Genomic DNA, 115,343 nt, shown 5'->3' on the forward strand with positions numbered 1-115,343 from the left:
TGTTCCCAGTATTGCTTTGGTTTTTTTTGTGGTAAACCGCCAGCAGGCTCTCAATGCCAGAATAGGTTAGGACAAATGCGCCAAATAACCAGAGAAAGGTTTGAATTAGTGGAACCTGCATATATTGAGACAAGCCAGTATAAACAGCAAACATAAAACAGATGTCAGCCAGAATGGCGCCAAGACCGAATACCCATGCATTCAAGAATCCATATCTTAGGCCGCGTTCCATTTGTGCTGCATTGATTGGTCCAATAGGGGCTGATAAGGAAATTCCTAAATAGACATATCCTAATAATCCATACATTAAATGTTAACCTCCATTTTAATTGCTAAAAACATCATATGCATGTACATGGGCTTGTACGACAAAAGAATTTGAAAACTTCACCTTTCAAGGAAGGGAATAAAAAAAGGGAGGCAGAAGCCTCCCAGGTTTTAAGCCCAGAAATAAGTAACAATGGATAGCAGGATCGATGTGATGAAGAGCGTAAGCAAGGGAAGACTGGCGCGGCTTTTTAGCTCTTTTAAATCTATCGTTAATCCGAGTCCAGCCATAGCCATGGAAAGCAGAAAGGTGGTCAGCAAGGCAATGGAGTCATATAAGTATTCTGGAAACCATGAGCCGGCAAGATAAGTACGAAAGATACTTAGGGCCAAGAATCCCAGTAAGAACCAAGGGAATGGAATGGCTGCTTGATTGCCGGAGCCCTGTTTACGTTTCATCCAGAATACTAATACAAAACAGAAAGGAATCAGCAAGAAAACACGGCATAATTTAGCTAATAATGCCATTGTGACGGCAGCTTCACCGGCAGGCTCGGCGGCCAATGCGACATGAGCTAATTCATGTAAGCTAAGCCCGGACCAAATTCCGTATTCAGATGGCGTTAAGGGGAGAACCGGAATGAGCATAGTGTAGACGACGGAAAAAAGAGTACCAATCAAGGCGATCATCCCGACGCTCATCGCTGTATCCTCTTCCTTTGAATCCATTATCGGCGATACGGCTGCTATAGCAGCTGCACCGCAAATCCCTGTTCCCGCTCCTAGTAAAAATGAGATCATAGGGTCGATTTTCAGCCATTTTCCGAGCAATACCATTAGTGCTACGGAAAATACGATACAAATCAGAGCTTTCCCCAACAGACCAAGCCCTTCATTGAAGATAATCTGCATATCTAATTTCAAACCATATAAAATGATGGCAGTCCGCAACAGGATTTTTGCCGAAAATTGCACACCAGATCGCAAATTTGTGGGATAGCTGCGAAGATTACGATAGAGGATAGCGAGTAAAATACTACACGCTAAAGGGCCTATATAATCAAAAAATGGCAATTCAGCAAGAATAAATCCTAGTAGTGCCAATAGGGCAGTAAAGCCCAGTCCACCCCAGAATGATAAAGGAGATTGAGTTGGTTTAGTCATAGTTGTCACCTAATACTTTCATCGCTAAATTTGAAAACCTTTGTTATGTATGGGTAAAATATATGTATATACATAGCCAGATGATTATAAATGCTGGCAAGGGCTTCCGTGAAGCCACCCCCTTAGTTTAATATTCTTTGACTTAATAAAAAAGTGGTAACGCTCATTAATTAATTGTATGTTTATCCATTTTAGTTTCTTTTATGCAAGTGTAGATGGATAGGGTAGAATATCATCGTTCGTAGGACCATTTAAAGAGTTGGTTATTAATTTAGTACTAACAAATCCTTATTTAATAGATACAACCATGACTGAATGGGTAATACATAATAATAACAAAAAAAGCTGAGGCGCCTGCCCAGCTCCGACAAGCATAAGGAAAGTCACATAGGGGGCGTTCTTCCCCCGCAGAGGCTATCCTTATGACCTCGAGGAGCTAGGAGCTCGAGTCATAAGCAAATACTCTGCGGGAGAAGGACCCTCCCTCCGAGTATTCGTCTTATGCTTGTCGCTTCTAACCAGTCGTCTCAGCTTTATAAAGATAGGGGGATATTAGAATGAAATTGAAGTGTATCGTAACAGATATGGATGGGACATTATTGAATGAGTATCAAAGGGTGAGTGATGAAACTCGAAAAGCACTGGAAGCTGTCAGGGACAGCGGGGGACAGGTAATCGTCGCTACAGGGCGGTCTTATAAAGAAGCAAGATTTGCTCTTGATGAAATAAACTTTAATTGCCCTATTATCAGCTTGAATGGAGCAGCTGTATTTGATCAAAAAGGTGAAATAACAGTCTCGAACCCGATGGAAGATCATAGCTTATCAGAAACAGTTAAGCTATTGGAAGAAATGGATCTTTATTTTGAAATGTATACAAATAGGGGAACCTTCTCCAAAAATCCTGAAAAGGCTATTGATTCACTCGTTGATATCTTTTTGAGTGCCAATCCCGACCAGGAAGAAGAAAAAGTCCGCGAATTTGCTGAAGGCAGAATAAAATTAGGGTTCGTATTTGCAACTGATGACTATTTCAAGCTAATTAATGAAGAAGATATTGAAATATATAAAATACTAGTCTTTTCAACGGATATGAATAAGTTGAAAGATGCGGTTACGATTCTTGGACAGATGGAAGGATTAACCGTTACTTCATCTGGTAAAGGGAATATTGAGATTAACCAGAAAGGTGTCTCTAAGGGAATAGCTTTAGAAAACTTACTGAAAAAATTACAAATTCCACTTGAAGAAACGATTGCCATTGGAGATAACTTTAACGATGTATCTATGTTTGAGAAAGCGGGGCTATCTGTTGCGATGGGAAATGCATCCGATGAAATTAAAGCCCTTTGCAAGGATGTCTCCTTAACAAATGAGGAGCATGGTGTAGCACATATTATTTACAAATATATCGTCAAAAAATAATTTTTCAATATGTGGTATAAACAATCCGTAATATGGCTAATATAGGACTACAATGAAGTTTTCCAAAGTATCCCCCCCTTTTTGAACCGCCTTTTGTCATGAAGGCGGTTTTTTTATTAAATAATAAATTCGCACCAAAAAAGCTGTCAGGCACCTGACAGCTTTTTAAATAGGATAATCTTATATTTTTTCAGGCCATTTATATTGATAAAACCTCTCGAAGAAAAGCTGGCTTTCTAGTTCCTTATTTCCTTGGGCGAGTAACTCGGTCCAACCGGCCATCATCGCCTCAGTTTGGGAACGGTGCGCAGCGATTGCTTTGAGTTTGGTTTCGATTACGTCCTGAATATTATTTATGATATCAGGCTCTCCAAGTACATCCTGATGGTTGTTGGAAAAGGCTACACAGTGAAGTTTTGGTCTTTTTTCAGGATCGATTTCAGAAACGGCTTGTACCACAGCTCTTCCGCAAGCCTCGTGGTCCGGATGAACACTGAATCCCGGATAAAAAGTAATGATAAGGGTTGGTTGAAGCTCATTAATAAGCTTAGTCATTTGATCAGCCAGCCATTGTTCATTTTCGAATTCAACAGTTTTATCGCGCAGCCCCATCATACGTAAATCCTGGATACCCATTATCTGTGCAGCATCCATTAATTCTTTTTTTCTAATTTTCGGAAGGCTCTCCCGTGTGGCAAACGGTGGATTTCCAAGGTTTCGGCCCATTTCACCAAGCGTTAAGCATGCATAGGTGACAGGGATGTCATCTCTCGTATAAGAGGCGATTGTTCCAGAAACTCCAAATGCCTCATCATCCGGATGAGGGAATATGACTAACACATGCTTCTCTTTATCCATTTTTCACAACTCCTCGTTATTTATCGAAAGGGACGGTGCTGATTTCGAAAGCGACAGCAAGCCTTCCGCTCTGATCGAGTCCGGCCATTAAAAGGCGACCGAATTCATCAATTTCGTAATGGGTAATCCCTTCAGCGTATACCCATCCTTCTTTCATCCTCAGTCCAACACGATAGGGGCCATCACCTATAATTTTTCCTTCTTCAAAACAGATGGAAACGTTACGTATAAAAGCACCTGCTGAGAAAAATGATTCATCATTATGGGTTGCATAGGCACCGTTCGTTGTCTCTAAATGCAAATAAACCGGTAAACCAGCGTATGTTTGCAGAGCTTTTTGTGAATCAAGCAGGTCAATTGGCTTCATTAAGATTACCTCCCAATATAAAAAAGGAATAGAGTCTATTCCTATGAAAATAGTGATGTATTAATTATGATACTAAAGTTACTGAAAAAATGCTAAAAATGGAGATTAAAAAAGCTGCCCGAAATATTTCGGGCAGCCTATTAAATGAAAGTTATTTATTTATATGTACGGTAAGCACCATGCATAACAGGCCCGACAAATTCATTTAGTTTCCAGCCATGCTGAATCGCAACAGAGATGAATTCTTTAGCAGTTGCCAATGCTTCTTCAACCGTTTTACCTTTAGCTAATTCAGCAGTAATCGCTGCAGCAGTGGTACAACCTGCGCCGTGAGTATAGGTAGTCGTGAACTTATCGGATTCTAAGATGGTATAGTCTTTTCCATCAAAAATTAGGTCAATCGCTTTATCTTGCCCTTCAAGCTTGGTGCCACCCTTGATAAGAACATATTTTGCTCCTTGATCGTGGATGATCTTTGCAGCTTGTTTCATTTCATCAATAGTAGTAATAGGCCCAATCCCGGATAACTGCCACGCTTCGAAAAGGTTTGGTGTCACAACCGTTGCGAGCGGTAGAAGTAATTCTCTCATTGCCACTGTATTCTCAGGCATTAACACTTCGTCTGTCCCTTTACAAACCATTACAGGGTCGATAACGACTTTATCAAGGCCATATTCTTTGATTTTTCGTGCAGCCAGTTCAATAATATCAACTGTTCCCAACATACCCGTTTTCATGGCATCAATTCTTGTTGAAAGAATCGTATCCAATTGGGCTTCGACAGTTGAAACATCAATTGGAAATACATTATGAGACCAGCTATTTTTAGGATCCATGGCAACGATTGAAGTAACAGCAGTCATGCCATAAACACCCAACTCCTGGAATGTTTTTAAATCTGCTTGAAGACCTGCTCCGCCGCTGCTATCAGATCCGGCAATAGTCAATGCTTTTTTTAGACTCATTAGCCTATCCTCCCTCAATATAAAGCTTAATTAAGTTATACTTTAAAATGCATATCAAAACAATACGTATCGTACAAATGCGATGCAGTTAATGATAGACATCTTCTTACCGAGAATGAGCTCCCAAATTCATATTATATGGTATTTATCTGCGAATAGAATGCATTAGGTAACAGGATGCGTTTATACAGGTACGATTGCATATAGTAATGATACTATAAGTAAAAAATAGTGGAAAATGAAGACACTTATAATAAGAGGATATTAAGAAAAAAATGCTTCTTAACGAATTAATGATTGTTAAAATTTCAAGTAAGATGGATAAAGCTATAGGTGTGAAGCTGGAGCTATAACGTACTTATAGGAGTAGTCTGCAAATGAACGAATGGAAAGAACCAGTGTTTTAATCTGCAAAGATTGTGGATAGGATGACGAGTAGAAAATGAAGCAGACTATAAAAATGAGGTAAAGAGGCCAGGATTAGATACCTAGCGATCTATTAAATAGGGTTCATGGTGGACATGGCCCGGCGAATTTTTTTAAAAAGCTCCACTGCAAAAAGAGCTTAAAGAAGGGGGGGCCATCCTTAAGCTCTTTTTTGCTTTTTCTGACTTACATGATTTTTGTATTATCAGTATCGCTTGCCTGATCGGAAGTAATGACAACAATTTTGTGTTCATCCAAATCTTTTTCATATTGTTGAGCTTCCAATTCAGATAATCCAAGTGATTGAAGCTTGCTGCGCAATTCGTCACCACGTTTTTTGAACAGATTCCCTACACTTTCAAAAAAGCCTTGTTCACCAATACCAATGCTGCTTGTATCCGTTGCATCAGTTAAGTCCTTTGAAAAATCTTTACTATGGGAAAATAAATAAATATTATCTTTTGTAAAACCTTCAGATGTAAGTTGTTCAATTTTCTCTTTAGCCTGAACTGAATTTTCTACTACATAAACTTGATACATTATACATCCTCCTCTAAATCCTATATCTGCTGGAATTTCGTCTTGGTAGTGTAGCTATAGTGTTTATATAACCTATAAATAAATCTATAAACATGAGCTTTGGAGGGTAAAGAGGGAAAGAGATGTAAGCTTGTGTGTCAGATTTAGCAAAAAAGATAAGGAGTGATTGCATGAGCCATCAAATTTTAAAGAATGACTGGAACGATTATTTACAGGATGAATTTAAAAAACCTTATTATGTCGCTCTGCATGATTTTATAAAAAAAGAATATGAAAACGAGATTGTCTATCCTAAGGCTGAGGAAATTTATAATGCTCTGCACTATACAGATTTTAAATCAGTGAAAGTCGTATTGCTCGGACAGGACCCCTATCACGGACCTAATCAGGCGCATGGATTGAGCTTCTCCGTACAGCCGGGTGTAGCTCTTCCTCCATCGCTGCGAAATATTTTCAAAGAATTGAATGATGATTTAGGAATCCCAATCCCCAATAATGGATATTTGAAAAACTGGGCAGATCAGGGAGTTCTCTTATTAAATACTGTATTAACGGTCAGACAAGGAGAAGCCCATTCGCATAAGGGAAAAGGGTGGGAGCAATTGACTGATAAAATAATAGAAACATTGAACGAAAAGTCAGATCCGGTTGTCTTTCTTTTATGGGGAAAACCAGCACAGTCCAAAATTCATTTAATTGATCAGAAGAAGCATCATATCATTACTTCTGTTCATCCAAGCCCGCTATCTGCCCGACGAGGTTTCTTTGGAAGCAAGCCATTTTCTAAAACAAATGAATTTCTTCGGCAATCAGGACTTAAGGAAATCGATTGGACAATTCCCAATCTGTGAGTTGTCGATAGATAGATTCCTTGGCGAAGTTAAGATAGAATTAAAATGAACAGGATAATGGTAAGCGGGGTGAACCTATGGAAATAACATCAGAAAAGATATTGGACAAGATGGGTGAACTAATTCAGAAGGCTAAAATGGCGCCTGCTGAGCAAAGAAATGGATATCTAATTGCCGTTCAAAGCTTGATTGATTTGGTTGTGAACGATCATACAGAAGTGGGAAGACAAGCTGCTGTGAATCAAACCGTGTCGTATACTCCCATTCAACAACAGAATCCTACTGTTTCCCTGCCGCAGGAAAAAACAGTTAAAATGGAGGATGCAAACGGAGATTCACTTCTGGATTTTTAATCGTAAAGGGGAGAGACTAGGTTGAAAACATTTATTATTATAGCAGCCATAAATGCAGCAATGTCCGTGGCATGCGGTGCATTCGGAGCTCATGGGCTGGAGGGGAAGATTTCTGAAAAATCTCTGGAGGTCTGGAAAACAGCCGTTCAGTATCAAATGTTTCACGCAGGTGGACTACTGGCGATTGCATTGCTGTGGGATCGATTATCTTCACATCAATTATTAAATTGGTCAGGCTGGACGATGTTAGTTGGGATTATTCTTTTTTCCGGAAGTTTATATGTACTTAGTGTCACAAGTATCTCAAAGCTTGGTATTATCACGCCATTTGGCGGCGTAGCCTTCATTGCTTCCTGGGTTCTAATAATTGTGGCCGTTTATAAGTATGCATAATTTAATAGTCATAGAAAAAACCGCCCATGGGAGTCATAAGCGGTTTTTTCTATGTAATAAATAGATTCATTTGATCATCATTTAGCTATAAGTTCTGAATCTATTCTTTCTATTATCGAGAAGAACCGCCGAAGGGATAAGAATACTCTATTTCTTCATCAAAGGTGACGTAATCAAGATAGATCAGAGGCAATAAGTAGCGCATGCCAGTTTGAGGATCACTTAAGATGACATGATCACGGCCGGCAGCTTCAATAATTCCTTTGAATAGTTTGGTGTTGCCATCTTTACTTCCTTCAAATGTCATATAAACGGAAGCGAGTTTACCGCGATTCAAACGCAAAATATTCTCTATATAAGATTGCTCTACGAATTGACCCGGAATTGGCGAAGGAGACGTTTGGAATGGTGACCCACCACCACCCGTTGCAAAGGGCTGTACTTGATAGGGAAGTGGTTGCTGCTGTTGCTGAAACTGTTGCTGTGGTTGAAACTGTTGTTGTCCTGCGCCGGTTTGTCCTGCCATATATGGATTAAAAGGGACTTGATAACCTCCTCCATATTGCCCCCCGCCTTGTGACTGTGAACCCGGTTGTTTCATAAAATGACTCCTCCTCTATTAACAATAGTATTCTAAAAAACAGTTGGACAATCAGATTGTGTCGGTGCAAAGAAGCAGTGTGCTTTGTATCTCCCGGTATTATATTGTCCATACCATTGAGCCGGGCAGCTTCCTTCTGGTCTGAAGAACCATAGGGCGTTCGTAGCCGGATGGAAACGTTCCCCGTTAACGACTCGTCTTGCCAGCCTGATATCACTCTCTCTGGCGCGTTGGTAAAAGTATCCTTTTTGTGTCGCCTCGAATCCACCGGGGTTTTGAAAAACCATTTGAGGAATGGTTCGGATATTCACGAAATCCAGACATTCACCACGCACTCTGTTTACGCCTACATTGCCGACCATTAACATCCCCTGCTCACCCTCACCCTCAGCTTCTGCTCTCATTAACCGGGCAAGGACCTTTATATCCTCTTCAGTAGCCTTAATGACTGCCATACATAAAGCACCTCTTTTCGATAGATCTTTCTGGATGTGTTTTGATACGTAAAAGATATGCTCACTACAGAAAAATATGCAAAGAGAGACCGGCTTATGATAAAAATGAGGGATTTCTCATTCGAAGTCTGATAATAGGGCAAGAGAAAAGGCTTTGTTTTTTACATCCGTTTACATGATTTACCTTTATAATGGATAAAAGGGTAGCTATTGGGGGATCTATGTTTGTTGTTTGGGAGGGGAAGGTTTATGAAGTTGGACCAGCTCTATCCAAAGTTTTTTAAGATGAATGCAAAAAAGTACCCATAAACCGTGTTTAACAGTTTATGGGTACTTCCCTTTTATTCTATTTAAACATGTAAAAATTCACTAACTTGATCTGGAGTCAGGATATTTCCTACGAAGAAGGAGCCAAACTCGCCGTAACGGGCACTCACTTCATCAAAACGCATTTCATAAACCAATTTTTTAAATTGGAGAACGTCATCCGCGAAAAGAGTAACTCCCCACTCATAATCATCAAAACCAACAGAGCCGGAAATAATTTGTTTCACTTTACCAGCGTATTGGCGGCCAATCATTCCGTGAGAATACATAAGTTTTTTACGATCCTCCATCGGCAGCATATACCAGTTATCATCACCTTGGCGACGCTTGTCCATTGGATAGAAGCAAACATGCTTAGATGTCGGCAATGTCGGGTATAGTCTGGAACGGACATGAGGATTCTGATATGGATCTTCATCTGAATCGGAAGGCAGATAATTACTTAGCTCAACAACAGATACATAAGAATGTGCCGGAATTGTGAACTCTGCTAATTTAGTTTTATTGAACTCTAATTCAAGTGCATTTAAATCTTCCATAGTTGGACGTAAAAGCATCATCATGAAGTCTGCTTTTTGTCCGACAATTGTATAAAGAGCATGGCTGCCTTTGTTTTCATCCTGAGTTTTATTCCATTTTTCTACTAATCCCAGGAACTCATTGATGGCAGCGGCGCGTTCGTCTTCAGGTAACATTTTCCATGTAGCCCAGTCGACTGTTCGGAAGTCGTGTAAACAATACCAACCGTCCAATGTTTTAGCTGCTTCACTCATATTGATCATCTCCCACATAACATTTCGTTCATGCCATTTATACTATATCATAATCATTGGAAGGTTTTCTCGAATCAAGACTTCAATAAACTTGTCGATATTATGACATCCCGCTATAATTTTAAAAAATAAGGCAAACCTATTAAATAATTCATCATAAAGGTGTATTCTATGAAGAGGACATTTTGAGGAGGACATAAAAAATGAGTAATTTATTTACCACATTAAAAGAAAAAGTTTCTGGCAATCAATTGCGAATTGTATTCCCAGAAGGTATGGATGAAAGAATTCTTGAAGCAGCTGGAAGATTGGCAGCCGAAAAGACAATTGTTCCAATCCTAGTAGGAAATATTGATGAAATCACTGCAAAAGCGAAGGAAATGAATATTTCTGTAGACAATATGGAAATTTACGATCCTGCTACATATATTATGATGGACGAGCTTGTGACTGCTTTCGTTGAACGCCGTAAAGGTAAAGCGACAGAAGAACAAGCACGTAAAATCTTGCTTGATGAAAACTATTTCGGAACTATGCTTGTTTATTTAAATAAAGCAGACGGTCTTGTCAGCGGTGCAGCGCACTCTACGGCAGATACAGTTCGTCCTGCATTGCAAATCATTAAAACAAAAGCTGGCGTTAAGAAGACATCAGGCGTATTCATCATGGTAAAAGGTGATGAAAAATATGTATTTGCAGACTGTGCAATCAACATTGCTCCAGACAGCCAGGATCTTGCTGAAATTGCATTAGAGAGTGCTAGAACAGCGCGTATGTTTGATCTTGACCCGCGTGTGGCTATGCTTAGCTTCTCTACAGTTGGTTCTGCAGTATCTGAAGAAACAACTAAAGTGGCAGATGCTGTTAAGATTGTAACAGAGATGGATCCACAATTAATCGTAGACGGAGAAATTCAATTCGACGCTGCTATTGTTCCATCTGTTGCTGCAGCAAAAGCTCCTAACTCTCCACTTCAAGGCTCTGCAAACGTATTTGTATTCCCTAGTCTTGAAGCAGGCAATATTGGCTATAAAATTGCGCAACGCCTTGGCGGTTTTGAAGCAGTTGGACCAATCCTACAAGGGTTAAACGCTCCAGTAAACGATCTATCCAGAGGATGTAACGCAGAAGATGTTTACAACCTTGCTCTTATCACAGCTTCTCAAGCTTTGGTAAAATAAAAATATAAGTGACCTAAGGCGCCTTATGGCGCCTATTTTTTTATAAATGGAGAGAGTGACGATGAATTTATTACAGCAGAATCGTTGGAGAATCATAGACCACAGCCAAACTGGACTACATACCCGTGCTATTCAATCATTTGCGATTGATGACACCTTATGTGCTTCAGTAGGAGCTGGGAACTCACCGGTAACAGCACGCACCTGGGTTCATCAAAAAACAGTTGTAATGGGTATTCAAGACGGCAGGCTACCTATGCTAAAGCAAGCTGCCGATTTCTTGCATAATCAGGGGTATGATTGTATTGTCCGTAATTCTGGAGGATTGGCAGTTGTATTAGATGAAGGGATTTTGAACCTTACGCTTGTTTTTCCGGAAAAGGACCGGAAAATTGAGATTAACCGCGGGTATGATGCCATGTTGGAACTGATTCAGTATATGTTCCAGGACTTTGATCAAACCATTGAAGCGGGTGAAATCGTCGGCTCCTATTGTCCGGGAAGCTATGATTTAAGCATTGATGGTAAAAAATTTGCTGGAATCTCTCAGAGAAGAATTCGTAACGGGGTAGCTGTACAAATCTATTTGGATGTCAACGGGGATGCAGGACAAAGAGCTGGCTTAGTACGAGATTTTTATGAAATCGCACTAAATGGTACACAAACAAAATTCGTGTATCCAACCGTAAATCCGGAAGTCATGGCTTCATTATCTGGTTTACTTGGGGTCGAGCTGACTGTTAATGATGTGATGTTACGTTTAATGAAAGCACTGAAGGATCATTCTGAGCAGATTGAAATGACGCCTCTGACTGAAGAAGAAATGCCACTATTTGAGTCTTATTTAAACAGAATGCAAGAAAGAAATGATAAATTGGAAATCGACTAATTAAAACGACCTGTCTGCCACAAGTAAAAATAGTGTAGCAGCGGGGGATGCCGGAAATATAATCTCTTTTTAAAACAGAGATATAAGATGGCTGACCTAAATCGTATTTGGTATAGCCGACAAGAAAGCCGGTCTCATGGGAGAGCCCGGCTTTTTAGATGGTTATTCTGCTATTTTTTCCAGATTACCATTGCGATCCATCTTAAATTTAGTAGCTTGACGGTCATCTTCATCCAGTAAAGCTAATTTACGAGCGCGATTCATGATATTCATAAGTGTTTCGTAGTCTTCCTGGATGGTAACTTTATTTTCTTCAACATTATCAAGCTTATGTTGCAGCTCTTTGTTTGTATGTTTAAGATCTCTGATTTCAAGCTTTAATCTTTCATTTTCGGATTGCAAAGCCTGTATCTTTAGGCTGTCTGTATCATAAGTTTGCAAGAATGCAATGATATCATCCATCGTGAGAGCTGGAGGAGTCTTGTATTCTTCCAGCACTGGGAAAAGGCTGGTCTGTTCGAATTCTTCTGTATCATTGATTTCCGGCGTGATCTCCATTTCCATCAATTCATCTTCCATTGCGGTTGTAACCGTTTCAAAATCTCGCAAAGAAGGAACCGGTGGCTGATATAGAATCTTCTTTTTGCCACCTTGGTCTTTACCAAGTAATCTCTGACGTTGCTTTCTTTGTTTGCGCGCAAGCTGCAATGCTTTTTCATAGGAATGACGTACAACAGCATTCCATCTAAATCCACAGGCAGCCGCGGTACGGTTTAATTTATCTCCGACTTCATCAAATGCATTCAATTGGGTACTGCCTTCCCGTACATGTCTTAAAACTGTTTCTGCTAGTAATAAATCATTTTCTTCCGTCCATGCATCTTGTCTAATTTTCATGATCTGCAACTCCCTTTTCTATAAGATTTAAAATAAATTTGCAAATTATGGTTCTAGCATGGACATAAAGGAGCTGTTTTATACAGGTTACTAGATTTTTTCATTAACTAATAGATAATCAGCGGATTCTTGCAAATAGTGGAGCTGGAGTGATACAATACGCTTTAGTCCCAACAGGCTCGAACAACATAAAGAAGAGTCAAATATTTTGGCAAGAAAGGATAGGCGGTCATGTCGAACGAATTTAGGGTATGTGACGACTGTCAGGCTACAAACTTAAAGACATTGCTACCAAAATTAAAAAAGGTGGATCCCGATGCAAAAATTGAGATTGGATGTCAGTCCTATTGTGGACCTGGACGAAAAAAATCGTTTGCATTTGTAAATAACCGTCCAGTCGCGGCGCCAACAGAAGATGAATTAATAGAAAAAGTAAAAGCTAAGATTAAATAAATTAAAAAAAGTCGTTCCTCTAAAAATGTATTTTTAGAAGAGCGACTTTTTTTCATAATTATCCGCTGTTTATTCCATACTAAGGTATCAATCTTTGAATGGGAATGAGGGTAAGAATGAACAAAATAGGTGTATGGATTCTAATCATATTATCGTCAATATGGCTTAATTCGGATACAGGAATTGCTATATCGAACAATGTTCCTGATTTACTAATCACTGAGATTTCTCCTCACGGCAAAACATATGAATACGTCGAGATCTATAATAATACAGATGTAGCCATCGATTTACATGATTACAATTTGCGATACCTCTCTATGAACAAGTCCATGCAAGTATGGGATATTAAAGAATCAACTTTTATAAAGCCTAAATCTACGAAAATCATTTGGTTAGAGAATGATGCTGATAAAGGCAACTTAGATGTTCAGGATTTTAACCGTCACTTTCATACAAACATTGAAGCTCACCAGTTAATCCGTTTGGAAGGTGATTTACATAATAAAGGCAAAAATACGGTTGTTTTAGCAACAGATACAGGGGCTGTCATATCTTATGTATCATATGAAAATGGACTCAACCATTATAAGCAGGCAAAAGAGTCTAAGAAATTAAAACGGGACAAGCAGATTGAAAAAAACACACCGGGTCAGATCAGCGAGGAACAAATTCCTTTAACAGCCAATCAAAAGACGGATGCCGTAAAGCCGATTGTCCGGCCTATTATGATGCCGGATGAAATCCCAGAGCGTTCTGATGTATCGATTGAAGTTCAAATTGAGGATGAACATCTAATAAAGCGGGCCGAAATATTCTATAAAAGAGGTCAGGATTCTACATTTTCACAGGCTAATATGCTTATGAAAACGACGACTACCTATCAATCGACCATATCGAGGTATGATGTCTATGGCTCGGTCCCCACCTTTGATTATTATTTGGAAATATCAGATGGACAGCATGTAATCCGATACCCGGAACAAGGGACAAAGTCCATTAAAGTTGGGAATCCCGATATGTATAAACCGTTGCGACCAGGGCTTTCTGTCCAAAATAATACAATCCTAAAAGGAACAAAAAAGATCCAGGTTCAAAAGGCAACAGCAAACGAACAGGTTAAGCTGACGGTTGACGGACAAAAATTAAAAACGCAACGGACAATTAGTCGTCCAGCTGCCATTGTGTTTGAGGGATTGGGGATTGATGAAAGGAAGAAAAGCGCCGTTTACATCGGTGACCGCCTGATTTCCAAATTGAAACCTACAGAAGGATTTTACCTTCCATATGAGGTTTCCATCCCTATTGATGAAATCAAACCAGGTAAAAATGCCATTTCAATTCATACAGGTAATGAGAAGGAGCCCTTTATGCCCGGGAGTACGGTGGGTACAAAAGACATTGATCACTTTTCTATTAAAAATGTGAAGTTATTAATGGGCGATGGGACAATGATTCGGCCGATCAGTGTCCATTCGATAACAGGGGATGGAGATGAAAATCGCGATCGTTCACAAGAAAATCAGGAATGGAAGGTGGGCAATAAGGGGATAGTCATCCAATCCTTTGAGTTTATAATTCCGGCCGATCTGTTTACGGCTGAAGAGGCTGAGATTGATACGACAGCTTATCAGGATGGAATTCATCAGATTGAATCAACCGGAACCGCTAATCATCAAGCAGAAGTGGTGTTTGATAATACAGCTCCTAAACTCCATGTTAAAGCGCCGCTTAACGGAAGAACGTATAAAGGTACATTTACCATTGATGCGAATCCGGAAGATGAGGTGACGTCGATTGCCTCCATTAAAGGCTATCTGGATGGACGGGAGATTAATTTGCCGTATACCACTTCCTCTGGAAGGCTAAAAAAGGGAAGACATGAGGTCACCTTCATGTCAGTGGATGCGGCAGGAAATCGAAAAAAGGAGACCATTCATTTTAATATCGTGGATGAAGCGCCTATTATTACCGGTCAGGCAACCCCAAGTGATCTAGACGAAAAAGTATCGCTTCATCCAAAGCTAGGTGTGAAAGTGAAGGATCCAACCAATGATAAGTTAGTGGCTAAGTTTTATTCGGGCAACCGCTATGACTTCACTTCAAAAAGTGAGGACCAAATAAAAGCCTACTCTAATATAGCTGATGAAGAACCGCCTCCCAATCTAACTTTTCCACGTGAAACAGTTGTTTCATCTAAACAAAAGAAGCAAGTTTCAAAGGAAGATAAGAACTATTGGGTCACCGATTCTAATAAGGGATTCCCTTATCAGCGCTTTGAAATTTTGGTGGATGAAGCACCCTCGGATATGAAAGAGCTGGAGGTCAAATGGGTCGGGCATTCTTTACAGGGGAGAAAGGTCACTCTTTATGCCTGGAATGTACATACGTCAAAATGGGAAGCATTGGCGTATGGGTACGGCAAAAAGGATTTTACGTTAAAGGCAAAAGTGGATGTAGAAACGTATGTTAAAAATCAAAAGCTGCAGGTACTTGTGCAGGATCAGATTATTGGAGAAGTAAATCGTCCCTTTAATTTGGTATGGATGTCAGATACCCAATATTATTCAGAATCCTTTCCGCATATCTTCCCGGTGATGACAAACTGGATTAGAATACAAAATCAGCTAGGCAATGCAGAATATGTGATTCATACCGGCGATATTGTCAATGTGAGATGGGACTTGGATCAATGGGATATGGCGGATAGGAGTATGGGCATCTTAGATGAGCATCATGTTCCCTATGGAGTAGTTTCTGGGAACCATGATGTTGGAAACTTGGTTTTAGATTATCGCAATTATGCGAAATACTTTGGTGAACATAGATTTAAACAAACCTCTCATTATGGAGGGGGGATGAAAAATAATACAAATCACTATGACTTGGCTTCCTTTGGCGGGCATGATTTTCTTTTTCTCTACCTGGGCTGGGGCAAAGAAACTACAACTGAAACCCTGAAGTGGGTCGATAAAGTATTAAACCAATACTCCGAGAGAAATGTAGTGCTTGCTATTCATAATTATCTTGATCATAAAGGGAAACGGACTTACAACGGGAGGCAGGTTTATAAAGAAATAGTACGGAAGTATGAAAATATCAAGCTTGTCCTTGCCGGGCATATCTCAGGAGCAAGCCGTCATGTTGCGACTATTCCGCTAAAGGATAACCCATCGAAATCACGCAAAGTCTATGAAATACTGGCTGACTATCAGAGCGGTCCGGAAGGCGGAGCAGGATATATGCGGATGCTTAGCTTTAATCCGGGGGCAAAGGAATTGTCGGTCAAAACGTATTCTCCTTACTTGGATGACTATAATTTCTTTGAGCCAGAGGTCGATGAATTTACAATTGAAGAACTGGAGCTCAATCCTATTCAAAAACAGGTGGCGACTGATTATATAGGTGTTAATGTATACTCCAATACTTTATTGGGTGAAGATAAAAACGGAAGAAATCAGCAAAAAGTACAAGTCCGCTTAAAGAATTTAAAACATCATCGGAATTATTTCTGGTATGTGGAAGTGAACGACAGTTATGGCGGGCATACACGATCGCCGGTTTGGCAATTTACAACCAAATAAAGAGACTTCAATCTAAAAGCAAGGTGGGGTTTATCTCCACCTTTTTTAGGTGAAACTTAGGAAATTTTTAAGAAGAGACCCGTTGAATTTTTAGGATAATAAAGAATTCCCCCTTAAAAAAATACACCTACCCAAGATTCCAAACCGTTTTAAAATTATTCGCGCTTAAAAGAGTATATATCAGGCTCTGCCTATTCCTTGAGCCCACCTGTTCTACTAATCTACATCCATATTAAAGGAATCGATAAGCTGCTAAATGGCTGTTCGGATTCCTTCCAATCTCTGTTCGCATAAGAAAGGTTCCATCGCTTTCTTTTGGTGGAAAGAGATGATTATGTTATTTTAGATTAAACAAGCTATAATAGAACCATGACCGATAGGAAGAGGGAATAGAATGATAGAATATTCTCTGGAAAAAATGAATGAAGAAAAAGTATTTAAGGATCCGGTGCATCGCTATGTACATGTGAATGATCGGGTCATTTGGGATTTAATTGATACAAAGGAATTCCAGCGTTTAAGACGGATTAAACAGCTTGGAACAACTTATTTAACATTTCATGGGGCTGAACATAGCCGCTTTAGTCACTCTCTTGGAGTATATGAGATTGTGAGAAGAATTGTGGATGGGGTATTTACCAATCGACCTGAGTGGAATCCAAAAGATCGCCTCCTGTCATTATGTGCAGCTCTGCTTCATGACCTTGGACATGGTCCTTTTTCGCATGCATTCGAAAAGGTATTTGATTTAGATCATGAAGAATTCACGAGGAAGATTATTTTAGGAGATACCGAAGTAAATGCTGTTTTAAAAAAGGTAGATGTCAGCTTTCCGAAAGAAGTGGCTGAGGTGATTGCCAAAACACATGCCAATAAATTGGTTGTCAGCTTAATCTCGAGCCAGCTTGATGCAGACCGGATGGACTACTTGTTACGGGATGCTTATTTTACGGGGGTAAGCTATGGCCAGTTTGATATGGAGCGGATTCTGCGAGTGATGCGGCCAACCGAAGATCAGGTGGTTTTTAAACAAAGTGGTATGCATGCGGTAGAAGATTATATTATGAGCCGATACCAAATGTACTGGCAGGTATATTTCCATCCAGTATCTCGAAGTGCAGAAGTTATATTGACGAAAATTCTGCATCGAGCCAAAGATCTGTATAAGAAAAATTATCAATTCAAGCAGGAACCACATCATTTTTATTCTTTATTTACACAGTCCGTTACCCTTTACGATTATCTGAAATTGGACGATAGCGTTATGCTGTACTACTTTCAGTTATGGGAAGAAGAAGAGGACAGTATTTTAAGTGATTTGTGCTCCAGATACATGAACCGGAATTTATTTCAGTATGTTGAATTCCTGCCATCATCCAGTACGGAAATGAAAAAAGTAATGGAACTCACCCAATTGTTTGCGGAAGCTGGTCTTGATCCGGACTATTATTTGGTGCTTGATTCTTCGTCGGATCTTCCATATGATTTTTATCGTCCCGGAGAAGAGGGCGAAAGAATTCCAATCTATTTACTTTCTAAAAAGAAAGAGTTAAAAGAGCTTTCCAGACAATCAGATATTGTGGATGCGATTTCCGGGAAAAGGCGTACAGATCATAAACTTTATTTTCCTGCTGATGTCCTAGAGGATGAGACGAATCATAAAGAAATAAAGAAAAAAATAAAAGAATGGCTAGAGTGGGATTAATAGTTACAGGAGGAGTGAAGAATGGTGTTGAGGGAGCATACCAGAATTCTTTCAGCCATTGAGGCAGCCGGACATATAGGTGGAAGAAAAAAGCTTCAAAAAATGGTGTTTATCTCAAAAAAACTCGAATATCCTTTTCAGGAGAAATTTGAATTTCATTTTTACGGACCCTATTCAGAGGAATTAACGTTAAAGATAGAAGAACTCTGTAATTTGGGACTTTTAGCAGAAATGAAGGATAAAGAGAATGGGTATGTTCATTATGATTATTCTTTAACAGATGCAGGCAAAGAATTCCTTTCCTTATATGGCAATTATCCGGAAAACGAAGAGCTTTCTGCATGTGTTAAGGTATTGAACAATCATAATGCGCGGTTTTTAGAATTAGTGTCTACGATTTTCTATTTTGATCATTTATCAAAGGATGAAATTGTAAAGAAAATCCAGGAATTGAAAGCGAAACAGCATTATACGACAGAGGAAATAGAAGAAGCTTTTGATTATGCGGAACAGCTTATCAGAGAAAACAAACCAATGTATGCAAACTGATTGATTATTTAGCCCGGGTGTAAGAAGGGCTTTTAAAAATAAAAAGAATGGAGCATACCATATGCTCCATTCCTATCTTTATTGATCGCTGGCCCGTACACCGCCAACAGCATAATGAGATTTAGTCATCTCTTCAATGAACACGGTGATTCTTTCTTTTGGTGCTCCTGTTGTTTCAGAGACTGCTTCAGTTACTTTTTCACATAAAGCTTTTTTTTGTTCTTCAGTACGGCCCTCTAACATTTTAACGGTTACATACGGCATAGGATGTCCTCCTCATTATTTGTAAAAACAATTGATTATGATGATAGTTTTCCATAATCGTGCGTGGAAAGCAAGTGATGATGTGAGATTGAACGAGTGGACCTGAACTGATCAGTTCTTAATTAATGTTTGGAAGGGGGGACGTTTGTGATGTTTGATTTTCAGCGTATTATGGCCGATTTACCATATACACTAGTAACTCTCGCCATTGCCTTCACTGCTCATGAATTTGCCCATGCTTATATGGCTTATAAATTCGGAGACAACACGGCAAAAAATCAGGGACGGCTTACATTAAATCCACTCCGTCATATTGATCCTATTGGTGCGCTTTTTATCATCTTAGTAGGGTTTGGTTGGGCAAAACCCGTACCGGTGAACCGCTTTTTCTTTAAAAATCCTCGAATGAACAGTATTATTGTTTCCATTGTAGGACCATTAAGTAATCTTGTACTTGCTTTTCTGGGGATACTAATCATGTATGCTTTGGCTGTTTCAGGATTAATAGTCAATGTGCCTGAGTACATTTTGTATTTCTTTGATATATTTATTCCCTTAAATATCTTGTTATTTGTATTTAATTTATTGCCATTTCCTCCATTGGATGGGTATCGTATTATTGAGGAACTCGTTCCGCCTGCGGTACGTCCAAGAATGACAGAGTATGAACAGTACGGAGCACTGATTTTCCTGATCCTGGTGATCACGCCGCTCGGTAACTACACCATCGACCCAATCATCTATAATCTTGTACCGGCTATTGAGCGATTCTTAGTTTCTATATTTATTTAAAGGGAGGCTTGTACTTACCCATGAGTCAAGATAAGAAAAAACCAGCTTTTAATATTATTAAAAACGACCCTACTGATGGTCATAAGGGCTTTGGAATGGGTGCATTGAGCCTTGAGAATGTTTCGCCTGTTATCATTGATGTGGAAGCAGGAGAAGCCTTTGTTGATGTTGGCGCCATGCATGCCAGAAGTGCGATCGAGAAACGAATCAAGTTTCTACCCAATAAAGAAGAAGTACCAAATGGAAAGCCGTATTGGCTCGTATGGGTTACGATTGAACAATCGAAAGAAGGAGCCTATTATGCAGGCGTGACAGCTTGTGAAATGACAGTGGATGCCGAGATTCGCCGTGGCTATAAATCGTTGCCAGAGCATGTGAATCGTATGGACAAATCGTTAAAGAGGCATATCATTGTTGATCATATGGATGAACCTTCTAAAATCATCCTCGCTAATTTCCTTAAAAGTCATAATGAAGAGTTATGGTCTAACTCGAGAGATGAGTTAAAGGAACAATTGGGTACAAACTGATCTTTACAGGAAATGTTGAATATTGGATATTTTTACAGGATAAATTAGCATATAACTTGTCGGCTTTCTGTAAAAAAAGTACACTAAAAACAGCGTGCAAGCACGTAAAGCTAGGACACGGAAATCCCCAAACCATCGGTTTGGGGATTTTTGTGTCTACTATGTTTTTTTTTTACAATTTCCCAAAAGGCCAAACCTTTTTGTACCAGGGATCATCCGATGGATTCTTACCCTTATCTTTAGTTGGTGTTAGGTCATTTTCACTATCACGATTGGTATGATGAGGACAATACTTTGTGGGCTCTGTCCCCTTTTTATAATACGTAAGGCGTTTAACTGGGCAGGATTTGTGTGCAAGTAAACCGCTTTCTGGATCAATTTCGACAGCAACAATATTTTTTGGCTGTTTAAAGTCTTTAACAGGTTCATCCTCTAGAGCTTGCTCCATAAAGTTTGCCCATATTTCTTTGGCAGCAATTTTTTCTTGTTTGGTTTCAATTTTCTGCGAATGATCATATCCGGTCCATACACCCGTAGTGAGCTGCGGTGTATAGCCAATCATCCAGCTATCATACTCCGTCGAGCCGGACTTTCCGGCATAGGGTCTTGAAAGCTTAGGGGCAATCGAAGCTCCTGTTACAGAGGCGTAACCATTTAGTTTTTTATCAAAAATACCTGTTAACATTTGCGTCATTACATAGGCATCCTCTTGCTTTAATACAGAAGCTCGTTTTAATTTTCTTTGATAAAGAACTTCGCCGTCCCGTCCTGTAACCTTCGTGATAAAGTAAGGTCGAACTTTTTTCCCGCCGTTGGCAAATAAATTATAAGCATTTGTCATTTCCAGCGGTTTAACACCGGACGTTCCGAGAGCCAATGAGGGAACCTTGGTCATAGGAGAGCTTAATCCAAAACGCCTTCCAGCTTTCACTAGTTCCTCTTCACCAAGAAACATATGTGTTTTGACAGCAAAAATATTATCCGATACAGCCAGTGCCTGGGCCATTGTAATGGAATCATTGGCATAGCGGTTATTAAAATTATGTGGCTTATATTCACTCTTTCCTCCATTAAATGAAAAGGTGGTTACTTCACTTCTTAAAGTGGTAGAAGGCGTGAATCCTTTTTCAAGAGCTGTGTAATAAAGAATCGGCTTAATTGTCGAACCTGGCTGTCTGAGTGCCTGTGTCGCACGATTAAAAGGGCTCTTTTCATAATTGGTACCACCCACCAATGCTTTGACCATCCCATTATGGGGATTCATGGCAACTAATGCGGCTTGTAGGTCGGTTCCAGGCTGTATATTCTTCGCGATGGCCTTCTCAGCGCTTGCCTGCTGTTTGGCATTGAAGGTAGTGTATATTTTTAAGCCGCCTTGTCTAATTAGCTCCTCTTTCCCCTTTAAGACATGGTGTAATTCCTGATTGACGGCATCGAGAAAATACGGGGCTTCCTGTTTTTCCTCTGTTTCCAATGAACCGTAAACCGTCAAATGATCTGCAGATGCCAGGGTTTCTTTCACTTGTTTAGCACTGAGTTTGTTCATATCCTTTAGCGACCTAAGGACAATAGACTGTCGTTCCTTTGCCTCTTTTTTCGAGATAAGTGGCGAATAGATACCCGGGCCCTTTGGAATACCAGCGAGCAAGCTTGCTTCAGCTAAGGTCAAATCTTTGGCATCCTTGTGGAAGTAAAAATGACTCGCAGCCTGTATGCCATACATCCCGTGTCCGTAATAAATGGTATTTAAATATCCTTCGAGAATTTCATCTTTGCTGAAATGATCTTCGATTCGCAGAGTGTAGAGAGCCTCTTTAGCTTTGCGTGCCCAAGTTTTCTCAGAGCTAAGGAAAAGATTTTTAGCGTATTGTTGAGTAATTGTACTCGCTCCCTGGACCTTGGCCATCGCAATCGTGTCTGAGACAATTGCTCCTACTATTCTTTTTGTATCGAATCCATTATGATCGTAAAAATTCCGATCCTCAACGGCTAGAGTGGATTGGATTAAATAAGGTGAGATCTCGCCGAGAGGGACCCAATACCGCCTTACGGATCCGTGGCTTTCCGTAAATGTACTCAAATCATCTGCTAAATATTGAGTGGTTTGCGGTACAGATACAGCTGGTGGTCCGGCAAGTTTTACGATAAGCAAGACGGTACCGAACCCTACCAATGTAAGGATGGCAATCAGCGACACAGTAAATATAAAGGCACGCTTGTAGGCAAGTAATTTCCTTCTTCTAAGTCTGCTTGGAGACACATGTCTTCCCCCTGATCTGTTGTGAAATTATTCCTTACCAATAGTATGAAAATAAACCATCATTTTTAAACGTATAAAGGATAGAGAGGTAATAAAATTGGAAATATGGGAAAATCTTTACTTTTTTAGTAGGATGCACTATACTCTTTTAAGTTTAATAGATAGTAGATAGATGATTGAGCCGCTGATATTGAAACAAGAAAAGAGGTTCTACATGGGTATTTGGTTTACGGAAAAACAAACGGATCATTTTGGAATCACCATAAAAATAAACCGCACCTTGCATACGGAACAAACCGATTTTCAAAAGCTGGATATAGTTGAAACAGAAGAATGGGGCAAGATGCTCATGCTGGATGATATGGTCATGACAACCGTAAAGGATGAATTTGTCTATCACGAAATGGCAACCCATGTACCATTGCATACACATCCAAGCCCGGAGCATGTCCTTGTCGTAGGCGGCGGTGACGGTGGTGTAATCCGCGAAGTGTTAAAACATGAGAGTGTAAAAAAAGCTACTTTAGTAGAAATTGATGGCAAAGTCATTGAATACTCCAAACAGTACTTACCGGAAATTGCCGATTATCTTGAGGATTCAAGAGTTGATGTGCTGGTGGATGATGGATTTATGCATATTGCCAAAAGTAAAAATAAATATGATGTCATTATTGTAGACTCTACCGAGCCGGTTGGACCGGCAGTAAATTTATTTACAAAGGGTTTTTATGCAGGTATCCACAACGCACTGAAGGATGAGGGAATCTTTGTTGCGCAAACGGATAATCCCTGGTTTAAAGCCGAATTAATACGGAATGTCTTTAAAGATGTAAAAGAGATTTTTCCGATTGCCAGGTTATATACAGCCAATATCCCAACGTACCCAAGCGGGTTATGGACCTTTACGATTGGGTCAAAAAAGCATCATCCTCTCCAAATTAGCGATGAGAGATTTGCTGAAATAAATACAAAATATTACACAAAAGAGCTTCATAAAGCGGCTTTTGTGCTGCCAAAATTTGTTGAAGACCTTTTAAAATAGCTAATTAATAAATTGATAAATGAGTACGGAAAAGGAGTGCAGAGGATGAGATTTGAAGAAGCTTATTCTGGTAATGTTTTTATAGGAAGTCATCCTGATTTTAAAGAATCAGAAGCAGTTTTATACGGTATGCCAATGGATTGGACGGTTAGTTTTCGCCCAGGGTCTCGTTTTGGCCCAGCCCGTATTCGTGAAGTATCCCTTGGATTAGAAGAATATAGCCCCTATATTGACCGGCATTTGGAGGATGTAAAATTTTTTGATGCGGGAGATATTCCACTTCCATTTGGAAATCCACAAAGAAGCATCGATATGATTGAAGAGTACATTGAAACTCTGTTAGCGGAAGAGAAATTTCCACTTGGCATGGGCGGCGAGCATCTTGTCACATGGCCGATCATTAAGGCGTTTCACAGAAAATATGAAGATCTCGCAATTATTCATTTTGATGCTCATGCCGATTTGAGAGAAGAGTATGAGGGCGAGCCGCTGTCCCATTCTACGCCGATTCGTAAGATTTGTAATTTAATTGGTGCAGAGAATGTCTATTCATTCGGCATTCGTTCGGGTATGAGGGAAGAATTCGAATTTGCGAAGACTTCCGGTATGCATATGTATAAATTCGATGTCGCTGCACCATTAAAAGAAGTACTGCCTACCCTGGCCGGACGGAATGTCTATGTAACGATCGACATAGATGTGCTGGATCCTGCCCATGCACCGGGGACGGGTACAGCTGAAGCAGGCGGCATTACATCCAAAGAAATGCTTGAAGCGTTAACAGCGATATCGAATTCCGGTGTTAAGGTCGTAGGAGCGGATATTGTGGAAGTGGCTCCTGCTTACGATTCATCGGAACAAACCCAAATTGCTGCAGCCAAATTTATACGAGAAATGCTATTAGGCTGGGTAAATAAAAAGGGATAACTGAATAAAACGAGCAATCCCCTGTCTATGATAGTAGAGCCGGGGATTTTTTTTTAGAAAAAAAGATTCAGACAAGTTGCCATAGGGTTTTTCTTTCCCTTATACTTGTATGATTGAGTAAAATAATTAATTCCAGGGGGAATTTATTAAATGACCGAGGAAAAAAGTAACGCACCCATAGAGGTCATGGTTCGATTGAAGACACATATTCAATATGTGGACGATGAAGAGAATATTGAACTAATTACATTTGGTACACTGCACCATATGCCAAATGCAACATATATCCGCTATATTGAACACGTTGAGAATAACGGAGAAATAAACACAACCGTTAAATATGACGGGAAAGAAATGTTAATTATTAGAAGTGGTGCGGTTAAAATGAGGCAACTTTACAAAATTGGCACAGAAACTAGAGGCTCATATGAGAGCATTCATGGTACACTGGATTTAACGACACGTACCAATAAGCTTGAGCATACCGTCCATCCAGAAACGAAAGAGGAGACATTCCATGTTTCCTATAATCTGTTTTTACAACAAGAGAATGTAGGCACCTACTCACTTACATTGACGGTCAAGGAGGAAAAGACAAGATGAACATCGTAACAGAGATTCAGGATCAGATTAAAGAAGAGATTAAGCAAGCTGTGATCAAGGCTGGTTTAGCAGATGAAACAGCGATTCCAAGTGTTATTCTTGAATTGCCAAAGGATAAAACACATGGGGATTATTCCACTAATATGGCTATGCAGCTTACGCGTATAGCTAAAAAGGCACCTCGTGCGATTGCGGAAGATATCATTAATCATTTCGATACATCAAAAGCATCAATTGAGAAAATTGAAATCGCCGGTCCTGGATTTATCAATTTTTATTTAAACAATGGATACTTAACAAAACTGATTCCAACGATATTAGAAGCAGGCGAAGCGTATGGAGAATCCAATGTAGGCGGAGGAGAAAAAATTCAGGTTGAGTTTGTCTCTGCAAATCCAACTGGAGACCTTCACTTAGGACATGCTCGCGGAGCAGCCGTTGGGGATTCTTTATCCAATATTCTTGATAAAGCAGGCTGGGATGTATCCCGTGAATACTATATCAATGATGCCGGTAACCAAATTAATAATTTAGCCTATTCCGTGGAAGCACGATATTTGCAGGCGCTTGGAATGGAAAAAGAAATGCCGGAAGATGGCTATCATGGCGAGGATATTATCAATATCGGTAAACGCCTGGCTGAAGAATTCGGTGATAAATATGTAAATGCTGATGAAGAAGAGCGGTTTAATTTCTTCCGTGCGTACGGATTAAAGTATGAAATGGAAAAACTGAAAAAGGATCTTGAAAGCTTCCGTGTACCATTTGATGTATGGTTCTCCGAAACATCTCTCTACGAGGATGGCAAAATTATGCCTGCATTGGAGTTGTTAAGGGAGAAAGGCTTTATCTATGAAAAAGATGGCGCTACTTGGTTCAAATCAACTGAATTTGGTGATGATAAAGACCGTGTTTTAATCAAGAATGATGGTTCATACACGTATCTTCTTCCAGACATCGCGTACCATAAAAATAAGCTGGAACGCGGATTTGATAAATTAATCAATATTTGGGGAGCAGACCATCACGGATACATTCCTCGTATGCAAGCAGCGATTCAGGCAATGGGTCACGGTAAGGATACGTTGGAAGTAGAAATCATCCAGCTTGTTCACCTGTTTAAAAACGGGGAAAAAATGAAAATGTCCAAGCGTACTGGAAAAGCTGTTACAATGAGAGACTTGATGGAAGAAGTAGGATTAGATTCCGTTCGTTATTTCTTTGCAATGAGAAGTGCGGATACACATATGGACTTTGACCTTGACCTGGCAGTATCTCAATCTAATGACAACCCAGTATATTATGCTCAATATGCACATGCCCGTATTTGTAGCATCCTTCGTCAGGGAGCTGAGATCGGCATTACATTAGAAGGGGAAGTTGATTACAGCAGATTAGGTTCTGAGAAAGAAATTGACCTTCTTAAAAAGCTTGGTGAATTCCCGCAAGCAGTTGCAGAAGCAGCCCAAAAACGTATGCCGCATCGGATTACGAATTATATCTTTGATTTGGCATCTACATTCCACAGCTTCTACAATGCGGATAAAGTATTAGATCAAGATCAACCTGAAAGAAGTAAAGCAAGACTTGCTCTTGTTCAGGCAGCAAAAATTACATTGGCAAATGCATTAAAACTTATTGGTGTATCTGCTCCGGAAAAAATGTAATTCAAGAAATAAATGAACATCAGCCCGCACCCCAAGTGGTGTGGGCTTTTTCTATGGCTGTGAAGCCTTTCGGTGTTTGGGAGGGTCAGGTTGATGTAGTCATTTAATTCTAATACTGCCGCCGCTTATTCGATTGATCCCCCGCAAGGAAGCCAAGTCTTCAATCAGCTTCATCATCGCGATATCTTTATTTTTAGCCTCAATGATGAAATCAATTTCAGGAATTCCCGTGGATTTTAGCATATGGATGAATGGCATGATAAAATCAACGTCCACATTTGCCGCATGTGCTCTGATTTCCTTTTCCGATCTGGGTGAAGAAATATGGATCTTTGGCTTCCAGCCCCTTGATTCCCATGTCTGAAGAATGCGTGGCAATAATTCTTCCAGTTCTATAATGGAAGGATTGGCGATGTGGTGATGATAATCAAATAAAAGCGGGATATCTTCATGTTCACAAACTTGAAGTGTCTCTTCGGTTGTATAGGTCTTATCATCATTCTCGAGCGTCATCCGCTGTTTGATGGCTTCGGGAATTTTACGGCTGTTGGCATAAAATCTTTGAATAGCTGACTGTTTATCTCCGTAGGACCCTCCAATATGGATATTTATGAGCGCTTGCTCCGGCATCCCCATCGACTCCAGCATTTTAAAATGGTACACCATATCTTCAACAGCTTTATCCGTCACATCATGGTTGGGAGAGGTAAATAAGGTAAAGGCATTTGGATGAAAACTGACACGTAAGTTGTGTTTATATACCAATTCGCCAATCTCTGCCCAATCATTTTTAAACGGTGTAATAAAGTCCCATCTTACATCCGGATGAGTCGCGAGGGGGACAATCGAGCTCGAGAAGCGATAGATCGGTATTTCATGAGCAATATTGTAATGAAGAATTCGTTTGGTTGTTTCAATATTTTGTTTGGTGATCGTGAGTAATCGGTCGATTTGCTCCGCTTGAGATAATTCGTTCCAACGCGTATAGGTAATCGTTTTTGAAGGAGTGGATTTCCAAAGATTTAGTGCAGTAGAGACGTACCCAAAACGAATATCCATAATTAATAGTCTTTCCTTTCCAGGTGGTAGAGTAACCGCCGTTTACAGTGTAATAGGGCGAGGGTGAGCTTCCAAATCGCCTGATAATTTTCAGGTTCTGTATTTATGTTTGAATTAGGCCCTAAACATCCTTAAAAATAGAAAAATCCTCAACTTAGTATGACTCCAGATGTCAAAAAAAATCTCAGATTGTTCACTCGGAAAACAGACTCTAATTACCATGTTTTAATAATTAATCTAAAATTTGTAAGTTAACAATTGACTGAATAGTCATTCATTATATAAAATAAAACTATACTATATTGGTTAACGTTTCCTGAGTTGATGTTGGACATAGTTTTTAAATAATGCTTTCGGTAGCAAAAGGGGCGAAAATGGGGATGGAGATGAATAGTCTTTTATGGATTAACTTAATTGCGGCCATACTTGTAACCGCTTACGCAGGATGGCTGTTCGCGTATCTGATCAGAACAAGGATCGCTTATATTAAACTCGGTAAGAAAACAGAGTTTGATAATGACGTGAAAAAGAGGCTCGAAAAGATTTGGGTGTTTGTATTTGGGCAGAAAAAACTACTAAAGGATAAGAAAAGCGGAACGATGCATGTCCTCTTCTTTTACGGATTTATTCTCGTTCAATTTGGAGCGATTGATCTAATCTGGAAGGGGATCAAACCGGGATCACATTTACCACTTGGTCCCATTTATCCGTTTTTCACCTTCTTCCAGGAGATTGTTGTCCTCATGGTATTGGTGGCTGTTGTTTGGGCATTTTATCGCCGTTATATCGAGAAGCTTGTCCGGCTTAAAAGGGGATTTAAATCCGGGCTTGTCCTAATCTTTATTGGGGGATTGATGCTCGCGACACTTGTGGCAAACGGAGCGGCGATGATTTGGCACGGCGGAGAGCTTCATTGGTCTGAGCCAATTGCTTCCACAATTGCTATGGCGCTTGGCTGGATGAATGAGTCAGCTGCCATAACCGTATTTTATATTGCCTGGTGGATTCACTTACTATTCATTTTGACGTTTTTAGTGTATATTCCACAATCAAAACATGCGCATTTAATTGCAGGACCTGCCAATGTTTATCTACACAGATTGACTCCGCCAAAGTTAAAGAAAATTGATTTTGAGGATGAGTCACAAGAGACATTTGGAGTAGGGAAGATCCAGGACTTTACGGATCTGCAGCTAGTTGATTTATACGCTTGTGTAGAATGTGGCCGTTGTACCAATATGTGTCCAGCAACCGGTACAGGAAAAATTCTCTCTCCAATGGATGTCCTCTTAAAGATGCGGGACCATTTAACATTCACTGGAGCAGCAGTCACAAGACAAGAGCCTTGGGTACCATCCTTTGTATTCAACAATACGAAGGGAAATCAAATTGCTCTGGCTGCACAGGGTGCAGGCGCTGCGGAAACGGCAGCAGCTACAGAGATGTACAACCCAGCCCTCGTTGGAGAGGTAATCACAGAGGAAGAGCTTTGGGCGTGCACCACATGCCGTAACTGTGAGGATCAATGTCCGGTTATGAATGAACATGTTGGGGCCATTATCGATATGCGCAGATATCTTGTATTAACGGAAGGAAAAGTACCGGCTGATGCACAACGTGCCATGCAGAATATCGAGCGTCAGGGTAATCCTTGGGGATTAAACCGGAAAGAGCGTGAAAATTGGCGTGAGGCACGCGAGGATGTAGTAGTGCCGACCGTGAAGGAATTGAAAAAAACGGGTGAAGAATTTGAATACCTACTCTGGGTTGGTTCCATGGGATCCTATGATAATCGCTCACAAAAAATCGCCTTATCATTTGCCAAGCTTTTAAATGAAGCAGGAGTTAAGTTTGCCATTCTTGGTAATAAGGAGAAAAATTCGGGAGATACACCGCGCCGACTTGGCAACGAATTCCTGTTCCAGGAGCTGGCTACAAAAAATATCGAGGAATTTGAGAAAAATGAGGTCAAAAAAATTGTTACGATTGACCCGCATGCATTCAATATCTTTAAGAATGAATATCCAGACTTTGGATTAGAGGCAGAGGTTTATCACCATACACAAGTTCTGGCTGATCTAGTGAAGGATGGAAGATTAAAACCGGTTCATGCGGTAAATGAAAAAATTACGTTCCATGATTCCTGCTACCTTGGAAGATATAATGATGTATACGATGCACCACGGGATATTTTAAAGGCAATTCCAGGAGCAACATTCGTAGAGATTGAAAGAAATCGCGAAAATGGAATGTGCTGTGGAGCGGGCGGAGGATTAATGTGGATGGAAGAAGAAACCGGTCACCGCATCAATGTAGCCCGTACGGAGCAGGCGTTAGAAGTCAACCCAACGGTTATCAGCTCAGGTTGTCCATATTGCTTAACGATGCTAAGTGATGGTACAAAGGCGAAGGAAGTAGAAGAAGAAGTTAAAACATACGATGTAGCAGAGCTGCTGGAAAAAGCGGTTTTTGGGGAAGATAGGGAGCTAGCATCTTAATTTTCACCGATATATGAAGGGGTTCATATAGGATTAAGTCAGAAACGGAAAATTACACGATTATTTGTTTTCGAAATATTGTGTAAATATTTCCGTTTCTTTTGTTTTTACAGTAAAATACAAATATACCAAATTAAAGCGCTTACAAAATTCCTGTCAACGACGAACGAGCGTTCAGTCAATTGAGCAAAGTATCAAATATATGACCGGAGGGGAAACGATGGGGAAAACAATAATTATTGATGGAGCAAGGACGCCTTTTGGAAAGTTTGGGGGAGGATTAAGCAGTTTAACAGCTTCAGAGCTGGGTGGAATTGCTATAAAAGAAGCGATAGAGCGTGCAGGTGTTAAAGGGGAAGATGTGGACGAAGTCATTATGGGCTGCGTTTTGCAGGGAGGCCAGGGACAGATTGTTTCAAGGCAGGCATCAAGAAATGCCGGGCTGCCATGGTCTGTAAAGACGGAGACGGTTAACAAAGTCTGTGCTTCTGGCTTGCGAAGCGTTACGCTCGCGGACCAGATCATTCGTCTTGGTGAAGAAGATGTTATCGTGGCGGGCGGAATGGAATCAATGAGCAATGCCCCGTATATTCTTCCGAAAGCGAGATGGGGAGCGCGTATGGGAGATACACCATTGGTCGATATGATGGTTCATGATGGTCTTACATGCAGCTTTACCGGAGCACATATGGGTTCTTACGGAAACAGCACAGCGACTGATCTGGAATTATCAAGGGATGATCAGGATAACTGGGCCTATCATAGTCATCAAAAAGCGATTCAGGCTATAGAGTCCGGGCGTATGCAGCAAGAGATTGTTCCAGTAACAGTTAAGCAGCGCAAAGGCGACCCTATTGTAGTGGAGATTGATGAAGCTCCGCGAAAAGATACGACATTGGAGAAGTTGAGTTCTCTGAAACCGGCATTTGATCGAGATGGAACCATAACGGCTGGTAATGCACCAGGTATTAACGACGGGGCAGGGGCGCTTGTTTTAATGAGTGAGGAAAAAGCAGTCAGTGAAGGGTACCGCATAGGCGCCACGATTATCGGGCATGCCGAGATTGCTGTTGAAGCAAAGGATTTCCCTAAAACTCCAGGTTTAGTCATTAATAAATTGCTTAAGAAAACAGGAAAATCGCTCCATGAGATCGATTTATTTGAAGTGAATGAAGCATTTGCAGCGGTGGCACTGGCCAGTGGCAAACTTGCCAATCTGGATGCTGAAAAAGTAAATGTAAATGGCGGAGCAGTTGCACTTGGACACCCAATTGGGGCCAGTGGAGCACGAATCATTCTTACCCTTATGTATGAACTGAAAAGACGTGGCGGTGGTATTGGGATTGCTTCTATCTGCAGCGGTGGAGGACAGGGCGATGCCATTATGATTGAAGTACCAAAAGCAACAGAATAAGAACTGGGGGGATGAGGGATGGAGATTAAAAAAATAATGATCATCGGTGCCGGGCAGATGGGTTCCGGAATTGCCCAAGTTTGTGCGACAGCCGGATTTGATGTATTTCTTCATGACTTAAATGAGGAATATGTAAAAAAGGGCATAGGTACTATTAAAAATAATTTAGTAAGGCAAGTGGAAAAAGGGCGAATGGAAGAAGAGAAGATGGTTGAGATTCTGGATAAATTCACCCCCTCTACTGATTTGAATAACGCAGGTCTAGTGGATTTGGTGATTGAAGCGGCCACCGAGAATATGGGTATCAAAAAGCAGCTTTTCAAGGAGCTTGATGAGAGAGCGCCGGAACATGCCATTCTTGCTACGAACACCTCCTCCTTACCGATTACGGAGATTGCAGCAGCTACAGAGCGCCCTGAACGGGTTATTGGGATGCACTTTATGAATCCTGTACCGGTCATGAAACTGGTCGAGATCATTCGTGGGCTCGCTACCTCAGATGATGTGTATCAAACGATTGAGAAGACCGCGAGTGTGCTAGGGAAAACTCCAGTGGAGGTAAATGATTTCCCGGGGTTTGTTTCAAACCGTGTCCTTATGCCAATGATCAATGAGGCCATTTTCACTTTGTTTGAAGGGGTTGCTACGAAGGAAGCCATTGATGAAGTGATGAAACTCGGGATGAATCACCCAATGGGTCCGCTGCAGCTCGCAGATTTTATCGGCCTTGATACCTGTTTATACATTATGGAAACCTTACAGGAAGGTCTTGGAGATGATAAATACCGGCCATGTCCGCTCTTGCGTAAGTATGTGAAAGCTGGATGGCTCGGTAAGAAATCGGGAAGAGGTTTTTACCAATACAACTAAGTTTTATCTAAAAGGGGGCTGCCTGCATGGAATTTAGACTGACGGATGAGCAGCAGATGATGAGAAAAATGGTTCGCGAATTTGCCATCAAGGAAATTGAGCCATTTGTGCCAAAGATGGAAGCTGGAATCTTTCCAAGGGAGATTGTTTCCAAAATGGCGGAGCTTGGATTGATGGGTATCCCTATCCCCGAGGAATACGGCGGAGCCGGGATGGATTTTATCTCCTATATTACAGCGATTCATGAAATTTCAAAAATAAGTCCAACAGTCGGTGTCATTTTATCTGTCCATACATCTGTTGGAACCTATCCAATTTTGCATTATGGCAATGAGAAGCAAAGAAAAGCCTATATCCCTAAGCTTGCAAGCGGCGAATACTTGGGAGCCTTCTGTTTAACAGAACCAAGTGCCGGATCGGATGCAGGCTCCTTGAAATCAAGAGCAATAAAAAAGAATAGTGACTACATCATCAATGGTTCCAAAGTATTCGTGACCAATGGGGGAGAAGCGGATGTTTATATTGTTTTTGCCTCCACGGATCCTACCAAAGGGAGCAAGGGAATCAGCGCCTTTATTGTAGACAAAGATACACCCGGCTTGGTCTTTGGTAAGGATGAAAACAAAATGGGACTGCATGGGTCGAGAACAGTTCAGCTCACCTTTGAGGATATGAGGGTCCCAGAAGAAAATCTACTTGGAGAAGAAGGACAGGGACTGGGTATCGCGCTGAACAATCTAAATACAGGTCGGATCGGAATTGCTGCACAGGCACTCGGAATTGCGGAAGGGGCCCTTCAGCATGCTGTCCAATATGCGAAGGCACGTATCCAATTTGGGAGACCCATTTCTGATCAACAAGGGATTGGTTTTAAGCTTGCCGACATGGGGACGATGATTGAGGCATCCAAGTTACTGGTCTACCAGGCGGCTGCATTAAAGAGCGGAGGCCAGCCATGCACAAAAGAAGCTTCTATGGCAAAGCTGTTTACCACGCGTGCGGCAGTTGAAGTAACAACAGAAGCCATACAGATTTTTGGAGGGTATGGCTATACCAAGGATTATCCGGTAGAACGCTATTTCAGGGATGCGAAAGTCACAGAAATATATGAAGGTACAAGTGAAATCCAGAGAATAGTGATTAGTAAACAATTAATAGGTAGATAGATTAGGGGGAAAGATAAGAATGAACTTTAAATTATCAGAAGAACATGAAATGATTCGAAAAATGGTTAGGGATTTTGCACGGAATGAAGTGGCGCCAACTGCAGCTGAACGCGATGAGGAAGAACGTTTTGACAGGGAAATATTCAATAAAATGGCGGAGCTTGGACTTACGGGGATTCCTTGGCCTGAGGAATACGGGGGTATTGGCAGTGATTACGTAGCATACTGTATTGCTATTGAAGAGCTCTCTCGTGTATGTGCGTCAACAGGTGTAACCTTGTCCGCCCATACATCGTTAGCGGGCTGGCCTATTTTTAAATTTGGCAATGAAGAACAAAAACAAAAATATCTGAGGCCAATGGCACAGGGAGAGAAAATTGGGGCATATGGCTTAACAGAGCCTGGGTCCGGATCGGATTCGGGAGCGATGAAAACAACGGCCCGTTTTGAAGGTGATCACTATATTTTGAACGGCTCTAAAATATTCATTACCAATGGAGGCGTAGCGGATACATATGTTGTTTTTGCTTTGACCGACCCATCTGCAAAGCATAAGGGTACAAGTGCGTTCATTGTAGAAAAGGATTTCCCTGGCTTTAGTGTCGGAAAGAAAGAAAAGAAGCTGGGGATTCGTTCCTCTCCAACAACCGAAATTATCTTTGAAGAGTGTAAAGTACCAAAAGAAAATTTATTGGGCGAAGAAGGAGAAGGGTTTAAGATTGCCATGATGACCCTGGATGGCGGACGTAATGGAATTGCGGCACAGGCTGTCGGCATTGCTCAGGGGGCGTTAGATGCAGCAGTGGGTTATGCGAAGGAACGGGTCCAATTCGGCAAACCGATTTCCGCCCAGCAGGGAGTGGGCTTCAAGCTTGCCGATATGGCAACAAGTATTGAGGCTTCAAGATTATTAACCTATCAGGCGGCCTGGCTCGAATCTGAAGGACTTCCCTATGGAAAAGAGTCAGCCATGTCCAAATTATTTGCCGGGGATACGGCGATGAAGGTGACTACTGAAGCGGTACAGGTATTTGGTGGATATGGATATACAAAGGATTATCCGGTGGAACGATTTATGCGTGATGCCAAGATCACACAAATTTACGAAGGAACACAGGAAATACAAAGAATGGTCATCTCCAGGATGCTAACTAAAAATTAGTTTTTGATTTTCATAGAGTTCTTCCCGGTATTTCAAGCCGGGAAGAACGGTTTGTTAAGAGAGATATTGAGCGATTAGGGTGGGTGAAAGGGTGAAACGGATAGAGGTCCATGCCTCGGTAAAGGATGAGAGGCTGGTGAAAAGACGCCGGGATGAGATGATTAAAGGGGCGGTCTCCTTATTCATAGAGAAGGGCTATCACCGGACAACGACCAGGGAAATTGCAAAAGCAGCCGGATTCAGTATTGGAACACTCTATGAATACATTAGATCGAAGGATGATATTTTGTATCTGGTTTGTGACAATATTTACGATGAGGTGAAGAATCGTCTTCGAAAAGCGCTTGAAGAGAGTGAAGGAACGTTTTCCGGTTTGCGGTTAGGAATCGCCTATTACTTTAAAATCTGTGACGAAATGCAGAATGAAGTACTGGTCATGTATCAAGAAGCCAAATCCTTGAGTAAGGCAGCATTGCCTTATGTTTTAAATAAAGAAAATGAGATGGCTGATATGTTTGAGGAACTTATTCAGGCATGCGTTCAGCATGAGGAAATCGAATTAAGTCCAAAACAAATTCACTTGCTTGCCCATAACATTATCGTCCATGGGCAAATGTGGGCATTTAGACGATGGACACTAAGAAAGAGCTATACAATCGATCAATATATTGAGATGCAAACGCAGCTTCTTTTAAGCGGATTAGCCACTGGGGAAAACTGATATGCAAAGGGGAATGAGGAGAAGATGAATAAAGGATACAAACCAAAACACCCTATACGTTTAGTGACGGCTTCCAGTTTATTTGACGGACATGATGTTAGTGTCAATATTATGAGAAGAATTCTTCAGGCAAAAGGAGCGGAGGTCATCCACCTGGGTCATAATCGGTCTGTGGAAGAGATCGTCAATGCTGCAATTCAGGAGGATGTACAGGGAATAGCTGTTTCTTCCTATCAGGGAGGCCATGTGGAATTCTTTAAGTATATGTATGACTTGCTGAAGGAAAGAGGAGCCGGCCATATTCGGATTTATGGGGGCGGGGGCGGAGTGATTATCCCTCGAGAAATAAAAGAACTGCATGAATATGGGATTGCAAAAATTTTTTCACCGGATGACGGAAGAGAAATGGGCCTTGAAGGGATGATGGAGCTGGTCATGCGTGAATGTGATTATCCATTGCCTCCGCTTTTGGAAGGTAAGGAGGCAAAGCTTTCTGTATCGGAGCCATTATCGGTGGCGCGCGCCATTACGATAGCAGAAAACGGATTAATGGCTGGTCAGGAAGCCGCTGCTTTGGCAGATGAACTCCAGAATGTGAAGGATAAACAAAATAACAGAATTCCAGTAATAGGCATAACAGGTACTGGAGGCGCAGGGAAAAGTTCGCTGACGGATGAACTAATCCGCCGTTTTATAAATGAAATTCCTAAGGAGAATATAGCGATTCTTTCGATAGATCCAACCAAGCAAAAAACAGGCGGAGCTCTACTTGGAGATAGAATTAGAATGAATGCTATTTTTCACCCGCGTGTGTATATGAGGAGTTTGGCGACACGGAACTCACGCTCTGAGCTGTCCGATTCTATTCAGGATGCTGTTGCTGTCGTAAAAGCAGCAGGATTTGATGCTATCATTATTGAAACAAGCGGAATTGGCCAAGGGGATGCAGCGATAACAGAAATATGTGATCTTTCATTGTATGTCATGACGAGTGAATTTGGAGCACCTTCACAGCTTGAAAAGATTGATATGATTGATTTTGCGGATTTGATCGTCATTAATAAATTTGAAAGAAAAGGGTCAGAGGATGCCCTGCGCCAGGTACAAAAACAATATCAGCGCAGCCGAAACTTATTTGATAAAGATCCGGCTGATATGCCAGTGTATGGTACGATTGCGAGTCAGTTTAATGATGTGGGTACAAATACATTATTTGCTGCATTGCTTGAAATCATTGAGCAGAAAACCGGCAAGCCATACAAAAGCCGATTTAATACATCTATGCGTACGGAAAAGCAAAATGTCATTATCCCTCCTGACCGTCAATATTACTTACGGGAAATTGCAGAAACAGTAAAGAACTATCACGCAGTCTCTCTTGAACAACAACAGATTGCAAGGAGATTATTCCAAATAGAAGGCACCATACAGGCATGGGAGGAAAAGGGTTATTCAGCAGATGGAACAGAGACACTACTTGAGCTCCAAAAGGAATACCGTCAAAATCTGACCAATGAATCAAGGTCCGTTATTGAGGGCTGGAACAATCAGAAGGAAATGTATTCACAAACTGAACTGATTACGAAAGTACGAAACAAGGAAATAAAAACGGAATTGAAGACTACTACATTAAGTGGTCTGGCCATACCGAAAGTAGCTTTGCCTAAATTTCAGGATTATGGGGAAATTCTTCGCTGGGTTCAGAAAGAAAATGTTCCGGGTAAATTTCCGTTTACAGCAGGTGTCTTTCCGTTTAAAAGGCAAGAGGAGGATCCGAAGCGCCAATTTGCAGGAGAGGGCTCACCGGAGCGAACAAATCGCCGTTTTCATTACCTATCGAAGGATGATACGGCAAAACGGCTCAGTACAGCTTTTGATTCAGTCACCCTGTACGGAGAGGATCCGCACATACGCCCTGATATTTATGGAAAAGTCGGCGAAAGTGGTGTAAGTGTCTGTACTCTCGATGATATGAAAAAACTCTATGATGGGTTTGATTTATGTTCACCAAGTACATCCGTCTCCATGACGATAAATGGCCCGGCTCCTATTATTCTTGCTATGTTTATGAATACGGCCATTGATCAACAAATAGAGAAAAGGCAAGTGGAGCTCGGCAGAAGTCTCGAGCCCCTAGAAATCGAAACCGTAAAAAAAGAGACTCTGCAGATTGTCAGAGGGACCGTTCAGGCGGATATTTTAAAGGAAGATCAAGGACAAAATACATGCATTTTTTCTACTGAGTTTGCATTGAAAATGATGGGCGACATCCAAGAATATTTTGTGAAGAACCAGGTGAGAAATTACTATTCTGTCTCCATATCCGGGTATCATATTGCTGAAGCAGGCGCAAATCCTATTTCACAACTGGCTTTCACTCTATCGAATGGTTTTACGTATGTAGAATATTATTTAAGCAGAGGCATGGATATAGATTCATTTGCTCCTAATCTATCATTCTTTTTCTCAAATGGGCTGGACCCCGAATATACCGTGCTAGGACGTGTAGCAAGGCGGATATGGGCAATCGTCATGAGAGACAAATATGGTGCAAATGAACGAAGCCAAAAGCTGAAATATCATATCCAGACATCAGGGCGTTCCCTGCATGCTCAGGAAATTGACTTCAATGATATTCGTACGACTCTGCAAGCCTTGCTCGCTTTACAGGATAATTGTAATTCCCTGCATACGAACGCCTATGATGAGGCAATCACAACACCGACGGAAGAATCCGTCCGCCGGGCAATGGCCATACAAATGATTGTGACGAAAGAATTCGGTTGGATGAAAAATGAAAACTCACTTCAAGGATCCTTCATTGTAGAAGAATTAACGGATTTAGTAGAAGAAGCTGTCTTGCAGGAATTTGAGAGAATTAACGACAGAGGCGGCGTCCTCGGTGCGATGGAAATGCAGTACCAACGAGGAAAGATCCAGGATGAATCTCTAGTTTATGAAATAAAGAAACACTCGGGAGAGCTTCCGATTATAGGTGTAAACACCTATTTAAATCCAAATCCGCCAAGTGAAGAGGAAGTAAACAATATGGAATTAGCCCGTGCAACAAAAGAAGAGAAGGATTTACAAATTACAAAATTACAGACATTTAAGAATCAGAATGAGGTGGCTGCAGAAATAGCACTCACTCAACTTAAAGAGGCTGCTATTCACGGGGATAATATATTTGAACAGCTGATGGAAACGGTTAAAACAGCCAGCCTTGGCCAAATCACACATGCCTTATATGAGGTTGGAGGACAATATCGCAGAAATATGTAAAGATTGTAAGGTGATATAGGAGTATGGGCTTAAATGACGGTCTGTACTCCCCTTTTTTTAGAGAAAGCTGAAGTTTTAGTTTGCTCCATATTTGTGCGAAAGGTAGTAAACACTCACAGGCAGTTGTATGATACGATAAAAAAGTAACACATTTTATTATAAGATACATAAAAGCAGGTTATAATGGAGAAATAGAAGAATGTAGAAAAAGGGTCGAATGAAACTACCCATTTCTCCTCCTGGCCTTATTATTATGGCTTTTTAGTTCTATCCTTTTGTAGCCATACAAGGAAAAAGTATAGAACGGATAAAATAAAGTGGCAAAATGATGAATCGTTTGGTTATAATGGGATATGCATAATTGGGCATTCATGTTGATTTGATAGAAAGGAAGTGCGAACAATGAAACTAGCCAACCTGTCTAAGGAAGAAGTAAGCGAAATGGCTTACATTGAAATTGCGAACGTATTACTAATAGAAAAGAAAGAAGCAATAGATTTTAAGGTAATGATGGATAAAATCCAAAAGTTACTTGGTTTATCAGATGCTGAAGTTAGCGAAAAAATGGGTCAATTCTATACAGATTTGAATATAGATGGCCGTTTTATCAGTATTGGAGATAATCGTTGGGGACTAAAAGGCTGGTACCCTGTTGAACAAGTAGAAGAAGAAACAGTTCCAGCTTCTAAAGTGAAGAAGAAGAAAAAAGGTAAAAAAGCGATTGTCGATGATTTTGATGATGTGGATGAAGATCTTGATTTCGACGATCTTGATGACTTCGAAGAAGAAGACGATGAGGATGAAACGTTGATTGATGACTTCGACGATATCGATGACGATGACGACGATGATGACGATGATGAGGATTTAATCGAAGATGAAGTTCTCGTTGAGGATGAATATGATCTTGATGATGATGAAGATGAGGAAGAAGAATTAGAGATTGATGACGATGATGAGGACGACAAACTATAATCTTTTAACCTTGACTTCAAGTGTCAATCTTTGTAGAATATTCATTGGGCTCCTTTAAAATAAAGGAAACACGATTAAGCGATTTTAAGCTCCCTTGCTTGCAAGGGAGCTTTTTTTATTTTATTAGGGATAGGTCCGATTAAAAAACAAAAAATAATCTAGATGAATAGAGATTAGTGCTTGTCAAATAAATTCAATATGATCTTTAGGAGGTTTTTTATATGACAAAATATATTTTTGTTACGGGTGGCGTTGTATCATCCTTAGGCAAAGGAATCACAGCTGCTTCATTGGGCCGTTTATTAAAAAACAGAGGATTGAAAGTAACAATCCAAAAATTTGATCCATATATTAACGTGGACCCAGGAACCATGAGTCCTTACCAACATGGTGAAGTGTTCGTAACGGATGACGGTGCAGAAACAGATTTAGACTTAGGTCACTATGAACGTTTTATTGATATCAATTTATCTAAGCTTTCCAACGTAACAACAGGTAAAGTATACTCTCACGTATTGAAAAAAGAACGTCGCGGAGACTATTTAGGTGGTACTGTCCAAGTTATCCCTCATATCACGAATGAAATTAAAGAGCGGATTATGAAAGCTGGACATGATACAAATGCAGATGTCGTTATTACTGAAATTGGTGGAACAGTAGGGGATATTGAATCCTTGCCATTCCTTGAAGCAATCCGTCAAATTAAGAGTGATATTGGCAGCGATAATGTCCTATACATTCACTGTACACTCATTCCTTACCTAAAAGCTGCGGGTGAAATGAAAACGAAGCCTACTCAGCACAGTGTTAAAGAATTGCGCAGCCTGGGCATTCAGCCAAATATCATCGTTGTGCGTACAGAATTGCCAATCTCTCAGGATATGAAAGACAAACTCGCTCTATTCTGTGATATTGATAAAAATTCTGTCATTGAGTGCCGTGATGCGGAAACTCTTTATTCCATCCCATTGGATTTACAGGCGCAAGGAATGGATGAAATTGTTTGTAACCATTTAAAATTACAAACAAATGATGCTGATATGACAGAATGGAAAGAGTTGCTTCATAAAGTAACAAACCTAACTAAAGAAGTGAAAATCGGTCTTGTTGGAAAATACGTCGAGCTTCAAGATGCCTATATTTCCGTAGTGGAAGCACTAAAACATGCCGGATATGCATTTGATGCAGATGTGAAAATTAAATGGATTAATTCAGAGCATGTAAGCAAAGAAAACGTAAACGAATTGCTGGATGATGTCGATGGTATTTTAGTACCGGGTGGATTCGGTGACCGCGGTGTTGAAGGGAAAATCCTAGCAACTGAATATGCTCGTATTAACAAAAAGCCATTCTTCGGAATCTGCCTTGGAATGCAGCTGGCATCTATTGAATATGCACGTAATGTTCTTGGATTAAAAGACGCTCATTCTTCTGAGCTTAATCCGGATACGACAAATCCAATTATTGACTTGCTTCCTGAGCAAAAAGATATTGAGGATCTTGGCGGAACTCTTCGACTTGGATTATATCCATGTAAAATTATGCCTGGAACAAAAACATATGATGCTTACCAGGATGAAGTGGTTTATGAACGTCACCGCCACCGTTATGAATTCAACAATCATTATCGTGAAGATATGGAGAAAAACGGCTTTATCTTCTCTGGTACAAGCCCGGATGGACGTCTAGTAGAAATTATTGAATTAAAGGATCATCCTTGGTTCATTGCTTCTCAATTCCATCCTGAATTCAAGTCAAGACCGCAACGTCCACAACCATTGTTCCGTGAATTCATTCATGCATCACTTGGTGAAAAATAAGGATAAAGTAAAAGGTGTACCGAAAGTCATTTGGCTTTTGGTACACCTTTTTGTTATGGGGAAAAGGGCAGAGATGAATCAAACCCCAGATGTATAAAATTAGACCTTTATCCCTTCATTGGTCTCTCTGCCTTACCGAAAGGAGAGAATAAGCTGAAAAGGCGATTATTATATCGAAAGAGATTAACATCCTTCACTTATTTAAGAAAAATTTTTATTAGACAGAAACTTTTGTCCTACAAAATCAGACAAGAAACTTGCCGGTATGCGCTTACGTAATGTAAAGTTATTTTTTGGCCAAACAGGATAATTATTCTTCTTCATATTCCTTAATGATCTCATCGATTGACAGAGTGATTCCTTGATAAACAAAGAGGGCGGCAGCAAGGGTGGGAATCCCGCTTCTTGTACCATCTTCATTTGGAACAAGACCTCTGTTTGCCTTTATATCAATATGGATATCTGCCAGGTTGGCAAGGTTTGGACTGTCCATATCCTCGGCAGTAGGTGCCAGGGAAACGGCAACGAAAGGAATGCGCTGTCCATTTAAAGATTCAGCCAGTGCCACAGCTTCCGGTTCATTTGCGGAGCGTGCAAAGATGATAGCGCGGTCTCGTTGTTCGACCTGAGCCATATACTGACCGTTGTACAATCGTTTCATGCCTTTTAATGGTTCTGGACCATCAATGGCCTGGCTGATAATTCCGTTCATTTCTTTGAAACCATGTAGATAAACAGTACCATGGCTGACTAAAGCCTGAGCTAATAATCTCGCCGCGTCTTCCATATTTTCTTGTTCATTTTGTTCAATTTTTTTATAAATGCCGCTTAATTGAGTTAAATATATTTTCAACATTTAGTTCAACTCCTGATTTTAATAGTAATAGATGATCTTAGTCATTAGTTGTACTTGTACAGTAGTAAAAGGAAGCGTTCTTGTCAAAGTATAAAGGCTTGAACGGAAATTGTCGAAAGACATTTTCATCTCAATAGAGGATTATCTACCTATTAGTAGAACTTATAATTAAAACGCTTCTATATTTATACAGGCTAACTTAAAAGAAGGAGCTGTGTAAAATGAATGAAAAAATTTTAATTGTTGATGATCAATTTGGCATTAGAATATTGCTGAATGAAGTTCTGCAGCAGGAAGGATATCAAACATACCTGGCTGCAAATGGGGAGCAGGCATTGGCACTCCAGAAAAGTGAATCACCTGATTTAGTATTACTGGATATGAAAATCCCCGGTATGGACGGAATTGAGATTTTAAAAAGAATGAAAGAAGAAGATCGGGACATTCGTGTATTAATTATGACAGCGTATGGAGAATTAGATATGATTCAGGAAGCAATGAACCTGGGCGCTCTAACGCATTTTGCAAAACCATTTGATATTGATGATATAAGGAAAGCGGTAAAGGATCATTTGCCGTATGCCAATATTGACAGTTAAATGTACATTTTGCACTCTTGTTGATAGTTTTGTGACAAGTTGATATGCTAGAGATGACTTCCCTCTTAAGCTTTTTGCAAAAGGGGGAATACATATCGATCCATTAGGGAAAATGATAAGGGAAGCCGTTTGGCTCGTATCTTATTATTAACAAGGAGGAAGAAAAATGCCTTTAGTATCAATGACTGAAATGCTAAACAAAGCAAAAGAAGAAGGATATGCAGTTGGACAGTTTAACATCAACAACTTAGAGTACACGCAAGCGATTCTTCAAGCTGCTGAGGAAGAAAAATCTCCGGTAATCTTAGGGGTTTCTGAAGGGGCTGCTCGTTACATGGGCGGTTTCAAAGTGTGTGTAGCTATGACAAAAGCCTTAATGGAAGAATACAAGACAACAGTTCCGGTTGCTATTCACTTAGACCACGGTTCTAGCTTTGAAAAATGTAAAGAAGCTGTTGATGCAGGATTCACTTCCGTTATGATTGATGCTTCTCATCACCCATACGAAGAGAATATTGAAATCACATCTAAAGTGGTTGAATATGCTCATGCGAATGGCGTTTCTGTTGAAGCTGAACTGGGAACAGTTGGCGGACAGGAAGATGATGTAGTCGCTGATGGCGTTATCTATGCTGACGTTGAAGAGTGTAAAGATCTTGTGAAACGTACAAATATTGACTGTCTTGCTCCTGCGTTAGGTTCTGTTCACGGACCTTACAAAGGCGAACCAAATCTAGGATTCAAGGAAATGGAAGAAATCGGAAAAGAAACTGGTATGCCTCTAGTCCTTCATGGTGGATCCGGTATTCCTTTACACGATATTCAAAAAGCTATTTCTCTTGGAACAGCTAAAATCAATGTAAATACTGAAAACCAAATTACTTCTACTAAAGCAGTACGCGAAGTATTAGCTGCTGATAAAGAAGTCTATGACCCACGTAAATACCTTGGACCAGCTCGTGAAGCAATTAAAGAAACAGTTATCGGTAAAATGCGTGAATTTGGTTCTAATAACAGAGCATAAACTTATTTTTACAAGGGGGATACCATTAATCATGGGATCCTCTTTTTTGTTTTTATCAAAAGTATAGGAATTTATCGATAATATTATTTGCCGAAAATGAAGAACAATGCCACAATATAGAAAGATACGAATACCTAATTAGGAGGAATTTAACAATGAAATTCTTTATAGATACAGCTAATTTAAATGAAATTAAAGAAGCGCATGCACTTGGTGTATTAGCAGGAGTAACAACAAACCCATCACTAGTAGCGAAAGAAAAGGATGTTTCTTTCCATGATCGTCTTCGTGAAATTACAGCTTTGGTACCAGGTTCAGTAAGTGCAGAGGTTATTGCCTTGGATGCGGAAGGCATGATTCGTGAAGGAAAAGAATTGGCTGAGATTGCACCAAATATCACAGTAAAAGTACCAATGACTCCGGATGGATTAAAAGCTGTTCATGCTTTAACTGAAGCAGGAATTAAAACTAATGTAACGTTGATTTTTAATGCCAATCAGGCATTGCTTGCTGCTAGAGCAGGTGCGACTTATGTTTCTCCTTTCATTGGTAGATTAGATGATATTGGACAAAACGGATTGGATTTAATTGCTGAAATTGCAGAGATCTTTGCGATTCATAATATCGATTCTCAAATTATTGCGGCAAGTATCCGTCATCCGCAGCACGTGACACAAGCAGCACTTCGTGGTGCGCATATTGCGACTGTACCATATAATGTCATTCTTCAAATCTGTAAGCATCCATTAACAGACAAGGGGATTGAAGCGTTCCTGAAAGATTGGGAATCCAGAACAGAGAAATAAAATTTGGTAAAATGTGTATGAATAGTTGGAGCTTGTGAAATAATTTGACAGACTCGCTTTAATTCAGGGGATTTTTGTGGTAATATTTACCTTATTCTCGCCGGGCGTTTATAAACTGCATCAAGGGCGCAGAAGGGAGCTATTATGGAAAAACTTAAAATAGCGGGTGGGTATCCGCTAAAAGGGGAAGTTCGCATAAGTGGTGCAAAGAATAGTGCAGTGGCTTTAATCCCAGCAACTATTCTAGCTGACTCGTCTGTAACAATTGAGGGGCTTCCTAATATCTCTGACGTAGAAATGCTAAAAGGATTACTTGAAGAAATCGGTGGTCAAGTATCACTTGATTCTAATGAAATGACGGTCGATCCATCTAATATGATTTCAATGCCTCTTCCAAACGGAAGGGTTAAACAATTACGTGCATCCTATTACTTAATGGGAGCTATGCTAGGTAAATTCAAGAAAGCAGTTATTGGTCTGCCTGGCGGATGTCACTTAGGACCAAGACCGATCGATCAGCATATTAAAGGATTTGAAGCTTTAGGAGCTCAGGTAACAAATGAGCAGGGAGCGATCTATTTGCGTGCTGAGGAATTGCGCGGAGCCAGAATCTACCTGGATGTTGTCAGCGTCGGTGCGACGATTAATATTATGCTGGCAGCTGTTTTGGCTAAGGGTAAAACTATCATTGAGAACGCTGCGAAAGAGCCAGAAATTATTGATGTTGCCACATTGTTAACGAATATGGGGGCTCGTATCAAAGGTGCGGGGACAGATGTTATCCGCATCGAGGGTGTAGAAAAACTCCATGGCTGCAAGCATACCATCATTCCGGACCGTATAGAGGCAGGAACTTATATGATTATTGCAGCGGCAGTTGGCGATGGCATATTAATTGATAATGTGATCCCGCAGCATCTTGAATCCTTGATCGCTAAGCTCAGAGAAATGGGAGTCACCATTGAAGAACGAGACGATCAAATTTATATACCGAAAGCTGAACAATTAAAAGCAGTAGATATTAAAACGCTTGTATATCCTGGTTTTCCGACAGATTTACAGCAGCCTATAACAGCACTCCTGACCAAGGCTCAAGGATCTTCGGTTGTTACGGATACTATTTATGGAGCTCGATTTAAACATATAGATGAATTAAGCAGGATGAATGCTGATATCAAGGTAGAAGGTCGTTCTGCGATTATCAAAGGACCCGTTCAGCTTAATGGAGCAAAAGTGAAGGCCAGTGATTTACGAGCCGGAGCTGCTTTAATTGCTAGCGGTCTAATGGCAGAAGGAATCACTGAGATAACCGGACTCGAGCATATCGATCGGGGATACAGCTTTATAGTGGACAAGCTTTCAGGACTGGGAGCCACCATATGGAGAGAAAAATTATCACCGAGAGAGATAGAGCAACTTAAGAACTCTTAATGCTAAAGAGCGGGAGGAACTGAGTGAGATGGAAAGAAGTTTATCCATGGAGTTAGTAAGGGTTACAGAAGCGGCAGCATTGGCATCTGCGAGATGGATGGGTCGCGGTGTAAAGGACGAAGCTGACGATGCCGCAACATCTGCTATGCGCGATGTGTTTGATACCGTGCCAATGAAGGGTACAGTCGTGATTGGGGAAGGTGAAATGGATGAAGCCCCCATGCTTTATATCGGTGAGAAATTGGGTACAGGCTATGGCCAAAGAGTGGATGTAGCTGTGGACCCACTTGAAGGAACCAATATAGTAGCATCAGGAGGCTGGAATGCACTTGCAGTTCTTGCAATTGCTGACCATGGAAACCTGCTTCATGCACCGGATATGTATATGGATAAAATTGCAGTTGGCCCGGAAGCAGTAGGTCAAATCGATATTAATGCTTCTGTTCTGGATAACTTAAAAGCCGTAGCAAAAGCAAAGAACAAAGACATCGAGGATATTGTTGCGACCGTATTGCACCGTGAAAGGCATGCTGGCATCATTGAAGAACTCAGAAAAGCGGGAGCTCGTATAAAGTTAATCAATGATGGAGATGTTGCTGGAGCGATCAATACAGCGTTTGATAATACAGGTGTGGATATTTTGTTTGGCTCCGGGGGAGCTCCTGAAGGCGTCCTTTCCGCAGTGGCATTAAAATGTCTGGGCGGAGAGTTTCAGGGGAAATTGCTTCCGCAAAGTGATGAGGAACTGGCGCGTTGTGAAAAAATGGGCCTGAATGTCAATAAAGTCCTTCTCATGGAAGATCTTGTCCGTGGCGATGATGCGATCTTTGCAGCTACTGGAGTGACAGATGGTGAACTTCTTAAAGGTGTTCAGTTCAAAAGCAATTATGGACTGACTCATTCAGTAGTGATGAGAGCGAAATCTGGTACTGTCCGTTTTGTTGAAGGTCGGCACAGTCTAAATAAGAAACCAAATTTGGTTATGAAACCATGACTTAGGTAAAGATGGTAGTTCCTCCAGATGAAAATCTGGAGGATTTTATTATAAAAATTATAAAATTGTGATATATTGAGAATGTTATGATGTTTTAGAAAAAATGTATAAGTAGTTAAAAGTTGAAGTCTTAATCAAAAGCGAGTAAAATGGATTTGTTTTTGAGAAAAAAATAGAATAGAATAGAAATGCTAATATAGCGATAAATGGTTTACGAGAACTAAACCGCAACTCATCCTTTTACCTTCCTAAATATTTTCTTCTTGATAACCCTATCCATGTAAGTACTAACAAATCACTAAAAATCAATTAAATCAATTAACTTAAAGTGTGGTGTCATAATGGAATTAACAATCTCTGATTTAGAGAATTTAAAGCTTAAAGAACTGTATGAACAAGCTAAAAAATATAAAGTATCTTATTATAGCAAGCTGACAAAGAAAGAACTGATTTTTGCCATTTTAAAGGCACAAGCAGAGCGGGACGGCTACCTGTTCATGGAAGGTGTATTAGAAATTATTCCATCTGAAGGATTTGGGTTCCTAAGACCGATTAATTACTCGCCAAGCTCAGAGGACATCTATATTTCGGCTTCTCAAATTCGCCGATTTGACCTAAGAAACGGCGATAAAGTATCCGGTAAAGTGCGTCCGCCTAAAGAGAATGAACGGTATTATGGATTATTGCATGTAGAAGCGGTGAATGGAGATAATCCTGAATCAGCTAAAGAAAGAGTGCATTTCCCAGCGCTGACACCTCTGTATCCTGATCGCCAAGTTGTACTTGAAACAACCCCTCGAAATGTATCCACACGTGTAATGGATATCGTGGCGCCGGTTGGATTTGGACAACGTGGATTGATTGTAGCGCCTCCAAAAGCGGGTAAAACGATGCTCCTTAAAGAAATTGCCAATGCCATTACAACGAATCATCCGGATGCTGAATTAATCGTCTTATTAATTGATGAGCGTCCTGAGGAAGTAACGGATATCGAGCGATCTGTACAGGCGGATGTAGTCAGTTCAACATTTGATGAGGTTCCTGAAAACCATATCAAAGTAGCAGAGCTTGTATTAGAACGTGCAATGCGCCTTGTTGAACATAAACGCGATGTTATTATTTTAATGGATAGTATTACAAGATTGGCGCGTGCCTATAACCTTGTGATTCCACCAAGCGGCAGAACGTTGTCAGGTGGGATTGATCCGGCGGCATTCCACCGTCCGAAGCGTTTCTTTGGGGCTGCCCGTAATATTGAAGAGGGCGGCAGCTTAACGATTCTCGCGACTGCTCTTGTTGATACGGGTTCCCGTATGGATGACGTTATCTATGAAGAATTTAAAGGAACAGGTAATATGGAGCTTCACCTGGATCGATCACTGGCAGAACGCAGAATATTCCCGGCTATTGATATTCGCCGTTCCGGAACAAGAAAAGAAGAGCTCATCGTTCCAAAAGATCATTTAGAAAAATTATGGGCTATACGTAAGACAATGTCAGATATGCCAGATTTTGCTGAGCGTTTATTACGTAAAATGAAACAAACTAAAACAAATCAGGAATTCTTTCAATACCTGGATGACGAAATGAAAAAGTCGACGGGCGGATCAAAAAGAGTCTTGTAAGAGTGGACAGTAATGGTTGATTTAAACTGGCACGTCTGCTATAATATCTTAAGTGTGCTCCAATTCGAAAGAGCACGCTTGATAACTCTGTTTCGAAAGACTCAGGGCGGAAGGAGTGGAAAAGATGAAAACAGGAATTCACCCTAATTACAAAAAAGCAACTGTTAAATGTGCTTGTGGTAATGAATTTGAAACTGGCTCCGTTAAAGAAGAGGTGCGCGTTGAGGTTTGTAACGAATGTCACCCATTCTACACTGGACGTCAAAAATTTGCTTCTGCTGATGGACGTGTTGAACGTTTCAACAAGAAGTATGGCTTCAAATCCCAACAACAAGAACAATAATTATGATTTTCGGAAACAGGCAGCGGGTAAGCCGCTTGCCTGTTTTTTGTTAGCAAGACTTTAACCGCAGCACAGGCAAGTATGTAAAGAGAATGAGCATGCTGACCTGTGTTATGTTTTTTTAGAGGTCCGTTAGAGCAATTTTATGACAAAAATGGTCCCTAATTATAGATTAGATAAATGATTTTTCTTATGCTATTTATAATGTATAATAGCTATTGGTAGAATAGAATACATGCAGAAATCTTATTAGCAAAAACCTAAATGGGTGGAGTAAAGACAGGAAGGGAGACCCCAACACATGTACGAAATGAAACAATCCGGCTGGATGGAATTAATTTGTGGCAGCATGTTTTCCGGAAAATCTGAAGAACTGATTCGCAGGGTAAGGAGAGCTGTCTTTGCCAAGCAATCGATTGCTGTTTTCAAACCGGCTATTGATAATCGCTACAGTGAGGAAGCGGTGGTTTCCCACAATGGATCTTCTGTTATTGCCAAAGCCATTACACATTCATCTAAAATCTTTGATCATATAGACTTGGATACAGACTTAATTGCCATTGATGAGGTACAGTTCTTTGATGAAGAAATTGTGCAAGTTGCTCAGCATTTAGCAGACAGCGGGTATCGTGTCATTTTGGCAGGCCTGGATCAAGACTTTAGAGGAGAACCATTCGGGCCGATGCCAGAGTTAATGTGTTTGGCAGAACTAGTAACAAAACTACAGGCGGTTTGTTCCGTATGCGGATCCCCGTCAAGCAGGACGCAGCGTCTGATTGACAATAAGCCTGCGAGCTATGATGAACCTGTTATCTTAGTGGGTGCATCTGAATCCTATGAACCAAGATGCCGTCATCATCATGAGGTGCCGGGTAAGCAAGAAACGGTTCATACACCAATTAGCGGCGGTGCTTTAGAATCTAAAACGAATAAACTTTAAAGAATGAACACCTCCGGAAGATAAATAGAGATTTGGAGGTGTTTTTGTATTTCGGGATATGGATATGCCAAGAAGAGATGATAAGTTTGGGGATCCTCTGTTATCTCTTTTTTCGTTTCCTCCTGAGTGTGGTACAATAAACAAATCAAAACGCTAAGGTGATGACACCTGCGTTTTTAAAAACCTGTTAATGAGGTGAAGAAGTTGATCGATCGTTTACAAGCGGTAGAAGACCGTTATGAAAGATTAAATGAGCTCTTAAGTGATCCAGAAATCGTAAATGACACAAAGAAGCTTCGTGACTATTCGAAGGAACAATCAGATATTCAGGAGACTGTCTTTGCTTATAGAGAATATAAAGATGTGCGTTCCCAATTTCAGGATGCTAAAGCAATGCTTGAAGAGAAGCTGGATGCTGAGATGCGTGAAATGGTGAAGGAAGAAGTGGATGAGCTTTCCGGACAAATGAAAGAGCTGGAAGAGAAGCTCAGAATATTGCTGATTCCAAAAGATCCGAATGATGACAAAAACGTAATTATGGAGATCCGTGGAGCAGCTGGCGGTGATGAAGCAGCCCTATTTGCCGGAAGCCTCTACAGAATGTACAGCCGTTATGCTGAAGCGCAAGGCTGGAAGATTGATGTAATGGATTCAAATCCAACCGGACTCGGCGGGTATAAAGAAATCATTTTTATGATTAATGGTAATGGCGCATACTCCAAAATGAAATTTGAAAACGGTGCCCATCGTGTACAACGTGTACCTGAAACAGAATCTGGCGGTCGTATTCATACATCAACGGCTACTGTAGCCTGCTTGCCAGAGGCAGAAGAAGTAGAAGTTGACGTGCATGAAAAAGATATCCGCGTAGATACGTTTGCATCAAGCGGACCAGGTGGACAAAGTGTAAATACAACCATGTCTGCTGTACGTCTTACACATCTTCCAACAGGAATAGTCGTATCCTGCCAGGATGAAAAATCACAGATTAAGAACAAAGAGAAAGCCATGAAAGTACTACGTGCGCGCGTTTATGATAAATTCCAGCAGGAAGCACAGGCTGAGTATGATAGTGCCCGTAAATCTGCCGTAGGTACCGGCGACCGTTCTGAACGTATACGTACGTATAATTTCCCGCAAAATCGTGTGACGGATCACCGCATTGGATTAACCATCCAAAAGCTTGATCAAATCATGGAAGGTAAACTTGATGAAGTCATCGATGCATTAATTGTTGAAGATCAGGCAAGCCGCCTTCAAAATGCGGAGGATTAAGAATGATGAAAGTGTATGAAGCTCTTCGATGGGCTTCTTCTTTTTTAAAAGAGAATGGCCGTGATGAAAATGCGGGAGAATGGCTGCTGATGGGGCAGCTAAACTTATCCCGTGCACAAATGCTTGCGAATATGCATGACGAGTTAACGGATGAGCAAGAAGCCATCTTTAAAAGGGATGTAAGGAAGCATGGGATTGATGCAGTTCCGGTGCAGCATATCCTTGGCAGTGAAGAGTTTTATGGCCGGACATTTCTAGTAAATGGGGATGTATTGATTCCGCGTCCTGAAACGGAAGAATTAATCTACCATGCCTTGGCCAAACTGAAAAAATGTTTTAGTAAGGACTCACGGTTGGAGATGGCTGATATTGGGACAGGCAGTGGAGCTATTGCCATAACGATGGCATTGGAATGCCCCAATGTGAACGTGACGGCTGTGGATCTCTCAGAAAAAGCATTGAAACAGGCTGCCCTCAATGCGGAACGGCTTCATGCAGAGGTGACGTTCTTACAAGGAGATTTGCTTAAGCCACTGATTGAGTCAGGTAAAAAGGTAGATATCCTTCTTTCCAATCCTCCTTATATTCCTGAATCTGACCGAGCAATTCTTTCAGATGTAGTTAAAAATCATGAACCACATCTCGCCTTATTTGCCGGAGATGATGGTCTGGATTGTTATCGACAAATCGCATCTGACCTGCCCAATGTACTTGCAGAGACTGCGTTAGTTGGGTTTGAGGTGGGTGCCGGACAGGGAGAGCAGGTAGCAGAACTGGTGCGAGCCGTTTATCCTGCTGCTCATGTAGAAGTCCTATTCGATATTAATGGTAAGGATCGTATGGTTTTTGCTGAGATAAACTAAACACAAGGACACATGCCTGTAAGCTGTGTCCTTTTTATATTCCGTTTTTTTTTGGCGTGTTCTCCAGAGACTTAAACCTCGGGTATGTCTTCCATCCTTCATCATTCATCCATTTCCAATCTCCCTCTCTCTATTTCAAGAAAAAGGTCATTCATTTTTGGTAGGAATAAAATTCAGATAATTATAGTTTAAGATAGAAAAAAACTGTCCACACTGTTGGTAGGTGAAAGGACGGTGCTTACGATGAAAATAAAAAAATACTTACCTTTACTATATATTCTATTCTTATGTGGAGCGACAATGACGGGGTTACTGACTCCGAAAAATAGTATATCTGCAACAGAAGAGGTTCAAGTTATACCAAACGAGGCGATTCGCTTACGAATTTTAGCAAACAGCAATAAGGAAACTGATCAGGAATTGAAGCGAGCCATCCGAGATGAAGTTAATAAAGAGATTAACAAGTGGGTAGCTGAATTAACGTCGATTGAGGAAGCTAGAAACGTCATAAACTCTCATTTACCTGATATTGAAGCTATAGCAAAAGATGTGATGGTAAGAGAAAATAATGTACAAAGTATACAGGTTGATTTCGGGGAAACCGTTTTTCCTACGAAACTATACGGACAATATTTATATCCAGCCGGAAAATATGAAGCGATTAAAATTACCTTAGGTGAAGGGGAAGGAGAAAATTGGTGGTGCGTTCTTTTTCCTCCACTCTGCTTCCTTGATTTCAACAGTGGTACGGCTGTAGCAAGTGAGTCTGATGCAACCATTCCTGAAGAGTCGCCGGAAGCGGAAGCGCCAGCTGTAAAGGATGAACAAACGAACAGCGATACAAATGAGGATGTAGTGGAACAAACAACAATCGTTACACAAGAGGTACAAGCAAGCCAAACAGAAGAACAAAACGTAGAACCAACACAAACAAAAGTTCAAGAGGAACAAGCGATTGAAGCGGTCAGCCAAATAGAACAACCGGTTGAAGAGGCGGAAATAACAGTTGAAAAGCCAGAAGAACAGGAATTGCAAGATAACGAGGAGGGCCAGCCTGAAAATGAAGCTGGACAGGAAGTTAATCCACCTGTTTATGAACATCAGGACGAAGAGCCAGTCAAAGTGAAATTCTTCCTAGTAGAGATGGTGAAAGATTTGTTTTAAAGAAACGGAATGAATTCTGAGGGAAACGCGAGTCCATTTTTAAAGAATCTATGGGAATAAATCGGACAGTAGGAAAAATTAGCTGAGTTGGGCCAGATTAGAGTGGAGAAATAGGGCGGAGTGGTCTCGAGATAGAGCAGAAAATAGGAAAATCCAGCCGAAGTCACTTGGAATCCAGCCAAACTCAGAGAAAATCCAGCCAGCTCAGAGTTCAATCGTTAATTAAGTTCTATTCTCCCTAGCAAATCATATTCATAGAGTAGAGTAATATTTGGTAGAGAAGGGAGAATAGAACGTGTATTATATATCTATATCAAAAAGCGATGATATTGAGGCAATTGAGCAGTTTATTAAAACGCAAGAGCTGGAAGTGAGCCATGCCGATATTTGTTCGGGCAAATTTATTCTTTTAAAAGATAAGAATTTATTAAAGGGCATGATTGGCCTTGAACCTTGCGGAGAATATGGGTTGCTCAGATCCTTCCTGTTTGTACCGGAGGCTCAAGCTCAAGTGCCAGCTCTTTTTGAAACTATATTGGCCTTGGCGAAGGAAAAAGGGTTGAGAAAAATCTTTCTTATCTCAAATAAACTTCAGGCATTAGGCTTTTTTGAAGCTCTTCAATTTGAGCGTGTGGATGACCGGGAGATTCCGGAACAGCTGAAGAATTCTCAGGCTGTGGAAAAGGTGTGGACAATGAAGGAAACATATTTTATGAAAAGAGCCTTGTGAGGATGGATTTATCCACGGTTTTGCCAGCTTTATTCACATACTGTGGATAAAGCTTGTTTTATTAACTGAATTCTTTTATACTTGCAAAGTAAATTTGTGAAAAATGTCGAAGAATCCCTTATTTAATAAGAAATAGATAGAGAATGATGTAGATTGGTGGCAGGTGATAGAAATGAAAACAAAAATGTGGACAGTGGATAAAGTTGTGGATAAAAACGAAAGTTATCCACAAATCGAGGAAGCGGCTCGAAAATTAAAGGCAGGGGAACTGATCGCCTTTCCAACTGAAACGGTCTATGGACTTGGAGCAAATGCCTTAATAGGGTCATCGGTAGCAGCTATTTATCAAGCAAAGGGAAGGCCGAGTGATAACCCATTAATTGTTCATATTGGGGATAAAGAGCAAGTGCATGGTCTTGTAAAAGAGATTCCTGCAGTCGCTGAGAAACTAATGGATCGATTTTGGCCAGGTCCTTTGACGTTAATTTTCGAAAAGAAAGAAGGAGTCTTCCCGGATGTAGTGACAGCAGGGCTTTCCTCAGTAGCGATCCGAATGCCAGATCATCCCGTTGCGCTTGATTTACTAAAGAAAGCTGGCTGTCCAACTGCGGCACCGAGTGCAAATCTGTCCGGGAAACCAAGTCCAACAACGGCAGAACATGTCCGTGAGGATTTGGATGAGAAAATCGCGGGGATTGTTGATGGAGGTCCAACTGGGGTTGGTTTGGAATCGACAGTGCTTGATGTGACAGGGGAGATCCCGCAAATTCTTAGGCCGGGCGGAATTACACGTGAGCAGCTGGAGGAAGTAGTCGGTGAGGTGTCCGTTGACCCTGGTTTGCTGAAGGGAAGTGATGCCCCGAAAGCGCCTGGAATGAAATACAAACATTACGCGCCTAAAGCGCCACTGACTCTTGTAGACGGTACCCCTCAGTTCATCCAAACATTAATTAACGAAGAACGTGCCACGGGTAAAAAAGTAGGCGTATATACAGTTGATGAACATGCCCATCTCTATGAGGCGGACATCATTGTTACTGGAGGAACCCGTGAGGAATTGAATTCTGTAGCTGAAAAAATGTATGGCGTACTGCGCCAATTTGATAAAGAGCAACCGGATCTTATTTTTGGAGAAGTATTTTCGGAAAAAGGGATCGGGCAGGCTATCATGAATCGATTGAAGAAGGCCGCAGGAGGAAGAATCATTCAACAAGACAAGTTCTAATCGATCCGGGACAGGCATATGTTTACTAAAGAGCTAGTCCCGGGAGGTAACTTGAATGGAACAATGGATGGTTGAATTATTTGGCCTGCTTTTTATGGCTATGGCACTCGGAATGGATGCCTTCTCAATTGGGTTGGGAATGGGATCATATAAGCTGAGGCTAAGGCAAGTACTCATCATTGGGTTGACCGTTGGTGTTTTTCATATGTGGATGCCACTCCTAGGTATCTTTTCAGGGAAATTATTGTCCGCTCAGTTTGGATTGTTTGCCTCATACGCTGGTGCTGGTTTATTACTCTTTCTTGGGCTGCAAATGCTCATCTCCGGTATGCAGGGGAAAAGTGAGACAGTTGTGGCTCCGGTTGGAACCGGATTAATTCTGTTTGCGATAAGTGTCAGTCTGGATAGTTTCTCCGTTGGCCTTAGTTTGGGGATGCTGGGGACCCAAGCGCTGATGACTATTCTCTGCTTTGGATTTTCTGCTTTTTTTCTAACGGTGGCAGGCTTGCTGTTAGGGAGGAGAGTACATTCATTTCTCGGTAAATACAGCCTGATTTTTGGGGGAAGCATCATGTTTGCGGTTGGGTTAAAGATCATCCTGCACCTGCATGGATAAAGATGTGTATCAGATTCATCTGGTACATTTTTTTATTGTCCGTAAATATTCTATAATGGGTTCAGGAGGGAATAAACTTGAAGAACATTTTATTTGTTTGTACGGGGAATACATGCCGAAGTCCAATGGCAGAAGCTATTTTGCGAAATTATAAACAAGCTGATTTGGAAGTGAAATCAGCAGGTGTCTATGCATGCGGAGGACAAGCCGCTTCTGAGTATGCCGCAAAGGTTCTTGATCAACATAAAATAGCCCATGACCATGCATCATCCCCTTTAACGGGTGAAGACATCGAATGGGCAACCTATATATTCACGATGACGGAAAGTCATAAACAGTTAATTGCTATGAATTATCCTCAAGCCATTGAAAAGACATTTACCTTAAAGGAATTTGTTAAAAATGATCCCGCAGACAGGGATATTTTGGACCCATTTGGGGGAAATGAACAAATATATGAACAAACTTTCCTTGAATTATCCTACTGGATCAAAAAGCTTCTGGAAAAATTAAGAGACTAGATTTAGGATAGAGGATGGGCAGTTTTTAAAATGAAGGGAGCCGTTTAACATGAAAGTAATTATTGCATCAGATCACGGCGGAATTAATATAAGAAAAGAAATTATGAATTTAATGGACGAGCTTGAGATTCAATATGAAGATCTTGGCTGCGATTGCGAAACATCTGTTGATTATCCAGATTATGCCCTGCCGGTTGCAAAACGAGTGGCAAATGGAGAATTTGACAGAGGAATCCTTATTTGTGGTACAGGGATTGGTATGAGCATTGCTGCAAATAAAGTAAAAGGAATTCGAGCAGCGCTGGTACATGATATGTTTAGTGCCCAGGCAACAAGAGCTCACAATAACAGCAATATCCTAACGATGGGAGAGCGTGTAATTGGTCCTGGCCTAGCGAGAGAAATTGCCCGTATTTGGCTGACTACTGAGTTTGAAGGCGGTCGCCATGAAACAAGAATCGGGAAAATAGCTGAAGCGGAAAAATAAACGAAGAAAGGCAGTATGCAAATGAGTGAGCTAAAAGTAGAGGAAATAAAAACTCAAGTGACTGCCATTCTGAATGATCTGGAAGCTGCTTTTCCAATGAATGGCCGTCTGTTGGTAATTGGCTGCAGCACCAGTGAAGTGATTGGAAAACGGATTGGTACGAGTGGGACGCTCGAAGTGGCACAGGCAATTTTTGAAGCTTTAGTTGAATTTTCCAAGCAAAAGGGAGCCTATTTGGCTTTCCAAGGCTGTGAGCATATCAACAGAGCTTTAATTATCGAACGAACAACAGCGATTAAATACGGATTGGATGAAGTATCCGTTGTACCTGCCCGGCATGCCGGAGGGGCATTGGCAGCCTATGCATTTAGGAATCTGGAAGATGCAGTTGTAGTCGAGCATATTAAAGCAGACGCAGGCATTGATATTGGCGATACGATGATTGGAATGCACTTGAAGCATGTAGCAGTGCCGCTGCGTTCCACGGTTAAGCAGATTGGTCAAGCTCATGTGGCATTTGCCATGACAAGACCGAAACTGATAGGTGGGCCGAGGGCTCAATATGATAGATTTAATGAATAGAAATGTAAGTATTTTACGTCGATGGAATAAATGACTATTACCCTTTATCGTGCTAGAATTGAAGGGACTAGAGTGAAGAATTGTCCGTTTTGACGAAAAGGGAGGAAGCTAGAAGATGAGGTATTTGCAAGAGCAGGACTCACAAGTATTTGATGCAATTCAACAAGAATTGGGCAGACAACGTGGAAAGATTGAACTTATCGCTTCTGAAAACTTTGTCAGCGAAGCAGTGATGGAAGCACAAGGATCCGTTCTAACGAATAAGTATGCGGAAGGATATCCGGGAAGACGCTATTACGGTGGTTGTGAGTATGTGGATATTGTTGAGGATTTAGCAAGAGAGCGTGCTAAACAGATATTTGGAGCGGAGCATGTAAATGTACAACCGCATTCAGGTGCTCAAGCGAATATGGCTGTTTATTTTACAATTTTGAATCCGGGAGATACGGTACTGGGGATGAATTTATCCCATGGAGGACACTTAACTCATGGCAGTCCTGTCAATTTCAGCGGGATCCAATACAATTTTGTTGAATACGGTGTTGATGAACAAACTCATCTTATCAATTACGATGATGTCAGAGAGAAAGCGATTCAATGTAAGCCTAAATTAATTGTTGCCGGAGCAAGTGCATACCCACGTACAATTGATTTCAAGAAGTTCCGTGAAATTGCGGATGAGGTGGGCGCTTACTTAATGGTAGACATGGCTCATATTGCTGGATTGGTGGCTGCCGGTCTTCACCCAAGCCCAATCCCTTATGCAGAATTCGTCACAACGACAACTCACAAAACATTGCGCGGACCACGTGGCGGAATGATTCTTTGTAAAGAAGAGTTTGCTAAAAAAATAGATAAGTCCATTTTTCCTGGTATCCAGGGCGGACCTCTTATGCACGTGATCGCCGCTAAAGCTGTGGCATTCGGCGAAGCGCTTCAGGATTCCTTCAAAGACTATGCGAAGGATATCGTGGAGAATGCAAAACGACTTGGCGAAAGTCTGCAAAAAGAAGGACTCACGATTGTTTCAGGTGGAACAGACAATCACTTATTGCTGATTGATGTTCGCTCCATTAACCTAACAGGTAAAGTGGCTGAAAAGGTATTGGATGATATCGGTATAACGGCAAATAAGAATACAATTCCATTTGATCCGGAAAGTCCATTTGTGACAAGCGGGATCCGTATTGGTACAGCGGCTGTCACAAGCCGTGGATTCCAATTGGAAGATATGGATGAGATTGCTGCAATTATCAGTCTCGCCCTCAAAAACCATGAGGATGAAGAAAAGCTGAAAGAAGCAGCAGAGCGAGTGACAAAGCTATCCAGTAAATATGAATTATATCCTGATTATTAAGGATGTGCTTAAGGGGTATTGATGAGTCCATTAACGGCTTATTGATACCCCTTTTTTAAGGAATTGAGTAAACGTAAGGATTGGATTTTTTAGGAGATTTATCGTTTTAGCCCTTTTGCGACGAAAGAAATGCAACCCGCTATTAAACACTTACTCACTCACCATCCAGGTCTGTGACAAGTTGTTGGAAGAAGGAAGAAATAATAGGGAAGACTGTATAGAATGACGGATTTTTAAAAAACTAAGGCAGGTATATTTTTAAGTTAAATAAGCTTTAAATAGTATATTTTGGTAATCCGAAACTTGATTGAACAAATCGAGAATTTTCTGTACAATAAAACGAGTGTTAAAAAAGGAACATAAAGTGAGGAGAGATCCAATTGGGAAAAGTTTATGTGTTTGACCATCCGTTAATTCAACATAAGTTAACATTTATCCGTGATAAAAATACGGGCACAAAAGAATTCAGAGAATTAGTAGATGAAGTAGCTACTTTAATGGCTTTTGAAATTACCCGTGATCTCCCATTAGAAGAAGTCGAAATTGAAACGCCAGTCAGCAAATCAACATCTAAAACCATTGCAGGTAAAAAAGTAGCGATTATCCCTATTTTACGTGCCGGCCTTGGCATGGTTGACGGCATGATTAAAATTATACCGGCTGCAAAGGTTGGACATGTAGGGTTATACAGAGATCCTGAAACGTTGAAACCAGTTGAGTATTATGTAAAACTTCCTGCTGATGTAGAGGAAAGAGAATTTATCGTAGTTGATCCAATGCTTGCTACAGGTGGATCTGCTGTCGATGCGATCAGCGCAATTAAAAAGCGCGGCGCAAAAAATATTAAATTTGTTTGTTTGGTTGCGGCTCCTGAAGGTGTTAAAGCAGTAGAAGAAGCCCACCCAGATGTTGATATTTTCATCGCTGCACTTGATGAAAAATTAAATGATCACGGCTATATCGTACCAGGACTAGGTGACGCCGGCGATCGCTTATTCGGCACAAAATAAAAAAAACAATAGAGATGTTCAACAGCTGTTTTAGCTGATGAGCATCTCTTTTTTTTATTGAGTTTTAATTGGATAGGGTAGCTGCATAGCAGCTGGTGAATAAAAAAATAACCATTAAGCAGACAATGAATCTGTCTGCCTAATGGGAATATTAAAACAGTACGTTCAAATTTTATTTTTTTCTCGTTCTTTTCTTAACTCTTCAATTCTCTTCATTTCTTCCTGATATTCTTCCTCCACTTTCGAAGTTACCGGAAGAAAGGACTCATTATTATAATCAATCCGTTTTCCATATCGGATCATTTCATAAATGATCATTCCATTGTTCGGCTTTCCATTAAACGTATGCATCGGGATAATATCGAAGAGCACATAATAGATAGCATAGAAAGCGAAGCGATCCCAAAATGTCTTATATTCCGTAATCCATTCATTAACAATGGATGTATTGATGAGGAGAGCAATCGCCAGGTTCATTAAAATGGGTCCCAAGTAGACACAAATATAGGCGAACTTGTTCTCACGTTTTAAGTCATCGTACGAAAACCAGCTGTACAAATGGTAATATCTGCGGATATCAATCATCCCAACTTTAATGAGGCGTGGACCTGATCCAATCGTCAGTCTCGGATTAATAACACCAAATAACCAACTTACGATTAGGTAGCCCATCTCCCGAAGAAAAACGACGATAGGCAAGATGATAAAGGCAGAAGTTACTAATGATAAGAGATCGTAAAGTCCAAACATGTTGTATGCACTCCTATCTTATAGGCTTGTATCCTGACATTCATACCCTCTCCTGTGTGTAAACTAAACGATTTTTTGATAAGAGTAGCATGCTTCAAACAGTCTGCAGCCAATAGAGAAAGGATTCGATTGTTTAGTGGAAAGGGAAGAGAAGTCTTATTTACATGTATAAGAGTTTGCAGTTAAACCATTCTAAAAAATAAGGATGGTGATTTAGAATCAGTGAAACAAATTTTAATAGGAATCTTCATGTTTATTCAGTTTTTCGTATATATTCCGCATGGTTATGCTGAGGATACAGAGGTAGTTGTGATTGAAACAGTAAAAGATGAAGCACCTGACGAAGTAGCGGCAAAGCTGAATACAAAGTATCCAAGTATCAAACCGCGCTATTTTTATAATGTTGTATACACCGGTTTTTCGGCAAATGTTCCTTCCGCAATTCTTTCAAATTTACAAAACGAGAAATTAATTACGGCTATTTACCAAACAGGTTCACTGAAAACCTCTATTAAAAGAGACTCACAACCAAAAAGCCTGACGCACCTGAAATTTAATCATCAGCCATTTCGTGCTACAGGTAAGGGAGTAAAGGTAGGGGTCATTGATACAGGTATCGATTACACGCATCCTGATCTTAAGGCGAACTATAAAGGCGGGTATGATGTAATTGATAAGGATTCAGATCCGATGGAAACCATGGGGAATTCAAAAAATGCAACCATTCATGGGACACATGTGGCAGGGATTATTGGAGCTAATGGAAAAATGAAAGGAATCGCTCCTGAGGCCAGTATTTATGCATACAGAGCGCTGGGACCAGGCGGATATGGAACGACGGATCAAGTAATTGCAGCTATCGAGAAAGCAGTAAAGGACAAGATGGATATTATTAATCTGTCATTGGGAGATACGATGAATGGTCCTGATCTGCCTACGAGTATGGCTCTTGATAAGGCGGTAAAAAAGGGAATTGTAGCAGTCGTGGCCAATGGGAATGATGGACCGGCCATTTGGACGGTTGGATCACCAGGGACATCAGGAGGTGCGATAAGTATTGGGGCCAGTGCAGATGCAGGAAGAGCAAAGCGATTGAATTTTGCGAAGGACTGGACGGATATGAAGATTCAGCCTGTTATTGGTTCCCCGGAATGGAATTTCCCACATTCTATGTTACTAATGGATGCAGGCATTGGAAAAGAGAGAGATTACGACAACATTAAGGTGAAGAATAAAATTGTATTAGTTGAAAGGGGAGTAATCCCTTTTAAGGAAAAGGTGAAAAATGCAACGAATGCTGGGGCTTTGGGTGTAATCATTTTTAATAATGAAGAAGGAGAGTTAAATGCTTCACTTGAAATGAATTCAAAAATACCAGTCATCACTATCAAGCAAAAAGATGGGTTAAAAATGAAGCGGGCGATGAAAGAGGGACCACTTGCCTGCAGTACGATCGAGATAGAAGAAAAAGAAAAAATGGCTAACTTTAGTTCCAGAGGACCAGTCATTCATACCATTGGGATAAAACCTGATGTGGTAGCACCTGGTGTAGGTATTGAAAGTACAGTTCCTGGAGGCGCCTATCTATCTTTACAGGGAACAAGTATGGCAGCACCATATGCAGCGGGGGTTTGTGCTTTGTTAAAAGAGGCTCATCCTGACTGGACTCCTGAACAAATTAAATCTGCTTTAATGACTAGTGCCAATATGTTGAAGAATGAGAAACAAGAAATGTATCACACATTTGAACAGGGGGCAGGCCGGATAAATGTAAAGGGTGCTCTTGAAGAGGATACGTTTTTAGCCCCTTCATCTGTTACTTTCGGCATGGCAGCCAATGGCCGTACGTATAAAGCAAATATAGTAGTAGAAAATAGGAGCAAAGACAAAAAGCAGTATTATTTTTCAATTCCAAAAAAGGAAAGATTTAAGTCATGGAAGCTCCCAATGGCTTTTACGCTTGAAGGAGGCCAAAAAAAAACACTGGAGCTGCAACTTGAATTGGAAGATTGGAAAGAGAAAAAGGATCTTGAAGATGGGTATTTGTACCTCAATGAAACAGGACATTCTAAGGTTAGGCAGATTCCATATGTTTTTGCAATGAAAAATCCAAAGTATCCGATTGCTGAGGGGGTAGAGATTGAGCAAACAAAAGGCAAACGTCAAATAGATTTAAGCATTTATTTGCCGTTTGGAGCAGATTCTGTACGGTTTTCCCTCTATGATTCGGATTCGCTCATTTATATGAAGGATTTGGCGGAATTGAAAGATGTGAAAAGAGGAGTTTTCAAACAAAAGATTACTTTACCAGAAACAATTCAATCAAATTATTACGAAATTGTGACGGAAGTGGAGAAGAATCATCAAAAGGTAGTATTAAAACATACAATTTTCTTACAATTTCAGTTAAAATGAAATTTATATACTTATTTTTAACAGAACTGAGAATTTATTCTAGTATAGGTAATCGATTTACTACCTATCTGAATTGACAATCATTTTTGCCTATTGTATTCTTACATAGGGTATAAATGGTAGGGTTTTCAAATTGACAGACAAATTTCCATCTATCATGTCAATGAGGACGATGATAATTATAGCTTGTCCACCTATTCGTAGCAAAGGAGATTCGATGAAAAATAATCGCGGTACTTTTCATGCAATAGGTTTACTGTCTGCGATTTTATCACAATGGTCAGTCCAATGCTAATGGGAATATTTTTTGGTGGTGGCCCGATAATTAATAATTGGAACCCCTTTTTAAATCCTTTGTCTCCTGAATCGGACTAAGCAACAGGAGTGAATGCTGCTATCCGTTCAATAAATAACTACTTAATGGAGAAACCTATCAAATGCTAGAAGTCCACATTGTTTTCAAACGCTATCTTAAATTCACGTTCACCTTATTATCCATTTATGTTATTCTATGGGGTGTAACCCCATATAAAGCAGAAGCATTGGGAATGACATTGGGTAGTATTATAGGTATTTATAATATCTGGCTTTTATCTAAAAAAACTGCTCAATTGGGTGAAATGGTGCAGAATGGACGCAGCATGAAATCACTTGGGACAATCTCAAGAATGGCAGCAGCCGTTTTGGCTGTAGCAATTGCCATGCAATACCCAGATAGTTTTAATGTCTTTTTTGTTGTATTGGGATTAATGACGGGTTACCTTGTCATTATGATAGATTTAACAATCCATAACATAAGGCGGGGGGAAAAGAGGTGAATATAGATTGAATCATGGAGCACCTACAGTCGAGTTATTAGGCCTTACTTTCAATCTCGGTAATGTTCTGATGATCACAGTGGCGAGTTTGATTGTGTTTTTAATCGCCATATTGTCAACAAGAAAATTGGCAGTGAAACCAACAGGTATGCAGAACTTTATGGAGTGGGTCATTGACTTTGTCAGAAATATTATTAATAGCAACATGGACTGGAATACAGGCGGGCGCTTTTTAGTTCTTGGAACGACGCTCATCATGTACATATTTGTTTCAAATATGCTTGGTCTTCCATTCTCAGTAACATATAATGGAGACCTATGGTGGAAGTCGCCAACAGCCGATCCAGTAGTCGCTTTAACCCTTGCAGTGATGATCGTAGTTTTAACAAACTTCTATGGTCTGAAAATGCGTGGTTTTAAAGGTTACAGTAAAAACTTTGTATCACCAATGCCGTTCTTATTTCCCTTAAAGATTATTGAGGAGTTTGCAAATACCCTAACACTGGGCTTGCGTCTATTCGGTAATATTTATGCGGGTGAAATCTTACTCAGCCTTTTAGCAGGATCTCTTGCTACAGGACTTTGGGGCAATATTTTAGCTATTGTGCCAACGATTATATGGCAAGGTTTCAGTGTATTTATTGGAGCAATCCAGGCATTTATCTTTACGATGTTAACGATGGTTTACATGGCTCACAAAGTCAGCGAAGACCATTAATAATATAAAAAAATCTAATTTAAGTTATACAAATTAAAGGAGGAACTTCATAATGAGTTTGGGAGTTATAGCAGCAGCAATCGCAATCGGTTTAGCCGCTCTTGGAGCAGGTATTGGTAATGGTTTAATCGTATCTCGTACAGTAGAGGGTATCGCACGTCAACCGGAAGCACGTGGTATGCTTCAAACAACTATGTTCATCGGGGTAGCGTTAGTTGAGGCGATTCCTATCATCGCGGTTGTTATCGCGTTCATGGTATTGAACAAGTAATTGACAATATTGATGGCGGAGAATCAAGTGATTATCTTCGCCATTCCTTTATGTTTACTAAAATTTAGCCGTCCTTGTACGGTTTAAACGTATATGCACTAAAAAAGGTAATCCGTAAAGACTTCTGAAGGGAGTGAAATAGGGGTGTTATTTAATAATTTGGTACTTGGAGCTGCAGCACACAGCGGACTAAATACGGGAGACATCGTTTTCCAATTAGTCGCTTTCATTATCTTGATGCTTTTACTGAAAAAATTCGCATTTGGTCCTCTAATGGGCATTATGAAACAACGTGAATCTCATGTTGCAAGTGAAATTGAAGTAGCAGAAAAGAATCGTGCAGAAGCAGCTTCTTTGTTAGAAGAACAACGTACTATGCTGAAAGAAGCACGCCAGGAATCTTTGTCTCTTATTGAAGATGCTAAGAAACATGGTGAACAACAACGCGAAGAAATCATCGCTGTTGCCCGTCAGGAAGCTGAACGTGTGAAAGAGTCAGCGAAACGCGAAATTGAACAACAAAAAGAACAAGCAATGGTTGCCCTTCGTGAGCAGGTTGCATCCTTGTCCGTTCTAATTGCGTCCAAAGTGATTGAAAAAGAACTTAGTGAAGCTGATCAACAAAAATTAATTAACGATTACATTCAAGAGGCAGGAGAAGAGCGATGAGTAATACAGTTGTAGCAAAACGCTATGCAGATGCTCTTTTCCAAATTGCCAAGGAAGATAAACAAATTGACCGTTTGGAAGGTGAAATGCGGACATTGAAGCAAGTATTCCTTTCAAATAAGGAACTTACTTCATTCCTTGAGCATCCAAAGGTTGCTATGGAGAGTAAGAAAGACGCTATTAAAACGGCTTTTGCTACTATGTCTCCATCCATTCAAAACCTGTTAATGATTCTTGTAGAACGCCATCGCGAAAATATCGTGACGACTCTGGCAGATGAATTTATTTTATTAGTAAACGAATACACAGGTGTAGTCGATGCTAAAGTTTATTCTGTCCGTCCTTTATCGAAGCCGGAACAAGAGAGCATTTCAAAGGTTTTTGCCCAAAAAATTGGAAAACAGGCACTGCGCATTGAAAATATCGTAGACAGCAGTCTTCTAGGCGGAATCAAGCTGCGAATCGGTAACCGTATTTTTGATGGTACCGTTTTAGGTAAGTTGGAACGCTTGGAACGTCAATTGCTGGGTTAATATTAGAAGTTAGGGGTGAAATTCATGAGCATCAGAGCTGAAGAAATCAGCGCGCTGATTAAGAAACAAATTGAAGGCTATCAATCTGATATAGAAATGAGTGAAGTCGGCACCGTAATCGTTGTTGGTGACGGTATCGCGCGTGTTCATGGATTGGACAACGTCATGTCCGGAGAGTTATTGGAATTCTCCAACGGTGTAGTTGGTATGGCGCAAAACTTGGAAGAAAATAACGTCGGTGTTATTATCCTGGGTCCTTTCCGCGACATTAAAGAAGGAGACGAAGTACGCCGTACTGGCCGCATCATGGAAGTACCTGTAGGTGAGGCTGTAATCGGACGTGTCGTAAACCCTCTTGGACAACCACTTGATGGTATGGGTCCAATCGCTACAACTGAAACATTACCAATCGAAAACAATGCACCGGGTGTAATGGATCGTAAGTCTGTACACGAGCCTTTACAAACTGGTCTTAAAGCGATCGATGCCCTTGTTCCTATCGGACGTGGACAACGTGAATTAATCATTGGTGACCGTCAAACAGGTAAAACATCTGTAGCGATTGATACTATTTTGAACCAAAAAGATGAAAACATGATTTGTATCTATGTGGCAATCGGACAAAAAGAATCAACAGTTCGTGGAACAGTTGAAACTTTCCGTAAGCATGGTGCATTGGATTACACAATCGTCGTTTCAGCATCTGCATCTCAACCAGCTCCATTGCTATACTTGGCTCCGTACAGTGGGGTAACAATGGGTGAATATTTCATGCGCCAAGGCAAGCATGTCCTTGTTGTATATGATGATTTATCCAAACAAGCAGCAGCTTATCGTGAGCTTTCCTTGTTGCTTCGTCGTCCTCCAGGCCGTGAAGCATTCCCAGGGGATGTATTCTACTTGCACTCCCGTCTATTGGAGCGTGCTGCGAAATTGAACGATACACTTGGTTCAGGTTCAATCACAGCATTACCGTTCGTTGAAACACAAGCAGGGGACATCTCCGCTTATATCCCAACAAACGTTATCTCTATCACAGATGGACAAATATTCTTGCAATCTGATCTTTTCTTCTCCGGCGTACGTCCTGCAATCAATGCGGGTCTATCCGTATCCCGTGTAGGTGGATCAGCGCAAATTAAAGCAATGAAAAAAGTTGCCGGTACTCTACGTTTGGACTTGGCATCTTTCCGTGAGCTTGAAGCTTTCTCCCAATTCGGATCTGACTTGGATAAAGCAACACAAGCTAAATTAAATCGTGGTCAACGTACAGTAGAAGTATTAAAACAAGATCTTCACAAGCCACTTCGTGTAGAACAACAAGTATTGATTCTATACTGCTTGACTCGTGGATTCCTTGATGATATTCCATTGGCTGATATCAGACGTTTTGAAGCTGAAATCATCGAATGGACTGCACGTAATCATAATGAGCTGTTTGAACATATCCGCACAACTGGCGATCTTCCAAAAGAAGATGATATGAAAGCAGCGATTGCTGAATTTAAAAAACAATTTGTTGTATCGGAATAACAGGATAGGCATTAAATACTAGGATGGTGAGAATGAATGGCATCATTACGTGATATAGATGCGCGTATAAAATCAACTAAAAAGACGAGCCAAATCACAAAAGCCATGCAAATGGTTTCCGCCTCCAAATTGAATCGTGCCGAAGCGAACGCGAAAGCTTTTGTACCGTACATGGAGAAAATCCAAGAGGTCGTAGCGAGCATTGCGAATGGAAGCACGGATGCATCTCATCCGATGCTGGTCTCACGTCCTGTGAAGAGAACCGGATATTTGGTTATCACTTCCGATCGCGGATTGGCTGGAGCCTATAATAGTAGTGTCTTACGTAAAGTTTATCAGACAATCAATGAACGCCATCAATCCCCGGATGAATACGGTATTATCGTTCTCGGACGTGTAGGAAGCGAGTTCTTCCGCATCCGTGGAATGAACGTCATCCAGGAGATGGTCGGATTGTCTGATCAACCAAGCTTTGACGACATTAAAGAAATTACAGCCAGTACGGTAAAATTATTCGCAGACGAAACTGTTGACGAAATCTATATGTACTACAACCACTTTATTAGTGCTATTTCCCAAGAAGTAACGGAAACTAAACTTTTACCTCTTGGAAGTGTAGAAGGAAATGCAGCAGCAAAATCTTATGAATTCGAACCTAATGAGGAAGAGATTCTGGAAGTGTTACTGCCACAATACGCTGAGAGCTTAATCTATGGCGCATTGTTGGATGGTAAGGCAAGCGAACACGCTTCACGGATGACGGCAATGAAGAGTGCAACGGATAATGCTTCCGAGCTTATCGGCTCTCTGACATTGACATACAACCGTGCTCGTCAGGCTGCAATTACACAAGAAATTACCGAGATTGTCGGCGGAGCCGCTGCACTCGAATAGATAAAATGGAACTATAGATTCGAACATTCACACGGCATAGAGTAAATAGGAGGGAATGGAATGAACATAGGACGCGTTACTCAAGTCATGGGTCCGGTTGTCGACGTTAGATTTGAAAACGGCAAACTACCTGAGATCTATAACGCTCTGAAGATCAACATTTCCAAAGGAGCGCCTGCTGATGAAGCAGAATACCTTACTTTGGAAGTTGCTCTTCACTTAGGCGATGATACGGTTCGTACGATTGCAATGGCTTCTACAGACGGATTAGTCCGTAATGCAGAGGTAATCGATACAGGAGCACCAATTTCTGTACCGGTTGGAGACATAACACTTGGTCGTGTATTCAACGTGTTAGGTGAAAAAATCGATTTAGATGCTCCTCTAGAAGGAAACTATCAAAAAGATCCAATCCATAGAGAAGCTCCAAAATTTGAAGAACTATCTACTGAAGTTGAGATCCTGGAAACAGGTATCAAAGTAGTAGACTTACTAGCACCTTATATTAAAGGTGGAAAAATCGGATTGTTCGGTGGTGCCGGTGTAGGTAAAACTGTATTAATCCAAGAATTAATCAATAATATCGCCCAAGAACACGGTGGTATCTCCGTATTCGCAGGTGTTGGAGAACGTACTCGTGAAGGTAATGACCTTTACCACGAAATGACTGACTCCGGTGTTATCAAGAAAACAGCCATGGTATTCGGACAAATGAACGAACCACCGGGTGCGCGTATGCGTGTTGCCTTGACTGGTTTGACAATGGCTGAGTATTTCCGTGATGCACAAGGTCAGGACGTACTATTCTTCATCGATAATATCTTCCGTTTCACACAAGCCGGTTCAGAAGTATCCGCCCTTCTTGGACGTATGCCTTCTGCCGTTGGTTACCAACCAACATTGGCTACAGAAATGGGTCAATTACAAGAGCGTATTACATCCACTAACGTGGGTTCTGTTACATCTATTCAAGCAATCTATGTACCAGCCGATGACTACACGGATCCGGCTCCGGCTACAACATTTGCCCACTTAGATGCAACAACAAACTTAGAGCGTAAACTATCAGAAATGGGTATTTACCCAGCTGTGGATCCATTGGCATCTACATCTCGTGCGCTTTCTCCTGAGATCGTTGGAGAAGAACACTATGAAGTAGCTCGTAGCGTTCAATCTACATTGCAACGTTACAGAGAATTACAAGATATCATTGCCATTCTGGGTATGGACGAATTGGGAGAAGATGATAAATTAGTCGTTGCCCGTGCACGACGTATTCAAAACTTCTTATCTCAAAACTTCCACGTAGCTGAACAGTTTACTGGTCAAAAAGGTTCTTACGTACCAGTTAAAGAAACAGTTAGAGGCTTCAAAGAAATCCTTGAAGGCAAATACGACAACCTTCCTGAAGATGCATTCCGTTTAGTTGGACGCATTGAAGACGTTGTTGAAAAAGCTAAGCAAATGGGCGTTGAGGCTTAAACCAAAAGGATCTTATAGGAGGGCACATATATGAGAACGATTAAAGTTTCTGTAGTTACTCCTGGCGGTCCTGTATTGGAAGAAGAAGTAGAAATGGTCAGTACCAAAGCAAAAACGGGGGAACTTGGTATTCTTGCCGGACATGTTCCAATGGTCGCTCCACTTGATATCGGTTCCGTTCGTTTAAAAACGGGTAACAATACAGAATGGGTTGCTGTATCCGGAGGATTCATGGAAGTGAACGGAGAAGAAGTAACCATACTCGCGCAGTCAGCTGAACGTGCTGAAGATATTGATACTGCTCGCGCCAAACAGGCTAAAGCACGTGCCGAAAGACGACTTCAAGACAGACAAGTTGAAATTGACGCACATCGTGCTGAACTGGCACTTAAGCGTGCTTTAAACCGTCTAGATATTGCTGAACACAACAGACGATAAAAGGTCATTTAAAAACTCCAGGGGAGAACCCCCTGGAGTTTTTTTGTACATAACTTGGCATTCGTGAAATATATATAAAGTATGTGGGATGTTTGTTTGGGTGAGAGCGGAAGTGAAGTTGGATTGTGGATGGGGAAGCGCCTATACCTTGCCTATGCTCGGGCTATAGGACGGCTATGGTAGGGCAAAGACCTGTCAAAGGCGGGTGAAAGCCAGGGAAAAGAGACTATCCCCTGGCTATGCTCGGGCTATGAGTCGGCTATGGTAGGGTAAAGGCCTGTCAAAGGCGGGTGAAAGCCAGGGAAAAGAGACTATCCCCCGGCTATGCTCGAGCTATGGAGTGGCTATGATAGGGCAAAGGCCTGTCAAAGGCGGGTGAAAGCCGTGGTAAAGAGACTATTCCCGGGCTATGCTCGGGCTATGAGACGGCTATGATAGGGCAAAGGCCTGTCAAAGGTGGGTGAAAGCCGAGGAAAAGAGACTATTCCCGGCCTATGCCCGGGCTATGGGTAGGCTATGGTAGGGTAAAGGCCTGTCAAAGCCTGGTAAAAGCCAGAGCAAAGCGTCCATCTCCTCCCAGCCGATAAATACAAGTTACGCAATTTATAAAAATACATTCTAAAAGAGTGGTATGACCATAGTCACCGCATGAATCGACACGTATATTCGCCGATGATATAATGTATACGGTTACATATGGGATATTTTGATAATTTTAGAAGGAAAATGGGGGATGAGAGTGGCATCACTACATTGGTATCAGAACAATTATTTAATCGTTCTGGTTTTTTTATGCCTTGGTATCTTACTTCCGATCGTAGCACTGTCTTTGGGAAAGGTATTAAGACCTCACAAACCTACCGATGCAAAAGGTGCAACATATGAAAGTGGGTTGGAACCCTTTCATGATTCGCGGGTTCAATTTAATGTACGCTATTATATTTTTGCGCTGTTGTTTGTTTTATTTGATGTGGAGACTGTATTTCTTTATCCGTGGGCCGTAGCCTATGACAAATTGGGCGTATTTGCACTGATTGAGATGTTCATTTTTGTATTGATGCTTGTGCTTGGCTTACTCTATGCCTGGAAAAAGAAGGTGCTGAAATGGAATTAAAGTTGGATGAGCTATCTCCACGTGAAGTGGATGAATTACAGCGTACAATATTTTTCGCAACTTTAGAGCAAGTAAAGGGATGGGCGAGAGGAAACTCATTATGGCCACTTACTTTTGGACTGGCGTGCTGCGCAATTGAAATGATGGCGGTGGGTTCTTCACATTATGATGTCGATCGGTTTGGTTCCTTTTTTCGGACGTCACCTCGTCAATCTGACGTTATGATTGTCTCTGGAACAGTAACGAAGAAAATGGCTCCTATTTTAAGAAGGCTCTATGATCAAATGCCTGAACCAAAATGGGTGATTGCCATGGGTTCGTGTGCGACTGCAGGAGGTCCATATGTGCGTTCCTATAGTGTCGTGAAGGGAGTCGACCAAATTGTGCCGGTCGATGTCTATATACCCGGTTGTCCCCCAAATCCTGCTGCGCTGATATATGGCATAAATAAATTAAAAGAGAAGATTAAATATGAAGCGAAAACTGGGAAGCGGGTGTTGTAGTTGAGCGAAAAAGACTTATCCCAGCAAAAAAAAGATGCAGCAGAAAAGGCAAAAGAAACAGCGAAACGAAAGCTTGCTGAAAAACAATCCTCAGAACAATCTACTCAAACAGATTCCCAACAAGATAAAGATGAAATCGCTCTCGCTAAAGCAAAAGCGGCAGCCGTGGCAAAAGCGAAGGCGGCTGCGCTGGCCGAGCAAAAACGGACAGAGGGAGAAGGAGACTCCCAGTCGGCCCTATCCGCATCACCAGAAAAACCGGACAAAGAAAAAGCAATCGCTCTCGCTAAAGCAAAAGCGGCAGCAGCGGCAAAAGCGAAGGCGGCTGCGTTGGCCAAGCAAAAACGGACAGAGGGAGAAGGAGATTCCCAGTCAGCCACATCCGATTCACCAGAAGATACGGACAAAGAAAAAGCAATCGCCCTCGCCAAAGCAAAAGCGGCAGCAGCGGCAAAAGCGAAGGTAGCTGCGCTGGCCAAGCAAAAACGAACAGAGGAAGAAGGGGAGTCCCAATCGGCCCCATCCGATTCACCAGAAGATACGGACAAAGAAAAAGCAATCGCCCTCGCCAAAGCAAAAGCGGCAGCCGCGGCAAAAGCAAAGGCAGCTGCCATAGCCAAGCAAAAGCGAACAGAGGGAGAAGGAGATTCCCAGTCAGCCCCATCCGCATCACTAGAAGAAGTGGACAAAGAAAAAGCAATCGCCCTTGCTAAAGCAAAAGCGGCAGCAGCGGCAAAGGCAAAGGCGGCCGCGCAGGCCAAGCAAAAACGGAGAGAGGGAGAAGGAGATTCCCAGTCAGCCACAGCCTTATCACCACAAGAAACAGACAAAGAAAAAGCGAAAGCAATTGTAGTAGCAAAGGCAAAAGCAGCTGCGGCCGCTAAAGCCAAGGTAAAAATGACAGAAAAACCTTCTACTCCAACACCAGAAGAAGCACCATCACCAAATCAATCTCAGCTAGATTTATATAAAACTACCCTGGAAATCAACATAGGCTCAGATAGTTTAGAAGATGCCTATATTAATAAGCTTTCCAAAGATGTGCCTACAATCGTGGTAAAAAGGGAGGCGTACTATAAAACACTTGAGCTTTTACGAAAAAATGAGCAGTTGAAATTTAATTATTTATCGGAAATTCACGGAACGGACTTTATTACCCATTTCGAGGTATATTTATATTTGTATTCTTTTCCATATCAGCGTGATATTGTCATTAAAGTGAAGCTGGATCGTGATCAACTTGAGTTGGAATCTGTTGTCCCGTTATGGACAGGTGCAAATTGGGCAGAGTCTGAAATATACGACTTACTCGGAATCACCTTTACAGGCCATCCGAATTTAGAGCGTATCTTTCTCGGGGAAGACTGGGTTGGTCATCCACTGCGTAAGGATTATGAGCAGTATGATGATGTGGAGGTGTAGAGGGATATGATTCGAACGGAAGAAATGCTGTTGAATGTAGGACCTCAGCATCCAAGTACACATGGTGTCCTGCGGATTGTCGTAAAAATTGATGGGGAAATCATTACAGAAGCGAAGCCGGTGATTGGCTATTTACATAGAGGAACAGAAAAACTGGCAGAAGATCTGCAATACACGCAAATTATCCCCTACACAGACCGGCTTGATTATTTATCAGCAATGACCAATAACTATGTGCTGTGTCATGCGGTCGAAACGATGATGAAGATTGCAGTGCCGGAACGAGCTGAATATTTAAGGGTCATGGCCATGGAGCTCGGCCGGATTTCGAGTCATCTTGTCGCATGGGGGACATTCGTGCTGGATTTGGGAGCGACCAGCCCCTTTATCTACGCTTTCAGGGAAAGAGAAATGATTCTTAATTTCCTAAACGAGCTCTCGGGGGCCAGGTTGACTTTTAATTATATGCGTGTAGGCGGTGTGAAATGGGATGCCCCGGATGGATGGATCCAAAAGGTTGCTGACTTTATTCCATATATGCGTGAACAGCTGGAGGGCTATCGGGAGCTGGTCAGCGGAAATGAAATCTTTTTAACTCGTGTAAAAGGCATCGGAATTTACTCGGCTGATGAAGCGATTGACTACTCATTGAGCGGGCCCAATTTACGCTGCACGGGCGTAAAACAGGACTTACGCAAGACGGCGCCATACTCCATTTATGATCGATTTGATTTCAGAATTGTTACACGTGAAACAGGCGATGTGTTATCGAGATATGAGATTCGACTTGATGAAATAGAAGAATCCTTGAAAATTCTCGAGCAATGTATCGAGCAATTTCCGTCCAATGGTCTCATTCTGGCGAAGGTTCCTAAAATAATTAAACCGCCAAAAGGAGAAGGATTTGTCCGGATTGAATCACCACGTGGGGAAATTGGCTGTTATATCGCGAGTGATGGAAAAAAAGAACCGTATCGACTTAAATTTAGACGTCCATCTTTTTACAATCTGCAAATTCTGCCGAAATTATTAAAAGGGGAGAACATAGCCAATTTAGTTGCCATATTGGGTGCAATTGATATCGTCCTTGGGGAGGTTGATGGGTAATGATTCAGGATTTACTTACCTCAACTCCGAGCTGGAGCTCCGTAGCTATATTTGCAGGTTCGGCGATTGTTCTGATGTTCGTCATTCTGGGCTTTGTGACATTTGCGATTTTGGCAGAGAGGAAGGTAATGGGTTATATGCAGTTGCGCCATGGCCCTAATCAACTTGGGGGGAAATGGGGGTTGCTGCAAACTGTCGCCGATGTCCTTAAATTATTGCTTAAGGAAGATACAATCCCGAATCAGGCGGATAAACCATTATTTAAATTAGCTCCCTTTATCGCCTTCGCACCAGCCATGGCAGTTGTCGCCGTATTGCCCTTTACAGAAGCTCTTCAATTTGCAGATCTTGGCGTAGGGCTGCTTTATTATATTGCGGTGTCAGGAGTTAGTACGGTCGGGATATTGGCAGCCGGATGGGCGTCCAATAATAAATACTCTCTCCTTGGCGGAATGCGTGCAGGGGCCCAAATGATTTCCTATGAAGTGCCGCTCGTCATGTCGGTCATCGGGATCATTCTGTTAACAGGCAGTCTCAATTTAAATGACATTGTCGAAGGTCAATCCGGTGTTTGGAATATTATCCGTCAGCCGATTGCGTTTGTTGTCTTTTTAATAGCAGCAGTAGCGGAATTAAATCGTGTTCCCTTTGATTTATCAGAGGCTGAATCGGAGCTAGTCGCCGGCTTTCATGTGGAATACTCGGGCTTCAGGTGGGCATTCTTTATGCTCTCAGAGTATGTGTATATGTTTGCCATGGCCACATTGGCAGTGATCCTGTTTTTTGGAGGATGGCAGCCGCTTCCGTTCCTTGAATGGATTCCAGGTGCCATATGGTTCAGCTTAAAATGGTTTGCGGTCACCTTTTTCCTGATCTGGATTCGTGTGACGTTTCCGCGTTTACGGGCAGACCATTTAATGGAGTTTGGCTGGAAGGTGTTACTGCCGATTGCCTTGATTAATATTTTCATAACCGCCTTAGTTATCAAAATCGTCGCCTAGATTGAGAGATTACTAGAGGGAGGGAGAAAAATGTTCGGTTTAGCTAAGGGACTGAAGTACACGTTGAAAAATCTCACTCGTGAAAAAGTAACCTACGATTATCCAAACAAGTCGATTATGGTACCCGACCGTTTCCGGGGCATTCAAAAATTTTATCCCGAAAAATGTATTGTATGCAATCAATGTATGAATATCTGCCCTACAGACTGTATTCATCTGACAGGCAGTAAACATCCTGACCCTACTAAAAAAGGCAAAATCATCGACACCTATGACATCAATTTTGAGATTTGTATTTTATGTGATCTATGTACAGAGGTCTGTCCAACAGAAGCCATTGTCATGACCAATAATTTTGAACTGGCAGAGTATAGCCGAGACGAGTTATTTAAGAACCTAGAATGGCTTGATGAAAATGATGAAAACATTCGAAAGGTGAATCAATAATGAGCGGAGAAATGGCGGCATTCATTGTGCTAGCGTTAATAGCAATTTGCGGCGCTGTGCTGATGATTCATTTAACAAAGGTCATGCATATGATGGTGGCGCTTGTGTTTACCTTCATCAGCATCGCCGGAATCTATATTTTACTGTCAGCAGAGTTCGTGGCGGTGGTCCAGATCATGATTTATTCTGGAGCCATCACAATTATTATGCTTTTTGGGATTATGCTGACCAAACATCGCGACCCAAGTGTATCGAAGGCAGGCATATGGAGAAAAGCCTTTATTATAATCGGAATTTTAGGATTTGCAGGTGCCGTCTATGCAGGCATTTATAATTTAAACTTTACAGAAATCGTCCAAACAGGCGCCGGTGATTCTAATGTGGTCAACCAACCGAGCACCTTGCACAGTAATAATACGGAGAAAATTGGACTCGCAATCTTTACGAAATTTGTGATTCCATTTGAGCTTGTTTCTGTATTGCTGTTGGTTGCCTTAGTTGGTGCTGTGGTGCTGGCAAGAAAAGATGATCAAAAGGAGGATGAGGAAAAATGAGTGCTGTTCCGCTTCCTGCTTATTTAACACTGGCATTAACCCTATTTTGCATAGGGCTTTATGGAGCTCTAACTAAGCGTAATACCATCATTGTTCTTGTATCAATTGAATTAATGCTAAATGCGGTGAATATTAATCTGGTCGCCTTTAGCAAGCTCGGACCGGCGCCTGCGATTACCGGGCAAGTATTTGCTCTGTTTGCCATCGCAGTGGCAGCCGCTGAAGCTGCAGTAGGCCTGGCGATTTTATTCTCGCTTTACCGGAATCGTAAGACCGTCCATATCGATGAAATGGATACATTGAAAAATTAACGTCAACGGATAATCTCGTATTGAAGAGGCGGAACTCCTAATCTTCAATCGTAAGGGGAAATGTTACTATGATGAAACTTGTATGGGTCATCCCTCTTTTCCCGCTCTTGTCCTTTGTTCTTTTGCTTGTGATAGGAAAGAGGCTGAAGGCTTCGAGCGCGTATATAGGGATTGGCTTCACGTTTCTTACCTTTTTTTCCTCCCTGCTGGTTCTCTTTGCCCGCTTTCAATCACCAAACTATCGCGCAGTGGTGGATTGGTTAAACATTGGCGAGACAAGAGTGAAAATGGGAGTAGAGGTAAGCCAGCTAAATGCGTTAATGCTGGTGATTGTTTCACTTGTTAGCTTATTAGTACATATTTATTCAATTGGCTACATGCAAGGTGATCAAAGATTGCCCGTTTTCTTTGCTTACCTGGGACTATTTACGTTTGCCATGCTGGGCCTGGTGGTTTCACCGAATCTCCTTCAGCTCTATATATTTTGGGAATTGGTCGGGTTGGGATCCTTCCTATTAATCGGATTTTATTTTTACAAGGATGCCGCACGGCGCGCAGCGAAAAAGGCGTTCATCATGACTAGAATTGGAGATATCGGCCTTTTGATCGGCATCATCCTCTTATTTTGGAAAACGGGAAGCTTCGAATACGGAGTTATTTTCTCAGCCGTAGAAAATGGGGATATGACACCAGGCTGGATGACAACCACTGCTTTGTTGATCTTTATTGGTGCCATCGGGAAATCCGGACAATTTCCTTTGCACACATGGCTGCCTGATGCGATGGAAGGCCCGACTCCTGTATCAGCGTTAATCCATGCCGCTACGATGGTGGCAGCAGGTGTCTATTTAGTAGCGACCATGTTTCCTTTGTTCGCAGCGAGCGAAACTGCCTTGCTGACAGTAGCGATTATAGGTGCCTTTACCGCCATCTTTGCCGCGATCATTGCCACGGTCCAAAAGGATATTAAGCGGATTTTGGCTTATTCAACCATTAGCCAGCTTGGCTATATGATGTTGGCGCTCGGAACGGCAGGCTATGTAGCAGGCGTATTTCATTTAACCACACACGCCTTTTTTAAAGCCCTCTTATTCCTGGCCGCCGGCAGCGTGATTCATGCCGTTCACACCCAGAATATCGACGAGATGGGTGGCTTGTGGAAAAAATTAAAGCGTACCGGGCCACTATTTCTAATTGGAACTTTGGCCATTACAGGATTTCCATTCTTCTCCGGATTCTTTAGTAAGGACGAAATTCTTGTATCTGTTTGGGCGAGCGGCCATTATGTCCTATTTATTCTCGCTTTGTTAACGGCTATTTTAACGGCCTTCTATATGTTCCGTCTTTTCTTTCTTGTGTTCACTGGGCCTTCCCGACATGAAACAATGGACGTGCAGGAATCACCTCGTTCTATGACTGTTCCGATGATGATCCTGGGTGCTCTTTCAATCTTCGCCGGCTACATGAACACTCCTTGGTTTGGCACATTTCTTGGAGACTGGCTGGTTGAAGGGAATTCATATGTCGGCCACACGCATGCAGAGGGACCCATGTGGATTCCCATTGCAGCCACCTTTGCCTTTTTGATTGGGAGCGGAACAGCTTATGTGCTCTATCGAAAACAAGGTCGAGTTCGTGTGGAGGGGAAAGTGCCGAGACCGTTGTATCAATTGGCAGTTAATAAATTTTATGTAGATGAATTTTATACCTATACAATCGTACGTATCGTGAAATCCATAGGGGTTCTCCTCTCCTGGGTTGAAAAATATATCCTGCAAGGAATTTTGGCAACGGTTCATTACGTAGTCAATCTCGTATCGATCAAGGGTTCCCATGCCCATAATGGCCAAATGCAGATATACGGAACGATTGCCCTGCTTGGCCTGGCTGCTGTACTTGTGATCTTTGCCTGGACAGGGGGGTACGTCAGATGAATTCATCTATTCTTAGCTTGCTCGTTTTCTCCCCATTAGTAGGGATAGCCGGGTTGTTGTTTGTTTCGAGAGGAAATGAAAAAGCATTGAAACGATTGGGGTTGTTGGGAACCATTCCACCACTAATCTTTTCTTTTTATTTATATAGTCAATATTTATCAGGTGTAAAACTCACCACTTTTGCTGTTTTTCACAAGTGGTTTCAATTAGGAGATGGGGGAGCCAGACAAAGTCAATTATATGCAGTGCCTTTTGAGTTAGGGCTCAATGGGATTTCGCTTGTCATGGTCTTATTGACAGTTATTTTATGTACGCTCGCGGCTATTGCCTCTGTTCTTCAAATTAAAAAGGAATGGAAGGGCTATTTTATCCTGTTCCTCCTATTGGAGATGGGCATGCTCGGCGTCTTTCTGGCCCAGAACCTCATTTTATTTTTCCTCTTCTTCGAGGTTACATTGGTGGCTATGTTCTTTTTGGTGGGAAAATGGGGGTACTTTGACAAAGAGAAGGCCGCTTTTAGTTTCTTGATCTATAACGGATTAGGTTCATGTATTCTCCTGTTTGTAATCATGGTGCTTTTTGCAAGAACGGGGACAGCCAATATTGATATATTGGGACAAATCCTATCAGTGGGCGGCCAAACGCTGCTTGCCCCGATTAGCTCAGAATTAAAATATGTGCTCTTTGCTGGAATCATCCTTGCTTTTGGAATCAAGCTTCCCATTTTTCCATTCCACTCCTGGATGCTTAAAGTCCATGTGCAAGCTCCGCCGGCGATTGTCATGTTACATGCCGGTGTATTGTTGAAAATTGGTGCCTATGGGTTAATCAGATTTGGGATGGGATTGTTTCCGGCAGAATTTAAGGAGGTTTCCTTTCTCATTGCCTTGCTTGGCGTAATCAATCTCCTGTACGGAGCGTGGCTTGCTTTACGCCAGACTGACTTTAAGCTCGTGCTTGCGTATTCCTCTGTTTCTCATATGGGCATTGTTCTGATCGGGTTGGGTGCCTTAAATAAAGCGGGGATCCAGGGAGCTTTATTTCAAGCGGTATCTCATGGATTGATTGCGGCCTTGCTCTTTTTACTGGTCGGCTACCTTTATGAAAGAACCGGAACAACGGAACTGCATAAGCTTGGCGGATTGGCTAAATCGATTCCGGTTTTTTCAGGTATTTTACTAGCAGGCGGGATGGCATCACTCGGATTGCCGGGAATGTCCGGGTTTATCAGTGAGTTTATGGCATTCATGGGATTATTTCAAAATGCCCCCATCCTGGCTGCCGTCGGTACGTTGGGTCTTGTGTTGACCGCTGTATATGTGCTGCGCGCTGTTCTTACAATCACGTTTGGTGTTCAAAAGAATCAATTGCCTCTGGCAGATTTAAAATTAAGAGAAGCCGTTCCGGCCTATGTATTACTTGGCTTGATTATTTTGATCGGTATCTGTCCAGCTATTTTAGAAGGACCGCTACAGGCTGGAATGGCTGAAATGATAACTGGGATAGGGAGGTGATCGCCGTATGGACATGGAAACGTTACTGTCGATGAACTGGAATTTAATGATACCGGAATTTATCATTCTGGGTGCGGCGGTCATAATCTCCGTATTGGATTTATGCATGCCTAAACAATTTGCACGGAAGATACTTGGATGGTTTGCGTTTGGCAGTATTCTGTTGGCGATCATCTCGTTAATTGGCTTGATTGCGATGGATGCGGAATCCATTTTGTATGATACGTTTCGACTGGACTCCTTTGCCAAAGCGTTTAAGCTCATTCTCTTGATTGGATCGGCGTTCGTCATGGTACTGGCTGTTGAGCATAAGCCGAGAGCCGGAATGCAGCCATATCAGTCTGAATTTTATTATTTGTTCTTAACCGCTTTATTGGGTGCGATGTTCATGACATCAAGCGGAGATTTAATTACATTGTTTGTGGGGCTGGAACTCTTGTCCCTCTCGTCCTATATCCTGGCTGGAATGCAGAAAAATAACCAGAAATCTGCTGAAGCTTCTATGAAATATGTAGTCAATGGCGGGATTTCGACGGCCATTATCCTGTTTGCTCTGAGTTATTTGTATGGTGTAAGCGGTACGACTAATATTTTTGAAATCGGGAATTTATTTGCTACCCAGGAAAATCCGCAGCTTCAATATATTGCTGGCCTATCCTTCTTTATATTCGTGATTGGCATATCCTTTAAGCTGGCAACCGTACCATTTCATATGTGGGCTCCGGATGTATACGAGGGATCGCCGACGCCAGTTACTGCCTTTTTAAGTACCGTTTCTAAAGCAGCCGGCTTTGCGCTCTTCATACGTATTGTGGTTACAGTCTATTTGACAGCGACCATGGATGACATTGGATTCTTATCCATATTTACAGCCAACCAAAACTATCTGGCTGTCCTGGCCGCCATTACGATGATTGCCGGTAACCTAATTGCCTTAAGGCAAAAGAATCTAAAACGGATGCTTGCCTATTCGAGTATTGCCCATGCAGGATACTTGCTTGCAGCGGTGGCGGCCTTTGGAGAATACACGATTGAATCGGTCTGGTTCTATTTTGCCGCCTATAGTTTAATGATGACCGGTGCATTTGCTGTCATCCAATTGATTGCGGAAGGCAGGAAAACTGGAGATGAGGATCAATACATGCTTGCCGGTCTGTATAAGCGGTCACCTTTTTTGGCAGTCTCGATGAGTATCTTCATTCTTTCATTGGCAGGAATTCCGGGGACAGCGGGATTTATTGCAAAGCTGAATATATTTATGAACCTTTTTGCAAAAGAACATGGCCATTATGTGTTGGCGGGAATTATGTTAGTGACAACAGTGATTTCTTATATTTACTATTTCAGCCTCATCGCTCATTTATTTATGAGGCCGGGAGAAGAAACGAAAGTCAGAAGGAAACCAACTGTCATTCATTATGTGATCGGTCTCTGTGCAGGGGGATTGATCCTATTTGGTCTATTCCCTCACTACTTGCTCGATTTCTTCCACCAGAACTTTACGGATATATACCAAATGCTGAAATAGATTTTACATAACCAGGAGGTAAGCAGACCTCTTGGTTTTTTTATAGAAAGAATGAGCTTAACCATTTTTAGTAGAATAGAAGAGGTATTAAAACACAGGATTTTATAACCAATAAGTTCCTTTAATTTGTGAACTATTGAACATAGATATTTCCATTTATTTTTTGTAAAATAATAGGTGGTGTACTAGATATGAATGATGTTGAATAATGGGAAGAGAATATGGGTTAATCTGCACGTTGCTGACTTTTTTGTTAGAAATAGTCGATTATTTGTCTTAAAAGAGGAACCTTCCTTTTAAATATGTTACACTGTAAAAGTATATCTTTTTGTATGAAAGGAAAAGGTCATGAATTCATTCGGAATGCAAGCTTTACTCAGCATAGTGAGCCATTTATTTTTTATAGCAGTTACATGGTGGGCCTTACAAGCCTTACACTTTGATAAGTTGCTGAGAGCGGGAAGAGTTATTCAGGCAAGAGTACTGTATATTTTGCTGACCATTGCGATTGGCTCAGCTGTCAGTGGATTTTTCCTTGATTACTGGAGTTATGCTCAGCAATTAACGAATCTCTTTAATTAGTCACAGTTGTCAGAAAGTGACGAACAGATTTCGGTATGCGTAACAATCCCCAAGGTAAGACTAAAAGCAATAGGGGAGAGTGGCATACATGAAAAAAGCGATTCTTTTAATAATTGTTGGTTTGATGGTTTTATATGTAGGGAATAGGACGACAGAAGCTTTGGCTAAACCTGATTTGCTAATAATGGCAGAGGGCATAGAACATGTGGATCCAGCAGCAGAAATAACGGATTGGATGATTTTAGCCCGTGCAAATACGGATAAGCAATTCCCTGTCGTGACAGCTGACATACAGAATATACATACCAATTTTGTTTGGAAAGAAGACAAAAGCAGCAATGGAAAAACATTGGTTGGTACATATCTGGATGAAAAGTTGAATATTGCGTCTACCATTAAAATCATGTCCAGTGATTCACAAAAAACAGTTCTGATTTTTAGCATAGAAGGAACTGAGTGGACACCGGGACAGGTGGATTTTATTCAGAACTGGCTCAAAACTGGGACAAAGGGCGTATTTAAGGACAAACCCCTATATTTCTCTTGTATCAAAGGGATAACCGGTGCTAATATGAATAAGGTCTTACTAAAAAACTGGATGAATGAATTTGAAGCAAAGTCAATGGAACGTGCAATAGAGAGTAATTTTATTTCTGTTGCTACAAAGAGCAAACAATTTACAAATAATCTGACCAATGGAGTAAACCTCCAACTGGCCTTTCGTGAACAAAAAGCGGATCGAATGGACAGTGGGATACAGTTTACGATTGGCACACCGATAATAGCATTTGAATACTAATATAGAGATATTGAACGCGGAGGGGAATAACTTTGGAAAAAATCATTGTCCGCGGCGGAAACAGGTTAGAAGGTACAGTTCGAGTAGAGGGTGCTAAAAACGCCGTTTTACCTGTATTAGCTGCAACATTATTAGCAAGTGAAGGAAAAAGCGTTCTTAAAGACGTTCCGGAACTATCCGATGTATATACAATAAATGAAGTAATTCGTAATTTAAATACAGAAGTTAAATTTAGCAATAATACTGTCACAGTGGATGCTTCAGGTCCATTAGCAGAAGAGGCGCCGTTTGAATACGTTCGTAAAATGCGTGCATCTGTTCTTGTTATGGGCTCATTATTGGCTAGAAACGGAAAAGCTCGCGTAGCTTTACCTGGCGGCTGTGCAATTGGTTCACGTCCGATCGATCAGCATTTAAAAGGATTTGAAGCAATGGGCGCTAAAGTAAAAGTCGGTAATGGCTTTATTGAAGCAGAGGTTGAAGGTCGTCTGAAAGGTGCAAAGATTTACTTGGACTTCCCAAGTGTGGGCGCTACTGAAAACATCATGATGGCTGCAGCATTAGCTGATGGTGTTACGATTTTGGATAACTGTGCAAAAGAACCTGAAATTGTTGACTTGGCGAACTATTTGAATAAAATGGGCGCTAAAGTTAAAGGTGCAGGAACAACTACAATCCGTATTGAGGGTGTAGAAAAACTTTATGGTACAGAACACCACATCATTCCAGACCGTATTGAAGCAGGTACTTTCATGGTTGCTGCTGCTATTACAGGCGGTAACGTGTTGGTACAAGGTGCTTTAATGGAACACTTATCTTCTCTTGTTGCCAAAATGGAAGAAATGGGTATTACAATCAAAGAAGAAAAAGACGGATTGCGTGTAATCGGATCAGAATCCATGAAAGCAGTGGATATTAAAACGATGCCGCATCCAGGATTCCCAACTGACATGCAATCTCAAATGATGGCATTATTGTTGCGTGCGAATGGAACGAGTATGATTACTGAAACTGTCTTTGAAAATCGCTTTATGCATGTGGAAGAGTTCCGCCGTATGAATGCTGATATCAAAATTGACGGCCGTTCTGTTATCATTTCTGGAGGAGCAAATCTTCAGGGAGCTGAAGTAGCAGCTACCGATTTACGTGCAGCAGCAGCCTTAATCTTATCCGGCCTTGTAGCTGACGGTGTTACTCGTGTAACAGAGCTTAAGCACTTGGATCGTGGATATGTGAATTTCCATGGTAAACTTGCTTCGCTTGGTGCAGATATTGAGCGTATTAATGAATCTGAACAGGCAGAAACAAAAGTTATTGCTGAAAACGCCTAAATGGTGATTGGAAAGCCAGACAGAAATGTCTGGCTTTTTTGTATTTCGTACTAGGGAGATGTACATGTTAAGAAGTTGCTTTGGAACCAAGCTGTCGTTTTTATTGTTATCCACAGCTATATAAACAAATTAACAACAAGTTATGCACAGTAAGTATATACTTATACACAGGTATATCCACATTTTTAAACTAAAAATAGGGTTTTAGAATTTTAAACCTATATTTATCAGGTTTTTAAGAGGAATTCATAAAAATTATTATTCAATTATGAGTTATGCACAGACTTATCCACATTGAGTGTGTTTCTGGGGAAAACTCTCTAAATAGTTTGAAAGTTTGGTAGAATGATATTAATTAGATGAAGGGAGAGTACAAGATTGAAAGAGATAAGTGTATCTACTATAATCAAAGTTATTTTAATTGTTTGTTTGGCGATTTTAATTTTTAAGGTGGCTAAAGTTTTATTGGATCTTTTGTTATTTGGACTTATTCTTTATATTTTATTTAGTCTTTACAGAAACTATGAGAAGAAAAAGAAGAATCGTCCTTAAAGCGAAAAAGATCATTCCTCTCTATATAAGTTATACACATATTCATAGTATTCAGTTCATACATATGAAGAGTGTTGGACAGTTTGACTGATTAGAGGGGAGACTAGTATATGAAGCATTGGAAGCCAATTATTTTTATCATTAGTCTGATAGCAGCCGTAACTATTATGATTCCCACCATCTTGGTCGCGCCTTTTAAGGAAGAAGAAGTGGAGGCTGAACAGCAGGTGTTAAAGGAACCAAAAAAGCAGGTGGAGAAAAAAGCAGAACTCCAAACAACAATTCAAGTTTACAGACATAGTCAAAAAAAGGTGGAAACAATTGACCTGGAGGATTATGTAGCTGGTGTAGTGGCGGCTGAAATGCCTGCTAACTTTGAATTAGAAGCACTAAAGGCTCAAGCGCTCACCGCCAGGACCTTCATTGTAAAGGCACTGACCGCTAAAACAAAGAAAGATATACCGGAGGGCGCCGATATAACGGATACCGTGAATGATCAGGTATATATGAATACCAAGGAGTTAAAGGTCTCCTGGGGTAATAAGTATCAAACGAATATGACAAGGATTAAGGAAGCTGTTTCAGCAACGAAAGGCCAGCTTTTAACCTATAATAAAGAATTAATAACTCCATCCTTTTTCTCGACGAGTAATGGGTATACAGAGAACTCAGAAGATTATTGGCCGAATGCCCTTCCCTATCTGCGCAGTGTGAAAAGTCCCTGGGATGAAAAATCTCCAAAATACTTAAGTCAAACAACCATCTCCTTATCAGAATTTGAACATCTCCTAAATGTTAAAATTGACAGCAATGAGGATGTAGGTAAAATCATTCAACGAACAGACGGAAATCGAATTGGAGAAATTGAAATAGGCGGTAAGCGCATGACAGGGAAGAAAGTAAGAGAATTACTCGGACTGAAATCAAGCGACTTCTCTTGGTACAAAAAAGGTGACCAGGTCATCATCACAACAAAAGGATATGGCCATGGGGTGGGAATGAGTCAGTACGGGGCAAATGGAATGGCGGAGTCCGGCAAATCTTACAAGGACATTATTGCTTATTACTATAAAGATGTAAAAATTTCAGAAGCAACCGCCTACTTGCCGACGTATACAGCGAAAAAATAAGATATTCAAAAAGATAGAGGAAACGAAACTGTTTTCTCTATCTTTTTTTGTGTCGATAGACAGGAGTGATCGTGTAAGGAATTGAATTTTATGTCGGATGGCAGGAAAGAGAGACTACTATCATGCATTTTTAATTCTACTAAGAAGGAAATCACTCTTTAATCCTTTCATAATCGATATTAATGAGTGAATTGATATCGTTGAGAGTGGGTTAGAGAGAAATGAACGATCATATAGAAGATCGAGCGAAAAAAAAGGGTCTTTGAGTGAGAGAGTAGAGGTAAGTAAATTCTCCAAGACTCTTGTGATCAGTCCAGAAATATCTATTATCATTGGAACAGGCCAATTTCTCTCAAACCGGCTGGGATCTAGTATAAAGAGATATACGATGAAATAATCATCGATTTATGCATAATTTAAGCTTATTTAACAAAAGATATAAATTTTTTCATCACCCATGTATATATTTTCTGAAAAGTGTTCAGAATGATGGCAGAGGTGATGAAAATGAGAGAGGAAGAAAAGAAACAATCTTCTCAGTCGAAAGTGAAAAGCATAATGAAAAAGCGTTGGTTCCTGCCGGCAGTCTATATTTTAAGTGCAGCTATCCTTTTGACAGGTGTTTTAGTGTATCAAGCACGAGATAATGAATTTTCGCAAGATCCATCTGAGAACAAACAAAACGTTACGTCTGAAAATAATGAGCCATCCATTGAAGTAAACAACTCGCTGGAAACATTCTCTATTCCAATGGCTGAAGCTGATTCTGCAGTCATTAAAAAGGAATTTTACGATGTGAATGGAGATACGAAGCAACAGGAGGCATCCCTGGTTGTCTACAATAATACGTATCAACCTAACACAGGGGTCGATTATGCCATGAAGGATGGGAAGGGCTTTGAGGTTACCGCAGCTATGAGCGGGAAAGTGAAAAGCGTACAAGAAGATGCATTGCTTGGTAATTTAGTTGTAATCGAGCATGAAAAAGGTGTAGAAACTCATTATTCTTCTGTAAAAGATGTTAAGGTAAAAGAAGGAGACACTGTTAAACAAGGTGAAACCGTTGCTGCCGGAGGGAAAAGTGCTATTAATGAAGAGGCTGGCACTCATGTCCATTTTGAAGTAAGAAAAGACAATGTGGCTGTTAATCCATTAGAGTATTTAGATAAACCGATCAGTTCACTGAAAGTGGAAAAAAAGGCAGTTGATACAAAAGATTCAGATTTAGCTGATCAAGAAAACGAAGAAGCAAATGAAGATCCAGAATCCAATCAAGGATCAGAAACAAATGAAGATCCAGAATCTAATCAAGAAACAGGTAACTAACCATACCAATGCCTTCAGACTGTTTTGTCTGGGGGCATTTTTTCGACGTATTGAGAGTTATTTCTCGGGAAATAGTGGGGGAAAATAGTTTGTCGAATTCATCTATATTCATTAAAAAATCGCAATAGTCATGTCCTTATTGTAGGTTTCATGCATAAAATTGGAACCAAGCTAATAAACTTTTACAAACCTGACACATAGAGAGTGCAAGAGGTGAGGACTCGTTAAATCCCAATAGGAATCCATGAAAAGGAATGACTCGTTTATATATAAAAATACATACGCAATGTTTTCAGCACAGCGAATCTCTACTTCGCACTTCTCAAAAAAATAGGGAGGGCGAGTGAATTGCACGATTACATCAAAGAAAGAACTATCAAGATTGGAAAGTATATCGTGGAAACGAGAAAAACAGTTCGCGTAATAGCGAAGGAGTTTGGTGTATCCAAAAGTACTGTCCATAAAGATTTGACTGAGCGACTGCCAGATATAAATCCGGAATTGGCTAATGAGGTCAAGGAAATACTTGATTATCATAAATCAATCAGGCATTTACGAGGCGGAGAAGCAACGAAACAGAAGTATAAAAAAACAGAGGAAGAACCGGTTCAGTAATTTGAATAAGGAGTAAGGGGCCGGGGAAGAATCAACGGCCTTTTAAATTTGTGTCAAATTACTCAGTCAGTTCCTATAAATACCAATTTTTTTGGTAACTTTGTTCCTTTTATTCTACAAAATATGATAAAATTTTTAATTAGTACAGTAGAAGGATACCGTAGTGTTCCTTGAGGAGGATTATTAGTTTATGTTTTCGAGAGATATTGGAATCGATTTAGGTACGGCGAACGTGCTTATCTACGTAAAGGGAAAAGGAATTGTGCTGAATGAGCCATCCGTTGTAGCCCTTGATAAAAATACAAACCGCGTATTAGCTGTTGGAGAAGAAGCCCGCCGTATGGTTGGACGTACACCAGGGCATATTGTAGCCATTCGTCCGTTGAAAGATGGCGTAATCGCTGACTTTGATGTAACAGAATCAATGCTAAAGTACTTTATTAACAAATTGGACGTTAAAGGATTCTTATCAAAACCACGTATCCTGATTTGTTGTCCAACAAATATTACAAGCGTGGAACAAAAGGCTATTCGTGAAGCAGCAGAGAAAAGCGGCGGCAAAAAGATCTATCTCGAGGAAGAACCAAAGGTAGCAGCAATTGGCGCGGGCATGGACATCTTCCAACCAAGCGGAAACATGGTCATTGACATAGGTGGAGGAACAACAGATATTGCGGTATTATCTATGGGCGATATAGTGACATCAGCATCCATAAAAATGGCTGGTGACAAATTTGATGCAGAAATCCTAAATTATATTAAGCGTACATATAAACTTTTAATCGGAGAGCGCACCTCTGAGGATATAAAAGTAAAAGTGGCGACCGTATTTAAAGATTCCCGTAATGAAACGATTGATATTCGCGGACGTGATATGGTATCAGGGCTTCCAAGAACGATCACTGTTGGTTCAAAAGAGATTGAAGAGGCTTTGCGTGAATCGGTCCAAGTCATTGTTCATGCAGCAAAATCTGTTTTGGAGCAAACGCCGCCAGAACTTTCTGCTGATATTATTGACCGCGGAGTGATTTTAACGGGTGGTGGTGCCCTTCTTCACGGTATGGATACGTTATTGGCTGAAGAATTAAAGGTGCCTGTGTTAATAGCAGAAAATCCGATGGACTGCGTAGCTTTAGGGACTGGTATGATGCTTGATAACATTGACCGCATTGCTGGGCGTCGTAAATTAATATAACAACTTAGACTAAGAAAAAGACTGGCTTTTTAGAGAAGCTGGTCTTTTTGTATAGATATGCACAAATCATGGCTAGACATTGATTTTTAGGAAAAAAGTCCGTATCTAATATAGGTGTTACCTATATAATGGTAATATGGGCATTTATTAGCCTATTTGGAGGTGGAGAAATTGTTTAAAGGATTTTATACGGCAGCATCCGGTATGCTCGCGCAACAGCGCAGAACGGAGCTCCTTTCCAATAATTTAGCAAATGCCAATACGGTCGGATATAAAGAAGATCAATCGAGTATACGCTCCTTTCCTGCTATGTTGCTTAGTAGTTATGAGAAAGTGAATCTTCCCGTTGAGTCCTTATCAATCAATAAATCGAAGTATGTGGGCTCCCTGAATACAGGGGTTTATTTACAAGAGACCATTCCAACATTTTCACAAGGAGATCTGAAGAAAACCGATAATAGTACCGATTTGGCCATTGTGGATCAGTCTATGCCTACGGATCCTGAAACGAATCAAACAGGTACTGTTCTATATACGATTGAAACGGCTGAGGGATTGAGATATACGAGAAACGGTAATTTTACCTTGGATGGTTCAGGGTATTTAACAACGTCGAATGGGTACTACGTCCTGAATGAGGATGGTGAGCGTATTCTTTTGAACTCCGAAAACTTTAGTATCAGCCCTGAGGGGGAGATATCTGAGGGAACGGTGGCAAACGGACGGATTGGAATCAGTTTTAGCGCGACTCCTTCTGCGCAGTTAATCAAGGAAGGCGATGGATTATACCGAATTAATGAAGGAGAACTACCTTCTGCCTATACAGTAGATAATGTTGAATTTGCGGTTCAACAAGGTTCCATTGAGCAGTCCAATGTAGATTCATCCAAAACGATGACGGATATGATGGCTGCCTATCGAACATTTGAAGCCAATCAAAAAATTGTGCAAGCCTATGATCAAAGCATGCAAAAAACAGTAAATGAAATAGGAAAGCTTTGATGGTTCTTTAGTTAATTGAAAAGGAGGTTAAATTTAGAATGAATCGAATGATGATCACCTCATCCAATACGATGGGGCAGCTACAAAAGAAACTTGAGACAGTTGCCAATAATATCTCAAATACATCAACGACTGGTTTTAAAAAGAAGGAAACCTATTTCTCAGACATGCTGGCTCAGGAATTCAATAATCAGGAGCGCGTGGAAAAAGAAAAAGGCCGATTAACCCCAAATGGAATTCGAGTAGGAGTGGGGGCTAAAATGAGCCAAGCTCAGTTGAATTTGGCGCAAGGCAGCCTGCAAAAAACAAATCGTGATCTGGATGTCGCTCTTACAAATGAGAATTTATTTTTCTCCATTCGTGCCATAGACGGAACTAGTAGAGAACAGCGCTTTACAAAAGATGGAGCTTTTTATCTGAGTCCAGTTGCTGCAGGTTCTGATCAATTGCGTTTAGTGACTTCCGACGGACATTTGGTAGTAGATGAAAATAACCAGGAAATTAGGATAAGTGGGACTCCGAACGAAATAAAGTTTACTGAGAATGGTCAACTGAATGTCTCGACTGAAAATGGGATGCAATCATTTAATCTGGGGATTGTCTCTGTGGAGAAGCCTCAATTTATGGAAACGAGAAGTAATAATACTTTCGCTCTCCCGAAAAATATGGCACAATTGGATGTAACAGAAAACGACATCTATACCCAACTAACTGGTGCTACGAGAGAGCAAATTTCCCTGATACAAGGGAATTTGGAGCAATCTAACGTCGATATGAGTACAGAGATGACAGAGATGATGCAAACTCAGAGGCTTTATCAGTTTCAATCGCGCACAGTTAGCATGGCCGATCAGATGATGGGATTGGTCAACGGTATTCGTTAAAGGAGTAAATGAATGCAAGCATTGGTTAAAAATAAGGGTGAGCAGGCGGCGTCTGAAAATCAGATAGAGAAAAAGAACCAGGATAAAGACCAAAAGGTCAGAATCCGGTTAGTGCCACTTTGGGCTCGTATTATAATCGTCCTTGTGCTCGTGATTATGGCACTCATTGGAGGAGCCATGATTGGATATTCAGTCATGGGTGATGGAGAAGCATTGGATGTATTTAAGAAATCTACATGGACCCATATTGGTGATCTTGTTAATAAAGGTACACCGGACCAAGGTAAATAATACGGGCAGGAAGGCAAAAAAGTACCCTTCCTGTTTTTTTATTTAAATATGGTGTGATGATTGGTTGGAGTGATAGGAGGGGTTTGGGGGAAGTGGCCATACCACGGTGTTTGCTCTTCATGAGTGCTTATTGATATGCTCTTTACGAGCTCATCTAAGTGCCTATCAAACCAGCCGTTTTAGCTTTTTATGTAATCCAGCTTCGACTCCTAGGAGCTCGAGTCATAAGCAAATACTCTGCGGGAGAAGAACCCTCCCTCCGAGTATTCGTCTTATGCTTGTCGCTCCTAAACCAGTCGTCTCAGCTTTTTAATCAATCCAGCTTCAGGGCCTAAGAGCTCAGGACATAAGCAAAGCACTGCGGGGGAGACCATCCCCTACGTGCCTTTGTCTTATGCTCCTCGCTCCTAAGCAAGGCCCTTCAGCTTTATACGCAATCCAGCTTCAGGGCCTAACCGCTCGAGTCATAAGTGTAGCTGCTGCGGGAGAGATAAAGCGCTCTCCCTACGCACCTCCTCTTATGCTTGTCGCGGCTGACCAAGGCCCTTCAGCTTTATAATTAAGGGGGATATATTATGTTAGATATTCAGCAGATTAAGGAGATTATTCCGCATCGGTATCCGTTTTTGTTGGTGGATCAGATTTTGGAGGTTGAGGAAGGGAAACGGGCAGTGGGTGTGAAGAATGTGACGGGGAATGAGGAGTTTTTTACTGGTCATTTTCCGGATTATCCAGTTATGCCGGGTGTGTTGATTGTGGAGGCATTGGCACAAGTTGGAGCGGTTGCTGTGTTGATTAAAGAGGAAAATCGGGGCAGGCTTGCGTTTTTTGCTGGAATCGATAAATGTCGCTTTAAAAGACAAGTGCGTCCCGGTGACCAGTTGCGTTTGGAAGTGGAATTAACCAGAGTGCGCGGGCCGATTGGCAAGGGATTAGGGAGAGCGACGGTTAATGGTGAGCTGGCTTGTGAAGCAGAAATCACATTTGCTCTAGGCGATCAACAATAGTAATATTTACGCATCGTGAAAAAGAATAAAATAAAGCAGAGGTCATTATAAAAATGATCTCTGCTTTTTGTTAGTCGTTATTCATGCATAACGACAAAAGACAAGCACCGATTCCAGCAACTATGGCTGAGGTAAGGAGAGGGTGTTTGGATGCTTTCACATAATAGCTTGTCTCTCTTATCCAGCCTTTGTTGGTGCCACGTTCATGCATTCCATATCCAGCTGTATACAAGGCGCTGTCATCCGGTGAATTGGATGGCCGATCATCATGCTGTGTATGGTACATGGTCTTTTCCATAAATTTATCGGTAAACTTAGGGGCAAACCTGCCAAGCATGGCCAAAAATTTAGCCTGAGACCCAACATACATATCTCGTTTTGGATGCTCTGCAGCGTAAAGGATTGCCTCGGCTACTGTTTCAGGTGCGTAAATCATGCCGATATGGGTTGGCTGTTTGTCCAGATAACTGCGGGCATGCTCATTGTAGGGGGTATCAATTCTCCCTGGATGTATGAGCGTAACTGAAATAGGGTCATTTTCCTTCTCCAATTCCATTCGTAAATTTTCCGTCCAGCCATGCAAGGCAAATTTAGCGGAAGAGTAGGTAGACTGTACGACTGTTCCTCGGTCACCAAAAAAGCTGCCGATATTGATAATAGCACCAGGGATGCCCCGGCTTTTATAATGTTCAACTGCAATTCTGGATCCATAAACGACGCCCCAAAAAACGGTATCAAACATTCGGCGCATATCCTGAATGCTGACTTCGGTTGTTTTTCCATAGATTGAGACGCCGGCATTGTTTACCCATGTATCAAAGCCACCAAAATATTCGATGGCTGTCTCTGCAATTTTTAAGACATCTTCTTCTACTCCTACGTCCGCTACAACCCACATTGCTTGATGGCCCTTGCCTTGTAATTCATTGACCAACTCTTTAAGTGCATTTTCATTACGAGCGGCTACTACGACCTTGGCACCTTTTTCGGCTGCCATACGTGCCGTGACAAGCCCAATTCCACTGGAGGCACCAGTAATAACGATTACCTGGTCTTTGAGCTCTTTCAGAGCAAGTCTTTTCATTGATAGGTCTTTGTAATGTTCGACTTTTGAAATTTCCATTGAAGTCCCTCCTCGTTAAACTAAAACCTTAAATTTTTTAGCCTTATAAAGTGCTTAGAATCATCAAAGGTTTTAGCTCCATTAGTATGAACGAATCGTTCAATAAAAATTAGAGTAAGCGGGACTTAAAAAGAGGAAAGACATTTGGTTACTTAGGACATTTAATTCGTTAAACTCTAACTGGCTATATGTAAGAAGTGAGGAACAGTAGCTAATTAAAAGGGAATTTACAGAAAAACGTTTAGAATTTACCTGAATGTGTTATTAAAGGAGTATAAGCTGGTGGATTTACGCCAGCACGTGGATAACCATATCACTTCTCCCTTTTTGACAGGTCCTTTTGGCAGGGGCCTGCTTTTTTTGGCACCTTCATAATCCGGCTTCTTCTGGGTACTCTAAAAGAGACCTGTTAAGGTCATAAAAGTATGAAAGGAGCATGCCGAATGCAGAAGTTTTATAAAGCGATTATGGGGGTTGCCCTGGCATCCGTGTTAATGGTGGGTTGTAATAATAACGATAATAATAACCCTCCTCCTGAAGATAACAATACGAATCAAGGGGAAAATAACAACGGCACCAATGGCAATAACAATAATGGTGTAGATACAAATCGCAGCACAGATGGAAATGGAATGAACGGAAATAATGGTACCAACGGTAATAATAATGGTACTAACGGTAATAATAGTGGGACTGATGGCACTATGAATGATAATAATAATTTAGATTCAGACATACAAAATGATACGGATGGCGTCCTAGATGATGCAGATCGCGATGCAAATGACATCCTTGATAACAACAATAACAACAAAAATAAAGATAAAAACAAATAACAAATAGGAGAACTGACGGGTTTTAGCCCGCCAGTTCTTATTTGTTTTTATATAAAACACCTTGTTCACGTAAACTTTCTTTAAAGGCTTGTTTTAATTCTTCTCCGTTGTATCCCTCATCAACTAACGTATCTAGTACGAATTCAGCGATTTCTCTTCTGCGATTGCGAATCTTTGCCCGTAACATGATGCTGACGAATTGATCCATTTTGCGGACAGCGGCAATGGTTGCGTTAAAGTAAGCGGGGATATTATCCTTCTTTGTGATGATACAGCTGACGGTAAACTCTTCAAGATCGGCAGTGATTTTTTCAAAATGTTCGAATTGATCGTAGTTAACACATGCCTCAATCAGCCAAGTGCTGGCCTCATTTTCTTTGTTAATAATTAATCCGTCCAAAAGTCGTAAATCTGTTGGATTCTGATTGTCTGGAAGTAACTGCAAGGAAACGAGCTTAAAGGTTTTCATCAACTTACCTCCAATGATTAGATTCGGGTACCTTAATTATAGCATGGAAAAAATAAGAAATAATACTTATTGTGTTTGTCGAAAGGTTTGCCAAATCATTCACAAACGTAAAAAATAAAATAAAAAGGCACCATTTAGTAGGATAAACAGAAAAAATATTAGAGAATTTCCATTCAAAGTTCCAAAGTCTCTTTTTTACTTTTAGTCGTCAATCTTTTATGATACCTCTGTAAGCTACATAAAAGAGAGGTGAAGATGGATGTTGAATCAAGTTGCTCTCGTTGGCAGGCTCACGAAAGAACCCGATCTCCGCTATACACCGGACGGAAAAGCTGTATCAAATATTACCTTGGCGGTTACCCGGAATTTCAAAAACGCTGATGGAGTCTATGGGGTAGATTTTGTGAACTGTACTCTTTGGAACCGAGCGGCCGAAAATACGGTTTCTTATTGTCAAAAAGGCTCTGTTGTCAGCATTGTTGGCAGGATTCATACGCGTAACTACGAAAATCCTGAAGGGAAACGTACGTATGTAACGGAAGTCATCGTGGAAAGTGTAAATTTCTTAGATCGTAAACGAATAGAAGAGGATCTTCATGATAATCCAGAAAGCAGTCTGGAAGCAGACACAGCGCCCATACTATGAATGAGCGTGAGGTAATCGCAGATATGATTAGAATCGTTGGCAGTGTAAACAGCCGTGTAGCCAAGAATGAATCGGATTTAAGGAGAATTGAACAAACCCTCCAAATGCTCATGAAAGAATTATCAAGTATGAAGGAACTGCAATACCAATTATGTGAACAAACGTATCAGCTCCACGAACATTAATTCCTCCATAAACGTACCTACAGACAAATCCTCCACTGCAAATAATTAAGTACATCCTCTCGACAGCCGCCCATGCGCGGCTCTTTTTCAATTAATTGGGATAATTTTTTCATTTTAGGGTAAAGTTCTATTAGAAATTCAATTGAAATTATTGGTAAAATAAAAGTAGATACATAATTTAGGAAAACAGCAGGAGGTATTTAAGGTGAAAGCAAAAGATTTTATGATTAAAGATGTAATCAGCTTAGACGAAAATGCAAGTGTTAAAACATTGTTGGAAATACTGATGAAACATAAAATCGGGGGACTTCCTCTGGTCGATCAGGATAATAAACTATTAGGGATCGTGTCAGATGGAGATGTCCTAAGATATATGAATCCGAAAGCATTCATTTCCTATTATGTTACTTACATAGAAGAATTGGATGAAACCTTAAGATCTAAAAGTGAATCTCCGGTTAAGGCCATCATGACGAAGAAAGTTATCTTTGTTCGTGAGGAAGATGAACTTGAGGATATCCTTAAACTGCTGGCAACCCATCACTTTAAAAAGATACCTGTCATCAATGATAAGCGCGAAGTCGTTGGTGTCATAAGCCGTGGGGACATGATTCGTAAATTAGGCGAGCTTATGCTTGATAAAATTTAAAAAGAAGGAGGCCTATTTTTTAGGTCTCCTTTTCATATAATCTACTGGCGTACGATGGTTACATAAAAACGTCCCCAACAACTTTTCCATAAGAAATCGATATTTAAAATAGTATTAATCGTGTCACGGTGCTTTTCAATCATTCTTTGTGCAAACATATTAGCATCCCGTTCAACCCATTGTGATTGATAGCCGTTGCTGCCTGTGTTGATATAAGGCCTATTATACTGCCTTTTCATATGGACACGCTGGTAAGCATGCCGTATTTCATGAAAGAGATCCTGCAGTAAAAATAGCTGCATAAGGCCGCGTTCATATTTTTTATTTTTCACTGTATGGTTAAAGGGGAATAAAGCGATCTTTCCAAGTTTATGATATCCGCCCAATGTGCCGTTTAATGCATCCTCGTAACACCAATCATCAATAAATTCCTTGCCGTAATTCTCACGATCATGAACCACTTGATCGGGATGATCGTAAATGGAAACAGTCATTCCTAAATATTTATAATCGTCATGAAGTAAGTGAAGTATTTGTTTGAGCTGGAGTTCTGAAAGGATATTCGAATGATTACGTAAAACCGTTTTGGCTAATTTGGCGGGGCGACTTAAAGTTCTTTCAAGCAATAGGTTTTCTTCTACTATCATTAATGCAAGCAACTCCTGTTATTTAATCTGGCTGTTGTTGGGCATATTTCAGTATATGCCGGGCCCGCGACTAAGCATTCACAATAAATTACGTCAAAAAAATGATAAGAAAAATGTGGAAAAAGAAGGAATAATGTAGAGAAGTATACAATGAAGATGAAATTTCGTCAAATAAGTGGTTTAACCTATAGTTAAAGAGGGTAAGTAAATAAATTGCTAAAAAGAGTTACTGTTTCTACAAAATACCACACTTTGATTAGTACGGTAAAATTAACCAAGAAGACAAGTGGTTCTGTACAATTTAGAACGTCCATGAAACATATTTGATAAATAAAGGTAGGGTAAAATGATTACTGAAACTGAGACATATGTATCGCCCTTTACACAGTGGGCACCCATCACTATAGTAGCAATAATTGTTTTAAGCATCGTTGCTATCGTTATATTAGGTGTTTACTTATTTAAAAAGGCACGAAAGAAATAAGTATATAAAAAGATAAGCTACTGTATTTAATAAATTATGCCTATTGAGATTGTACATTTAGTACAGTCTTTTTTTTCATATATGTTTCTTTAGTGGGATAGGTAATCCTACAATCCAGCTTACAAAAAACCAGGCAGAGATTTTCTCTGCCTGGTTTAAATTTACCTCGCCAAAACTTATCTCTCCAACACCAGTAAATCCTTCAATTCGTCTGATGATAGTTCGGTGATCCAATTGTCGCTTTGGACGATTTCGTCGTTAAGCGATTGTTTTTTCTCGAGCATGACATCGATTTTTTCTTCGAGCGTGCCGGAGGAGACCATCTTATGGACGTGGACAAAACGGGTTTGCCCAATTCGGTAGGCACGGTCGGTTGCCTGATTTTCAACGGCCGGATTCCACCAGCGATCATAGTGGATGACATGATTGGCTGCTGTCAGGTTGAGTCCCGTACCGCCGGCTTTCAAGGAAAGCAGAAGGATCGGGAACTTGCCATCCTGAAAATCGGCTACCATCGTATCCCGTTGTTTTTTACCGGAGCTACCATTCAGGAATGGAACGACATGGCCGTACCGGCGTTCTGCAATATGTTTGATCATGTTGCCCATTTCAATATATTGAGTGAAAATGAGCACACTCTCGTTTTGTTCGTAAATGATATCGAGCAATTCGATTAGCTTCTCCATTTTGCCGGAGCGATGAAGAATATGCTTAGGTGATTCTTCTTTTAAATAAAGGGCAGGATGGTTACAGATTTGCTTCAGCTTGGTCAGCATTTGCAAAATAAGTCCTTTTCGTTCAAATCCGCTCAGTTTTTCAACTTGATCAAGCGTATCCTTAACGAGCTGTTCATATAAAGCGGCTTGCTCAGTGGTCAGACTGATAAATTCCTTTTGCTCCAATTTATCAGGCAGATTAAGGGCAACCTCTTCATCCTTTTTCGTCCTTCGCAATAGGAAGGGTTGAATAAGCTTCTGCAAGGTGACGATTTTTTTCTTATCGCCATTGCGTTCGATTGGCCCAGCAAAGGTTTTATCAAATTGCGTTTGAGAGCCTAAATAGCCTTTATTCGTGAAATCAAAAATGGACCAAAGCTCACTCAACCTATTTTCCATCGGAGTCCCTGTTAAGGCGATGTGATGGTTTCCTTCAAGCTTGCGGGCCGAGCGGGATTGCTTTGTATGGGAATTCTTGATATTTTGCGCTTCATCAAGTACCACTGCATTCCACTGCATCGATAAAAAGTCTTCCTCATCCTGATGGAGCAGTCCAAAGCTTGTCAGAACCACATCGGCATTGCCAAGCCCTTCCTTAAACTGTTCACCCTTCATACGAGTAGGACCGTAATGGAGATGGACGTTCATGGATGGAGCGAATTTTTCAATTTCCTTCTGCCAGTTTCCGAGTACGGAGGTCGGACAGACAATTAAGGAAGGTGTTTTCGCCGGGCCGTTCTTCGCTTCGACCGCTAATAAGTAGCCGATCAGCTGAATGGTTTTCCCTAGACCCATATCATCGGCCAGACAGGCGCCAAATCCATATTCACGTAAGAACATCAACCAGCTCATTCCCTGTTGCTGATACGGTCGTAATTCTCCCTGGAAGGCAGACGGCACCGGAACAAGCGGGATATCTTTCAGCGAGTTAATTCGAGTCATAAATCGTCTCAAATCACTGTTCAGCTCGAATTGGATGCGGGCATAGTCCGCTTCATTCTCATCCTCAAGATCCTTATCCTGTGCCAGTTCCTGCTGAAGCAAATCATTGATACGCAGTCCACGCTCATCTGCTTCTTTTTTCAGTTCCTGCATTCGTCTCATCAGGGCAGGGTCCAGTTTCACCCAGCGGCCTTTAATATAGACAAGTTTGCGTTTTTCCTCGACCAGCTTGTTAAATTCATCCTCAGAAAGCTCGGCGCCGTTTACGGAGAAACGCCAATTATAGTCGAGCAGAGCGTTCATGCCCACAAAAGATTTTCGTCGGCTTGGCGAATTTTTCACCTTCGCTTTCATGGCAATCTTGGCATCTTTAATCGCCTGCCACCATGATGGCAATAGAATTTCAACGCCAAGCATATGCAAGACTTCAGATGCGTCGGTTAAGAAATCCCAAGCCTGATCCTCGGTGACGATATCGTTAATCCACGGGAATAATTCCTTCCAGCGGGCGATTTCTTCTTCCGCTTTCTCCAACTGCTTCTTCCAGGCAAATGGAATCTTTGCGCGATCAGCCCAAAGGAAAAAATGGTCTTCATTTCGCTTGCCGCGCAGAAACGGTTCAAGCTTCCACTGATCAACCTCATCCCCAGCCGCAAAATCAGGCTCGCTCAGGCGCATCCCGAGCGTGAAGGGCAATTCATCGTCCTTGGCACCGGTCCAAATTTCCCAGCGATCCCCGTCAAAAAAGCGGCTCAGAGCCTTCGTGGAAATATTTTTTTCAGCAAACAGGTCTAACAAATCACCGACCCGATGATTGCCGGGACGATCTTTAATCGCTTCATTTAGCCATTCCTCGGCAAAGCTCCGGACTGTGATGGTCGTAGCGCCATCCCCCTCATGTTTGGCCATTTCCTGTTCCCAGAAGGAGTCCTGGAAGTCCTCGAGAATTTCCTGAGGAAGAGGGAATGTGATAGCATCCTGATTGGTATCGCTAAAATCAGGCATAACAGTACCACTTTCAACTGTTTCATATAAGGATTGTGCCAAGGCTAAACAGATGGAGGCCCAATTAGACCAGGACCAATTGATAAAGCTGTTGAAAGGCTCTTCTGCCAGCACCTTCATCCATTTATGAGCAGAGAGCAGGACACCGCTTTTGCCATCGAACGTTTCGATATCCACCTTCGTTCCATAGAAACTGTCTGCGTCCCAAAGAAAGAAGCTTGTCGCCCACAGTTCGGCAGGAACAGGCTCACCCTCATCCGTTCCGTAAATAAAGACGCGTCCGCCTTCAAGTAATTCAATTTGAATGTGAAGAGTCTCAATCAGCTGCATCAATTAACTTTCCTTTCTTTAGTTCTTCCTGAAAAGCACGTAATCGCTTATTTGTATCACTGATATAGTGAATATAGGAATCCCAGACATTCACTTGCTTCATTTTTTTATAAATCATCCGCAGTTTTTTTAAATAACGAACCGCTTCCCGGTAGGAGGCACGATTTTTAGATGCAATCAGGCTGACCACCTGCAGATGAAAAATCGGAAGGAGGACTTCAGGCTGCTCCTTTTGAATTTCCTTCGTTTGATTGGCCCATTCATACAGGACGTCGACTCGTTCAGCGACCTGGAGCTCGACCCATTTTTTATACTCCTTTTTCTCAAATAAGTAATGGGAATAGGGAATTAGGGAGTAAGGAATCGATTCCCTGAGTATACGCTCTAGTAAATCAAATCGTTTCGCCGCTGAGCAAAATGGCCGAATCACCTGCAGGGCATTGTACAAGAATCGCGTTCGTTTATACTCCTGGGTCTGGTGGTCATGTAAGTAGGACCTGATATTTTTCGAAAAGAATTCAACAAACGGAATCATTCTTGTCTGTTCCTTTGCCGCCAGCATTTCTTCCAATACAAAGAGAAGGAAGTAACATGCGATGGGCCCCAATTTATTCAGACATGACAACGCATGATCATCCTTGCCATCAACCAGGTATAAATGAATCATCATCCAAAAGGTTAACTCAATCTGAAAGGAGTTGTTGAGAGCTGGAAGCTTCGCAGATAAACGTTCAAGTTCAGCCATACGCTCTTCTTTTGTCGTGATGACAGTAGACCATACTAGACGATAGATCTCCCAACGATAATAGCCGCCTTCCATATCTCCAGCCGTCAGCTGCTTCGTTTCGGCAATAAAGGAGTGAATAAACTCCTCCGAATCAAATGGGCGTATAGAGGATTCGAACCGATGGACCTCATCCTTAAAGGCTAAGAATAGTTCATGAATCATCGAATCCAGTGTCTCTTCCTGGAAATGATCCTTTTTCTCGCTCTGCAGATCAAATAAATGAACTAAGCCGATATAGTACGCAATGCTTCGGTATAAAGGCACCCATTGACGGTTGGAAGGCTCGCTGCGCTGAATGACCCGTTGATAATTAGACGCAGACCGGTTCATCCCGACCATAAAGAAAGGAGGAACCGTCAACTCTTCGCGTGCAGACCGAATAAAGAATTCCTTCCAGGCGCTGTATTGGTGATCCGGTTTAGCAGGCAGGCTTTTATCCTTAAATACTGGACCGTTTTCAAGTGACTTATTTAAATGGTACATTGGGTTCTCTTTGTTCTTCCAGTTATCCACCCATTCCGTTACACTGGCTTCCTTACTGTAAGCAGCGAAGAAGGTGGCAACTTGATGCCGGCAAAGATCAATGGCTGGGCAAGAACACGAGCTATTGCTAGGAAAACTCAAATCCAATGTGACATTTACCCGTGTTACGTCTTGGACGACACTATGAATTAAATCCGAATCAACCGATAATTTCCCCACCGCTCCCTGACGATAAAGAACCAGTCCCTTCGTAATTAAATTAACGTCATTAATTGATTTTGGAGAGAGAATATCCGAAATACGCTCTCCATAGAATTTTAGTTGCTCCTGCATACATCATTCTCCTTACGAGACAGTTTAACCAAGTTTATTCTTAATTGTAACAAAACTAGCCGAAAAAACGTATGAAAAGGGGGCAGGAAGTAGAAGACTAGAGATAAAAACTAAAAGAAGAGAATGCGATGAACGTAAATAAAGGTGCAGAGAAGCGAAAGAAATATAGATGGATGTGGATCACTGGGTCCGTATTCGTGATTTTACTTATTGTAGGATATCCTATTTATCAAGCGTTTCATGCGATATCAGATCCTCTGAAGGAACGCCAATCAACCTTAAGAAAAGAACAGATTGATTTAACGAAAAAGGACCCGTTTTCGTTATTGCTGATCGGGATTGAAAAGAATGGCAGACCGGACACAACGATGGTCATAACCGTCAATCCACGGAAAAATACAATTAAAATACTTGGTATTCCACAGGATACAAGGGTACAGATGGCAAGGTCCGAGGAAATGGATAAAATCAGCCATGCTTATGAATCAGGTGGAGTCGAACTGTCGATGGAGACGGTCGAAGAGTTTTTAGACATTCCCATTGATTATTATGTCAGCATCAATACGGATGGGGTGGAGGATCTGGTCGATGCCATCGGAGGCATTACAGTCGAAAATCAAATGGAATTCTCGTATGATGGTCAACATTTTGCTACAGGGAAAATCAGCCTGAATGGGGAGGAAGCATTAGCCTATATGCGCATGCGCAAGCTGGAGCCAAATGGCGAGGAAGGCCGGCAGAAGCGTCAGCGTGAGGTAATCGGAGAGGTCATTCGAACGGGTGCCAATCTTCACAGCCTAACGAACTATGATAAAATCGCTACCACTCTCATGAATAATGTGAAAACAAATATAACCCTGTCAGAGATGATTAAAATAAAGAATAACTACCAAGAGGCGGTGCAACATATCGGCCATATCAACATGGAGGGCACGGCCGAAAAAATAAATGGGATTTATTATGAAGTAGTCAATGCCGATGAATTAGAAAGAATTAAAAGGATTTTGAAAAAACATATGGAATATAATAGGGGTAAACAATAGATAAATCATAGTCAAAATATTCATCTAGGAATATTCCCTTAGTTATAAAATAAAGCGATTGAGCTAGCATAATGACATGAACATGCCGTTTCATAATTATTTTGACCCTAAATGGCCAGACCACTTTCGGAGGTTCTCCTGTTACACTAGGAACAAATAACCAATGAAGGAGGCTGGGCATAGTGGATTTAAACGTAAAAGTACAACCAAAGTTTATTGACGGTGAGTGTTCAATTGAATTTTCGTTCTCTTTTGACCGAGAAAATATGAAAATAGGTGAAGCGGTTATCCTGACCTGTGAAGAAGAAATGGATGCACAATTGATTGAAGAAAAGCTAATGCTTAACCCAAAAAAGCGTGAAACAAAATACCCGAAAATTGCCTTTGTCACGGATCTAGTTATCATGGACGGACATAAAACAGCCGCAATCAATGAAATTACAAAATTTCTGGACGTCATTGGAATCCAAAACATTCGGTACCAGGATCATCAACTAGCCACCATGGCTTAAATCATAGATAAGGCCAAATTTCCCTCGAGAAGGCGGAATTTGGCCTTTTTACATGAGTAAAATGCTATTTTCCTTCGCTGATTTTATCCTTGGAATTGAATATAAAAAGACTAAGTAAAATGACTTTTCCATTTTAAAGGAAAATCCTCTGAGAATGTAGAATGATAAGCATTAATAGGAGGGTGATAGTATTGGAGAATAGGGAAGCAGCAAAAGCAAGGAAACGATATATTAGAGACATGACTTTATTATCTATCGTGTTAGGCCTATTAATTATATCGGGAATCGGTTTTCTCTTACACAACTCGTACCCACAATTTGCATACGTATCAAGGTGGTTATATTTAGTCTCGCTAGCCTTATCTACCACTTATTTGATTTATTTAAATGAAACCGCGTTTAAAAGAGCCTATCTGATGATTTGGATAATGATTATCCTTGGAATGTTTGCTACAGCCAAAGTGTTAATAGCCTTGACATTTTAATGCCCTTTTAGGGATAATGATGACTAAAAAGTTCCCTAATTTTAAGCATTTCCTCCTAATCAATCGATTGATTAAGAGAAAATGCCCGGTTAAGGATTCTTTACCATTTACCTGATCGCTGAATTCCAGTAGGATAGGAATATGAATAATACTAGGAAACAGATTATATACCGTTTAATACCGTTATTGATGATTGTGGGAGTCGTCTTTTATTCGTCCTCCCAGCCATACTCTGAACAAAATATCCAGCCGCTCCTTGGTGAAAACTTAAATCTTCCGGATTGGGTAGTGGCCTTGCTTTCGAAAATCAGCTTTACGTATGTTGGCTCTGAGGTCAGTGTGGAAGCAAGAGGATTGCCAGGTTTTATTGAGTTTTTCATCCGAAAGGGTGCCCATTTTGGCGTTTACTTAGCGATGGCTTTCGTATTAGCGAGTATCGTTAGGATATGGGTGCAACGGGCTGGGAAAATAACAGCGATTACCTTGGGGATTGTCTTTTTATATGCCTGCTCAGATGAATGGCACCAGTCCTTTACTGGTGAACGTACCCCGCTCTTTCAGGATGTTATGATTGATACAGTCGGTGGATTAACAGGAATTTCCCTATATTTCTTATGGAAAAGATATCGAAAGCCACAATAATGTAGAGGGCTTGTTTTCAAGTTAGTTGAAAACAGGCTCTTTCTTATGGCGAGTTTACCCATTATCTAAATCACCAACCGCCGGAAACGAAAAAGGCTTCTTAAATCCGAAAAAATATGGCGGCCTAACCTATGAAATACTTGGCAATCCCCAAAAAGATGTGTACACCATTCAGACAAGCTCATTTGGAAAAGTGAATGTATACGCAGCCTCTTCAACTGGGGCGAAGATTGTTACGGTTTAATAAAAGAAGCTGATCATTCTGCAACATGATCAGCTTTTTTACTGTATAAATCCTCAAGTTGGGATTTTTTATCTCTTATAATTTTCATGTATTTTTCGTCCTCTATTAGTTCAAAGATCATGATTGTCTTATTTAAGTAGAGAAGAGCTGTAGAAATATTTCCGAGCTTTTCATAATTATAGCTCATATGATAATGCAATTCACCGATTGGAAATAGGTTGTCTTTATCCAAGCAATATTTGATGGCTTCCTTACAATAAACGATAGACTTATCATATTCAGTAAATCTTGTGTATACTCTAGCCAGATTATAATAAAGCCTTGGCATAATCGTATGGTCACTAAGATAGAACAACTGGTCCAAGTGGGTTTTTGCTTCAAGGAAAATATCAAGAGCGAGTTTGAGTTCATTTTCAACAAAATAGACAGATCCAATAGATAAAAGAAGCTCAATCTCTCGTTCAGTCCAAACCTTGTCTAATGTATGGGTAATCGAAATAGCTGATTTTAATATTTCAATCGACTTATCTGCATTTTTATGAACGACATGCTCACAAATCCCTTTATGCCAAAGAATAAGCTGACGGTTTCTCCCGTTTTGCATGAATAATGGATTTTTTTCCTCTAGTTTTATAATGCGCTGCATTTCATCATAGCGCATATTTCTTCTTGCCAATCGAAGCTGGCGGGTTACTTCGTTTACATAGTCTACTCGGGGAGTTGAACCAATTTCAAAGAAATAGTTGACATCGACACCTAGTTTTTGTGATATTAGGTATAATGTATTCGCATAAGGAAATACATCGCCTTTTTCAATCTTGCTAATTTGAGCTTGGGTACAAATACCCTCTGCCAATTCCTCTTGTGATAGTTTTAAAGATTTCCTCAACTCTCTAATCCGTTGCCCTATAGCGGAGAAATCCATCATAGAGTTCCCCCTCCCTAAAAGTATTCCTAAAGTTATATTTAACTAGATCTGTGTATGTATATATTTGTTTTTATCTAATAATCGTGCCTAAAGTCCTTCATTTTGAACGTTTGGTAAATTGTTGAAGTGTGATTAACTATATGTATAGCACATATAACAATTATAACTCCAAAATATTGGAATAAAAGGAGAATGAGCATGAAAATGAATTTTAAGACTATTGGCACAGGAATTCTGGGTATTACCGTATTAACATCTGTATTGACATTCAACGTGAAGCTGGCAGAGCTACCACAAATGTATAATGTAAAACCAGATGTTACCGTGGTAGAGTTACCACAGATGTACAACGTGAAACCGGGTCAAACAGTAGCTGAGTTACCGCAAATGTACAACGTGAAACCGGATCAAGCAGTAGTAGAGCTACCACAAATGTACAACGTGAAGCCAGGCCAAACAGTAGCTGAGTTGCCACAAATGTACAACGTGAAACCAGGCCAAACAGTAGCTGAGTTGCCACAAATGTACAACGTGAAACCAGGCCAAACAGTAGCAGAGCTACCACAGATGTATAATGTGAAACCAGGAGTAACAGTAGCTGAATTGCCACAAATGTATAACGCGAAACAGGGCCAAACAGTAGCAGAGCTTCCGCAAATGTATAACGTAAAACCAGGTAATGGAGTGAAGAACTTTGCTTAGTCGTCATTCATTTATAATGTTGCAAAAAAAAGAGCAGGAAGACAATCATTCTGATGAACTACCTACTATTTATAGAGCATGGAAATAATACATTCTTACTGATATTAAAATAGTTACAGAATACAGAGGAGGTAGCTGCCTCTGTATTTTTATATAATTTTCTAACCAACAAACCAAATGGGCTATGGATATATGTATACTTACATTTCTCATAGGAATAATCTTATCGAATGTTCGTTTTCCTTGCTTGATTCAAACTTCCTATTTATATCGGTGAAGAAAAGTTTGGACAGTATAGTATATAAAAAGGCCTAACGTGCTTTTCTGTTACTAGGGTTATGATATTCCAGTATATAGTTTGACAGGTTTAACCAAATAAAAACAGACAAAGATCCGAGACCTTTGTCTGTTTTATGGTGGAAGATGTTTATTGATCTGCGGTAGATGAATCGACTTTGATATCCTTATCTTTTAAATTCAGGCTGATTTCCTCATCACTATTCCACAGGACGACCTGTTTTTGTTCATTGAAGTTAGCATCATTTGTTTTCAGAGTGGCTTCCACTTTGTATTCTCCGGGTAAAAGGGGACCGACTTTCTTTTTGTATATGGCTTCGTCAGCTTTTACGACTTGTTCCCCGTTCACCAGTAAGGTGGCGTGTTTGGAATTCGTACGGACGGTCAGATAGACTGGATCAATTTCGATTGAATAGCTGTCTGGAAGCCAGGAGTGGGTTTCCTTTTTCAGTGTTAAAAATCCTTCAATTCGGGGCTGTTCTTTTTCCTTTTTGAATGTTTCTTCGTCAGCATAGTAACGGGATTGTTCGTGGAGAACAGTCAGAAGGGATTGAGTGTATTCAGGATTTTTTTGGAGATAATCAAGCAGGATTTGTGTATTTTCTTCATTAATAATCAGGTCTTCATCAGATGAGGTTAAAACCTTGGAGAGCTGATGTGCGTCTTGATCGGCAAGGGCAGATTCAACTTTTTTTACAAGAGCATCCTTGTCATGAAAGGGGCCTTTTATGTAATAAACGCAACCGAATAATAGGATAGAAAGTATGATTATCAGGGATATTTTATAGAGTGGGGATCCTTTGAGGTTCACCATTTTTCTCACACCACCTTTTGGATTGGGTCATAAGTAACAACGCTAACTTACTATTAACTATATCGGCATTTTGAAAGGAATTTCAACTGTTAAGTTTTGTGATTTTATGGCATGAATGTCTGATTGATACCTATATATGTAGTATATTTACAACCGGATAATCTAGAAGATTAAATTCATTCATCAATTGATTAATAAATCTGAGCCAAATAAAATAATCACCCGCCTGAGGTACGGATGATTGGTCACTTGCATGCAACGATTGAGGAGCATTGGGTAGGTATAAATAAAAAGATGGCTGTTTTATTTATATGGCTTGAAGCGGCGGAATGGGGAAAAGAACCTTGACCTATTTTTCCGTCCCTCAAAAGAGATGAGGAATGTCCGATTGGCGATGATTAAAATGTACGTCGTTGACTGACTGCATTCAGGATAAAGATCTTTTCTTGTTTAGAAAGCATTCTCCAACTGCCTGCTCGGATTCTCATTTCTTCTTACCTCCTTTTTTATACATAATTTGGATGGGTTGTACTCTATTTATACCGTAAAAAAGGGATAGTGAAACAAAACAAATACCAACAAATACTAAGCATTAATGAAACAGTTAGCCAGCAAGTGTGTAAAAGTGATAGGGAAACCTGTAAAACAGCTAGCAGAAAGGCATGAGATGTCGAGAGAATTTTTGATAAAAATCAGTTTATTGTTAGATTAGGAGATAGAAAACCGGTTATAAAGGAGGAATTATGCCATTCAGCTATCATAACCTCTATTATGCCTTGAAGGTTTATTGAAATCTCACGAGAAAAGCCCACGTTACGAATATATAAAAGTGAAAAAACAGGCAGAAATTTCACGCTAAGACCTAGTTGAGCCAGGATTCTCCCTGTTTTTCCCTTAAACTAAAATGGGAAATTGGTCCGCAGTTTATAGGAGAAGATAGGCATAAACAAGGTATCACCCCATTCGCTGAATTACCAAAGGAATTTTTTAATGTAAATGTCCTCTTGTACAAGGTTATTCTTCGCCAGCTCCTTGTGTTTCCTGTTTTTCCTCAAGTTGTTGACCGATGGCAGAGAGAACGGCTCCAATCGCTTGAATCCAGCTACCAACCGCGATATAAGTTTGCCCTTTTTTTTCATCAGTGGTTTGAATTTTGACACCGAATGCCTGGATGACGCTTCCGATGGTTTGAAGAATATTGCCGATGAAAAGTTCCAATGCTCCTGATGTGCTGTTATCGCCAAATTCGTCAGCAGCACCGATCCCACTGCCGAGTGCTTGCAACAAATTCCCTTGGATGGAAATGTTCGTGTTTGTCCGTTCGGGGAAATCAATAGCGATCGCTGTAAAGCTTTCGAGAGAACCAATGCTGGATATAGCGTTGCCTGCGTATTCAAGCGAAAGAGGATTTCCTTGTCCGTCCGCAGCTAAGCCAGCCCCGATTGCCTCCAAAGCGTTGCCGGTTAAATTCAGGTCATTTTGTAGCTTGCTTGATAATCTACTATTTGGTGTAGAGCCAATCGCAACAATTATGGCACCTATGGCCACCAGCCAGGCCCCGTATATTTCTTTTAACTGATCTGACATTTCATCACGTCCATTTATGGATAATTATAATAATGTATTCAGAAGAAGTGGTTGTGATTGGATGTTGAGGAAAAACAAAAAGCCTCCATCGCTGGAGGCTAAGGATGTTAGTTTGATTTGAAATAAGCGTTTAATCCATTTAAGATTCCCTGTGCGGCTTTTTTATGGTAGCTGGTTTGGGCTATTGTTTTTTCCTCGGTTTGATTTGAGAGATAACCTAGTTCCAGAAGGGCAGATGGTTGTTTATTTTTACGTAAAACCTGATAACTTCCCTTTTTTGCCCCCCGATTTCTCAAACCTGTTGCTGTTACTACTTTACTCTGTATAGCACTTGCCAGACTGCTATTTTGATAATAGTACGTTTCTATTCCTGTTGCGGAAGAATTTTTATAGGAATTGTAATGAATACTCAAAAATGCGTCTGCTTTTCTGGAGTTACTGAGACTTGCCCTGGCGTCCAACGAAATATATGTGTCATGGCTGCGTGTCATGACGACCGTTGCACCAGCATTCTTGAGTAATGTTTCCAATTGCTTGGCCGTACTAAGCACAATATTCTTTTCCTTTGTTTTTAACTTCACACCAATTGCTCCAGAATCTGTGCCGCCATGACCGGGATCAATGACGATAACTTTTCCTTTAACACTTTTAGCTACTGGCCCTACTGGATTGGTAGTGGTGGCTTTTTTCGTTGAGATGTATTGCAACGCAACCCAGCCGATCTTTCCATTGGAGGTTTTTACTTTCCCCCAAGAACCGCTTTTCTGCTGAAGGGTCACAGCGGCATTTTTCTTCACAGAAGTAATGACTTTGGAAGAAGTACTTGCGCTAGCGCGAACATTTAAACTGGTAGCTGTCACATAATAGGTACCAAGATTAGTAGCTGGTTTAGTAGTAGAAAGATAGGATAGAGAAACCCAGCCGATTTTCCCATTAGATGTTTTAATTTTCCCCCAGGAGCCGCTTTTCTGTTGAAGCGTCACAGCGTCACTTTTCTTCACAGTGGTAACCACTTTAGAAGAAGTGCTTGCACTGGCGCGAACATTTAAACTGGTAGCTGTCACATAGTAGGTACCGAGATTAGCTGCCGGTTTAGCAGTGGAAAGATAGGATAGAGAAACCCAGCCAATTTTTCCGTTAGAGGTTTTAATTTTCCCCCAAGAGCCACTTTTCTGTTGAAGCGTTACAGCCGCATTTTTCTTCACAGAAGTAATGACTTTGGAAGAAGTACTAGCACTGGCGCGAACATTTAAACTGGTAGCTGTCACATAGTAGGTACCGAGATTAGCAGCTGGTTTTGTAGTGGAAAGATAGGATAGAGAAACCCATCCGGTTTTTCCATTAGATGTTTTGATTTTCCCCCAAGAGCCGCTTTTCTGCTGCAGAGTCACAGCTGCATTTTTCTTCACAGAAGTAATCACTTTGGAAGAAGTACTGGCACTGGCGCGTACGTTTAAACTAGTAGCAGTCACATAATAGGTACCAAGAGTGGCTGTACTAGCAGCCGGCTTTGTTTTGGTTAGGTATGAAGTAGATACCCAGCCTGTTTTTTTATCATATGTAATCTTACTCCAATTATTTTGCTCAGATTGAACCGTTACCGCTTTGCCTTTCTTAATTTTTCCAATGACAGAGGATGTAGTAGAAGGCTTTGAGCGGACATTTAATGTACTGGCGTTAACTTTTGCTGAATAGCTGGCCGCATCTGCTTTCTCCGGCAGGAGAGTAATGAAAAATGATAGCACAATCAACAGGCTGACAGCTTTAATAGAGAATTTCCCCAAAGATCTTCACCTCTTTATTTTTTATTCCTTTCTTTTCATCGGATGAATCTATCAAATCTAAAGCTATTCGGTAAAAATGAAAAGAAAGATTGTCTAATAGGGTATACCTTATAGGAAAAAGTACCCCCAATATTACATTAAGGTAGAAGAACAGAAGGGTTCAATGAGAAAAAATTGCCAAATGGTAGACAACAAAAAAGCACCTGGATTGGGTGCTTGGAAAACTCTTTTATACTAAGTTTTTATATAAATAGTTCTAATAAAAGGCTAGTTTCCGATTATATTAATAATTTTCTAATCTATTTTAAAAATAGTATGACTAGAGAGAATAAAAACTTTGTTAGATTTTCTCGACTATCTTATAACCCAAACAATCTTAAGACCTCTTTACTCCAAATCTCAATTCCTTTTTCATTCGGAGCACTTTTATCCTCTTTTAGGTACATCATTAATTCAGTTTCATTCATATAATCAGGCCAAAATTCCCAATGATCAATGTAAGTAATATTATTTTCTTCTGCATATTCCTTTAATGCTTCTACTTGTTTTGGATAGATAGTGGCATTGGGAATTGGGTGAGTAGGCATAAGAATCACGTAAAGATCTTCATTTATGGATTTCAATTCTTGAATGATCGTTGAAATATTTTCATGATTATCTTCTACTGCAACTTCTCCATTATCGGCTAGGGTAAGGGCTTCGAGAATAAGAACATCTGGTTTTGCATCCTGATAATCATTGATTAAACCTTCTTGTATTAATTGATTTGATGTGCCAGTAAACTCAATGAATGAAGACGAAACATTTGATCCAAAAGATTCCTGCAGTTTCTTACTTATTGTTATCCCCAACCCACTATTCTGATCTCCCAATGCTTTTGAACCGGCAATCAAAATATTCGCTTTACCATGATTGCTGACAGCTTTTTCGAGAGCGTGTTTAAGTCCGTTATCTTTAATATTTTCAAAAGATGGGGAGACTTCCTTCTCTTTTTTTGGCTCCGCTTGCTGGTTTTCGTTCTCCATCGCAACGGTTTGTTCAATTTGATTGCTCCAGTATGTTTGTCCAAAAACTAAAACAAGGATGGTGCATATGGTGATTAAAAACATCGTGACATATTTCATTTTGCTTCCTCCGGATGATTAATAAGATTTTGATTTGATAGATATATGCAAAAGGATTCAATTCACACTTCCTTTGAATAATAAAAAGAGAGACCTTGAAAGACTCAGATACAGTTTAACGTAGACAATAAATTTTTGGAAGAGTATGGCATAAATGCGGATTTAGATAACTTCGCAAAAGTTTTGCGAGTGAAAAAAGAAAAAAATCTTATACAGTTCAGTTTATAATACACTCACCTGTACTGGCGAGATTAATATTTTATGTAATTATTACAAAAAATTTAAATAGAGTATATTTTACCACTTCCCTAATATTTAAAATTGCATTATTCTTAAAAAGGTGAATGTTTAATACACAAGATGATATTTTTAACTTACATTCTGTAGTCTATAAATATCATCTTGAAATTCTTATACAGGATTAAGGATTAGATAGATACCAAATTATAATGTTTGATTACATATTACATTTTTTTAGAAATTATATAAAATTTCCAAAAAACAGATGAATTTTTGTCGGTTTATTGTATAATGTTTAATATTATGTTAATCGGAGGATGAAATGGAAGAAACTATCAGCTTGAAGGATTTGTTTGAAACCTTAAAAAAACGTGCATGGTTCATCATCATGATCACCGTTTTGGCAGTTTTGATAAGTGGAGTAACAAGCTTTTTTATTTTGACTCCAATCTATCAATCTTCTACACAGCTGCTCGTTAATCAAACGCAGAGTGAAGAATCAGTATATAGTCAAAACATGGTTCAAACGAATCTACAACTCATCGAAACATACAATGTCATTATGAAGAGCCCGGTTATATTGGATAAGGTGATTGAAGAACTGGATTTGAACCTATCCGCGAGCGAGCTCACAAATAAAATAACGGTAGCCAGCGAACAGGAATCTCAAGTAGTAAATGTATCGGTTACAGATGAAGATCCGCATATGGCTGCAAATATAGCAAATACGACAGCGGAAATTTTCAAAGAAGAGATCGTCAATATTATGAATGTCGATAATGTTAGCATCCTTGCGAAAGCAACGGTTTCAGACAATGCTTCACCAATTAAGCCGCAACCGCTTATGAATATAGCCATTGCATTGGTCGTAGGATTAATGATTGGTGTGGGGATATCCTTCTTGATGGAGTACTTGGATAATACCATCAAAACCGAGCAGGATATTGAACGAATTCTAGATTTACCTGTAATTGGCGTGATTGGTGTCATTGAAGAAAGTAATGCGCAAATGGAAGCAAGAGGAAGAGCGAAGAGATCAGGAAGAGGTGAACCACGTGGCGCGTAAGAAAAATAAACAGCTTGGGAATGGCAATCAACGGAAGCTTGTGACCTATTTGGAACCTAAATCACCGATTTCAGAACAATTCCGTACCTTGAGGACAAATATCCAGTTTTCTTTCGTAGACGAGGAAATGCAAACGATTATGATTACTTCCTCAGGACCAACAGAGGGGAAATCAACGACAGCTGCGAATATTGCGGTTGTATTCGCCCAGCAGGGAAAAAGGACTTTATTCATAGATGCTGACCTGCGTAAACCTTCTTCGCATTATACGTTCTCATTTACGAACAGCCTAGGATTAACAAGTGTATTGACGAAACAAATAGAGTTTGAAAAAGCCTTACAGGTTGTTGAACCTTTAGGGTTACATGTGTTAACAAGCGGACCATTACCACCGAATCCGGCTGAGTTATTGTCATCAAGAGCAATGGGGGAATTGATCAATAAGGCAAAGGAAGAGTTTGATGTCATAATTATTGATACCCCACCGGTTACAGCCGTTACGGATGCGCAAATCATTGCGAATCTTTGCCAAGGTGTCGTGCTGGTGGTGAGCAGCGGACGTACACAGATAGATGATGCGATTAAAACAAAAGAACTTTTAACGAATACTGGGGTTAAAATCCTAGGAGCTGTTCTCAATAACAGGAAAATGAAGGACAATACGTACTATTATTATGGTAAAAAATAGGTAGCTTACTAGACTTTTCTGCAAAAAGTGAGTAAGATGGGTTCAATGATTGGAATAAATATACAGTGAGGGGTTGCATGACAAAATGATTGACATACATAGTCATATCTTGCCAGGTTTAGATGATGGTGCACAGAGTTTAGAAGATTCGATGGATATGGCGAGGCTTGCCGTCAGCGAAGGAATCGACACAATCATCGCAACCCCGCATCATAAAAATGGTGCATACGAAAATACAAGAACAAACATATTAGCTGAGATTGATCATTTAAAAGAACAATTGGAGAAAAGCCAAATACCGTTAAATATCCTACCTGGCCAGGAGGTCAGGGTGTATGGTGAATTGCTCGATGATTTCGA

114 protein-coding genes (2 of these 114 cut by a window edge) are annotated in these 115,343 nt (G+C 40.8%); 89 read left to right on the top strand and 25 right to left on the bottom strand.

Going from position 1 to position 115,343, the window contains the following annotated elements:
- Both AC58NB_RS00505 and AC58NB_RS00510 read right to left on the bottom strand, forming a co-directional pair.
- A protein-coding gene (locus AC58NB_RS00505; RefSeq protein WP_497424849.1) for a LysE family transporter crosses the window boundary here: on the bottom strand, positions 1-307 show its start. It extends 317 nt beyond the left edge of the window; the window shows 307 of its 624 coding nt (coding positions 1-307); its start codon is at positions 305-307; its stop codon lies off the left edge, out of view.
- Between the two features lie 131 nt (positions 308-438).
- Positions 439-1,431 carry a YeiH family protein gene (locus AC58NB_RS00510; RefSeq protein ID WP_497424850.1) on the bottom strand — a complete coding sequence of 331 codons (993 nt, stop codon included), beginning with the start codon at positions 1,429-1,431 and terminating at the stop codon, positions 439-441.
- Between the two features lie 557 nt (positions 1,432-1,988).
- Between AC58NB_RS00510 and AC58NB_RS00515 the strand changes: the two genes are divergently transcribed.
- Positions 1,989-2,855: a Cof-type HAD-IIB family hydrolase gene (locus AC58NB_RS00515; RefSeq protein WP_497424851.1), complete on the top strand. Its 867-nt coding sequence runs from the start codon at positions 1,989-1,991 to the stop codon at positions 2,853-2,855.
- Between the two features lie 180 nt (positions 2,856-3,035).
- Here AC58NB_RS00515 and bshB2 read toward each other — a convergent pair whose 3' ends face one another.
- The 4 genes from bshB2 to AC58NB_RS00535 all read right to left on the bottom strand — a co-directional run bounded on the left by bshB2 (position 3,036) and on the right by AC58NB_RS00535 (position 6,011).
- The gene (gene bshB2, locus AC58NB_RS00520) at positions 3,036-3,713 is read right to left on the bottom strand and encodes a bacillithiol biosynthesis deacetylase BshB2 (protein WP_497424852.1); all 678 of its coding nucleotides are present in this window, start codon (positions 3,711-3,713) and stop codon (positions 3,036-3,038) included.
- 16 nt (positions 3,714-3,729) lie between these two features.
- On the bottom strand, positions 3,730-4,080 hold the full coding sequence (locus AC58NB_RS00525; RefSeq protein WP_497424853.1) for a YojF family protein: 351 nt from the start codon (positions 4,078-4,080) through the stop codon (positions 3,730-3,732).
- 155 nt (positions 4,081-4,235) lie between these two features.
- Positions 4,236-5,045, bottom strand: coding sequence for a pyridoxine/pyridoxal/pyridoxamine kinase (gene pdxK, locus AC58NB_RS00530; protein WP_497424854.1), 810 nt, complete (start codon positions 5,043-5,045; stop codon positions 4,236-4,238).
- Between the two features lie 612 nt (positions 5,046-5,657).
- Positions 5,658-6,011 (bottom strand): YflT domain-containing protein, encoded by a 354-nt coding sequence (locus AC58NB_RS00535; RefSeq protein WP_497424855.1) that lies wholly within the window; start codon positions 6,009-6,011, stop codon positions 5,658-5,660.
- A gap of 170 nt (positions 6,012-6,181) precedes the next feature.
- Here AC58NB_RS00535 and AC58NB_RS00540 point away from each other — a divergent pair, with 170 nt between their 5' ends.
- The 3 genes from AC58NB_RS00540 (at position 6,182) to AC58NB_RS00550 (ending at position 7,608) form a co-directional block, all read left to right on the top strand.
- Positions 6,182-6,862 (top strand): uracil-DNA glycosylase, encoded by a 681-nt coding sequence (locus AC58NB_RS00540; RefSeq protein ID WP_497424856.1) that lies wholly within the window; start codon positions 6,182-6,184, stop codon positions 6,860-6,862.
- A 77-nt stretch (positions 6,863-6,939) separates the two neighbouring features.
- Positions 6,940-7,215, top strand: a complete 276-nt coding sequence (locus AC58NB_RS00545; protein WP_497424857.1) for a DUF5327 family protein — start codon at positions 6,940-6,942, stop codon at positions 7,213-7,215.
- Positions 7,216-7,236: 21 nt separating this feature from the next.
- The gene (locus AC58NB_RS00550; RefSeq protein WP_497424858.1) at positions 7,237-7,608 is read left to right on the top strand and encodes a DUF423 domain-containing protein; all 372 of its coding nucleotides are present in this window, start codon (positions 7,237-7,239) and stop codon (positions 7,606-7,608) included.
- Between the two features lie 112 nt (positions 7,609-7,720).
- On the opposite strand, the gene gerQ is transcribed toward AC58NB_RS00550, so the two are convergent.
- The 3 genes from gerQ to hemQ form a co-directional block, all read right to left on the bottom strand.
- Entirely contained in the window at positions 7,721-8,209 is a 489-nt protein-coding gene (gerQ, locus tag AC58NB_RS00555; protein ID WP_497424859.1) for a spore coat protein GerQ, read from the bottom strand.
- Between the two features lie 32 nt (positions 8,210-8,241).
- Positions 8,242-8,664, bottom strand: a complete 423-nt coding sequence (locus AC58NB_RS00560) for a cell wall hydrolase (protein ID WP_497424860.1) — start codon at positions 8,662-8,664, stop codon at positions 8,242-8,244.
- A gap of 350 nt (positions 8,665-9,014) precedes the next feature.
- Positions 9,015-9,764 (bottom strand): hydrogen peroxide-dependent heme synthase, encoded by a 750-nt coding sequence (gene hemQ, locus AC58NB_RS00565; RefSeq protein WP_497424861.1) that lies wholly within the window; start codon positions 9,762-9,764, stop codon positions 9,015-9,017.
- Positions 9,765-9,967: 203 nt separating this feature from the next.
- On the opposite strand from hemQ, the gene pta reads away from it, so the two are divergent.
- Both pta and lipL read left to right on the top strand, forming a co-directional pair.
- Complete coding sequence (gene pta / locus AC58NB_RS00570) at positions 9,968-10,945, top strand: phosphate acetyltransferase (protein ID WP_497424862.1); 978 nt, start codon at positions 9,968-9,970, stop codon at positions 10,943-10,945.
- A 61-nt stretch (positions 10,946-11,006) separates the two neighbouring features.
- Positions 11,007-11,834, top strand: coding sequence for an octanoyl-[GcvH]:protein N-octanoyltransferase (lipL, locus tag AC58NB_RS00575; protein WP_497424863.1), 828 nt, complete (start codon positions 11,007-11,009; stop codon positions 11,832-11,834).
- Between the two features lie 162 nt (positions 11,835-11,996).
- On the opposite strand, the gene AC58NB_RS00580 is transcribed toward lipL, so the two are convergent.
- Positions 11,997-12,731, bottom strand: coding sequence for an RsfA family transcriptional regulator (locus AC58NB_RS00580; RefSeq protein ID WP_497424864.1), 735 nt, complete (start codon positions 12,729-12,731; stop codon positions 11,997-11,999).
- 231 nt (positions 12,732-12,962) lie between these two features.
- On the opposite strand from AC58NB_RS00580, the gene AC58NB_RS00585 reads away from it, so the two are divergent.
- From AC58NB_RS00585 to AC58NB_RS00600, 4 genes are all read left to right on the top strand, one after another.
- Positions 12,963-13,184, top strand: coding sequence for a YuzB family protein (locus AC58NB_RS00585; RefSeq protein ID WP_497424865.1), 222 nt, complete (start codon positions 12,963-12,965; stop codon positions 13,182-13,184).
- A 116-nt stretch (positions 13,185-13,300) separates the two neighbouring features.
- Positions 13,301-16,768 (top strand): lamin tail domain-containing metallophosphoesterase family protein, encoded by a 3,468-nt coding sequence (locus AC58NB_RS00590; protein ID WP_497424866.1) that lies wholly within the window; start codon positions 13,301-13,303, stop codon positions 16,766-16,768.
- A 394-nt stretch (positions 16,769-17,162) separates the two neighbouring features.
- The gene (locus tag AC58NB_RS00595; protein ID WP_497424867.1) at positions 17,163-18,473 is read left to right on the top strand and encodes an HD domain-containing protein; all 1,311 of its coding nucleotides are present in this window, start codon (positions 17,163-17,165) and stop codon (positions 18,471-18,473) included.
- Positions 18,474-18,497: 24 nt separating this feature from the next.
- Positions 18,498-19,022, top strand: coding sequence for a YwgA family protein (locus tag AC58NB_RS00600; protein WP_497425143.1), 525 nt, complete (start codon positions 18,498-18,500; stop codon positions 19,020-19,022).
- 78 nt (positions 19,023-19,100) lie between these two features.
- Here the strand turns inward: AC58NB_RS00600 and thmT are convergent, their stop codons facing one another.
- Complete coding sequence (gene thmT / locus AC58NB_RS00605) at positions 19,101-19,286, bottom strand: 2-hydroxymuconate tautomerase (protein WP_066109407.1); 186 nt, start codon at positions 19,284-19,286, stop codon at positions 19,101-19,103.
- Between the two features lie 150 nt (positions 19,287-19,436).
- Here thmT and AC58NB_RS00610 point away from each other — a divergent pair, with 150 nt between their 5' ends.
- Together AC58NB_RS00610 and AC58NB_RS00615 are read left to right on the top strand one after the other, a co-directional pair.
- On the top strand, positions 19,437-20,078 hold the full coding sequence (locus AC58NB_RS00610; RefSeq protein ID WP_497425144.1) for a site-2 protease family protein: 642 nt from the start codon (positions 19,437-19,439) through the stop codon (positions 20,076-20,078).
- A gap of 20 nt (positions 20,079-20,098) precedes the next feature.
- Positions 20,099-20,608: a YwhD family protein gene (locus AC58NB_RS00615; RefSeq protein ID WP_497424868.1), complete on the top strand. Its 510-nt coding sequence runs from the start codon at positions 20,099-20,101 to the stop codon at positions 20,606-20,608.
- Positions 20,609-20,780: 172 nt separating this feature from the next.
- Here the strand turns inward: AC58NB_RS00615 and AC58NB_RS00620 are convergent, their stop codons facing one another.
- The gene (locus AC58NB_RS00620) at positions 20,781-22,868 is read right to left on the bottom strand and encodes a transglycosylase domain-containing protein (RefSeq protein WP_497424869.1); all 2,088 of its coding nucleotides are present in this window, start codon (positions 22,866-22,868) and stop codon (positions 20,781-20,783) included.
- Between the two features lie 214 nt (positions 22,869-23,082).
- Here AC58NB_RS00620 and speE point away from each other — a divergent pair, with 214 nt between their 5' ends.
- The 4 genes from speE (at position 23,083) to argS (ending at position 27,107) form a co-directional block, all read left to right on the top strand.
- Positions 23,083-23,910, top strand: a complete 828-nt coding sequence (gene speE / locus AC58NB_RS00625; protein WP_497424870.1) for a polyamine aminopropyltransferase — start codon at positions 23,083-23,085, stop codon at positions 23,908-23,910.
- A gap of 45 nt (positions 23,911-23,955) precedes the next feature.
- Complete coding sequence (gene speB, locus AC58NB_RS00630) at positions 23,956-24,837, top strand: agmatinase (RefSeq protein ID WP_497424871.1); 882 nt, start codon at positions 23,956-23,958, stop codon at positions 24,835-24,837.
- Between the two features lie 150 nt (positions 24,838-24,987).
- Positions 24,988-25,440, top strand: a complete 453-nt coding sequence (locus AC58NB_RS00635; protein ID WP_497424872.1) for a YwiB family protein — start codon at positions 24,988-24,990, stop codon at positions 25,438-25,440.
- Positions 25,437-27,107 (top strand): arginine--tRNA ligase, encoded by a 1,671-nt coding sequence (gene argS / locus AC58NB_RS00640; RefSeq protein WP_497424873.1) that lies wholly within the window; start codon positions 25,437-25,439, stop codon positions 27,105-27,107. The genes AC58NB_RS00635 and argS overlap by 4 nt, the downstream gene beginning before the upstream one ends.
- A 99-nt stretch (positions 27,108-27,206) precedes the next feature.
- On the opposite strand, the gene uvsE is transcribed toward argS, so the two are convergent.
- The gene (gene uvsE, locus AC58NB_RS00645; protein ID WP_497424874.1) at positions 27,207-28,166 is read right to left on the bottom strand and encodes a UV DNA damage repair endonuclease UvsE; all 960 of its coding nucleotides are present in this window, start codon (positions 28,164-28,166) and stop codon (positions 27,207-27,209) included.
- Positions 28,167-28,552: 386 nt separating this feature from the next.
- On the opposite strand from uvsE, the gene AC58NB_RS00650 reads away from it, so the two are divergent.
- The 9 genes from AC58NB_RS00650 to pyrG all read left to right on the top strand — a co-directional run bounded on the left by AC58NB_RS00650 (position 28,553) and on the right by pyrG (position 42,074).
- Complete coding sequence (locus AC58NB_RS00650; protein ID WP_497425145.1) at positions 28,553-30,664, top strand: (Fe-S)-binding protein; 2,112 nt, start codon at positions 28,553-28,555, stop codon at positions 30,662-30,664.
- A 220-nt stretch (positions 30,665-30,884) separates the two neighbouring features.
- A complete protein-coding gene (locus AC58NB_RS00655; protein WP_497424875.1) occupies positions 30,885-32,078 on the top strand; it encodes an acetyl-CoA C-acetyltransferase in 1,194 nt (397 codons plus the stop codon).
- Positions 32,079-32,096: 18 nt separating this feature from the next.
- Positions 32,097-32,948 carry a 3-hydroxybutyryl-CoA dehydrogenase gene (locus tag AC58NB_RS00660; protein ID WP_497424876.1) on the top strand — a complete coding sequence of 284 codons (852 nt, stop codon included), beginning with the start codon at positions 32,097-32,099 and terminating at the stop codon, positions 32,946-32,948.
- 26 nt (positions 32,949-32,974) lie between these two features.
- A complete protein-coding gene (locus AC58NB_RS00665) occupies positions 32,975-34,114 on the top strand; it encodes an acyl-CoA dehydrogenase (RefSeq protein ID WP_497424877.1) in 1,140 nt (379 codons plus the stop codon).
- A gap of 19 nt (positions 34,115-34,133) precedes the next feature.
- Positions 34,134-35,276 (top strand): acyl-CoA dehydrogenase, encoded by a 1,143-nt coding sequence (locus AC58NB_RS00670; protein ID WP_497424878.1) that lies wholly within the window; start codon positions 34,134-34,136, stop codon positions 35,274-35,276.
- Positions 35,277-35,367: 91 nt separating this feature from the next.
- On the top strand, positions 35,368-35,997 hold the full coding sequence (locus AC58NB_RS00675) for a TetR/AcrR family transcriptional regulator (protein WP_497424879.1): 630 nt from the start codon (positions 35,368-35,370) through the stop codon (positions 35,995-35,997).
- 24 nt (positions 35,998-36,021) lie between these two features.
- Complete coding sequence (gene icmF, locus AC58NB_RS00680; RefSeq protein WP_497424880.1) at positions 36,022-39,279, top strand: fused isobutyryl-CoA mutase/GTPase IcmF; 3,258 nt, start codon at positions 36,022-36,024, stop codon at positions 39,277-39,279.
- A gap of 402 nt (positions 39,280-39,681) precedes the next feature.
- Entirely contained in the window at positions 39,682-40,254 is a 573-nt protein-coding gene (gene rpoE / locus AC58NB_RS00685) for a DNA-directed RNA polymerase subunit delta (RefSeq protein WP_497424881.1), read from the top strand.
- A 221-nt stretch (positions 40,255-40,475) separates the two neighbouring features.
- Positions 40,476-42,074, top strand: coding sequence for a CTP synthase (gene pyrG, locus AC58NB_RS00690; protein WP_497424882.1), 1,599 nt, complete (start codon positions 40,476-40,478; stop codon positions 42,072-42,074).
- Positions 42,075-42,384: 310 nt separating this feature from the next.
- Here the strand turns inward: pyrG and AC58NB_RS00695 are convergent, their stop codons facing one another.
- A complete protein-coding gene (locus AC58NB_RS00695) occupies positions 42,385-42,930 on the bottom strand; it encodes a DUF2529 family protein (RefSeq protein ID WP_497424883.1) in 546 nt (181 codons plus the stop codon).
- A 221-nt stretch (positions 42,931-43,151) separates the two neighbouring features.
- Between AC58NB_RS00695 and AC58NB_RS00700 the strand changes: the two genes are divergently transcribed.
- The 19 genes from AC58NB_RS00700 to upp all read left to right on the top strand — a co-directional run bounded on the left by AC58NB_RS00700 (position 43,152) and on the right by upp (position 60,522).
- On the top strand, positions 43,152-43,529 hold the full coding sequence (locus AC58NB_RS00700; protein ID WP_497424884.1) for a response regulator: 378 nt from the start codon (positions 43,152-43,154) through the stop codon (positions 43,527-43,529).
- A gap of 166 nt (positions 43,530-43,695) precedes the next feature.
- Positions 43,696-44,553 carry a class II fructose-bisphosphate aldolase gene (locus tag AC58NB_RS00705; protein WP_497424885.1) on the top strand — a complete coding sequence of 286 codons (858 nt, stop codon included), beginning with the start codon at positions 43,696-43,698 and terminating at the stop codon, positions 44,551-44,553.
- A gap of 155 nt (positions 44,554-44,708) precedes the next feature.
- Positions 44,709-45,359: a fructose-6-phosphate aldolase gene (gene fsa, locus AC58NB_RS00710; protein WP_497424886.1), complete on the top strand. Its 651-nt coding sequence runs from the start codon at positions 44,709-44,711 to the stop codon at positions 45,357-45,359.
- 144 nt (positions 45,360-45,503) lie between these two features.
- A complete protein-coding gene (gene murA / locus AC58NB_RS00715; RefSeq protein WP_497424887.1) occupies positions 45,504-46,790 on the top strand; it encodes a UDP-N-acetylglucosamine 1-carboxyvinyltransferase in 1,287 nt (428 codons plus the stop codon).
- Between the two features lie 28 nt (positions 46,791-46,818).
- Complete coding sequence (gene glpX / locus AC58NB_RS00720; RefSeq protein WP_497424888.1) at positions 46,819-47,784, top strand: class II fructose-bisphosphatase; 966 nt, start codon at positions 46,819-46,821, stop codon at positions 47,782-47,784.
- Positions 47,785-48,125: 341 nt separating this feature from the next.
- Positions 48,126-49,409: a transcription termination factor Rho gene (gene rho, locus AC58NB_RS00725; protein ID WP_497424889.1), complete on the top strand. Its 1,284-nt coding sequence runs from the start codon at positions 48,126-48,128 to the stop codon at positions 49,407-49,409.
- Positions 49,410-49,533: 124 nt separating this feature from the next.
- The gene (gene rpmE, locus AC58NB_RS00730; protein WP_497424890.1) at positions 49,534-49,752 is read left to right on the top strand and encodes a 50S ribosomal protein L31; all 219 of its coding nucleotides are present in this window, start codon (positions 49,534-49,536) and stop codon (positions 49,750-49,752) included.
- A gap of 301 nt (positions 49,753-50,053) precedes the next feature.
- Complete coding sequence (locus tag AC58NB_RS00735) at positions 50,054-50,692, top strand: thymidine kinase (RefSeq protein ID WP_497424891.1); 639 nt, start codon at positions 50,054-50,056, stop codon at positions 50,690-50,692.
- A 204-nt stretch (positions 50,693-50,896) separates the two neighbouring features.
- Complete coding sequence (gene prfA, locus AC58NB_RS00740) at positions 50,897-51,967, top strand: peptide chain release factor 1 (protein WP_497424892.1); 1,071 nt, start codon at positions 50,897-50,899, stop codon at positions 51,965-51,967.
- A gap of 5 nt (positions 51,968-51,972) precedes the next feature.
- On the top strand, positions 51,973-52,830 hold the full coding sequence (gene prmC / locus AC58NB_RS00745; RefSeq protein WP_497425146.1) for a peptide chain release factor N(5)-glutamine methyltransferase: 858 nt from the start codon (positions 51,973-51,975) through the stop codon (positions 52,828-52,830).
- A gap of 243 nt (positions 52,831-53,073) precedes the next feature.
- Positions 53,074-53,994, top strand: a complete 921-nt coding sequence (spoIIR, locus tag AC58NB_RS00750) for a stage II sporulation protein R (protein WP_497424893.1) — start codon at positions 53,074-53,076, stop codon at positions 53,992-53,994.
- A gap of 295 nt (positions 53,995-54,289) precedes the next feature.
- Complete coding sequence (locus tag AC58NB_RS00755) at positions 54,290-54,724, top strand: GNAT family N-acetyltransferase (protein ID WP_497424894.1); 435 nt, start codon at positions 54,290-54,292, stop codon at positions 54,722-54,724.
- A gap of 172 nt (positions 54,725-54,896) precedes the next feature.
- Positions 54,897-55,949, top strand: a complete 1,053-nt coding sequence (locus tag AC58NB_RS00760) for an L-threonylcarbamoyladenylate synthase (RefSeq protein WP_497424895.1) — start codon at positions 54,897-54,899, stop codon at positions 55,947-55,949.
- Between the two features lie 55 nt (positions 55,950-56,004).
- Entirely contained in the window at positions 56,005-56,565 is a 561-nt protein-coding gene (locus AC58NB_RS00765) for a manganese efflux pump MntP (RefSeq protein ID WP_497424896.1), read from the top strand.
- Positions 56,566-56,642: 77 nt separating this feature from the next.
- The gene (locus AC58NB_RS00770) at positions 56,643-57,086 is read left to right on the top strand and encodes a low molecular weight protein arginine phosphatase (RefSeq protein ID WP_497424897.1); all 444 of its coding nucleotides are present in this window, start codon (positions 56,643-56,645) and stop codon (positions 57,084-57,086) included.
- 49 nt (positions 57,087-57,135) lie between these two features.
- Entirely contained in the window at positions 57,136-57,573 is a 438-nt protein-coding gene (gene rpiB / locus AC58NB_RS00775; RefSeq protein WP_497424898.1) for a ribose 5-phosphate isomerase B, read from the top strand.
- Positions 57,574-57,594: 21 nt separating this feature from the next.
- The gene (locus AC58NB_RS00780; protein WP_497424899.1) at positions 57,595-58,155 is read left to right on the top strand and encodes a TIGR01440 family protein; all 561 of its coding nucleotides are present in this window, start codon (positions 57,595-57,597) and stop codon (positions 58,153-58,155) included.
- A gap of 115 nt (positions 58,156-58,270) precedes the next feature.
- Entirely contained in the window at positions 58,271-59,512 is a 1,242-nt protein-coding gene (glyA, locus tag AC58NB_RS00785) for a serine hydroxymethyltransferase (RefSeq protein ID WP_497424900.1), read from the top strand.
- Between the two features lie 380 nt (positions 59,513-59,892).
- Positions 59,893-60,522: a uracil phosphoribosyltransferase gene (gene upp, locus AC58NB_RS00790; RefSeq protein WP_491077352.1), complete on the top strand. Its 630-nt coding sequence runs from the start codon at positions 59,893-59,895 to the stop codon at positions 60,520-60,522.
- 165 nt (positions 60,523-60,687) lie between these two features.
- Here upp and AC58NB_RS00795 read toward each other — a convergent pair whose 3' ends face one another.
- Complete coding sequence (locus AC58NB_RS00795; protein WP_497424901.1) at positions 60,688-61,272, bottom strand: hypothetical protein; 585 nt, start codon at positions 61,270-61,272, stop codon at positions 60,688-60,690.
- Positions 61,273-61,494: 222 nt separating this feature from the next.
- Between AC58NB_RS00795 and AC58NB_RS00800 the strand changes: the two genes are divergently transcribed.
- The 32 genes from AC58NB_RS00800 (at position 61,495) to fabZ (ending at position 93,192) form a co-directional block, all read left to right on the top strand.
- A complete protein-coding gene (locus tag AC58NB_RS00800) occupies positions 61,495-63,687 on the top strand; it encodes a S8 family serine peptidase (protein WP_497424902.1) in 2,193 nt (730 codons plus the stop codon).
- Positions 63,688-64,124: 437 nt separating this feature from the next.
- The gene (locus AC58NB_RS00805) at positions 64,125-64,505 is read left to right on the top strand and encodes an ATP synthase subunit I (RefSeq protein WP_497424903.1); all 381 of its coding nucleotides are present in this window, start codon (positions 64,125-64,127) and stop codon (positions 64,503-64,505) included.
- A 7-nt stretch (positions 64,506-64,512) separates the two neighbouring features.
- The gene (gene atpB / locus AC58NB_RS00810) at positions 64,513-65,223 is read left to right on the top strand and encodes a F0F1 ATP synthase subunit A (protein WP_497424904.1); all 711 of its coding nucleotides are present in this window, start codon (positions 64,513-64,515) and stop codon (positions 65,221-65,223) included.
- 52 nt (positions 65,224-65,275) lie between these two features.
- Entirely contained in the window at positions 65,276-65,494 is a 219-nt protein-coding gene (atpE, locus tag AC58NB_RS00815; RefSeq protein WP_491077357.1) for a F0F1 ATP synthase subunit C, read from the top strand.
- A gap of 144 nt (positions 65,495-65,638) precedes the next feature.
- Positions 65,639-66,163 carry a F0F1 ATP synthase subunit B gene (gene atpF, locus AC58NB_RS00820; protein WP_497424905.1) on the top strand — a complete coding sequence of 175 codons (525 nt, stop codon included), beginning with the start codon at positions 65,639-65,641 and terminating at the stop codon, positions 66,161-66,163.
- On the top strand, positions 66,160-66,696 hold the full coding sequence (locus tag AC58NB_RS00825) for a F0F1 ATP synthase subunit delta (protein WP_497424906.1): 537 nt from the start codon (positions 66,160-66,162) through the stop codon (positions 66,694-66,696). The genes atpF and AC58NB_RS00825 overlap by 4 nt, the downstream gene beginning before the upstream one ends.
- 24 nt (positions 66,697-66,720) lie before the next feature.
- A complete protein-coding gene (gene atpA / locus AC58NB_RS00830) occupies positions 66,721-68,229 on the top strand; it encodes a F0F1 ATP synthase subunit alpha (RefSeq protein ID WP_497424907.1) in 1,509 nt (502 codons plus the stop codon).
- A 36-nt stretch (positions 68,230-68,265) separates the two neighbouring features.
- On the top strand, positions 68,266-69,123 hold the full coding sequence (locus tag AC58NB_RS00835; RefSeq protein ID WP_497424908.1) for a F0F1 ATP synthase subunit gamma: 858 nt from the start codon (positions 68,266-68,268) through the stop codon (positions 69,121-69,123).
- A 60-nt stretch (positions 69,124-69,183) separates the two neighbouring features.
- On the top strand, positions 69,184-70,605 hold the full coding sequence (gene atpD, locus AC58NB_RS00840) for a F0F1 ATP synthase subunit beta (RefSeq protein ID WP_497424909.1): 1,422 nt from the start codon (positions 69,184-69,186) through the stop codon (positions 70,603-70,605).
- 30 nt (positions 70,606-70,635) lie between these two features.
- Positions 70,636-71,043 (top strand): F0F1 ATP synthase subunit epsilon, encoded by a 408-nt coding sequence (locus AC58NB_RS00845; protein ID WP_497424910.1) that lies wholly within the window; start codon positions 70,636-70,638, stop codon positions 71,041-71,043.
- A 733-nt stretch (positions 71,044-71,776) separates the two neighbouring features.
- Entirely contained in the window at positions 71,777-72,157 is a 381-nt protein-coding gene (locus AC58NB_RS00850; protein ID WP_497424911.1) for an NADH-quinone oxidoreductase subunit A, read from the top strand.
- On the top strand, positions 72,148-72,660 hold the full coding sequence (locus AC58NB_RS00855; protein WP_497424912.1) for a NuoB/complex I 20 kDa subunit family protein: 513 nt from the start codon (positions 72,148-72,150) through the stop codon (positions 72,658-72,660). The genes AC58NB_RS00850 and AC58NB_RS00855 overlap by 10 nt, the downstream gene beginning before the upstream one ends.
- On the top strand, positions 72,661-74,082 hold the full coding sequence (locus AC58NB_RS00860) for an NADH-quinone oxidoreductase subunit C (protein ID WP_497424913.1): 1,422 nt from the start codon (positions 72,661-72,663) through the stop codon (positions 74,080-74,082). It abuts the gene before it with no gap.
- A gap of 6 nt (positions 74,083-74,088) precedes the next feature.
- Positions 74,089-75,189 (top strand): NADH-quinone oxidoreductase subunit D, encoded by a 1,101-nt coding sequence (locus tag AC58NB_RS00865; RefSeq protein WP_497424914.1) that lies wholly within the window; start codon positions 74,089-74,091, stop codon positions 75,187-75,189.
- Positions 75,189-76,190, top strand: a complete 1,002-nt coding sequence (gene nuoH / locus AC58NB_RS00870) for an NADH-quinone oxidoreductase subunit NuoH (protein ID WP_497424915.1) — start codon at positions 75,189-75,191, stop codon at positions 76,188-76,190. The genes AC58NB_RS00865 and nuoH overlap by 1 nt, the downstream gene beginning before the upstream one ends.
- Positions 76,191-76,220: 30 nt before the next feature.
- Positions 76,221-76,637: an NADH-quinone oxidoreductase subunit NuoI gene (gene nuoI / locus AC58NB_RS00875; RefSeq protein WP_497424916.1), complete on the top strand. Its 417-nt coding sequence runs from the start codon at positions 76,221-76,223 to the stop codon at positions 76,635-76,637.
- On the top strand, positions 76,637-77,191 hold the full coding sequence (locus AC58NB_RS00880; RefSeq protein ID WP_497424917.1) for an NADH-quinone oxidoreductase subunit J: 555 nt from the start codon (positions 76,637-76,639) through the stop codon (positions 77,189-77,191). Before nuoI ends, AC58NB_RS00880 begins: the two co-directional genes overlap by 1 nt.
- Entirely contained in the window at positions 77,188-77,502 is a 315-nt protein-coding gene (gene nuoK, locus AC58NB_RS00885; RefSeq protein WP_497424918.1) for an NADH-quinone oxidoreductase subunit NuoK, read from the top strand. The genes AC58NB_RS00880 and nuoK overlap by 4 nt, the downstream gene beginning before the upstream one ends.
- A 68-nt stretch (positions 77,503-77,570) precedes the next feature.
- Positions 77,571-79,436, top strand: a complete 1,866-nt coding sequence (gene nuoL, locus AC58NB_RS00890; protein ID WP_497424919.1) for an NADH-quinone oxidoreductase subunit L — start codon at positions 77,571-77,573, stop codon at positions 79,434-79,436.
- Positions 79,433-80,950: an NADH-quinone oxidoreductase subunit M gene (locus tag AC58NB_RS00895; RefSeq protein WP_497424920.1), complete on the top strand. Its 1,518-nt coding sequence runs from the start codon at positions 79,433-79,435 to the stop codon at positions 80,948-80,950. The genes nuoL and AC58NB_RS00895 overlap by 4 nt, the downstream gene beginning before the upstream one ends.
- Before the next feature lie 7 nt (positions 80,951-80,957).
- Positions 80,958-82,478: an NADH-quinone oxidoreductase subunit NuoN gene (nuoN, locus tag AC58NB_RS00900; protein WP_497424921.1), complete on the top strand. Its 1,521-nt coding sequence runs from the start codon at positions 80,958-80,960 to the stop codon at positions 82,476-82,478.
- A gap of 348 nt (positions 82,479-82,826) precedes the next feature.
- Entirely contained in the window at positions 82,827-83,060 is a 234-nt protein-coding gene (locus AC58NB_RS00905; RefSeq protein WP_497424922.1) for a DUF1146 family protein, read from the top strand.
- 88 nt (positions 83,061-83,148) lie between these two features.
- Entirely contained in the window at positions 83,149-83,859 is a 711-nt protein-coding gene (locus AC58NB_RS00910) for a YwmB family TATA-box binding protein (RefSeq protein WP_497424923.1), read from the top strand.
- Positions 83,860-83,891: 32 nt separating this feature from the next.
- Positions 83,892-85,190, top strand: coding sequence for a UDP-N-acetylglucosamine 1-carboxyvinyltransferase (murA, locus tag AC58NB_RS00915; protein ID WP_497424924.1), 1,299 nt, complete (start codon positions 83,892-83,894; stop codon positions 85,188-85,190).
- 662 nt (positions 85,191-85,852) lie between these two features.
- Positions 85,853-86,872 (top strand): stage II sporulation protein D, encoded by a 1,020-nt coding sequence (gene spoIID, locus AC58NB_RS00920; RefSeq protein WP_497424925.1) that lies wholly within the window; start codon positions 85,853-85,855, stop codon positions 86,870-86,872.
- Positions 86,873-87,358: 486 nt separating this feature from the next.
- Positions 87,359-88,198 (top strand): stage II sporulation protein SpoIIQ, encoded by an 840-nt coding sequence (gene spoIIQ, locus AC58NB_RS00925; RefSeq protein WP_497424926.1) that lies wholly within the window; start codon positions 87,359-87,361, stop codon positions 88,196-88,198.
- Positions 88,199-88,546: 348 nt separating this feature from the next.
- Positions 88,547-88,813 (top strand): sporulation transcriptional regulator SpoIIID, encoded by a 267-nt coding sequence (gene spoIIID, locus AC58NB_RS00930; protein WP_139892089.1) that lies wholly within the window; start codon positions 88,547-88,549, stop codon positions 88,811-88,813.
- 190 nt (positions 88,814-89,003) lie between these two features.
- Positions 89,004-90,008, top strand: coding sequence for a rod shape-determining protein (locus AC58NB_RS00935; protein WP_497424927.1), 1,005 nt, complete (start codon positions 89,004-89,006; stop codon positions 90,006-90,008).
- Between the two features lie 162 nt (positions 90,009-90,170).
- Positions 90,171-91,010 carry a flagellar hook-basal body protein gene (locus tag AC58NB_RS00940; protein ID WP_497424928.1) on the top strand — a complete coding sequence of 280 codons (840 nt, stop codon included), beginning with the start codon at positions 90,171-90,173 and terminating at the stop codon, positions 91,008-91,010.
- Between the two features lie 38 nt (positions 91,011-91,048).
- Positions 91,049-91,894 carry a flagellar hook-basal body protein gene (locus tag AC58NB_RS00945; protein ID WP_497424929.1) on the top strand — a complete coding sequence of 282 codons (846 nt, stop codon included), beginning with the start codon at positions 91,049-91,051 and terminating at the stop codon, positions 91,892-91,894.
- Positions 91,895-91,906: 12 nt separating this feature from the next.
- A complete protein-coding gene (locus AC58NB_RS00950; protein ID WP_497424930.1) occupies positions 91,907-92,185 on the top strand; it encodes a DNA-directed RNA polymerase subunit beta in 279 nt (92 codons plus the stop codon).
- A 575-nt stretch (positions 92,186-92,760) separates the two neighbouring features.
- A complete protein-coding gene (fabZ, locus tag AC58NB_RS00955; RefSeq protein ID WP_497424931.1) occupies positions 92,761-93,192 on the top strand; it encodes a 3-hydroxyacyl-ACP dehydratase FabZ in 432 nt (143 codons plus the stop codon).
- Positions 93,193-93,262: 70 nt separating this feature from the next.
- Here the strand turns inward: fabZ and AC58NB_RS00960 are convergent, their stop codons facing one another.
- On the bottom strand, positions 93,263-94,315 hold the full coding sequence (locus AC58NB_RS00960) for an SDR family oxidoreductase (protein WP_497424932.1): 1,053 nt from the start codon (positions 94,313-94,315) through the stop codon (positions 93,263-93,265).
- Positions 94,316-94,758: 443 nt separating this feature from the next.
- Between AC58NB_RS00960 and AC58NB_RS00965 the strand changes: the two genes are divergently transcribed.
- On the top strand, positions 94,759-95,151 hold the full coding sequence (locus AC58NB_RS00965) for a hypothetical protein (RefSeq protein WP_497424933.1): 393 nt from the start codon (positions 94,759-94,761) through the stop codon (positions 95,149-95,151).
- A gap of 37 nt (positions 95,152-95,188) precedes the next feature.
- On the opposite strand, the gene AC58NB_RS00970 is transcribed toward AC58NB_RS00965, so the two are convergent.
- Positions 95,189-95,620 (bottom strand): YwpF family protein, encoded by a 432-nt coding sequence (locus tag AC58NB_RS00970; protein ID WP_497424934.1) that lies wholly within the window; start codon positions 95,618-95,620, stop codon positions 95,189-95,191.
- Between the two features lie 259 nt (positions 95,621-95,879).
- Between AC58NB_RS00970 and ssb the strand changes: the two genes are divergently transcribed.
- From ssb to AC58NB_RS00985, 3 genes are all read left to right on the top strand, one after another.
- Positions 95,880-96,266: a single-stranded DNA-binding protein gene (gene ssb / locus AC58NB_RS00975; protein ID WP_497424935.1), complete on the top strand. Its 387-nt coding sequence runs from the start codon at positions 95,880-95,882 to the stop codon at positions 96,264-96,266.
- The gene (locus AC58NB_RS00980; protein WP_497424936.1) at positions 96,263-96,451 is read left to right on the top strand and encodes a hypothetical protein; all 189 of its coding nucleotides are present in this window, start codon (positions 96,263-96,265) and stop codon (positions 96,449-96,451) included. Before ssb ends, AC58NB_RS00980 begins: the two co-directional genes overlap by 4 nt.
- Before the next feature lie 205 nt (positions 96,452-96,656).
- A complete protein-coding gene (locus tag AC58NB_RS00985) occupies positions 96,657-97,100 on the top strand; it encodes a CBS domain-containing protein (RefSeq protein ID WP_497424937.1) in 444 nt (147 codons plus the stop codon).
- Between the two features lie 41 nt (positions 97,101-97,141).
- On the opposite strand, the gene AC58NB_RS00990 is transcribed toward AC58NB_RS00985, so the two are convergent.
- The 3 genes from AC58NB_RS00990 to AC58NB_RS01000 all read right to left on the bottom strand — a co-directional run bounded on the left by AC58NB_RS00990 (position 97,142) and on the right by AC58NB_RS01000 (position 102,827).
- Complete coding sequence (locus AC58NB_RS00990; RefSeq protein ID WP_497424938.1) at positions 97,142-97,747, bottom strand: DUF3920 family protein; 606 nt, start codon at positions 97,745-97,747, stop codon at positions 97,142-97,144.
- A 660-nt stretch (positions 97,748-98,407) separates the two neighbouring features.
- Positions 98,408-101,224 (bottom strand): DEAD/DEAH box helicase, encoded by a 2,817-nt coding sequence (locus AC58NB_RS00995; RefSeq protein WP_497424939.1) that lies wholly within the window; start codon positions 101,222-101,224, stop codon positions 98,408-98,410.
- The gene (locus AC58NB_RS01000; RefSeq protein WP_497424940.1) at positions 101,211-102,827 is read right to left on the bottom strand and encodes an SWIM zinc finger family protein; all 1,617 of its coding nucleotides are present in this window, start codon (positions 102,825-102,827) and stop codon (positions 101,211-101,213) included. The genes AC58NB_RS00995 and AC58NB_RS01000 overlap by 14 nt, the downstream gene beginning before the upstream one ends.
- A 128-nt stretch (positions 102,828-102,955) precedes the next feature.
- Here AC58NB_RS01000 and AC58NB_RS01005 point away from each other — a divergent pair, with 128 nt between their 5' ends.
- From AC58NB_RS01005 to AC58NB_RS01025, 5 genes are all read left to right on the top strand, one after another.
- Positions 102,956-103,870 carry an LCP family glycopolymer transferase gene (locus AC58NB_RS01005; RefSeq protein ID WP_497424941.1) on the top strand — a complete coding sequence of 305 codons (915 nt, stop codon included), beginning with the start codon at positions 102,956-102,958 and terminating at the stop codon, positions 103,868-103,870.
- A 182-nt stretch (positions 103,871-104,052) separates the two neighbouring features.
- A complete protein-coding gene (locus AC58NB_RS01010) occupies positions 104,053-104,382 on the top strand; it encodes a hypothetical protein (RefSeq protein WP_497424942.1) in 330 nt (109 codons plus the stop codon).
- Positions 104,383-104,573: 191 nt separating this feature from the next.
- Positions 104,574-104,867: a hypothetical protein gene (locus tag AC58NB_RS01015; RefSeq protein WP_497424943.1), complete on the top strand. Its 294-nt coding sequence runs from the start codon at positions 104,574-104,576 to the stop codon at positions 104,865-104,867.
- 141 nt (positions 104,868-105,008) lie between these two features.
- Positions 105,009-105,509 (top strand): VanZ family protein, encoded by a 501-nt coding sequence (locus AC58NB_RS01020; protein ID WP_497424944.1) that lies wholly within the window; start codon positions 105,009-105,011, stop codon positions 105,507-105,509.
- Between the two features lie 25 nt (positions 105,510-105,534).
- Positions 105,535-105,753, top strand: a complete 219-nt coding sequence (locus AC58NB_RS01025; RefSeq protein WP_497424945.1) for a hypothetical protein — start codon at positions 105,535-105,537, stop codon at positions 105,751-105,753.
- 13 nt (positions 105,754-105,766) lie between these two features.
- Here the strand turns inward: AC58NB_RS01025 and AC58NB_RS01030 are convergent, their stop codons facing one another.
- Entirely contained in the window at positions 105,767-106,681 is a 915-nt protein-coding gene (locus AC58NB_RS01030; RefSeq protein WP_497424946.1) for a helix-turn-helix domain-containing protein, read from the bottom strand.
- Between the two features lie 198 nt (positions 106,682-106,879).
- Here AC58NB_RS01030 and AC58NB_RS01035 point away from each other — a divergent pair, with 198 nt between their 5' ends.
- Positions 106,880-107,383 (top strand): hypothetical protein, encoded by a 504-nt coding sequence (locus AC58NB_RS01035; RefSeq protein WP_497424947.1) that lies wholly within the window; start codon positions 106,880-106,882, stop codon positions 107,381-107,383.
- A gap of 427 nt (positions 107,384-107,810) precedes the next feature.
- Here the strand turns inward: AC58NB_RS01035 and AC58NB_RS01040 are convergent, their stop codons facing one another.
- The 4 genes from AC58NB_RS01040 to AC58NB_RS01055 form a co-directional block, all read right to left on the bottom strand.
- A complete protein-coding gene (locus AC58NB_RS01040) occupies positions 107,811-108,494 on the bottom strand; it encodes a TcaA second domain-containing protein (RefSeq protein ID WP_497424948.1) in 684 nt (227 codons plus the stop codon).
- Positions 108,495-109,508: 1,014 nt separating this feature from the next.
- Positions 109,509-110,081 carry a DUF6944 family repetitive protein gene (locus AC58NB_RS01045; RefSeq protein WP_497424949.1) on the bottom strand — a complete coding sequence of 191 codons (573 nt, stop codon included), beginning with the start codon at positions 110,079-110,081 and terminating at the stop codon, positions 109,509-109,511.
- 107 nt (positions 110,082-110,188) lie between these two features.
- Positions 110,189-111,865: an N-acetylmuramoyl-L-alanine amidase family protein gene (locus AC58NB_RS01050; protein ID WP_497424950.1), complete on the bottom strand. Its 1,677-nt coding sequence runs from the start codon at positions 111,863-111,865 to the stop codon at positions 110,189-110,191.
- Between the two features lie 359 nt (positions 111,866-112,224).
- Positions 112,225-112,989: an SGNH/GDSL hydrolase family protein gene (locus AC58NB_RS01055; RefSeq protein ID WP_497424951.1), complete on the bottom strand. Its 765-nt coding sequence runs from the start codon at positions 112,987-112,989 to the stop codon at positions 112,225-112,227.
- A 562-nt stretch (positions 112,990-113,551) separates the two neighbouring features.
- Between AC58NB_RS01055 and AC58NB_RS01060 the strand changes: the two genes are divergently transcribed.
- The 3 genes from AC58NB_RS01060 to AC58NB_RS01070 all read left to right on the top strand — a co-directional run.
- Entirely contained in the window at positions 113,552-114,295 is a 744-nt protein-coding gene (locus AC58NB_RS01060; protein ID WP_497424952.1) for a YveK family protein, read from the top strand.
- The gene (locus AC58NB_RS01065; protein WP_497424953.1) at positions 114,231-114,983 is read left to right on the top strand and encodes a CpsD/CapB family tyrosine-protein kinase; all 753 of its coding nucleotides are present in this window, start codon (positions 114,231-114,233) and stop codon (positions 114,981-114,983) included. The genes AC58NB_RS01060 and AC58NB_RS01065 overlap by 65 nt, the downstream gene beginning before the upstream one ends.
- An 85-nt stretch (positions 114,984-115,068) precedes the next feature.
- Positions 115,069-115,343, top strand: partial view of a tyrosine-protein phosphatase gene (locus tag AC58NB_RS01070; protein WP_497424954.1) — the start only. It continues 490 nt past the right edge of the window; the window shows 275 of its 765 coding nt (coding positions 1-275); its start codon is at positions 115,069-115,071; its stop codon lies off the right edge, out of view.

Source organism: Pradoshia sp. TA40_28, assembly GCF_059694525.1.

Excerpts from the sequence above, each read along its gene's own strand:
- AC58NB_RS00535 (WP_497424855.1), bottom strand. The coding sequence starts at position 6,011 with ATGTATCAAGTTTATGTAGTAGAAAATTCAGTTCAGGCTAAAGAGAAA.
- AC58NB_RS00960 (WP_497424932.1), bottom strand. The coding sequence starts at position 94,315 with ATGGAAATTTCAAAAGTCGAACATTACAAAGACCTATCAATGAAAAGA.
- AC58NB_RS01000 (WP_497424940.1), bottom strand. The coding sequence starts at position 102,827 with ATGCAGGAGCAACTAAAATTCTATGGAGAGCGTATTTCGGATATTCTC.
- hemQ (WP_497424861.1), bottom strand. The coding sequence starts at position 9,764 with ATGAGTGAAGCAGCTAAAACATTGGACGGTTGGTATTGTTTACACGAC.
- AC58NB_RS00660 (WP_497424876.1), top strand. The coding sequence starts at position 32,097 with ATGGAGATTAAAAAAATAATGATCATCGGTGCCGGGCAGATGGGTTCC.
- spoIID (WP_497424925.1), top strand. The coding sequence starts at position 85,853 with ATGAAGCATTGGAAGCCAATTATTTTTATCATTAGTCTGATAGCAGCC.
- speB (WP_497424871.1), top strand. The coding sequence starts at position 23,956 with ATGAGATTTGAAGAAGCTTATTCTGGTAATGTTTTTATAGGAAGTCAT.
- AC58NB_RS00695 (WP_497424883.1), bottom strand. The coding sequence starts at position 42,930 with ATGTTGAAAATATATTTAACTCAATTAAGCGGCATTTATAAAAAAATT.
- AC58NB_RS01020 (WP_497424944.1), top strand. The coding sequence starts at position 105,009 with ATGAATAATACTAGGAAACAGATTATATACCGTTTAATACCGTTATTG.
- AC58NB_RS01045 (WP_497424949.1), bottom strand. The coding sequence starts at position 110,081 with ATGTCAGATCAGTTAAAAGAAATATACGGGGCCTGGCTGGTGGCCATA.
- pdxK (WP_497424854.1), bottom strand. The coding sequence starts at position 5,045 with ATGAGTCTAAAAAAAGCATTGACTATTGCCGGATCTGATAGCAGCGGC.
- glpX (WP_497424888.1), top strand. The coding sequence starts at position 46,819 with ATGGAAAGAAGTTTATCCATGGAGTTAGTAAGGGTTACAGAAGCGGCA.
- pyrG (WP_497424882.1), top strand. The coding sequence starts at position 40,476 with ATGACAAAATATATTTTTGTTACGGGTGGCGTTGTATCATCCTTAGGC.
- AC58NB_RS00610 (WP_497425144.1), top strand. The coding sequence starts at position 19,437 with ATGTTTGATTTTCAGCGTATTATGGCCGATTTACCATATACACTAGTA.
- AC58NB_RS00585 (WP_497424865.1), top strand. The coding sequence starts at position 12,963 with ATGTCGAACGAATTTAGGGTATGTGACGACTGTCAGGCTACAAACTTA.
- AC58NB_RS00895 (WP_497424920.1), top strand. The coding sequence starts at position 79,433 with ATGAATTCATCTATTCTTAGCTTGCTCGTTTTCTCCCCATTAGTAGGG.
- AC58NB_RS00700 (WP_497424884.1), top strand. The coding sequence starts at position 43,152 with ATGAATGAAAAAATTTTAATTGTTGATGATCAATTTGGCATTAGAATA.
- nuoL (WP_497424919.1), top strand. The coding sequence starts at position 77,571 with ATGATGAAACTTGTATGGGTCATCCCTCTTTTCCCGCTCTTGTCCTTT.
- rpiB (WP_497424898.1), top strand. The coding sequence starts at position 57,136 with ATGAAAGTAATTATTGCATCAGATCACGGCGGAATTAATATAAGAAAA.
- AC58NB_RS00665 (WP_497424877.1), top strand. The coding sequence starts at position 32,975 with ATGGAATTTAGACTGACGGATGAGCAGCAGATGATGAGAAAAATGGTT.
- AC58NB_RS00540 (WP_497424856.1), top strand. The coding sequence starts at position 6,182 with ATGAGCCATCAAATTTTAAAGAATGACTGGAACGATTATTTACAGGAT.
- AC58NB_RS00945 (WP_497424929.1), top strand. The coding sequence starts at position 91,049 with ATGAATCGAATGATGATCACCTCATCCAATACGATGGGGCAGCTACAA.
- atpE (WP_491077357.1), top strand. The coding sequence starts at position 65,276 with ATGAGTTTGGGAGTTATAGCAGCAGCAATCGCAATCGGTTTAGCCGCT.
- AC58NB_RS00560 (WP_497424860.1), bottom strand. The coding sequence starts at position 8,664 with ATGGCAGTCATTAAGGCTACTGAAGAGGATATAAAGGTCCTTGCCCGG.
- AC58NB_RS01030 (WP_497424946.1), bottom strand. The coding sequence starts at position 106,681 with ATGATGGATTTCTCCGCTATAGGGCAACGGATTAGAGAGTTGAGGAAA.
- AC58NB_RS00760 (WP_497424895.1), top strand. The coding sequence starts at position 54,897 with ATGAAAACAAAAATGTGGACAGTGGATAAAGTTGTGGATAAAAACGAA.
- AC58NB_RS00525 (WP_497424853.1), bottom strand. The coding sequence starts at position 4,080 with ATGAAGCCAATTGACCTGCTTGATTCACAAAAAGCTCTGCAAACATAC.
- AC58NB_RS00965 (WP_497424933.1), top strand. The coding sequence starts at position 94,759 with ATGCAGAAGTTTTATAAAGCGATTATGGGGGTTGCCCTGGCATCCGTG.
- speE (WP_497424870.1), top strand. The coding sequence starts at position 23,083 with ATGGGTATTTGGTTTACGGAAAAACAAACGGATCATTTTGGAATCACC.
- ssb (WP_497424935.1), top strand. The coding sequence starts at position 95,880 with ATGTTGAATCAAGTTGCTCTCGTTGGCAGGCTCACGAAAGAACCCGAT.
- gerQ (WP_497424859.1), bottom strand. The coding sequence starts at position 8,209 with ATGAAACAACCGGGTTCACAGTCACAAGGCGGGGGGCAATATGGAGGA.
- AC58NB_RS00980 (WP_497424936.1), top strand. The coding sequence starts at position 96,263 with ATGAATGAGCGTGAGGTAATCGCAGATATGATTAGAATCGTTGGCAGT.
- icmF (WP_497424880.1), top strand. The coding sequence starts at position 36,022 with ATGAATAAAGGATACAAACCAAAACACCCTATACGTTTAGTGACGGCT.
- AC58NB_RS01035 (WP_497424947.1), top strand. The coding sequence starts at position 106,880 with ATGAAAATGAATTTTAAGACTATTGGCACAGGAATTCTGGGTATTACC.
- bshB2 (WP_497424852.1), bottom strand. The coding sequence starts at position 3,713 with ATGGATAAAGAGAAGCATGTGTTAGTCATATTCCCTCATCCGGATGAT.
- uvsE (WP_497424874.1), bottom strand. The coding sequence starts at position 28,166 with ATGGATATTCGTTTTGGGTACGTCTCTACTGCACTAAATCTTTGGAAA.
- AC58NB_RS01060 (WP_497424952.1), top strand. The coding sequence starts at position 113,552 with ATGGAAGAAACTATCAGCTTGAAGGATTTGTTTGAAACCTTAAAAAAA.
- nuoN (WP_497424921.1), top strand. The coding sequence starts at position 80,958 with ATGGACATGGAAACGTTACTGTCGATGAACTGGAATTTAATGATACCG.
- AC58NB_RS00650 (WP_497425145.1), top strand. The coding sequence starts at position 28,553 with ATGAATAGTCTTTTATGGATTAACTTAATTGCGGCCATACTTGTAACC.
- AC58NB_RS00545 (WP_497424857.1), top strand. The coding sequence starts at position 6,940 with ATGGAAATAACATCAGAAAAGATATTGGACAAGATGGGTGAACTAATT.
- glyA (WP_497424900.1), top strand. The coding sequence starts at position 58,271 with ATGAGGTATTTGCAAGAGCAGGACTCACAAGTATTTGATGCAATTCAA.
- nuoK (WP_497424918.1), top strand. The coding sequence starts at position 77,188 with ATGAGTGCTGTTCCGCTTCCTGCTTATTTAACACTGGCATTAACCCTA.
- AC58NB_RS00595 (WP_497424867.1), top strand. The coding sequence starts at position 17,163 with ATGATAGAATATTCTCTGGAAAAAATGAATGAAGAAAAAGTATTTAAG.
- AC58NB_RS00615 (WP_497424868.1), top strand. The coding sequence starts at position 20,099 with ATGAGTCAAGATAAGAAAAAACCAGCTTTTAATATTATTAAAAACGAC.
- AC58NB_RS00510 (WP_497424850.1), bottom strand. The coding sequence starts at position 1,431 with ATGACTAAACCAACTCAATCTCCTTTATCATTCTGGGGTGGACTGGGC.
- pta (WP_497424862.1), top strand. The coding sequence starts at position 9,968 with ATGAGTAATTTATTTACCACATTAAAAGAAAAAGTTTCTGGCAATCAA.
- thmT (WP_066109407.1), bottom strand. The coding sequence starts at position 19,286 with ATGCCGTATGTAACCGTTAAAATGTTAGAGGGCCGTACTGAAGAACAA.
- atpA (WP_497424907.1), top strand. The coding sequence starts at position 66,721 with ATGAGCATCAGAGCTGAAGAAATCAGCGCGCTGATTAAGAAACAAATT.
- AC58NB_RS00515 (WP_497424851.1), top strand. The coding sequence starts at position 1,989 with ATGAAATTGAAGTGTATCGTAACAGATATGGATGGGACATTATTGAAT.
- AC58NB_RS00970 (WP_497424934.1), bottom strand. The coding sequence starts at position 95,620 with ATGAAAACCTTTAAGCTCGTTTCCTTGCAGTTACTTCCAGACAATCAG.
- spoIIQ (WP_497424926.1), top strand. The coding sequence starts at position 87,359 with ATGATGGCAGAGGTGATGAAAATGAGAGAGGAAGAAAAGAAACAATCT.
- AC58NB_RS01065 (WP_497424953.1), top strand. The coding sequence starts at position 114,231 with ATGCGCAAATGGAAGCAAGAGGAAGAGCGAAGAGATCAGGAAGAGGTG.
- AC58NB_RS00670 (WP_497424878.1), top strand. The coding sequence starts at position 34,134 with ATGAACTTTAAATTATCAGAAGAACATGAAATGATTCGAAAAATGGTT.
- spoIIR (WP_497424893.1), top strand. The coding sequence starts at position 53,074 with ATGAAAATAAAAAAATACTTACCTTTACTATATATTCTATTCTTATGT.
- AC58NB_RS00910 (WP_497424923.1), top strand. The coding sequence starts at position 83,149 with ATGAAAAAAGCGATTCTTTTAATAATTGTTGGTTTGATGGTTTTATAT.
- AC58NB_RS00735 (WP_497424891.1), top strand. The coding sequence starts at position 50,054 with ATGTACGAAATGAAACAATCCGGCTGGATGGAATTAATTTGTGGCAGC.
- AC58NB_RS00880 (WP_497424917.1), top strand. The coding sequence starts at position 76,637 with ATGAGCGGAGAAATGGCGGCATTCATTGTGCTAGCGTTAATAGCAATT.
- rpoE (WP_497424881.1), top strand. The coding sequence starts at position 39,682 with ATGAAACTAGCCAACCTGTCTAAGGAAGAAGTAAGCGAAATGGCTTAC.
- rho (WP_497424889.1), top strand. The coding sequence starts at position 48,126 with ATGGAATTAACAATCTCTGATTTAGAGAATTTAAAGCTTAAAGAACTG.
- AC58NB_RS00780 (WP_497424899.1), top strand. The coding sequence starts at position 57,595 with ATGAGTGAGCTAAAAGTAGAGGAAATAAAAACTCAAGTGACTGCCATT.
- AC58NB_RS00905 (WP_497424922.1), top strand. The coding sequence starts at position 82,827 with ATGAATTCATTCGGAATGCAAGCTTTACTCAGCATAGTGAGCCATTTA.
- AC58NB_RS01040 (WP_497424948.1), bottom strand. The coding sequence starts at position 108,494 with ATGGTGAACCTCAAAGGATCCCCACTCTATAAAATATCCCTGATAATC.
- AC58NB_RS00990 (WP_497424938.1), bottom strand. The coding sequence starts at position 97,747 with ATGATAGTAGAAGAAAACCTATTGCTTGAAAGAACTTTAAGTCGCCCC.
- AC58NB_RS00795 (WP_497424901.1), bottom strand. The coding sequence starts at position 61,272 with ATGTTTGGACTTTACGATCTCTTATCATTAGTAACTTCTGCCTTTATC.
- AC58NB_RS00580 (WP_497424864.1), bottom strand. The coding sequence starts at position 12,731 with ATGAAAATTAGACAAGATGCATGGACGGAAGAAAATGATTTATTACTA.
- AC58NB_RS00590 (WP_497424866.1), top strand. The coding sequence starts at position 13,301 with ATGAACAAAATAGGTGTATGGATTCTAATCATATTATCGTCAATATGG.
- AC58NB_RS00935 (WP_497424927.1), top strand. The coding sequence starts at position 89,004 with ATGTTTTCGAGAGATATTGGAATCGATTTAGGTACGGCGAACGTGCTT.
- AC58NB_RS00865 (WP_497424914.1), top strand. The coding sequence starts at position 74,089 with ATGATTCGAACGGAAGAAATGCTGTTGAATGTAGGACCTCAGCATCCA.
- AC58NB_RS00765 (WP_497424896.1), top strand. The coding sequence starts at position 56,005 with ATGGAACAATGGATGGTTGAATTATTTGGCCTGCTTTTTATGGCTATG.
- AC58NB_RS01055 (WP_497424951.1), bottom strand. The coding sequence starts at position 112,989 with ATGAAATATGTCACGATGTTTTTAATCACCATATGCACCATCCTTGTT.
- AC58NB_RS00705 (WP_497424885.1), top strand. The coding sequence starts at position 43,696 with ATGCCTTTAGTATCAATGACTGAAATGCTAAACAAAGCAAAAGAAGAA.
- nuoI (WP_497424916.1), top strand. The coding sequence starts at position 76,221 with ATGTTCGGTTTAGCTAAGGGACTGAAGTACACGTTGAAAAATCTCACT.
- lipL (WP_497424863.1), top strand. The coding sequence starts at position 11,007 with ATGAATTTATTACAGCAGAATCGTTGGAGAATCATAGACCACAGCCAA.
- AC58NB_RS00655 (WP_497424875.1), top strand. The coding sequence starts at position 30,885 with ATGGGGAAAACAATAATTATTGATGGAGCAAGGACGCCTTTTGGAAAG.
- AC58NB_RS01005 (WP_497424941.1), top strand. The coding sequence starts at position 102,956 with ATGAACGTAAATAAAGGTGCAGAGAAGCGAAAGAAATATAGATGGATG.
- AC58NB_RS00805 (WP_497424903.1), top strand. The coding sequence starts at position 64,125 with ATGCTAGAAGTCCACATTGTTTTCAAACGCTATCTTAAATTCACGTTC.
- AC58NB_RS00995 (WP_497424939.1), bottom strand. The coding sequence starts at position 101,224 with ATGCAGCTGATTGAGACTCTTCACATTCAAATTGAATTACTTGAAGGC.
- rpmE (WP_497424890.1), top strand. The coding sequence starts at position 49,534 with ATGAAAACAGGAATTCACCCTAATTACAAAAAAGCAACTGTTAAATGT.
- AC58NB_RS00825 (WP_497424906.1), top strand. The coding sequence starts at position 66,160 with ATGAGTAATACAGTTGTAGCAAAACGCTATGCAGATGCTCTTTTCCAA.
- AC58NB_RS00835 (WP_497424908.1), top strand. The coding sequence starts at position 68,266 with ATGGCATCATTACGTGATATAGATGCGCGTATAAAATCAACTAAAAAG.
- AC58NB_RS00950 (WP_497424930.1), top strand. The coding sequence starts at position 91,907 with ATGCAAGCATTGGTTAAAAATAAGGGTGAGCAGGCGGCGTCTGAAAAT.
- AC58NB_RS00850 (WP_497424911.1), top strand. The coding sequence starts at position 71,777 with ATGAGAGTGGCATCACTACATTGGTATCAGAACAATTATTTAATCGTT.
- atpD (WP_497424909.1), top strand. The coding sequence starts at position 69,184 with ATGAACATAGGACGCGTTACTCAAGTCATGGGTCCGGTTGTCGACGTT.
- nuoH (WP_497424915.1), top strand. The coding sequence starts at position 75,189 with ATGATTCAGGATTTACTTACCTCAACTCCGAGCTGGAGCTCCGTAGCT.
- AC58NB_RS00635 (WP_497424872.1), top strand. The coding sequence starts at position 24,988 with ATGACCGAGGAAAAAAGTAACGCACCCATAGAGGTCATGGTTCGATTG.
- AC58NB_RS00845 (WP_497424910.1), top strand. The coding sequence starts at position 70,636 with ATGAGAACGATTAAAGTTTCTGTAGTTACTCCTGGCGGTCCTGTATTG.
- AC58NB_RS00855 (WP_497424912.1), top strand. The coding sequence starts at position 72,148 with ATGGAATTAAAGTTGGATGAGCTATCTCCACGTGAAGTGGATGAATTA.
- prmC (WP_497425146.1), top strand. The coding sequence starts at position 51,973 with ATGAAAGTGTATGAAGCTCTTCGATGGGCTTCTTCTTTTTTAAAAGAG.
- fabZ (WP_497424931.1), top strand. The coding sequence starts at position 92,761 with ATGTTAGATATTCAGCAGATTAAGGAGATTATTCCGCATCGGTATCCG.
- murA (WP_497424887.1), top strand. The coding sequence starts at position 45,504 with ATGGAAAAACTTAAAATAGCGGGTGGGTATCCGCTAAAAGGGGAAGTT.
- fsa (WP_497424886.1), top strand. The coding sequence starts at position 44,709 with ATGAAATTCTTTATAGATACAGCTAATTTAAATGAAATTAAAGAAGCG.
- argS (WP_497424873.1), top strand. The coding sequence starts at position 25,437 with ATGAACATCGTAACAGAGATTCAGGATCAGATTAAAGAAGAGATTAAG.